The sequence below is a fragment of the Nocardia sp. NRRL WC-3656 genome (genome assembly GCF_000720265.1).
GTDB classification, from domain to species: Bacteria; Actinomycetota; Actinomycetes; order Mycobacteriales; family Mycobacteriaceae; genus Nocardia; species Nocardia nova.
On record NZ_JOJF01000009.1, the window covers coordinates 115,344 to 204,731 of the forward strand.

Annotated in this window: 90 protein-coding genes, 1 other RNA gene and 2 pseudogenes (1 of these 93 cut by a window edge); 49 read left to right on the forward strand and 44 right to left on the reverse strand. The window is 67.9% G+C overall.

The genetic code is table 11. The features are described from left to right. The 4 genes in view from pip to IG65_RS0114065 are tightly spaced (at most 44 nt apart) and all read left to right on the forward strand, a layout consistent with a single transcriptional unit that may run on beyond the window. On the forward strand, positions 1–582 hold the 3' portion of the coding sequence (gene pip, locus IG65_RS0114050; protein WP_030515353.1) for a prolyl aminopeptidase. 381 nt of this gene lie to the left of the window's left edge; 582 of the gene's 963 nt are visible here — the last part of the coding sequence; its start codon lies off the left edge, out of view; the stop codon is at positions 580–582. After that, positions 579–1,448: a CHAD domain-containing protein gene (locus IG65_RS0114055; RefSeq protein ID WP_036524429.1), complete on the forward strand. Its 870-nt coding sequence runs from the start codon at positions 579–581 to the stop codon at positions 1,446–1,448. Before pip ends, IG65_RS0114055 begins: the two co-directional genes overlap by 4 nt. 44 nt (positions 1,449–1,492) lie before the next feature. Then, a complete protein-coding gene (locus tag IG65_RS0114060; protein WP_030515355.1) occupies positions 1,493–2,509 on the forward strand; it encodes an NADP-dependent oxidoreductase in 1,017 nt (338 codons plus the stop codon). Between the two features lie 34 nt (positions 2,510–2,543). Beyond that, positions 2,544–2,951 (forward strand): MerR family transcriptional regulator, encoded by a 408-nt coding sequence (locus IG65_RS0114065; protein WP_051755964.1) that lies wholly within the window; start codon positions 2,544–2,546, stop codon positions 2,949–2,951. Here IG65_RS0114065 and IG65_RS0114070 read toward each other — a convergent pair. Then, positions 2,932–4,374, reverse strand: coding sequence for an RNB domain-containing ribonuclease (locus tag IG65_RS0114070; protein WP_030515357.1), 1,443 nt, complete (start codon positions 4,372–4,374; stop codon positions 2,932–2,934). The two genes, IG65_RS0114065 and IG65_RS0114070, sit on opposite strands and share 20 nt — an antisense overlap. Positions 4,375–4,389: 15 nt before the next feature. Then, complete coding sequence (locus IG65_RS0114075; RefSeq protein WP_030515358.1) at positions 4,390–4,722, reverse strand: hypothetical protein; 333 nt, start codon at positions 4,720–4,722, stop codon at positions 4,390–4,392. Between the two features lie 809 nt (positions 4,723–5,531). Between IG65_RS0114075 and IG65_RS0114090 the strand changes: the two genes are divergently transcribed. The 3 genes from IG65_RS0114090 (at position 5,532) to IG65_RS0114100 (ending at position 7,146) form a co-directional block, all read left to right on the forward strand. Further along, positions 5,532–6,365 carry an oxidoreductase gene (locus tag IG65_RS0114090; RefSeq protein ID WP_030515359.1) on the forward strand — a complete coding sequence of 278 codons (834 nt, stop codon included), beginning with the start codon at positions 5,532–5,534 and terminating at the stop codon, positions 6,363–6,365. 35 nt (positions 6,366–6,400) lie between these two features. After that, positions 6,401–6,799 (forward strand): nuclear transport factor 2 family protein, encoded by a 399-nt coding sequence (locus IG65_RS0114095; protein WP_030515360.1) that lies wholly within the window; start codon positions 6,401–6,403, stop codon positions 6,797–6,799. Between the two features lie 74 nt (positions 6,800–6,873). Further along, entirely contained in the window at positions 6,874–7,146 is a 273-nt protein-coding gene (locus tag IG65_RS0114100) for a Clp protease N-terminal domain-containing protein (RefSeq protein ID WP_030515361.1), read from the forward strand. A gap of 14 nt (positions 7,147–7,160) precedes the next feature. Here the strand turns inward: IG65_RS0114100 and IG65_RS0114105 are convergent, their stop codons facing one another. Together IG65_RS0114105 and rnpB are read right to left on the reverse strand one after the other, a co-directional pair. Beyond that, positions 7,161–7,466: a putative quinol monooxygenase gene (locus IG65_RS0114105; RefSeq protein WP_030515362.1), complete on the reverse strand. Its 306-nt coding sequence runs from the start codon at positions 7,464–7,466 to the stop codon at positions 7,161–7,163. A gap of 32 nt (positions 7,467–7,498) precedes the next feature. Beyond that, positions 7,499–7,916: RNase P RNA component class A (rnpB, locus tag IG65_RS35890), an RNA gene on the reverse strand. 209 nt (positions 7,917–8,125) lie between these two features. Here rnpB and IG65_RS0114110 point away from each other — a divergent pair. Continuing rightward, positions 8,126–9,289, forward strand: a complete 1,164-nt coding sequence (locus IG65_RS0114110; protein WP_030515363.1) for a lactate 2-monooxygenase — start codon at positions 8,126–8,128, stop codon at positions 9,287–9,289. 62 nt (positions 9,290–9,351) lie between these two features. Further along, positions 9,352–10,239, forward strand: a complete 888-nt coding sequence (locus tag IG65_RS0114115) for an alpha/beta hydrolase (protein WP_030515364.1) — start codon at positions 9,352–9,354, stop codon at positions 10,237–10,239. Between the two features lie 17 nt (positions 10,240–10,256). Here IG65_RS0114115 and IG65_RS0114120 read toward each other — a convergent pair whose 3' ends face one another. Both IG65_RS0114120 and IG65_RS0114125 read right to left on the reverse strand, forming a co-directional pair. Continuing rightward, positions 10,257–11,498 carry a bifunctional RNase H/acid phosphatase gene (locus tag IG65_RS0114120; protein WP_030515365.1) on the reverse strand — a complete coding sequence of 414 codons (1,242 nt, stop codon included), beginning with the start codon at positions 11,496–11,498 and terminating at the stop codon, positions 10,257–10,259. Positions 11,499–11,508: 10 nt separating this feature from the next. Further along, positions 11,509–12,246 (reverse strand): zinc ribbon domain-containing protein, encoded by a 738-nt coding sequence (locus IG65_RS0114125; protein ID WP_030515366.1) that lies wholly within the window; start codon positions 12,244–12,246, stop codon positions 11,509–11,511. Positions 12,247–12,478: 232 nt separating this feature from the next. Here IG65_RS0114125 and IG65_RS0114130 point away from each other — a divergent pair, with 232 nt between their 5' ends. Next, complete coding sequence (locus tag IG65_RS0114130) at positions 12,479–12,922, forward strand: OsmC family protein (protein ID WP_030515367.1); 444 nt, start codon at positions 12,479–12,481, stop codon at positions 12,920–12,922. Between the two features lie 128 nt (positions 12,923–13,050). On the opposite strand, the gene IG65_RS0114135 is transcribed toward IG65_RS0114130, so the two are convergent. Further along, positions 13,051–14,193: a Nif3-like dinuclear metal center hexameric protein gene (locus IG65_RS0114135; RefSeq protein ID WP_030515368.1), complete on the reverse strand. Its 1,143-nt coding sequence runs from the start codon at positions 14,191–14,193 to the stop codon at positions 13,051–13,053. Positions 14,194–14,286: 93 nt separating this feature from the next. After that, positions 14,287–15,315 (reverse strand): Rv2231c family pyridoxal phosphate-dependent protein CobC, encoded by a 1,029-nt coding sequence (gene cobC / locus IG65_RS0114140; RefSeq protein WP_030515369.1) that lies wholly within the window; start codon positions 15,313–15,315, stop codon positions 14,287–14,289. Between the two features lie 289 nt (positions 15,316–15,604). On the opposite strand from cobC, the gene IG65_RS39090 reads away from it, so the two are divergent. From IG65_RS39090 to IG65_RS0114155, 3 genes are all read left to right on the forward strand, one after another. Continuing rightward, entirely contained in the window at positions 15,605–16,099 is a 495-nt protein-coding gene (locus IG65_RS39090; RefSeq protein ID WP_030515370.1) for a low molecular weight protein-tyrosine-phosphatase, read from the forward strand. After that, on the forward strand, positions 16,096–17,124 hold the full coding sequence (locus tag IG65_RS0114150; RefSeq protein ID WP_081879477.1) for an SURF1 family cytochrome oxidase biogenesis protein: 1,029 nt from the start codon (positions 16,096–16,098) through the stop codon (positions 17,122–17,124). Before IG65_RS39090 ends, IG65_RS0114150 begins: the two co-directional genes overlap by 4 nt. Positions 17,125–17,221: 97 nt before the next feature. Beyond that, complete coding sequence (locus IG65_RS0114155; RefSeq protein ID WP_030515372.1) at positions 17,222–17,638, forward strand: ester cyclase; 417 nt, start codon at positions 17,222–17,224, stop codon at positions 17,636–17,638. Here the strand turns inward: IG65_RS0114155 and IG65_RS0114160 are convergent. After that, complete coding sequence (locus tag IG65_RS0114160) at positions 17,612–18,709, reverse strand: cobalamin biosynthesis protein (protein WP_030515373.1); 1,098 nt, start codon at positions 18,707–18,709, stop codon at positions 17,612–17,614. The two genes, IG65_RS0114155 and IG65_RS0114160, sit on opposite strands and share 27 nt — an antisense overlap. 107 nt (positions 18,710–18,816) lie before the next feature. Between IG65_RS0114160 and sigJ the strand changes: the two are divergent. Next, positions 18,817–19,745, forward strand: a pseudogene (sigJ, locus tag IG65_RS34690) (RNA polymerase sigma factor SigJ). Between the two features lie 21 nt (positions 19,746–19,766). On the opposite strand, the gene ald reads toward sigJ, so the two are convergent. Both ald and IG65_RS0114175 read right to left on the reverse strand, forming a co-directional pair. Further along, positions 19,767–20,891 carry an alanine dehydrogenase gene (ald, locus tag IG65_RS0114170; protein WP_051756001.1) on the reverse strand — a complete coding sequence of 375 codons (1,125 nt, stop codon included), beginning with the start codon at positions 20,889–20,891 and terminating at the stop codon, positions 19,767–19,769. A gap of 109 nt (positions 20,892–21,000) precedes the next feature. Continuing rightward, positions 21,001–21,768 (reverse strand): MBL fold metallo-hydrolase, encoded by a 768-nt coding sequence (locus tag IG65_RS0114175; protein ID WP_030515375.1) that lies wholly within the window; start codon positions 21,766–21,768, stop codon positions 21,001–21,003. A 71-nt stretch (positions 21,769–21,839) separates the two neighbouring features. On the opposite strand from IG65_RS0114175, the gene IG65_RS0114180 reads away from it, so the two are divergent. The 4 genes from IG65_RS0114180 (at position 21,840) to IG65_RS0114195 (ending at position 24,361) form a co-directional block, all read left to right on the forward strand. Next, a complete protein-coding gene (locus IG65_RS0114180; protein WP_030515376.1) occupies positions 21,840–22,820 on the forward strand; it encodes a GlxA family transcriptional regulator in 981 nt (326 codons plus the stop codon). Continuing rightward, positions 22,801–23,319 (forward strand): gamma carbonic anhydrase family protein, encoded by a 519-nt coding sequence (locus IG65_RS0114185; RefSeq protein WP_030515377.1) that lies wholly within the window; start codon positions 22,801–22,803, stop codon positions 23,317–23,319. The genes IG65_RS0114180 and IG65_RS0114185 overlap by 20 nt, the downstream gene beginning before the upstream one ends. A 128-nt stretch (positions 23,320–23,447) precedes the next feature. Then, entirely contained in the window at positions 23,448–23,627 is a 180-nt protein-coding gene (locus IG65_RS0114190) for a hypothetical protein (protein WP_030515378.1), read from the forward strand. Between the two features lie 113 nt (positions 23,628–23,740). After that, complete coding sequence (locus IG65_RS0114195; protein WP_030515379.1) at positions 23,741–24,361, forward strand: TetR/AcrR family transcriptional regulator; 621 nt, start codon at positions 23,741–23,743, stop codon at positions 24,359–24,361. A 36-nt stretch (positions 24,362–24,397) separates the two neighbouring features. Here IG65_RS0114195 and IG65_RS36865 read toward each other — a convergent pair whose 3' ends face one another. From IG65_RS36865 to IG65_RS0114210, 3 genes are all read right to left on the reverse strand, one after another. Further along, entirely contained in the window at positions 24,398–26,383 is a 1,986-nt protein-coding gene (locus IG65_RS36865) for an N-6 DNA methylase (protein WP_051756003.1), read from the reverse strand. Positions 26,384–26,447: 64 nt separating this feature from the next. Next, positions 26,448–28,127: a bifunctional UDP-sugar hydrolase/5'-nucleotidase gene (locus IG65_RS0114205; protein WP_231509197.1), complete on the reverse strand. Its 1,680-nt coding sequence runs from the start codon at positions 28,125–28,127 to the stop codon at positions 26,448–26,450. Positions 28,128–28,228: 101 nt separating this feature from the next. Next, a complete protein-coding gene (locus tag IG65_RS0114210; protein WP_081879481.1) occupies positions 28,229–29,467 on the reverse strand; it encodes a cytochrome P450 in 1,239 nt (412 codons plus the stop codon). Between the two features lie 540 nt (positions 29,468–30,007). Here IG65_RS0114210 and IG65_RS37740 point away from each other — a divergent pair. The 6 genes from IG65_RS37740 (at position 30,008) to IG65_RS0114235 (ending at position 38,684) form a co-directional block, all read left to right on the forward strand. Further along, a complete protein-coding gene (locus IG65_RS37740) occupies positions 30,008–31,462 on the forward strand; it encodes a nuclease-related domain-containing protein (protein ID WP_156055593.1) in 1,455 nt (484 codons plus the stop codon). A gap of 431 nt (positions 31,463–31,893) precedes the next feature. Further along, positions 31,894–33,099, forward strand: a complete 1,206-nt coding sequence (locus IG65_RS0114215; protein ID WP_156055595.1) for a hypothetical protein — start codon at positions 31,894–31,896, stop codon at positions 33,097–33,099. Further along, on the forward strand, positions 33,096–34,334 hold the full coding sequence (locus IG65_RS0114220; protein ID WP_030515384.1) for a hypothetical protein: 1,239 nt from the start codon (positions 33,096–33,098) through the stop codon (positions 34,332–34,334). Before IG65_RS0114215 ends, IG65_RS0114220 begins: the two co-directional genes overlap by 4 nt. 287 nt (positions 34,335–34,621) lie before the next feature. Beyond that, a complete protein-coding gene (locus IG65_RS35870) occupies positions 34,622–36,124 on the forward strand; it encodes a VWA domain-containing protein (RefSeq protein ID WP_197039837.1) in 1,503 nt (500 codons plus the stop codon). 10 nt (positions 36,125–36,134) lie between these two features. Beyond that, the gene (locus tag IG65_RS0114230; protein WP_030515386.1) at positions 36,135–37,949 is read left to right on the forward strand and encodes a protein kinase; all 1,815 of its coding nucleotides are present in this window, start codon (positions 36,135–36,137) and stop codon (positions 37,947–37,949) included. Between the two features lie 12 nt (positions 37,950–37,961). Next, complete coding sequence (locus IG65_RS0114235; RefSeq protein WP_030515387.1) at positions 37,962–38,684, forward strand: SAVMC3_10250 family protein; 723 nt, start codon at positions 37,962–37,964, stop codon at positions 38,682–38,684. 135 nt (positions 38,685–38,819) lie between these two features. On the opposite strand, the gene IG65_RS0114240 is transcribed toward IG65_RS0114235, so the two are convergent. The 10 genes from IG65_RS0114240 to IG65_RS35875 all read right to left on the reverse strand — a co-directional run bounded on the left by IG65_RS0114240 (position 38,820) and on the right by IG65_RS35875 (position 46,363). Next, complete coding sequence (locus IG65_RS0114240; protein ID WP_030515388.1) at positions 38,820–40,277, reverse strand: amidase; 1,458 nt, start codon at positions 40,275–40,277, stop codon at positions 38,820–38,822. 232 nt (positions 40,278–40,509) lie between these two features. Beyond that, a complete protein-coding gene (locus IG65_RS0114245) occupies positions 40,510–40,947 on the reverse strand; it encodes a hypothetical protein (protein ID WP_156055597.1) in 438 nt (145 codons plus the stop codon). After that, positions 40,925–41,335, reverse strand: a complete 411-nt coding sequence (locus IG65_RS0114250; protein ID WP_030515390.1) for a hypothetical protein — start codon at positions 41,333–41,335, stop codon at positions 40,925–40,927. The genes IG65_RS0114245 and IG65_RS0114250 overlap by 23 nt, the downstream gene beginning before the upstream one ends. Next, positions 41,335–42,618: a hypothetical protein gene (locus IG65_RS0114255; protein ID WP_051755969.1), complete on the reverse strand. Its 1,284-nt coding sequence runs from the start codon at positions 42,616–42,618 to the stop codon at positions 41,335–41,337. Before IG65_RS0114255 ends, IG65_RS0114250 begins: the two co-directional genes overlap by 1 nt. Next, positions 42,615–42,917, reverse strand: a complete 303-nt coding sequence (locus tag IG65_RS0114260; RefSeq protein ID WP_030515392.1) for a WXG100 family type VII secretion target — start codon at positions 42,915–42,917, stop codon at positions 42,615–42,617. The genes IG65_RS0114255 and IG65_RS0114260 overlap by 4 nt, the downstream gene beginning before the upstream one ends. 10 nt (positions 42,918–42,927) lie before the next feature. Further along, positions 42,928–43,239, reverse strand: coding sequence for a WXG100 family type VII secretion target (locus IG65_RS34700; RefSeq protein ID WP_036524433.1), 312 nt, complete (start codon positions 43,237–43,239; stop codon positions 42,928–42,930). A gap of 72 nt (positions 43,240–43,311) precedes the next feature. After that, positions 43,312–44,118: an ESX secretion-associated protein EspG gene (locus IG65_RS0114270; protein WP_030515393.1), complete on the reverse strand. Its 807-nt coding sequence runs from the start codon at positions 44,116–44,118 to the stop codon at positions 43,312–43,314. Positions 44,119–44,121: 3 nt separating this feature from the next. Then, positions 44,122–45,309 carry a hypothetical protein gene (locus IG65_RS0114275; protein WP_156055598.1) on the reverse strand — a complete coding sequence of 396 codons (1,188 nt, stop codon included), beginning with the start codon at positions 45,307–45,309 and terminating at the stop codon, positions 44,122–44,124. Positions 45,310–45,456: 147 nt separating this feature from the next. After that, positions 45,457–45,834 carry a hypothetical protein gene (locus tag IG65_RS0114280; protein ID WP_030515395.1) on the reverse strand — a complete coding sequence of 126 codons (378 nt, stop codon included), beginning with the start codon at positions 45,832–45,834 and terminating at the stop codon, positions 45,457–45,459. Between the two features lie 10 nt (positions 45,835–45,844). Further along, positions 45,845–46,363, reverse strand: a complete 519-nt coding sequence (locus IG65_RS35875) for a DUF3558 domain-containing protein (RefSeq protein ID WP_030515396.1) — start codon at positions 46,361–46,363, stop codon at positions 45,845–45,847. A 201-nt stretch (positions 46,364–46,564) separates the two neighbouring features. Between IG65_RS35875 and IG65_RS0114290 the strand changes: the two genes are divergently transcribed. The 4 genes from IG65_RS0114290 to IG65_RS0114305 are packed head-to-tail and all read left to right on the forward strand — an operon-like array spanning position 46,565 to position 50,404. Next, positions 46,565–47,803 carry a flavin-dependent oxidoreductase gene (locus IG65_RS0114290; RefSeq protein ID WP_030515397.1) on the forward strand — a complete coding sequence of 413 codons (1,239 nt, stop codon included), beginning with the start codon at positions 46,565–46,567 and terminating at the stop codon, positions 47,801–47,803. Next, the gene (locus IG65_RS0114295) at positions 47,800–48,261 is read left to right on the forward strand and encodes a MarR family winged helix-turn-helix transcriptional regulator (protein ID WP_030515398.1); all 462 of its coding nucleotides are present in this window, start codon (positions 47,800–47,802) and stop codon (positions 48,259–48,261) included. The genes IG65_RS0114290 and IG65_RS0114295 overlap by 4 nt, the downstream gene beginning before the upstream one ends. Further along, positions 48,258–49,943, forward strand: coding sequence for a CocE/NonD family hydrolase (locus IG65_RS0114300; RefSeq protein WP_030515399.1), 1,686 nt, complete (start codon positions 48,258–48,260; stop codon positions 49,941–49,943). The genes IG65_RS0114295 and IG65_RS0114300 overlap by 4 nt, the downstream gene beginning before the upstream one ends. Beyond that, complete coding sequence (locus tag IG65_RS0114305; RefSeq protein ID WP_030515400.1) at positions 49,940–50,404, forward strand: DUF3237 domain-containing protein; 465 nt, start codon at positions 49,940–49,942, stop codon at positions 50,402–50,404. Before IG65_RS0114300 ends, IG65_RS0114305 begins: the two co-directional genes overlap by 4 nt. Here IG65_RS0114305 and IG65_RS0114310 read toward each other — a convergent pair. The 3 genes from IG65_RS0114310 to IG65_RS37745 form a co-directional block, all read right to left on the reverse strand. After that, the gene (locus tag IG65_RS0114310; protein WP_369801541.1) at positions 50,401–51,573 is read right to left on the reverse strand and encodes a cytochrome P450; all 1,173 of its coding nucleotides are present in this window, start codon (positions 51,571–51,573) and stop codon (positions 50,401–50,403) included. The two genes, IG65_RS0114305 and IG65_RS0114310, sit on opposite strands and share 4 nt — an antisense overlap. Positions 51,574–52,048: 475 nt before the next feature. Then, on the reverse strand, positions 52,049–52,606 hold the full coding sequence (locus tag IG65_RS0114315; protein WP_030515402.1) for a hypothetical protein: 558 nt from the start codon (positions 52,604–52,606) through the stop codon (positions 52,049–52,051). 155 nt (positions 52,607–52,761) lie between these two features. After that, a complete protein-coding gene (locus IG65_RS37745) occupies positions 52,762–53,112 on the reverse strand; it encodes a hypothetical protein (RefSeq protein ID WP_156055601.1) in 351 nt (116 codons plus the stop codon). Between the two features lie 207 nt (positions 53,113–53,319). On the opposite strand from IG65_RS37745, the gene IG65_RS0114320 reads away from it, so the two are divergent. From IG65_RS0114320 to IG65_RS38485, 3 genes are all read left to right on the forward strand, one after another. After that, positions 53,320–54,198 (forward strand): helix-turn-helix transcriptional regulator, encoded by an 879-nt coding sequence (locus IG65_RS0114320; protein WP_030515403.1) that lies wholly within the window; start codon positions 53,320–53,322, stop codon positions 54,196–54,198. Continuing rightward, positions 54,195–54,407, forward strand: coding sequence for a DUF397 domain-containing protein (locus IG65_RS0114325; RefSeq protein ID WP_030515404.1), 213 nt, complete (start codon positions 54,195–54,197; stop codon positions 54,405–54,407). Before IG65_RS0114320 ends, IG65_RS0114325 begins: the two co-directional genes overlap by 4 nt. A gap of 205 nt (positions 54,408–54,612) precedes the next feature. Next, positions 54,613–54,750 carry a hypothetical protein gene (locus tag IG65_RS38485; protein ID WP_197039838.1) on the forward strand — a complete coding sequence of 46 codons (138 nt, stop codon included), beginning with the start codon at positions 54,613–54,615 and terminating at the stop codon, positions 54,748–54,750. Between the two features lie 77 nt (positions 54,751–54,827). On the opposite strand, the gene IG65_RS0114335 is transcribed toward IG65_RS38485, so the two are convergent. Next, positions 54,828–55,163 (reverse strand): cupin domain-containing protein, encoded by a 336-nt coding sequence (locus tag IG65_RS0114335; RefSeq protein ID WP_030515405.1) that lies wholly within the window; start codon positions 55,161–55,163, stop codon positions 54,828–54,830. Between the two features lie 72 nt (positions 55,164–55,235). On the opposite strand from IG65_RS0114335, the gene IG65_RS0114340 reads away from it, so the two are divergent. Then, positions 55,236–56,186, forward strand: a complete 951-nt coding sequence (locus IG65_RS0114340) for a GlxA family transcriptional regulator (protein ID WP_030515406.1) — start codon at positions 55,236–55,238, stop codon at positions 56,184–56,186. Between the two features lie 133 nt (positions 56,187–56,319). Here IG65_RS0114340 and IG65_RS0114345 read toward each other — a convergent pair whose 3' ends face one another. The 5 genes from IG65_RS0114345 to IG65_RS0114365 form a co-directional block, all read right to left on the reverse strand. Continuing rightward, complete coding sequence (locus IG65_RS0114345) at positions 56,320–57,567, reverse strand: cytochrome P450 (RefSeq protein ID WP_030515407.1); 1,248 nt, start codon at positions 57,565–57,567, stop codon at positions 56,320–56,322. An 11-nt stretch (positions 57,568–57,578) separates the two neighbouring features. Continuing rightward, positions 57,579–58,832, reverse strand: coding sequence for a cytochrome P450 (locus tag IG65_RS0114350; protein ID WP_030515408.1), 1,254 nt, complete (start codon positions 58,830–58,832; stop codon positions 57,579–57,581). Positions 58,833–59,003: 171 nt separating this feature from the next. Further along, positions 59,004–59,738, reverse strand: coding sequence for a MerR family transcriptional regulator (locus tag IG65_RS0114355; RefSeq protein WP_036524436.1), 735 nt, complete (start codon positions 59,736–59,738; stop codon positions 59,004–59,006). Between the two features lie 29 nt (positions 59,739–59,767). Then, on the reverse strand, positions 59,768–61,189 hold the full coding sequence (locus IG65_RS0114360) for a serine hydrolase (RefSeq protein WP_197039839.1): 1,422 nt from the start codon (positions 61,187–61,189) through the stop codon (positions 59,768–59,770). 61 nt (positions 61,190–61,250) lie between these two features. Beyond that, complete coding sequence (locus IG65_RS0114365; protein ID WP_030515411.1) at positions 61,251–61,445, reverse strand: hypothetical protein; 195 nt, start codon at positions 61,443–61,445, stop codon at positions 61,251–61,253. Positions 61,446–61,621: 176 nt separating this feature from the next. On the opposite strand from IG65_RS0114365, the gene IG65_RS0114370 reads away from it, so the two are divergent. Beyond that, a complete protein-coding gene (locus tag IG65_RS0114370; protein ID WP_030515412.1) occupies positions 61,622–62,482 on the forward strand; it encodes a haloalkane dehalogenase in 861 nt (286 codons plus the stop codon). 220 nt (positions 62,483–62,702) lie between these two features. Next, complete coding sequence (locus tag IG65_RS34710; protein ID WP_156055603.1) at positions 62,703–63,329, forward strand: hypothetical protein; 627 nt, start codon at positions 62,703–62,705, stop codon at positions 63,327–63,329. A gap of 11 nt (positions 63,330–63,340) precedes the next feature. Here the strand turns inward: IG65_RS34710 and IG65_RS0114380 are convergent, their stop codons facing one another. Continuing rightward, positions 63,341–64,141: a nuclear transport factor 2 family protein gene (locus IG65_RS0114380; protein ID WP_030515414.1), complete on the reverse strand. Its 801-nt coding sequence runs from the start codon at positions 64,139–64,141 to the stop codon at positions 63,341–63,343. A 100-nt stretch (positions 64,142–64,241) separates the two neighbouring features. Between IG65_RS0114380 and IG65_RS0114385 the strand changes: the two genes are divergently transcribed. Together IG65_RS0114385 and IG65_RS0114390 are read left to right on the forward strand one after the other, a co-directional pair. Beyond that, positions 64,242–65,096, forward strand: coding sequence for a class I SAM-dependent methyltransferase (locus IG65_RS0114385; RefSeq protein WP_156055605.1), 855 nt, complete (start codon positions 64,242–64,244; stop codon positions 65,094–65,096). Positions 65,097–65,186: 90 nt separating this feature from the next. Continuing rightward, entirely contained in the window at positions 65,187–66,134 is a 948-nt protein-coding gene (locus IG65_RS0114390; protein ID WP_030515416.1) for an NADP-dependent oxidoreductase, read from the forward strand. An 8-nt stretch (positions 66,135–66,142) separates the two neighbouring features. Here IG65_RS0114390 and IG65_RS38490 read toward each other — a convergent pair whose 3' ends face one another. After that, positions 66,143–66,403, reverse strand: coding sequence for a hypothetical protein (locus IG65_RS38490; RefSeq protein ID WP_030515417.1), 261 nt, complete (start codon positions 66,401–66,403; stop codon positions 66,143–66,145). Positions 66,404–66,452: 49 nt separating this feature from the next. Here IG65_RS38490 and IG65_RS39580 point away from each other — a divergent pair, with 49 nt between their 5' ends. After that, positions 66,453–66,575, forward strand: coding sequence for a hypothetical protein (locus IG65_RS39580; RefSeq protein ID WP_255359456.1), 123 nt, complete (start codon positions 66,453–66,455; stop codon positions 66,573–66,575). Positions 66,576–66,603: 28 nt separating this feature from the next. On the opposite strand, the gene IG65_RS0114405 is transcribed toward IG65_RS39580, so the two are convergent. After that, positions 66,604–67,980, reverse strand: a complete 1,377-nt coding sequence (locus tag IG65_RS0114405; RefSeq protein WP_231509199.1) for a lipase family protein — start codon at positions 67,978–67,980, stop codon at positions 66,604–66,606. Then, positions 67,977–68,192, reverse strand: a complete 216-nt coding sequence (locus IG65_RS0114410) for a hypothetical protein (RefSeq protein WP_156055606.1) — start codon at positions 68,190–68,192, stop codon at positions 67,977–67,979. The genes IG65_RS0114405 and IG65_RS0114410 overlap by 4 nt, the downstream gene beginning before the upstream one ends. A gap of 240 nt (positions 68,193–68,432) precedes the next feature. Between IG65_RS0114410 and IG65_RS39095 the strand changes: the two are divergent. After that, positions 68,433–69,839 (forward strand): annotated as a pseudogene (locus tag IG65_RS39095) (MFS transporter); the annotation flags it as partial. A gap of 18 nt (positions 69,840–69,857) precedes the next feature. Continuing rightward, positions 69,858–70,784, forward strand: coding sequence for a collagen binding domain-containing protein (locus tag IG65_RS39100; protein WP_255359455.1), 927 nt, complete (start codon positions 69,858–69,860; stop codon positions 70,782–70,784). Positions 70,785–70,823: 39 nt separating this feature from the next. Here IG65_RS39100 and IG65_RS0114420 read toward each other — a convergent pair whose 3' ends face one another. Further along, the gene (locus IG65_RS0114420; RefSeq protein ID WP_030515421.1) at positions 70,824–71,684 is read right to left on the reverse strand and encodes a helix-turn-helix transcriptional regulator; all 861 of its coding nucleotides are present in this window, start codon (positions 71,682–71,684) and stop codon (positions 70,824–70,826) included. Between the two features lie 170 nt (positions 71,685–71,854). On the opposite strand from IG65_RS0114420, the gene IG65_RS0114425 reads away from it, so the two are divergent. After that, the gene (locus IG65_RS0114425; protein WP_030515422.1) at positions 71,855–72,694 is read left to right on the forward strand and encodes an SDR family NAD(P)-dependent oxidoreductase; all 840 of its coding nucleotides are present in this window, start codon (positions 71,855–71,857) and stop codon (positions 72,692–72,694) included. A gap of 8 nt (positions 72,695–72,702) precedes the next feature. Here the strand turns inward: IG65_RS0114425 and IG65_RS0114430 are convergent, their stop codons facing one another. Beyond that, a complete protein-coding gene (locus tag IG65_RS0114430; protein ID WP_030515423.1) occupies positions 72,703–73,929 on the reverse strand; it encodes a helix-turn-helix domain-containing protein in 1,227 nt (408 codons plus the stop codon). An 80-nt stretch (positions 73,930–74,009) separates the two neighbouring features. On the opposite strand from IG65_RS0114430, the gene acs reads away from it, so the two are divergent. Next, the gene (acs, locus tag IG65_RS0114435) at positions 74,010–75,941 is read left to right on the forward strand and encodes an acetate--CoA ligase (protein WP_030515424.1); all 1,932 of its coding nucleotides are present in this window, start codon (positions 74,010–74,012) and stop codon (positions 75,939–75,941) included. A 160-nt stretch (positions 75,942–76,101) separates the two neighbouring features. Here the strand turns inward: acs and IG65_RS0114440 are convergent, their stop codons facing one another. Continuing rightward, positions 76,102–77,928, reverse strand: coding sequence for an NAD(P)/FAD-dependent oxidoreductase (locus IG65_RS0114440; protein WP_030515425.1), 1,827 nt, complete (start codon positions 77,926–77,928; stop codon positions 76,102–76,104). A gap of 97 nt (positions 77,929–78,025) precedes the next feature. Here IG65_RS0114440 and IG65_RS0114445 point away from each other — a divergent pair, with 97 nt between their 5' ends. The 6 genes from IG65_RS0114445 (at position 78,026) to IG65_RS0114470 (ending at position 83,724) form a co-directional block, all read left to right on the forward strand. Beyond that, positions 78,026–79,300: a GAF domain-containing protein gene (locus IG65_RS0114445; RefSeq protein WP_051756011.1), complete on the forward strand. Its 1,275-nt coding sequence runs from the start codon at positions 78,026–78,028 to the stop codon at positions 79,298–79,300. Between the two features lie 92 nt (positions 79,301–79,392). Then, positions 79,393–80,169 carry an ATP-binding protein gene (locus tag IG65_RS0114450; RefSeq protein ID WP_030515427.1) on the forward strand — a complete coding sequence of 259 codons (777 nt, stop codon included), beginning with the start codon at positions 79,393–79,395 and terminating at the stop codon, positions 80,167–80,169. A gap of 357 nt (positions 80,170–80,526) precedes the next feature. Next, complete coding sequence (locus tag IG65_RS0114455; RefSeq protein WP_156055608.1) at positions 80,527–81,027, forward strand: hypothetical protein; 501 nt, start codon at positions 80,527–80,529, stop codon at positions 81,025–81,027. A gap of 138 nt (positions 81,028–81,165) precedes the next feature. Further along, complete coding sequence (locus tag IG65_RS35880; protein WP_030515429.1) at positions 81,166–81,669, forward strand: hypothetical protein; 504 nt, start codon at positions 81,166–81,168, stop codon at positions 81,667–81,669. A gap of 34 nt (positions 81,670–81,703) precedes the next feature. Next, the gene (locus tag IG65_RS35885) at positions 81,704–82,426 is read left to right on the forward strand and encodes a hypothetical protein (protein ID WP_030515430.1); all 723 of its coding nucleotides are present in this window, start codon (positions 81,704–81,706) and stop codon (positions 82,424–82,426) included. A gap of 149 nt (positions 82,427–82,575) precedes the next feature. Then, positions 82,576–83,724, forward strand: coding sequence for a cation:proton antiporter (locus tag IG65_RS0114470; protein WP_030515431.1), 1,149 nt, complete (start codon positions 82,576–82,578; stop codon positions 83,722–83,724). Between the two features lie 7 nt (positions 83,725–83,731). Here the strand turns inward: IG65_RS0114470 and IG65_RS0114475 are convergent, their stop codons facing one another. Beyond that, positions 83,732–84,538 carry a methyltransferase domain-containing protein gene (locus IG65_RS0114475; protein WP_036524442.1) on the reverse strand — a complete coding sequence of 269 codons (807 nt, stop codon included), beginning with the start codon at positions 84,536–84,538 and terminating at the stop codon, positions 83,732–83,734. Between the two features lie 21 nt (positions 84,539–84,559). Next, positions 84,560–85,108 (reverse strand): TetR/AcrR family transcriptional regulator, encoded by a 549-nt coding sequence (locus IG65_RS0114480; RefSeq protein WP_030515433.1) that lies wholly within the window; start codon positions 85,106–85,108, stop codon positions 84,560–84,562. 110 nt (positions 85,109–85,218) lie between these two features. Here IG65_RS0114480 and IG65_RS0114485 point away from each other — a divergent pair, with 110 nt between their 5' ends. After that, entirely contained in the window at positions 85,219–85,707 is a 489-nt protein-coding gene (locus IG65_RS0114485) for a hypothetical protein (RefSeq protein WP_030515434.1), read from the forward strand. Positions 85,708–85,735: 28 nt separating this feature from the next. On the opposite strand, the gene IG65_RS0114490 is transcribed toward IG65_RS0114485, so the two are convergent. After that, positions 85,736–87,130: a glutamine synthetase family protein gene (locus IG65_RS0114490; protein WP_231509201.1), complete on the reverse strand. Its 1,395-nt coding sequence runs from the start codon at positions 87,128–87,130 to the stop codon at positions 85,736–85,738. Positions 87,131–87,311: 181 nt separating this feature from the next. Then, positions 87,312–87,809 carry a DUF6764 family protein gene (locus IG65_RS0114495; protein ID WP_030515436.1) on the reverse strand — a complete coding sequence of 166 codons (498 nt, stop codon included), beginning with the start codon at positions 87,807–87,809 and terminating at the stop codon, positions 87,312–87,314. 343 nt (positions 87,810–88,152) lie between these two features. Between IG65_RS0114495 and IG65_RS0114500 the strand changes: the two genes are divergently transcribed. After that, positions 88,153–89,280, forward strand: a complete 1,128-nt coding sequence (locus IG65_RS0114500) for a polyprenyl synthetase family protein (protein ID WP_369801542.1) — start codon at positions 88,153–88,155, stop codon at positions 89,278–89,280. Positions 89,281–89,388: the final 108 nt, after the last annotated feature.

Here is an 89,388-nt window from a genome sequence, read left to right on the forward strand (position 1 = left end):
CCCGAGCGCGTGACGGAGATGGTGCTGCGGGGCGTTTTCCTGTTGCGGCGCAAGGAAATCGACTGGTACTACAACGGCGCCGCCGGATTCGTCTATCCCGACGAATGGGAGAAGTACCTGGCGCCGATCCCGGACGGCGAGCGCGACGGGGATCTGGTGGCGGCCTATCACCGGCTGCTGCACTCCCCTGATCAGGACGTCGCGACCGCCGCCGCCGTGGCGTGGTCCAGCTGGGAAGGCGCGACGAGTTCGCTGCTGCCACAACCGGAACGGGTCGCCGAATCCGCCGAACCCCGCTTCGCCCTGGCCTTCGCCCGCATCGAGAACCACTACTTCGTGCACGGCGGATTCCTGGAAGAGAACCAGCTGCTGCGCGATATCGGCCGGATCGCGCATATTCCCGCGGTGATCGTGCAGGGCCGCCACGATATCGTCTGCCCGGCGCTCAGCGCCTGGGATCTGCATCGGGCCTGGCCCGGTTCGCGGCTGCATCTGGTGGCCGATGCCGGGCATGCCGCGGCCGAGCCGGGGACCACCCATCATCTGATCGAGGCCACCGACGAATTCCGGGATCGGCGATGAGCGGCGCAGCCGGTCCCGCCGTCGTCGCCGCGCTCGGTGAGGACGTGGACCGGCTGCTGTCGGCGGAACCGAAGGTCCGTGCCGACGAACCGGATTCGGTGCACCAGATGCGGGTCGCCACCCGCCGGCTGCGGTCGGTGCTGCGGTCGTATCGGAAGGTGTTCCACCGCGGCGAGATCGATGCCATCCGCGACGAATTGCGGTGGCTGGCAGGGCTGCTCGGCATCGCCCGCGACGCCGAGGTGCGCGCCGACCGCTTCGCCGCGCTGCTGGACGAATATCCCGACGTGCAGCGGCATCTCGGGCGGCGGCTGGTGAGCGCGGAGCGCGCGGCCTACACCGACGCCCACCGAACCGTGCTGCGGGAACTCGACGGTGAGCGCTACGACCTGCTGCGCGCGCGAGTGGTCGGCCTGCGCACCCATCCGCCGCTGCGCCGCAAACGCGCCCGTCGCGATGCCGACCGCGTGTTCACGGCCGCGGTGCGCGCGGACCTGCGCCGGCTGAAAGACCGGGTCGACGCGGAACGAGCCGTCGAGGACACCGATCGGGTCGAAGCGCTGCACGATATCCGCAAGGCCGCCAAGCGTTTACGCTACAGCGCCGAAGCCGCCACCGATATCCTCAACGGCCCCGCCGAGGACCTGGCCCGGCGCGCGAAGAAGGTCCAGGGCGTCCTGGGCGACCACCGCGACGCCATCGAGGCGCTTGCCACCATCACCGCCCGCGCCGAAATCGTGCGCGGCCGCGGCGACGATACGACCCCCTACGAGTTGCTGTGCGCCGCCGAGGTCGAAGCCGCGCGCACCGCCCTCGACCAGTACCCGTCCCTCGTCGAATTCCTGAACTACGACTACCTGTCCTGATCGGGCTTGACCTTCACGTATACGTCAACCCCTACGGTCGCCCCATGACCTCCACAACCGCGACCACCCGCTCGATCCACCTGGCCGCTCGCCCGGCCGGGTTCCCCGAACTCACCGATTTCCGCGTGGTCGAGCATCCGATGCCGTCCGCTGAGGCCGGCCGGCTGCTGATCCGAAATCTCTTCATGTCGATAGACCCCGGCAGCCTCATGCGAATCGGCGCCTATCCCGGAATCCCGATGCCGCCGTTCGCGATCGGTGAGGTGCTGTCCGGCGACGCGATCGGCGAGGTGATCGAATCCGGCGATCCGACCGTTCCGGAGGGCGCGCTGGTCCTGCACCGGCTCGGCTGGCGCGAACACGCCCTCGCCGACGCGCGGACAGTACGCATGGTGGATCCGGATGCCTACCCCTCGCCGTCCGGATATCTGGGTTTCGGTCTGGTCGCCTACGTCGGTCTGACCGTGGTCGCCGGCCTGAGCGCCGGCGATACCGTCTTCGTCTCCAGCGCCGCCGGTGCGACCGGGAGCCTGGCCGGGCAGATCGCGCGACTGCTCGGCGCCGGTCGCGTCGTCGGCAGCGTCGGCTCAGCGCGCAAGGCCGCCTACATCGTCGACGAACTCGGCTACGACGCCGCCGTCGACTACCACGACGAACCCTTCGTCGATCGGCTTCGAGCCGCGGCGCCCGGGGGCGTGGACGTGTATTTCGACAATGTCGGCGGAACCCAATTGCGTGCGGCGATCGAGGTGATGAATGTCGGCGGACGCATCGCGCTCTGCGGAGCTCTGGCCAGGCAGCGCGCGGGCGGCGAGCCGGATGCGGGACCGGGTGATCTGCTGGCGGTGATCGGCAAGCGATTGACGTTGCGCGGATTCACCACGCTCGATCACCTGGATCTGGCCCCGGAATTCGGCCGGAAGCTGCGGGAATGGACGGCGGCGGGAGATATCGTACGCGTCGAAACCGTCGTCGAAGGCCTCGAGAACGCGCCGCGCGCTCTACTGGATGCGGTGCGGGGGCGCTACACCGGGAAGGTTGTGGTGCGGCTGGCGCGTTGAGCACGAGGGTGAGACGGCGGAGAGGATACGCGGCATGTTGATCGGCGAACTGGCGGCCCGCACCGGAGTCACTACTCGGGCGCTGCGCTTCTACGAGGAACAGGGACTACTCACCTCCGGGCGCACCGCCGCGGGATACCGGGAATACGAGGAGGAGGCGGTGGCCCGGGTACGGAACATACGGGAATTGCTTCAACTCGGATTCACCGTCGAGGACGTGCGCGCCTTCGCTCCCTATCTGGACCGGGAGCTTCCCGACGTCTTTCCCTACGAGCCACGCTGCGCCTCGGGATATGCAGTGGTCGGACCGCCACGGGTGGCGGAGCTGAACGAGCGCATCGCCCGGCTGACACGCCTTCGGGATCAGTTGGTGAGCCGGATGCCGTGGCTCGATCCGGAGCACGTTTCCGGCCACCAACGGGTCAGTCCGCCGGGAAGCTGAAACCGACCACGCGTTTATCCGGGTTCGCGATGTCCAGGCGCACTCGCACCCGCCGGCCTTCGGGCGGTGCCCCGGCGCATTTGCCGAGTACCGGCGGATCGGCGACGAAGATCTCGGCGGATCGGTTGCCGTTGCCCTCGCGGATGACCACCGCCTCGAACACGTCGCCCAGACGTGATGCGAGCACGGTGGATTCGGTGAGGTCGATGCACGCGCGTTCGAGTTTGCCGCCCACCGCGTCACTGCGCCGCATCGCGTCGGCGGCGGCGCCGAGCCCGTCGCGAACCCACTGCGGCACCGGGGTGCCCGCGCAGCGAGCCAGGCAGATTTCGGTGGCGTAGCGGTCGGCGAGGCGGCGCAGCGGCGCCGTCACGTGTGCGTAGGCGGCGCCGATGCCACTGTGCTGCAACACATCCGGCGCTTGACCGTCGAGCACGGTGTAGGACGCGCCGCGCAGGAGGCTGGTCGCCTCCGAGTTCAGCACCAGCGCGGCGGGGGTGTTGGGATCGAGGCCGGCCAGCATCCGCCCCACCGGCATACCCGCCGGCCAGCGCACCCCGAGCGCGGCGGCGGTGCGGCGCATCGACGCGATCGCCGAGGCCGGTGGCGCAGGCATCGTGCGCAGCAATCCGATACGGGCGTCGGAATCGTTGTCGGCCAACATGATTCGGGCCGCGCAGATGCCGGTGAGCAGCGAGACCTGTTCGTTCCAGTCGTCGGCGGCGGTGCGCGGCTCGACCGCCAGCTGCCAGTGTTCGGTGTCGTGGTCGCGTCCGTCGGGAATCACCGATTGCGCGGGCAGCCGCAGTTCGATCGCGCCGCGCGCCAGCCCGGCCTCGATCCGCAGGCGGCCGAATTCCGGCAGTGCGGCGATCGAGGGATGCAAGCGACCGGCGTCGGCGTCGGCCTGGACGCCGGGATAGTCGAGGCGGGCGCGGGAGCGAACCAGGGCGCGCCGCACCGAGAAGCGTCGCGGCTCGGCCTTGTCGTCGCAGTCGATGGTCCAGAGCGCGGCGGGACGAACGGCGCCGGGCAGCAGACTCGCCGACCCTTCCGAGAGCACCGGCGGATGCAGCGGCACGGTGCCGTCGGGCAGATAGAAGCTTTGGCCCCGGGCGAGGGATTCCCGCGCGAGCGCCCCGTCGGGCGCGACCACCGCGCCCACATCGGCGATGGCGTAGTGCAGCAGGAATCCGGTCGGGGTGCGTTCGAGATGCAGCGCCTGGTCGAGATCCATGGCGCCGGGTGGGTCGATCGTCACGAACGGGATGTCGGTGCGATCGGCCCGGACGCCCGCGAACGCATCGGCTGCGTCGCGGGCCTCCGAGACCGCCTCGGACGGATATTCCGAGGCGAGTCCGAATTCGGATCGCACGACACCGAAATTCACCGGTGCCGAGACGATCCTGGGATGCAGTTCCACGCGGGGCGCTGAACCTTACTTGAGCGCCAGCATGGTGCCGTTCAGCTGATCGAACGGGCCGTACACGGTGAAGACGACGCGGCCGTCGGGGTACTGCGACGACAGGGTCGCCGCGGCATCGAGAGCCTGGCCGAACGAGGCGGCCGACGGGTGCGGCAGCACCGCGATCGACTGGCCGAAATGGGTCTGGTGGACCCACTGGGTGTCACCGGGGCTGAGGTCCACCTGGACGCCACCCGGCAGCGGAGTGACCGCGACCGCGGACGCCGATCCCGCGCCCAACACCGCCACACCCGACGCAGCTGCGGCGATCAATGCACCGGCCGCCAACTTGCGAACTACTCGCATATATACAGAACCTGCTTTCCGACACTCGTAGCACCCATAGCCGCTACCACCCCCGGCAACGACACTTCCAACGGCCAACACTGTATGACGTCGGTCACGGTTCCGGCCACTCCGGGGCGGTTCGTCGCGCGGGACACGCCGGGACCAGCCGATTCGCCCGCATTTGCCGAGAATGCGCCCGCCGTCCGGACCGGGCGGCGACCGGGGCGCGGACCGCGCGAAGCTCCGGTGCCTGCGATTTCGCGATCGGCCACCACGACGGCGGCCACACGGTTGCGGTGCGTGCAACGGGGGTCGACGGATCGTTGCGAGCGCGAACACCGACAGCCCGCGAACCGGATCATTCCGGAAAGAAATATCAAATCATTCAGAGCGAACGGATATCACTCCGAGGAGTCGGACCTACGTCCAGATGACGCTACCGTACGCCGAATCCCCCCGTCGAGTCCGTTTTCCGCTGGGCCTGCGACCGTCCGAGCGCGCTGTTACTGTTGCCGATGGTGACAGGCCACGGCGTACCCACGGATTCGGGGGTCCGTGCAGTAACGAGAGTGCGCCGCGCGGCGAGAGTCGTCGAGTAATAGTTCCTCGAGTACAAGGAGTTCCACACCGCATGTCGTCCATCGTCTTCGACTACCTGCTGCCTCTCGTCGGTCCGGAGCAGGCGGCCTACTGGGCCCAGATTCTGGTGATCAACCCCGCCGGCTGATCACCGCGCGACCGCACCCGGTGCCGGCGGTTCGCCGCGGGCACCGCATGCGGTCGCAAGGCCCGGCTTCGACGACGATCCGACACAGGAGGCCTCCACCATGACCACCGATCACGTCTGGTTCATCACCGGCACCAGCAGCGGCTTCGGCCGCGCGATCGCGGAGGCGGTGCTGGCCGACGGCGGCAGCGTGGTCGCCACCGCGCGCAAAACCGAATCCCTTGCCGAACTTCGAGATCGTGCTCCGGAGCGGGTGCTCGTCGCGCAGCTGGACGTCACCGACCCGGCGTCGATCACCGCGGCGGTCGAGGAGGCGCGAGTTCGGTTCGGCCGCATCGACGTTCTGGTCAACAACGCCGGTTACGGACTGCGCGGCGCGCTCGAGGAATGCGACGACGAGCAACTGCGCGCACTGATGGAAACCAATGTCTGGGGCCTGATCTCGGTCACGAAGGCGGTACTGCCGCTCATGCGGGCCCAGCGCAGCGGGCATATCGTGCAGCTGTCCTCGGTCGGCGGCGTGCGCGCCCGTCTCGGTGGAACCCCTTACGCACTCAGCAAATTCGCGGTCGAGGGACTCTCGGAGGGATTGTCGTACGAGGTCGCGCCGTTCGGCATCAAGGTCACCATCGTGGAGCCGGGACCGTTCCGCACCGACTTCGCCGGGCGATCCATCCAGTGGGCCGAATCGATGCCCGAATACGCACCGGTCTTCGCCGAGGAACGCGAACGCTTTCACGCCCAGGACGGCGCCCAGCCCGGCGATCCGGCCCGCGCCGCCGCGGCCGTGCTGCGCGCGGTCGCCATGGACGAGCCGCCCTTGCGGCTGCCGCTCGGCCCCGAGGCATTCGCCGGCATCCGCGCCACCCTGACTCAGCGCCTCGCTGATCTGGACGAACTCGAACCCTGGGCCGCCGACACCGGCTTCCGCTGACCACTCCCCTCGCCTCGACCGCCGGAGGACCCGACATGCTGTCCGCGGAAGACCACTTCGCGATCACCGATCTGATCAATCTGCACGGCCACCTGACCGACAACGGCGATTTCGACGGCTGGCCCGCCCTGTTCGCCGAGGACGTCGTCTACGACGTCAGCGCCATGGGCGGCGGCGTCCTGGTCGGAATCCCCGCCTGCCGCGACGCCGCGCTGGCGATGGGCGACAACAACCCCGTCGCCCACCACGTCACGAACATCGTCATCAACGAGGTCGCCGACGGCACCGTCCGCGCCCTGTCCAAGGGTTTCGGCGTCATGACCGACGGTACGGTCGGCAGCGCCACCTACGAGGACACCATCCAGCGCATCGGCGCCGGCTGGAAGATCACCCACCGCATCGTGCGCCCGCGGCGGAAACCGCTGCACCCCTGATCCGGCGCCCTTCCGCTGATCACGGAACATGCCAATATTGCTCCGAAGTTGCCGGCGAGGGCGATCATGGAGGCATGAACGCGGAACCACTACCGCACACCCCCGCCCTGCGACGAATGCTGGACGATGCCTCGGCGATCGCGCGCCGGGCGGGCCATACCGCCCTCGGCACCGAACACCTCGTCCTGGCCGGCCTGCAGGACCCGAATTCCACTGTCGCCCAAGCCTTTCACCGTGCGGGCGCCAATCTGGCGGCGATCTCGGACGCCTTGCACGAAACCCTGCGCAACGGGCCGTACCCGAACCCGACCGACCATCCGGACAACGGCGAGGGCTGCGCGCGCTAGCCGGGCGCGGTCGGTCAGCGCAGTGAGGTTTCGTCGCCGGCCGTGAACTCGGTGACCCGCGCTTCCCGGATCATCGCACCCTGCTCGTCGGACACGCCCGCGCCGCGGAAAGCATCCAGCGCCGCGCGGTCGCTCCACCGTTCCAGAATGTTGATGCGGCCGGTATCGATCAGGTCGGCCAACAACGCGAAATCGAGGCATCCGGGAGTCTTCCGAGCCGCGCTCACCACCTCGACGCAGGTCGCCAGACAACGATCCCGATCGGCCGGGTCCACCCGCAGGTAGCCGGTGACGATGATCTGCCGAGGCGTGGCATCCATGCGGCCAGGGTCTCATGCCGCGAACCCCGAAGGGGACGAGTCGGTCTGTAAGCCGGATCCTGTTCCCGATTCGCACCGGGAGGCGACCATCCATCTGGGTGCACCGTCACCGGGCACCTCGAGCAGTCAACCCGCAGGCTCGGGCGAGCAGCCCTCGGGCACCTGCGCAGCCGCACTCGCGAGAATGCGGCCTTCGACCTTGCTCCGGGCGGGGTTTACCGAGCCGCCCCGGTCACCCGGGGCGCTGGTGCGCTCTTACCGCACCGTTTCACCCTTACCGGCGTACCTCCGGAGAGACCGCCGGCGGTCTGTTTTCTGTGGCACTGTCCCGCGGGTCACCCCGGGTTGCCGTTAACAACCGCCCTGCTCTGTGGAGTCCGGACTTTCCTCGGCGACGGGCGGCGGCACAACCGTGCCCGTTCCCGTCGACGCGGTCGCCCGACCGACTCGTCGCGCACCATTGTGCCGTGCGAGCGGCGCCGAGCGCACATCGGGCCGCCACCGGCATCCGGGCTCGGCCGGGAATCGGGGCCGCGGCGGTCGCGCGGCGCGCCCTGGGACGGGCGTGGCGCGGTACCGGAGGTTACGCATACAGTGAAGCCGCATTCGCCGTGGAACGCGTCCCCACAGCGAACCGACGGCACAGAAGGGCAGCGCACATGGGGTTCGGCGACTTCCAGAACGAGATCTACTTCCAGGGGCTGCGCGGTGTCGTACCGGAGTACCCGGTCGCGTTCGCCGAACTCGAACAGCGCGCGCAGGCCGCCATGCCGCCCTCGATCTGGTCGTATGTGGCCGGCGGCGCGGGCGACGAGCGCACCCAGCGCGCCAACGTCACCGCCTTCGACCGCTGGGGGCTCATCCCCCGCATGTTCGTCGGCGCGAAGGAGCGCGACCTGTCGGTCGATCTGTTCGGAATGACGCTTCCCACACCGCTTTTCATGGCTCCTGTCGGCGTGATCGGCCTCTGCGCCCAGGACGGCCACGGCGATCTGGCGACCGCCCGCGCCGCCGCCCGCACCGGCGTGCCGATGGTCGCCTCGACCCTCACCGTCGATCCGCTCGAGGATGTCGCCGCCGAATTCGGTGACACCCCGGGCTTTTTCCAGCTCTACACCCCCACCGACCGCGATCTCGCGGCCAGCCTGGTGCACCGCGCGGAGCAGGCCGGGTACAAGGGCATCGTCGTCACCCTCGACACCTGGATCACCGGCTGGCGGCCGCGCGACCTGTCCACCGGAAACTTCCCGCAGCTGCGCGGACACTGCCTCGCCAACTACTTCACCGATCCGGTCTTCCGCTCCGGTCTGCAGCGCTCACCGGAGGAGGATCCGATGAGTGCGGTGCTGCGGTGGGTGCAACTGTTCGGCAACCCGCTGCGCTGGGAGGATCTGGCCTGGCTGCGCTCCCTCACGGAGCTGCCTTTGATCGTCAAGGGAATCTGCCATCCCGACGATGTGCGCCGGGCCCGCGACGGTGGCGTGGACGGCATCTACTGCTCGAATCACGGTGGGCGCCAGGCCAATGGCGGACTGCCCGCGCTCGACATGTTGCCCGAGGTCGTCGCCGCGGCCGAGGGTCTGCCGGTGCTGTTCGACTCCGGAATTCGCAGCGGCGCAGACGTCGTCAAGGCGCTCGCGCTCGGCGCCACGGCGGTCGGAGTGGGCCGGCCCTACGCCTACGGCCTGGCGCTCGGCGGGGTGGACGGAATCGTGCACGTCCTGCGCAGTCTGCTGGCGGAAGCGGACCTGATCATGGCGGTCGACGGCTATCCGGCACTGAAGGATCTGACTCGCGAATGTTTGCGTTCCGTGCACCCGTAATCGTGCCCTGAGCGGGGATCCACGTCTGCGGCCGGGCACGCGACCCAGTACGGTATTCGCCCATGGAGCGTGTCGAGGTGGGGTTCGGTTCGGGAAGCGAACAGTGTGCAGCGTGGCTCTATCTTCCGGACGGCCCGCCCAAACCGCGTCCGCTGGTCATCATGGGGCACGGGCTGGGCGCGAACCGGGAAATGGGTCTGGATCGCTACGCACGCCGGTTCGCCGCGGCCGGAATGGGCGTGCTGGTCTTCGACTACCGGCATTTCGGGGCCAGCGGTGGTGAACCGCGCCAGCTGATCAACATCGCCCGCCAGCGCGACGACTGGCGCGCCGCGATCGCCTTCGCGCGCACCCTCAAGGGCTTCGACGCGACCCGAATCGCGTTGTGGGGCAGCTCCTTCGGCGGCGGGCACGTGCTGTCCATCGCCCACGAGGACGACTATCTGGCCGCAGTCGTGGCACAGTGCCCGTTCACCAGCGGCTGGTCCTCGGCGATGACGAAGGGGCCGATCAGCCTCACCAAGACCGGCACCCTCGCGCTCATCGACATCCTGGTGGGCCCGATCCGCCGCAAGCCGGTGGGGGTGCGACTGGCCGGGCGCAAGCGTTCGGCGGCGTTGATGAGCGCCTCCGACGTGCCCGAGGGTTTCGGCCGCCTCGCTGAGGAGAGCGCGCAGTACCAGCCGAAAGTCGCTGCCCGCGTGGGTATGTCGGTGCTGTTCGATTCACCGTGGCGGCGTACCAAGGGCATCAAGGTACCGGTGCTGTACGCGGTGTGCGACAACGATTCGGTGGCGCCGGTGGGTCCGACGCTCAAGGCCGCCGAACGCACCAAACACGGCATCGTGAAGCGATATCCGATCGGGCACTTCGACATCTACTTCGACGACTGGTTCGAGAAGGCCGTCTACGACCAGACCGAGTTCCTGGTGTCGGTCCTGCGTCCCTGACCGCCGCCGACCGGCGTTCAGAGATACGAGGTGTCGTTGATCAACCGCACCGACGATCCGCCGTCGGGATAGAACTCGGCGATCGACAGCGACGCCAGATCCAGATGCAGCCGATACAACAGCGACGGGCCGACTTCCAGGGCCAATTGCAGCAGCGTCTTGATCGGCGTCACGTGGCTGACCACGGCGACGTTCTGTCCCGGATACAGCGCGAGCAGATCGCGACGCACCGCCTCGACGCGTTCGCGCACCTGGGCGAAGCTCTCGCCGCCCGGGGCGGGCAGCGACGGATCACCGAGCCAGCGCTGATGCAGGTCCGGATCCCGTTGTGCCGCTTCGGTGAACGTGAGGCCTTCCCATTCGCCGAAATCGGTTTCGGTCAGCGCGTCCAGAACCCGCACCGGGACGTCGAGGGCCTGGGCCGCGGCCTGCGCGGTTTCGCGGGCCCGGCCCAGCGGCGAGGTGACGACCGCGGCGATGTCCCCCTTCGCGGCGAGATATTTCGCGGCGCGGGCGGCCTGTTCCCGGCCGAGTGCGGTGAGGTCCGGATTACCGCGGCCGGAATACCGTCGCTCCACGGACAATTCGGTTTGGCCGTGACGCAGCAGCAACAGCCGGGTCGGCCGCCCGCGGGCGCCGGTCCAGCCCGGACCGGTTGTCGCCGGGGCCGTCTCCTGCACGACCGGGTCCTCGTGCGCGGCACGGGCGTCGGCCGCGTCGTCGATCCAGCTCGGCAGCTCCGCCTCGACGCCGCGCGCCGACACCGATTCCTGCGCAGCCGATTCCGGTTCGGCCACGCTGTCGATCACCGGGCGCTCGGTATCGGCTTCGCGCACCTCCGCGACCACCACCGCATCGTCCATGGCCTCGTTGGCGAGCCGATCGGCATGCGAATTCTGCTCGCGCGGAATCCATTGGAAGCCCACTCGATCGAAGCCCGCGACCAGCTGCCGGGCTCGTTCGGCGAGCGGAATCATGGCCGCGTGCTTGACCTTCCAGCGTCCCGACATCTGCTCGACGACGAGTTTGGAATCCATCCGCACCTCGGCGGTGCGCGCGCCCAGTTCCGCCGCGGCCGCCAAGCCCGCGATGAGACCGCGGTATTCGGCGACGTTGTTCGTGGTGACGCCGAGGTATTCGCGACGTTCGGCGAGGATCGTGGCGTGGTCGGAATCCCAGATCACCGCGCCGTAACCGGCCGGGCCCGGATTGCCTCGCGAACCGCCGTCGGCCTCCACGATCACGCTGCGTACCGTCATCGCGCGCCCGTCACAATCCGGATTGCTTGGTGCGCACCAGGATCGCACCACATTCGGGGCAGCGGACCACGACCTGCGGATCGGTCTTGGCGATCCGGGCGATCTCACCTCGGTCGAGTTCGATGCGGCAGGCGCCGCACCGGCGAGCCTGCAACAGCGCCGCGCCGACACCGTGCTGGGCGCGCTGCTTGTCGTAGATCGCGAGCAATTCGTCCGGGAATCCGGCGAGCAGCTGTTCACGGTCGGCGTCGCAACGCTGCGCGGCCACATCCAGGTCGGCGACCGCGTCGTCGCGCCGGCTCTGCGCGAGGGTCAGATCCTCCTCGGCGCGCGACAGGTTGGCGCCCGCGTGCTGGTGATCGGCCTCGGCCGCCTCGCGCCGCTCCATCACCTCGAGCAGTTCGTCCTCCAGCACCCCGCGCCGGCGTTCCAGGCTGCCCAGTTCGTGCTGCAACTCCGAGAGCTGCTTGGCGCCGACGTTGCCACCCTCGAGCATGCCGCGGTCGCGCGCCTCGCGTTTGCGCACGGCGTCGATCTCGCCCTCGAGTTTGCGAATGTCGCGGTCGAGATCGTCGAGCTGGATCTCGACCTTGACCGCCGCATCCTTGCGATCGGTGCGTTCGGCTTCCAGCCGCTGCACTTCCTGCTGTTCGGGCAGCACCTTGCGGCGATGCGCGATCCGCGTCAACTCGGCGTCGACGGCCGCGAGGTCGAGCAGTTTGGCCTGGATCGGTGGTTCGACATTCAACGCGGGACGTACTCCTCGACACTATGGACGGTTGCGGGGCGACGGGCAGCGGGTGCGCGACGCCGGTGCTCAACCGTACTCTGCCCGCGGCCGGTTTCGCCCCAACCCCGCACGGCCCGCCCGCGACCACCGGATACGCGGTCGAGACCTGCTGCCTGTGCCCCGGGCGCCGGTCCGCCGGCACACGAACAACTCGAGTGCGGCGCCGCCGCGACTGTGACACTCTGACCGGATGGCCGAACATCGCTATCGCGTGGATGTGGTGTGGACCGGCGCCACCACCGACTATCGCTCGTATTCGCGCAATCACGAGGTGCTCGCCGAAGGGCGGCCGCCCCTGCCGGGCTCGGCGGACCCGGTCGTCGGACGGGGCGACGCGACGCGCTGGAATCCCGAGCAGCTCCTGGTCGCCTCGCTCTCGGAATGCCACCTGCTCTGGTACCTGCATCTGTGCGTCGAGGCCGGAATCGTCGTGATCGACTATCTCGACGAGGCCGAAGGCGTGATGAACGACCAGCGCTTCGAACATGTCACCCTGCGACCCCGCGTCACCATCACCGATGCCGCTCGGGTCGAGCAGGCGCGCGCACTCCACACGGAGGCGCACAAGCGCTGCTTCATCGCCAACTCGGTCAATTTCCCCGTCGACCACGAGCCGGACATCCGGACGGAGTGAATTCGCGCCCGTCCACGGTCGCGGGAGAACGCCCGGGCCGACCTCGCGCCGCTCGTCCCTGTGCCGCCCGAAAGTGACACAGCCGGCCGGCTCGCCACCGAACCGACCCTGTGCGACCGTTGCTTACGTCAGTCGTCGGCGGCGCCGAGCGTCCACGGGTCGGTGCGGAGGGTACTGACCCGGGTTTGCACGCCCGGAAGCGCTTCCCGCACAACATTTTCCGCTTGGGCGCACCAGGGGAATTCGCTGGCCCAATGGGCGACGTCGACGAGTGCCGGACCGCCCGCGCGCAGATGTTCATCGGCGGGATGGTGGCGCAGGTCGGCGGTGACGTAGGCGTCGACGCCGAGCTTCGCGACCGTGCCGAGAAAGGAATCGCCCGCGCCACCACAGACCGCGACGGTGCGGATTTCCCGGTCGGGATCGCCGGCGGCCCGAACACCCCAGGCGGTACCGGGCAGGGCGGCGCGCACGCGAGCGGTGAAGGCGCGCAACGTTTCCGGTTCCGGCAGGGTGCCGATGCGTCCCAGACCTCGTCCCGACGGCAGGGCCGCGCGTTCGGTGACGTCGAAGGCCGGTTCCTCGTAGGGGTGGGCGGCACGCAGCGCGGCCAGCACCGCGGGGCGGGCCGACGGCGGCGCCACCACCTCGACGCGGTCCTCCTCGACGAACTCCAGGTCGCCGACCTGACCGATCGCCGGATTCGCCCCCGCCATCGGCCGGAACTGCCCGGTTCCCGGTACCCGCCAGCCGCATTCGCGATAGAACCCGGCGCCCCCCGCGCCTGCCTCGAACATCGCCGCCAGCACCGCATCGGTGTGGGCGCGCGGGATGAACACCACCCAGGTGTCCACCGGCGCCGCCGATTTCTGCTCCAGCGGCCCGGTCACCGTCAACCCGAGCATGTGGGCGAGGGCATCGGACACTCCGGGATCGGCCGAATCGGCATTGGTGTGCGCGGTGAACAGCGCACAGTCGTTGCGGATCAGCCGATGCAGCAGCGCGCCCTTCGGCGTACTCGCGGCCACGGTGTCGACGCCGCGCAGCAGCAGCGGATGGTGCACGACCAAAGCCTGTGCGCCCCAATCGATCGCCTCGTCGACGACGGCGGCGGTGGCGTCCACCGCGAACAGCACCCGAGATACCGAGGCAGCGGGATCACCGCACACCAGCCCCACCGAGTCCCAGGACTCCGCCAGCCGGGGCGGATACGCGTCGTCGAGGACTCGGATCAAGTCCTTCAGCGTCACAACAGAATTCGTCGCTGTCACCACCGCACCTCCACCGTTTCGCCGTTCCGGACATTATCCACTCCGATGCCGCCTACCGGGCCGGACCGCGCCGCGTGCCCCGAGCGCGAATCCTCACAGGCCGACGGCCTCGATCGCGGCGACCAAACGATCGACAGCGTCGCTGTCGCGGACCGCCAGGCGTAAGAATTCACCGTCGAGCCCCGGAAAGGTGTCACCCCGCCGGACACCGATATCTCTGTCCGCCAGATGTTTCCGCAGCAGCTCACCGTCGGGCACGCGGATCAGCAGGAAAGGACCCGCGGCCGGTTCGCGCACCTCGATGCCGAGGGCGCGCAGGCGGGGAATCATCGCCTCTCGCTCGGCCACGATCCGGATCGCGCTCGCCTCGGCTTCGGCGATCGCGTGCGCTTCGCAGGTCGCCGCGATCGCCTCGAGCTGCAACGTGCCGAGCGGCCAATGCGGGCGACCGTGGTTCAACCGGGTCAGCAATTCGGGCGGACCCAGCAGATATCCGCAGCGCAATCCGGCCAGCGCCCACGTCTTGGTGAGGCTGCGCAATACCAGAACGTCCGGATAAGACTGTCCCGCAAGTGTTTCCGGCTCACCGGGCACCGCATCGGCGAAGGCCTCGTCGACCACCACGAGGCGACCCGGCCGGCGCAGCGATTCGATCACCGCGCGAGGATGCAGCACCGAGGTCGGGTTGGTCGGATTGCCGAGGACCACCAGATCGGCATCCTCGGGGACCCGCGCCCCGGCCAGCTCGTAGGGCGGTGCCAGCACCACCCGGGTGACCGGAACATCGGCCTCGCGCAGAGCGAGTTCCGGTTCGGTGAACGACGGATGGATGACGGCCGCCAGCCGCGATGCCAGCCGCGGCACCAGCGCGAACCCCTCCGCGGCTCCGGCGAGCAGCAACACCTCCTCGGGCGCGCGGCCGTGCCGTGCCGCCACGATCGCGCGCACCGCTTCGGCCTCGGCCTCGGACGGGTACCGCCCCAGCTCGGGCAGTCGCGCGGCCAGCCGCCGCAGCAGCCACTCCGGTGGCGCCTCGCCCCGCACATTCACCGCGAAGTCGAGCATCCCCGGCAGCACATCGCGGTCCCCGTGATGCCGCAACGCCGAACGGTCGACCTGCACACCACCGAACCCAGCAGCGCCGAACCCAGCACCGCCGGACTCCGCATCGGTCGATCGGGCACCGCCGACTTCGGGACCTCCGGGCGCCCGCACGCCGCCGATGCCCCCGGCGGCGCCTACGGCGAAACCCGCACGCGTCGCATCCGCCTCGGCTGCTCCGCCCGGACGCGTATCGCTCGGGCGGCTCGGGCCTGCGTGCGACCGCGTGCCGGCGGTCGTGGGGGTGTCCTCGGGCACAGCCACCTACCCTACGTGGCCGCCGCCCGCACCGACCGGCCACAATGGGTGCGTGGGCGAGCTGCACGTGACCTTCATCTGCACCGGCAATATCTGCCGGTCGCCGATGGCCGAGAAGATCTTCGCCGCGCATCTGGAACGCGCCGGACTGGCCGATCGGGTGCGCGTGAGCAGCGCCGGCACCACCGCCTGGCACGTCGGCTCGGACGCCGACCCGCGAACCACCGCTCTGCTCACCCGCCACGGATATCCGATCGGGCACGTCGCGGCCATGATCGGCCCCGATCATCTCGACGCCGATCTGCTGGTCGCCCTGGATTCCAACCACGATCGCGAACTGACCCGGTTGCGGATCCCGGAAGCGCGCCGGCGACTGCTGCGCAGCTTCGATCCGGACGCCGACGATCACGACGTCCCCGACCCCTACTACGGCGACGACACCGATTTCGAACTCGTGCGCGAGCAGATCGAGGCAGCCGTTCCCGCGCTGCTGGCCTGGGTGCGCGAACAACTCGGCGAACCCGCGACGACCGGACCGCGGCAATGAACATCCTGCGCCGGCTCACCTTCCTCCTGCGGCCCAGCTGGGCGATTCTGGCGGTCGTCGTGGTCGCGTTCGCCTACCTGTGTTTCACCGTGCTCGCGCCCTGGCAGCTGGGCAAGAACACCTCGACGTCCCATCGCAACAACCTGATCGCGGCCTCGGTCAACGCCGACCCGGTCCCGGCGAAGAACCTGCTGAACACGGGCGAGGGCACGCCACCGGCCGGGACGAATCCGGCCGACACCGAATGGCGGCGGGTGGTCGCGACCGGTAGCTATGTGCCGAATTCGATGGTGGTCGAGCGATTGCAGCGGCTCAACGATCAGCCCGCCTACGGAGTGCTGGCGGCCTTCCGGCTCGACGACGGCCGGGTCGTGCTCGTCGATCGCGGCCTGATCGCGGCGGTGAACGGTTCGGATCTGCCGGTGATCGCGGAGCCGCCCTCGGGTACCCAGCACATCGAGGGACGGGTCCGGAAATCCGAGGGCGCCGTCCCCGGCAAGGATCCGATGGTCCGTGACGGCCTCCGCCAGGTGTACTCGGTCGACACCGCTCAGCTCTCCACGGTTCTGCGCACGCCGCTGACCGGCTTCGCCACCGGTGAGCACGGCGGCTATCTGCAATTGGACGCCGGCCAGCCCGGCGCCTTCACCCCCGAGTCACTCCCCCAGCTCGACGCGGGCCCGTATCTCTCGTACGGGCTGCAGTGGATCGCGTTCGGTGTGATGGCCCCGCTCGGTCTCGGCTACTTCGTCTATGCCGAAATCCGCGAACGCCGCCGCGACCGTGCCGCTGCCGAGGCGGCGACGGCCACCCCGAGTGAGCAGGTCCCGGCCATGAGCACCGCCGGATCACCCGCTGCCGAATCAGCCGAAGGCACGAGCACCGCTGCGGCCTCCGCCCTATCGGACCCGGCTCCGAAGGCCCAGCCCGAGACCACCTCCACACCGGACGAGCCACCGGCCCCCGCGAAACCACGCACCACCGCGGACCGCCTCGCCGACCGCTACGGCAACGCCCGCAGCTGACCGGATCCCGCAGAATCGGCCCGCTTCACAACTGGCTCGATCGACCTATTTGGCTATAGATTAATATAGCTAGATTTCGATACGAGCGGAGAACGGGATGAACGCCATCCGGCAGGCCTACGACACCGTGCAGCGATCGTGGACTCGGCAGCAGTGGGATGCCTGGGCGGCGACCTGCGCCCCCGATTACGCATTCGACACCGGTACCGGCCTGCGACTGGATCTCGCGGGGACCTTGGATTGGAGCCGCGCCTGGTTCAGGGCCTTCCCGGATTACGCCGAGGACATTCGCGCGGTGCATCCGGCACCGAACTCGGCGGTCGCCGAATTGGTCGGCCGCGCAACCTCGGTGGACGACTTCGTCGTCGCCGGTGCGACATTGCTGCCGGCGGCCGGCCGGCGGTTCGAGATCGCCTACGCCAAGGTTCTGGTCTTCGACACCGACTTCAGGGTGGTCGAGGACCGGCAATACCTGGACACCGCCGCTCTACTCCGGCAACTCGGCGCGAGCTGATCGGCGGCGCCCGAGCGCGTACGCGGTCACGGCCGCCACCACCGCGGCCGCCGGCTGCACTCCGTTCGACAACCGCACCGCCCGGCGCAGATCGGGTACCCGCGGCGTCCGCCCGTCGCCCAGCACCGGCCGCATCTCGGTCCCGTGGCGATACTCGGTCCGACCGCCCAGCGCGACGCCCAGCGCTCCGGCCATCGTGGCCTCGGCGACGCCCGCATTGGGGCTCGGATGCGCCCCGGCGTCGCGGCGCCACGCGCGCCACGCATCGCCGGGCCGACCGCCCACCAGCGGCGCGAGCATCACGGTGAGGACCCCGCTCACCCGCGCGGGCAGCAGATTCGCGAGATCGTCGACGCGCGCGGCGGCCCAGCCGAAGTTGGTGTAGCGCTCGTTGCGATAGCCGATCATCGCGTCGAGCGTGTTGATCGCGCGGTAGCCGAGCAGCCCCGGTACCCCCGCGACCGCACCCCACACCAGCGGCGCGACGGTGGCGTCGGAGGTGTTCTCGGCAATGGATTCGACTGCGGCACGGGCCAATCCGTCGGCGTCGAGCGCTTCGGGATCGCGTCCGCACAGCGAGGGCAGCACCTCCCGCGCACCGGTCAACTCCCCCGCCTCCAGCCGATCCGCCATCTCGCGTCCGGTCCGGGCGAGCGTGGTGCCGCCGAGCGCGATCCACGTGCCGACCGCGGTGATCACGATGGTGCCGAGCCCCGCGTGACGACCGGGGCGCCCCTGCACCACCGCCGTGGGGGCACCGGCGCACCCGCCTCGCCTGCCCCCGGCCACGCCGCCGCGCCGATTCCGCCGTGCCGACACCGCCACGCCGCGCCCATCTCCCGACGGCCGGGCAGCGATCTCCGCGCCCGCACTCAGGGCGACGACCCCACCCACCAACACAATCTCGTGCACGACCCCGGCGGCACGCGCATCGCGATATCCGGCCGATTCCACCGCGGCGGCCGCCGTCCCGAACAGCGCCACCGGATGTCCTCGCCGCGGATCACCGAAAATCCGATCCACCGCGAATCCGATCAGCAGTCCCGCGGCCCGCGCCGTTCCATATCGCACCGGGCGAGACTATCGGCCCCCTCCGGCACCCCGATGTCACACTCGGCCCGGCGGCATCGTCACCATGAGGAGGCACCCGCGCGGCGGGCGCGCGCGGCGAGACGAGGATGGCAGCTGTGACGACCGGACACGACGATATCGACCAGACCGAACTGGCACGCCGGTTCGAGGAGCATCGCCAGTATCTGCGCCGCGTGGCCTACAGCACGCTGGGCAGCCTCAGCGATGCCGACGACGTCGTGCAGGAGGCGTGGCTGCGGCTGCAACGCTGGTACGAAACCCGTTCTCCCGGTGAGCGAATCGACAATCTGCGCGCCTGGCTGACCACCGTCACCGGCCGCCTCGCGCTGGATCAGCTGGGTTCGGCCGGGCGCGCCGCGAGCAATACGTCGGCGAGTGGCTGCCGGAGCCGGAGGTCACCAGCTGGGACGACCCGGCCGACCGCATCTCGCAGGACGAGCGCGTCACCACCGCCCTGCTGGTGGTCCTCGAATCGCTCTCGCCCGCCGAACGCACCGCCTTCGTGCTGCAGGACATCTTCGGCATGACCGGTCCCGAGGTCGCCGACGTGGTGGGCCGCACCCCCGCCGCCGTCCGCCAGCTCGCCTCCCGCGCCCGCAAGCACGTCGAGGACGGCACCCCGCGCTTCCCGGCCTCCCGCGACGAACACGAGAAGGTGGTTTCGGCCTTCTCCGCGGCCTGGCGGTCGGGCGATCTGAGCGGCCTGCTCGGTGTGCTCGACGAGAACGTCACCCTGACCGCCGACGGTGGCGGCCGTGTGCCCGCGATCCGGCAGCCGGTGCAGGGCGCCGAGCTGGTGGCCAAGCTGTACTTCGGCTGGTACCGCGCCGGAACCGGGGCTTGGGCGCGCATGGTTCAGGTCAACGGTCTGCCGGGCCTCATGGTCTTCGACGGCAACCATCTGGGGATCATGGCCTTCACCGTCGAACAGGACCGCATCACCTCGATCGCGATCGTCCGCAATCCGGAGAAGCTGCACGATCTGCCCGAGGGCGAACCGGATTGGACGATGTGAGAGTTCGCGCGGCGCGGCCCGTCACCGGCACGCCTGCCACCCCGCCCCGTGGCCGACCCCGAGCAAGCCGTGCGCCCGGGCCACCTCCGGTGAGTAGAGCTGTCCCGCATCGGCATTGAGCCCGGCCTCGAGGCCCGGGTCGGCACGGCAGGCGGCCCGCCAGCCGAGATCGGCGATGGTTCGCACATACGGCAGGGTGGCGTTGGTCAACGCGACGGTGGCGGTGTGCGGGACCGCGCCGGGCATATTCGCGACACAGTAGAACAGCGAATTCGCCACGGGGAAGGTCGGTTCGGCGTGCGTGGTGGGATGGGAGCTCTGGAAACAACCGCCCTGATCGATGGCGATATCGACCAGCACCGTCCCCGGCCGCATCCGCTCCACCAGGGTATCCGGGACCAGTTGCGGCGCTCGCGCTCCCGGCACCAGCACCGAACCGATCACCAGATCCGCGGCGACGACCGCCCGGTCGATGTCGGCCGCGTTCGAGGCGAGAGGAGTGACCCGCCCGGCGAATCGGATGTCGAGTTCACGCAATCGCACCGGATTGGTGTCGAGCACGATCACCCGCGCACCCATCCCGACCGCGACCGTCGCCGCACTCGTTCCGGCCACCCCGCCGCCGATCACCACCACTTCCGCCGGCCGCACCCCCGGCACGCCGCCCAGCAACACTCCGGCGCCACCTTCGGGCGCCATCAGGTGGTAGGCGCCGACCTGGGGTGCAAGTTTGCCGGCGATCTCGCTCATCGGCGTCAGCAGCGGCAATGATCCGTCGGGTCCACGCACGGTTTCGTAGGCGATCGCGGTGATGCCGGAGGCCAGCACGGCGTCGGTGCACTCCCGGGAGGCCGCCAGGTGCAGAAAGGTGAACAGCACCTGCCCGGCGTGCATGCACGAATATTCGGGTGCGATCGGCTCTTTCACCTTCAACACCAGTTCCGCCTCGTCCCACACCGCGTCGGCGCTCGCGGCGATGTGCGCGCCGGCGGCCACGTAATCGGCGTCGGTGAATCCGGACCCGAGTCCGGCGCCGGATTCGATCAGCACCCGATGACCGTGCCGGGTGAGTTCGACGGCGCCGGCCGGGGCGAGGGCGACCCGGCTCTCCTGCGGTTTGATCTCGCGCGGAACCCCGATTCTCATACCGCCATCGTGGCCCTGATCCGGGCGCGGTGCCATGATCAAGTCGCGGCGATTCACCGAACCGCAACCAATCGGCAATCGATCCGCGTTCGGCAGCCCGGCATCGGCGTCACACGGTGATCGACTCGCCCAGCGGCGGGATCCGCAGCTGCTTCTCGCGCCCGCCGTAGCCGAAGGTGCGCCGAAGGTGATCGAGTGTCTCGGTGAAGTGCGCCCAGCCCTCGGCGTGTACCGGCACCACGACCGCCTCGCCGAGCACCTGCGCCGCGGCCAGTGCCGTGCGCGCATTGAGCGTGACGTCGCTGTCCTCGAACCGGCCCACGTTCGCGGCGCCGACGTTGAGCAGGGCGATGTCGATGCGGCCGAATTTCGCCACGATGCGCTCGACGTAGTCGACGGAGGCGTTGTCACCGGAGATGTAGACCGTCGGCAGGTCCTCGGCCTGCAGGACGAAGCCGGTGACCGTGCCGCTCAGCGCCTCGGCGCCCTCCGGCCCGTGCAGCGCCGGTACCGCGGTGACGGTGACGGCGCCGATGCGCACCGACTCCCACACCGTCAGTCCCCGAACGCCTTCCAGGCGCCCGGCCGCTTCCGGCGTGGACAACACCGTCTCGACGCCGGCCATGACGTCGCGGCCCGCCGGATCGAGGTTGTCGGGATGCTGATCGTGCGACAGCAGCACCACGTCCACCGGGCCCACGCGATCCGCGGCGACCGCCGGTCCGGTCAATTTGTGCAGGGTGAGCGCGCCGGCGGAGTAGTCGCCGGGTTCGTCGAAGGTCGGATCGGTCAGCCAGATCAGCCCGCCGTAGTTCAGCCGGACGGTGGGGCCGCCGATGTGCAGGAGTTCGACCGTGGTGGAGAGCGTGTTCGTCATGAGCAACAGCTTGTCCCGATCCGGCACGCTCGAACAGTGGCCCGCAGGCCACGCTTCGATAAGATCGGGCCATGCATGTGGTCGCGGTGGTCGCCTTCGACGGAATCAGCCCGTTTCACCTGTCCGTCCCAGGGACGGTGTTCGGCCGCATCGGCACCAGCGTGCAGGACAGCGCGCCCTACCGGGTACTCACCTGCGCGGAAGTTCCCGGAATCCTTGGCACGCCCGGCGATTTCGACCTCGTCGTACGCCACGGCCCCGAGGCGATCGACCGCGCGGAGACCGTGGTGATTCCCAGCTGGAACCCGGAACTTCCCGTGCCCGAGGTCATTTCGTCGGCCCTGTGGCGCGCGCACGAACGCGGCGCCCGCATCGTCGGACTGTGCCGGGGCTCCTGGGTGGTCGCCGCCACCGGCTTGGCGGACGGGCGCGAAGTCACCACGCACTGGGGTCTGGCCCCGGCTCTGGCCCGCGCGTTTCCCGCGGTGACCGTGCGCGCGGATCGGCTGTGGACCGACCTCGGCGATGTGGTGACCTCCGCGGGAGTGGCTGCGGCACTGGACTGTTGCCTGCACCTGGTGCGCGCCGATCACGGCGCCCGCGCCGCGACGGAACTCGCGCGCACGCTGGTGCTGGCCCCCTACCGCGCCGGGTCGCAGGCGCAGTACATACCGCTCGCGATACCCGACGCCACCGACGACGACCCCATCGAACACGCGATGGTCTGGGCGCGAACACATGTGGACCAGCCCATCGATCTGGACGGCTGGGCCCGCACGGCGCTGATGTCGCGGCGCACCTTCACCCGCCGCTTCCGCGAACGCACCGGATGCAGCCCGCAGCGCTGGCTGCTCGACCAGCGCATCGACCGCGCCCGGCTACTGCTGGAATCCACCGACGACACGATGGACCGCATCGCCGCCGAGACCGGCCTGGGCACGGCGATGAATCTGCGCCACCATTTCCATCGCACGCTCGGGCTGCCACCGGCCGCACATCGCGCCCAGTTCCGGGCCAGCTATGTTGACCTGCATGATGATCAAGCTGGGTGAGCACGAGCCGCAGATCGACGACACCGCGTGGGTGGCGCCGACGGCCACGGTGATCGGCCGGGTGCGGCTGGGTGAACAGGTCAGCATCTGGTACGGCGCGGTGATCCGCGGCGATCTGGAGGACATCAGCATCGGCGCCGGCACCAACATCCAGGACGGCTGCGTACTACACGCCGATCCGGGATACGAACTGCAGGTCGGCAGCGGAGTGTCGGTGGGCCACAACGCGATTCTGCACGGTTGCACGGTCGGCGACGACGTGCTGGTCGGCATGGGCGCGACCGTGCTCAACGGCGCGGTGATCGGCGAGGGCAGCCTCATCGCCGCCAACGCCCTGATTCCCGAGGGCATGAAAATTCCGCCCGGCTCCCTGGTCGCGGGCGTACCGGGCAAGGTGCGGCGCGAACTCGGCGATGCCGAACGCGATCACATCAAGCTCAACGCCGCAGTCTATGTGCACAATATGAGCACTCACCGCGACGCCGGCACCCAGCTGTGAGACGGGCCACACTGGTCAAGCGTCCAGGTTGATCTCTTGGTAGCATCATCGCAGCATGTTCGCGGTCCGCGGCAGTGAATATCGCCCCGGGCGGCGTACTGCGACGTGGGTATGCAGGAGGTTAGACGGTGTCGTACGAGCAGTCCGGTATGCACCGACCCAAGGGGCGGATCAGTGTGGCCGATATCGCGGCCCAGCCCGGTGGCATCGAGGCGCTACAGCGCCGAGTCCACGAATTACGTTGCAACGGAAGCGATTTCGCCGCGAACGCGATCGAGCAGGAAATGGCCGCATTCAATCTGCGCTGAGCGCGGGCGGCGTGAGCCAGGTCGGGGACGTCGGTGACGGTCCGGCGCGATGAGATAATGATCGTCAGCCTTCCGCATCGACGCGGTCATTCGCCGACTCGACTGGAGACCCCATGCCCCCTGTTCCGTCCATCCTGGCCCGCATCCTCGAGAAGCCCCGCTCCGACGGTGAGCAGCTGCTCGAGAGTGCCCTGTCGGCCTTCCTGGACTTCGGGATCAAGCGGACCAGCATGGGTGAGATCGCGCGCCGCGCCGGCATCAGCCCCGCGACGCTGTATCGCCGCTTCGAGTCGAAGAATGATCTCGTCGAGGCGGTGAGCGTGCGCGAGGCGCAACGCTTCGTCGCCGATATCGAACAGCGGGTCGGCAGCATCACCGACAACGAGGATCAGCTGGTGGAGATCTTCGTCGTCTTCATCACCGCGCTGGCGCACAACGAGCTCCTGCAACGACTGCTGCGCACCGAACCGGAGCTGATCCTGCCGCGCCTGACCACCGATGCCGGCCCGATCCTCGCGGTCGGCCGCGCCTACCTGGGCGACAAGCTGCGCGGTTTGCAGAAGGCCAACGCCGAACTGGATTTCGATGCCGACCTCGTCGCCGAGATCATGGCCCGGCTGGCGCAGTCCCTGGCGTTGACTCCTGACGGGCTGATTCCGCTCTCGGACGCGGAGGCCGCGCGCGCCTTCGCCCGGCGGACGTTGCTGCCGATGGTCGGGGGCCACACCGCCTGACGGCCGGGCCTGCGACGCACAGTGCGCTGTCGCCGGCTACCAGGAAGGCTCCGACGCGACGCTGCCGGGCGGCCCGACACCGGTGTCGCCCAGCCCGAACGCCGCGGCCACGCGCCGATCGAGCAGCGCGACATCGGGTTCGGCTCCGCCGTTGGCCAATTCGCGAGCCAGGTCGGTGAGCCGCTGTCCCGCACCGGTATTCGGATCGGGCAGCGGAAGCCGGGTGACGTACTGCGTGATCCACCGGCGCCGCCCGGCATAGAGCCGATTCCCGCACACGGCATCGTAGAATTGCAGTCCGAGCGTCGAATTGGCCACGCCCATCAGCAGATACGCGATCCGCTCGTCGCCGATATCGGCCAGCGACATCCAGTAGCAGTCGCCGTTCACCACCGCACCGCTGCGATCGAGCGCGAACCGCGGCGCCACACTGATGTCCGGGAACACCACCTTCGGACGGCACCACAGATGCGGCCGCTGCGGCACCCAGATCTCGAACCACTCCCGCCCGGTACCGGTGAGGTAGTCCCGGGCAGCCAGCGTGTCCTTGTGCTGAGCGAGATAGGCCGCGGCGTCCGGATATTCGCTCAGATCGACCGGTGTGCGGCACGAGCAGGAAGTCTCGTAGGGGTACAGCACCCGGGTGTCGCGGGCGCGTGCGATCCGCCACGGAGCGAGGTCGTGATGAGTCAGCAGCTGCCGGAGCAGTTCGGGCTCCGGACAGCAGGGCCGATCCTCCCACCGGTCCGAGATGAAGACTCGATCCGCATTCGTCTTGATACCCACCCTGATTCGCGCCACCTCGCCGAAAGTGCGCCACGTGCCGGCGTGGATTCGCGCCAACCAGGCGTCGGTATCGGGTCGCGACATGCGCCACGGAGTTGCGGGATCGAAAGTGCTGGTGAGTGATTTGTCTTCGCACTCCACATCGGCCCATGCGTCGCCACCATCGGCGAGAATTCGCGCGGGCCCGCCGGCCGAACCGCGCCCCGGGTTCCCCGATCCGCCCGGTTCGCCGTGCGCACCGGTCCACAGCGTTCCGGTCTCCACCGCGATGCGGCGACCGCCGTGGTCGACGACGGAGTCGGCCGGGGCGACCACAGCGTCGAACAGGTCGGCAGCGGCCGTCGGCTCCCGCTCGGACTCGTAGGCCGTGACGAACCTGCAGGTCCGCTGCTCGTGCCCGCGCACGGCGATTGTCACCGCGGGCAGGACCGCCGCCTCGAACAGCCGAGTGTCCCCGAGGTCGTAGAGCTCCACCGGCGTCAGTTCCGCATACAGCAGCGCCCGCAGATTCGCCCCCGCCTTGGTGCTGAGGAATCGGTTGGCGCACAGCAGGCCCAGCACCCCACCGGGGCGTAACAACCGCGGAATCGTCGCGACGAACGGATGGGTCAAATCGATACGTCCCGACAGCCCGAACTGCTTGCTCAGCATCTGCGCGGTCGCGCCACCCAGCTGCTGAGTCCGCACATACGGCGGGTTCGTGATCACGGCGTCGAAGTGCGAGTCGGTCAATTCGGTTGCCGCGCAGAGGAAATCCCCCACCCGCCAATCGATGACGACACGATTCGACGGCGGCGCGGTATCCACCCCAGGCGCCGCGCCGAGGTATGCGCCGACCGCGTCCACCACCCGCGATCCCGCACACGACTCGGCGGTGCCCTCCTCAGGCCAGACCTGGGACCTGCCCCCGAATCGGCTGTTCCACGACATCCCCCTGGTCTGAGCTTCCCGGACCGCCGCGGCATTCAGGTCGTACCCCACCAGATGCAAGGAGGTATCCGGAAAGCGTTGTGCCGCAACACGTGCCACCGCCGACAGCAACTCCCCGTCGCCGCAGGCGGGGTCCAGCACCGACAACTCGCGTTCCGGTCGCACATGCGCGAGCATCCGCTCCGCGAGAAACTCCGCCAACCGCGGCGGCGTGTAATGCCGACCGTGCCGTTTCCGCGCCCCACCCCCGCCCGGCTCCGGCCCCGCCCGGCGGTCTGCTGCTGGCTGCTCCCGCCCGCCGCGCATCTCCGCATTGTGCCTGCTGCGAGCACAAATGTGGGCGAACTCGACGTATCGCGCCGCGGGTCGCTCACCGGCGTTGGACACGCTCCTCGGGCGGACCGACCGCTCCCCGGTCACGCAGGTAGGTCTCCAGGGCGTCCAGATCGGTCGGGCCGACCGCCGTATCCGTGCCCCGCGTGAACACCGCGAATCCGTCGCCGCCGGAGGCGAGGAAGTTGTTGGTGGTCACCCGGTAGGTCGCGACCGGATTCACAGGCCGGTCTCCGATGCGGACGGAATCGGCGATCACCTTGTGTCCCGGGGCGGCCTTGTCGTCATAGGAGTAGGAGATGCCCGCGACCGAGAGCACGGCGGGTTTGCTCTTGTTGTCCCACTGCTGTTCCAGCAGGTCCAGTATCTGGCGGCCGGTCAGGGTGACGGTGACGACCTGATTGCCGAACGGCTGCGTCTCGTAGATGCTGCCGTAGGTGATCGGCCCGGGGCCGATGTCGGCGCGCACGCCGCCCGGATTCATGAACGCCGCCACGGCCTGCGCCGAATCGTGGGTGACATCGAGCATCGCATCGGCGATCACCGCACCGAGCGGGGATTCGCCGCCACCGCGATCGCTGCGCGTCAGCGGGGCCGTCGCAGTGCCCACGACCCGTTGCGCGCGCGGCGCCGCCTGGCCGGAGAAGAATGCGATCGACTTGTCCACCGCCGGATCGGGAGCGACATCGCGGGTCACCACCCGGTTCACCGCGTGCGCGGACACCTTCCCGTGGTCGAACCGCAGCGTGACATCGGTGATCAGGCGCCCGTAGGACGCCGCCTGCGTGACCACCTTGCCGTCGAATTCGCAGTTGTAGGCCTGATGGCTGTGCCCGGTGAGCAACACTCGAACGGCGGGATCCGTATGCGCCGCGAGCGCCGGCACATCCGGACTGATGTCGGCGCAATCGTTGTAATCGGTGGTCTTCGCCGGTGTCCCCTGGGCGCCGCCGTCGTGCACCAGGGCGACAACGGTTTCGGCACCGGCCTGTTTCATGGCGGGCACGTACTTGTTGATCGCCTCGGCTTCCTCGCCGAAGGTGTAGCCGCGAATTCCTTCCGGGAAAACGAGATTCACCGTATCGGGCGTCACCACCCCGACCACACCGATCTTGTGCCCGCCGATCGTCAGCATCGTCCACGGCCGCACTCCGGCCGGAGGCTCACCGCGGGAGTCGGTGAGATTGGCGGCGAGGAAATCGAAGTGTGTTCCCGTGAACGGCTCCCCCGGCGAGCACCCGTCCAGCGCACAGCCGCCCCCGCGCAACCGTCCCAGCTCCACGACGCCGTGGTCCAGCTCGTGATTGCCCACCGCCGACGCCGCCACCCCGATCTGGTTGAGATAGCCGATCGTCGGCTCGTCGTGGAACAGCGACGACACCAGCGGACTCGCCCCGATATTGTCCCCCGCCGACACCACCGCGCTGTCCGGATACGCCGCCAGCAACCGCTGCAGATGCGTGGCCAGATACGCCGCCCCGCCCGCGGTGTACTCCCCCACCTGCCCGTTGCTCGCCTCCGGCGGTTCCAGATTGCCGTGCAGATCGTTGATCCCGAACAGGTGCACCTCGCCGGGTTGCGCCGCCGGAAGGTCGCTGGTGGAGACCAGCGGTATCGCGCCCTGATGTGTGGTTTCGCTGCTTCCGCCGCATCCGGACAGCGCGACCAGACTCATCGCGACGGCACCACCGGCCGCCATGCGCCGCAGAACACCCATACCGTCAGACTCTGACATACGGGAACGTCCCCGAAACGACGGTTCGGTGAACTCTGCTGTCGCCCTGCGCTATCGCCGACCCGAGACGGCTGCTCGGTGCGTCAGCCCACGGTGATCGGCAATGTCTCCCAGCCGCGCACGGTCGAGGTCGACGACAAGGTGATGTTGTCCCAGTCGACATCCCACGTCGGGAATCGGCGCAGCAACTCCTCCAGCGCCACCCTGCCCTCGAGCCGGGCCAGCGCCGCGCCCAGGCAGAAGTGGGTGCCGAGTCCGAAAGTGCGCAGATTGCTGATCTTGCGGTGGATATCGAACCGCTCCGGGTCGTCCCAGCGCTCCTCGTCGCGGTTCGCCGACGCGATGAGCAGCATCATCGCGCTGCCGGCGGGCACGGTGGTCCCGTAGAGCTGCACATCTTTGGTGACGTAGCGGGCGATGGCGTGGCCGGTCGGCTCGAATCGCAGCGTCTCCTCGATCGCGTTCGGGATCAGGCTCGGATCGGCGACGAGTTCGGCGCGCTGTTCGGGGTGGCGGGCGAGCAGCGCACCCAGCCAGCCGATCAGCCTGGCGGTGGTCTCGTTACCGGCCCCCGCGACGACGGAGACATAGGTCAGGATCTCGTCGCGCGTCAGCGTCCGCGTCACGCCCTCGGTGTCGACGAATTCGGCGCGCATCAACTCGGTCATCAGATCGTCGGAGGGATTGTCGGCGCGCCAGTCGATGTATTGGGCGAACTGTTCGGCATCCGGAATCGCCTTGTCGGAGATCTGCATTCCCTGCCCGGGCTCGGTGCGCAGCGCGCTGTCGGCCTTGTCGCGCACGGTCTGCTGATCGGCCTCCGGGATGCCGAGCAACATGCCGATCACACGCATCGGCACCTCGTTCGCGAACGCGGTCATCAGATCGAACTGATCTTTCCCAGCGAGCCGGTCCAGCGACCGCCGGCACAGGTCGCGGATCTGCGGCTCCAGCGACATCACCCGCCGGGGTGTGAACACCCGCTTGAGCAGCGCGCGGTGAATGTCGTGCGCCGGCGGATCCTCCATCAGCAATGTGCCCGGCGGAATCTCGATCCCCGCCTTGATGATCTCCAGAATCGGCCCCCGCGACGACGAGTACGTCTCCCAGTCCAGCAGCGCGGGATCGATATCCGACGCGCGGGTGAGGGCGTAGAAGTCGTGCTTGTCGTTGTAGTAGAGCGGCGCTTCCGCCCGCATCCGCCGATAGATCGGGTAGGGGTCCTTCGCGATCTCGCGGTCGAACGGGTCCCAGTAGACCGCGTCGGCGCCATCGGGCGCGGGGGCGTCGTCGAGTGCTGTGGCAGGGCGAGGCGTGTCCATACGGATCATTCTCTCTCAATGAGAATGAGAATTCCATAGTCGAGAATATCGATACCCTTCGTGGTTGCCGCTGGGTCGCCGCAGGGCCCCCCGCGCGCGCCCGACGGGCAGCGCCCGCCCGCACCGGACCCCGGTCGACGCCTTCCGAACGGCACCGCCGTTCCGGCGAAAAGTTCCCGGTAGCCCCGAGCTGTTGTTGTTGCCGATTCGGCGGCATCACGACGAAGCCCGGAACGCAACCCCGCTACCGGGGGTGTCCAGCCGGGAAGGTCCGCACGGCCCGCGCCCCGACAGGCAATGCCGACGACGCGGAACGCCGAGCCGACCGCTCCGCGTACACCCTCAGCGACTCCGCGTCGACATTCCGTCCGGTCGGAATTTGTTGTCTTATCTCACTTTTCGGCCGTCCATCGGCCGACGAGCAGCCCACCAGCCATTACCGCCCGAAAGCCGTTGTAGCGCAGTGTTATCACGCGACTTTCGGTGGAAGCACTCGGTTAACGTTGATGTGTTACAACGCTTCTGGAGGTCGAACCGGCCATGCTGATAATCAACGGCGACATCACCAAACCGAAGACCCAACAGCAGGTCGTCGAATGGCTCGCGAACTACGTCACCCAACCAGGAATCGCCGTCTCCGGCGTCTACATCCCCAGGCTGGACGGCGGGAGCACCGAAGCCCATCTTCTGGTTTTCACTCCGCACGCGGCAGCCGTCATCGAGGTCGACGCTCTGCGCAAGAAGACCCGCGGACCGCTGTCGTATTCGATGAACGAGCGGTGGTCCGCACCCGGCATCCACGGCGACCCGGTCCAACTCCGCGGCGACGACCTCAACCCGCTGCACCAAGTGCGCAGGCCCGTCTCCGCCCTGAGAACCTTCGTCGCCGAACTGACACGCGGCCCGGAACCGTTCGTGGACGGCCTGATCCTGCTCATACCCAAGTCGGGCAACACGGTCACCCTCGACAGGGGCCCGATGCCCGCCGGGTTCACCGTCCTGCTCGGCGACAGCGCCTCCCAGCTCTACTCGTGGTTCGGCCGAACCGCCCAGCACCGCGACCGAACACCGTGGACCGCGGAGCTGGTCGTCACCGTGCTGACAGCCCTGCGAGTCGACCGCACCCGCGACGCCGAAAGCCGCCGCCGGCTCTATGCGGAGCTGGTGGCGGAGGGATTCCCGACCGAGGTGTCGGCAGTCCCGAGAGAAGGAGACGGAAGCTCAACTACCTCGACGCCCGCCTCCGCACCCCCTGACGCCCCGGCCGCCCGGCCGGAGCAAGAAGACTGGAACGAACCGAATTCACAAGGGCTCCCCGCTGGTTCACACAACCCGTCTTCGCAGATCGATTCGATACCCGCAACCCCGCCGACCCTCGCCACCTCGTCGGACGCACCGGCCCAGCCGGGACAGGCAGACCAAGCCCGCCCGAATTCGCAAGCGGTCCCCACAGATTCACACCTCCCGCCTTCGCAGAACGCCCAAGACAACGCGGCCCCACCCACCTCGTCGCCCGACCCAGCCCCGTCAACATCACCGGCTTCCTACGCCCGGGCCCACCCCGAGACGCCACCGGCTTCGCACGCCGAACCGTCATTCTCAGCTGTACAGGCTTCGCGAGCGGTCCCGAAGCCTGCGTCCACACAGGCTCTGCAGACCGACGCCAGTCCCGCACCTGCACCTGCACCTGCACCTGCACCCGGGGAGCCAGGCACAGACTCCAACTTCCGAACCCAACCCCCAGCACGCCACCGCCTCCGCACCGCACTCCTCGGCATCGCCGCCGCCCTCATCCTCATCTGCGGCATCGGCTACATGGCCGGCAAAGACCATCCCCGCGCACAATCCGACTCCCAACCGGCACCATCCCAGATCCGCCCGCCCGAGAGGACAACGACGCCCGCCTCGCCGCCCACCGACCCCCCAGGCACACAGCAACATTCGACAACGCCGACGGAGGGGGCAACCTGCTATCCGTTCCAAGCAGGCTGCTGATGTAGAACCACGTCACCACCGAATACGCCACGGCCTCAAACGCTTGTCCCCCAGGCCGACTCGTCCCAGACCTCAATACGGAACGGTCGGTTACTGACCTATGTCTTGAAATGCGGGCCGCTGCGAAAAGTACTGTGGTGGCGCAGCTTTGCGCGACGCTGCGCACGATTACCGAATCGGTAACGTCCACGTCCGAGCTGAGCGAACATAGTGGTGTGATGGTGAGCTTGACGCGAATCGGGGCCACCCGCCAGCGATTCGAGAAGGCTTTCGCGGTGCAGGGGGTCGAGCCGGAACAGATGGCTCGAGCCTTCACAACCGTGCGGAATGCGCGCGTTGTTCCCGTTACCGGGCAGCACGGGCTCTTCGCCGTAGCTGAACCGATGGGGTGGCTCGGGACGCGCACGGCCCGCAACGAGCACTATGCGGGGATGTCGGCCACGTTCCGGCGTTTGGCCGAGCTCGTCCATTCGCACGGCGGCGTGCTGGTGCCGCCGGCGCTGGGAACCACAAGGCACGCAGCGGTTCTGGGTGGTGACATCCACACTCTGGAGGTGCTCTCCTCGGTGGAGCAGGAGGTGCTGTGCAACCTGCTGCGCACCCACGTGCCCGCGCTGATCGCCCTGTTCGGCCGCGGGATCACCCGGGCGGGTGCGCCACGTGATCGGATCGGCTCACGTTGGCTGGCCGGGTCACGCTCGCATCTGGCGACGAGATTTCTCGCCTCGACCGCGCCCGAACACCTCGACCGAGTGAAGGCGGAATTGCGCCGCCGGGACGGCGTGGCGCTGCTCGAACGCATGGACGTCTATCCGTCCGCCGAGCCGGATGGCACACTGACCGTCGCCGTGCGCTGTCTCGACGGCGCGCCCACTCTCGCCGGGATCCGCACGCAGGCATTGTTATTGGCTGCGGTCGGGATGCAGGCCAGGCGCATGGTTCGCGACGGCCGTCGGGTCGGCAATGTGCCACAGCGCATGCTGGAGGACAACCGGGCCCGCGCGGTGGCCGAGGGTCTGCGCGCGCAGATGGCGGCCGACGAGCCGCGGCAGCGTCCGGGCGCCGCGCCGAAAGACCAAAAGACCGCCAGCCGACGACATAATTCCGAGCCCGCGCCGCGCCCGGCGCGTGCGGTCGGGCGCTCACTCTTTCACTCGATCGCCGTGGAGCTGCGCAATCTCGATGCCGACGCCGCCGAGCTTGCCCCCGCGCTGCTACCGCTCGAGCTGCCGGCCCTGGGCGTGACACACGGAACGACGGAGACCGACCTGATGACGCGGTGGGCCGGCGCCGGCGAGAGCGAATTGCTGAGCCGATGCCTGCTCGCGCTGACCGATGCCGCCCCCGGAGGTCCGCTGCTGCAGTGGCTGAGCGCGGATGTGCCCGGCCGGACCTCGATCGTGCTGGGCTCCTGGCGCACGCGGATCGCCGAGGCACAACCGCCGGCTGCCGGCCGGCCAGGTCAGCAGAGCCGAACAGCCCTCGCGGGCAAGCGATCTCAGCCGGACCGTCGCAACCGGCATGGCGGGAACCGCAGCGCCGGGCAGCGCGGCGGCAATCAGGCCCGCGGCACCGACGGCAGCGCACGAGGCCGCGGGGCACAGCGGCGCCGGGACGACAGGGGATCGGGCGGATGAACCAAGCCATCGAACTGGTGCTGGATCTGCGTCAGTTGCGCGATGCGCCCAGCACCCCCGAGGAATTTCAGGCGCTGTGGGCGGAGTTGGAGCCGGCGCTGCACGGCCGCGATCTGCGGCAAGGTCCCACTCACCAACTCGACAGCCCCGATGGCGAAATCCGGCTGGAAGTGGTGTGGATCCCCGCCGATGTCGAGCGTGTCGACGAAAGCACCCCCATCTCTGTCGTCGCGGTCCGCGAACGACCCCGCGTGCAGTACCGATGCAAGCACTGCGGGGCATATGCGCCGTTCACCTGTTCAACCTGTCCCGCCGAGGCGAAGAACAACCGGGTCTGTGATCGGCACGTCGTCATCCTCGACGGCGCGCTGACCCCGGTCTGCCGCGAGCACCGTCCGGCCTGCGAGCAGTGCGACGACCCGGCAGAATTCCGCTGTGCCGGTCGAGCCTGCCGGCGTGAGAAGGGATGGTGCGCGCGGCATCGGCGGCCACACCCGCGCGATCCCGACATCGATTACTGCCCGTCCTGTTACGACGCGGCGTTCCCCCACTGCGAGACGCCGGGCTGCCAGGACATCGGCACCGTCCGTTGTGAGCATGTGTCGCAGTCCTTTCAGCACTGTCCCCAGCGGATATGCACCCGGCACGCGACCCGGTGGCAGGTATTCGGCAGCGAGCGAGTGGGTTTGGGGCTGTGCGCGAACCATTCCCGGGTGCGTGGAGGGGCCCCGGCAGATCTCGTATTCGAGATCATCACAGGCGCTGCCGGCAGGCGTCGGCCTGAGCGGCTACCCAGCCTGCAAGGTTTCGTCCACACATTGCGCAACTGCGGGCACCGGGACCTGGCGATCGACTATGCCGGGATTCACCGGTTGCTGCAGGCGACGGAACCAGTGGTACGCGGAAACCGAGCAGCAGCACAGGCTTTCGACCGAAGCAAGGCGGGCTGGGCTGCAGCCGCTGCCGCCGTGGCGACTGCGGCGCACGAGGGTGAGCGACTCATGGAGAAGCTGCGGGAGCTGGTGATAGCGGCCAATCCTCGATCCGGCACCGAGGTCGCCGCGGCAATCGAGCTGGCCGAATACAAACCGAGCCGGAACACCAGGCCCGCGATGCTCTTCGTCAAGGTTCCGGAGCATCTCCGCGGGCGGTTCATCGGATCCGGCGGCCAGGGAATCCGCTTCTACACAGCACAACTCGGTATGAAGGTTCAGATCGAAGGGGGGCGCCGATGACCGCCACGGTCGACTCCTCCTCGCATCGGATGGTCGTGGTTCCGGCCGGCGGCCCGATCACAGGGCACCACATCGGTATTCCGCCGGGTGTGCGGGGTGGGGCGGGATTGCTCCAGGTCGGTGCCCAGCCAGACCTGATACAGGTCGCGGTGTCAGCCACCGAGGTTCCGGAACTGCCGGCCGGACATGTGGCGCTCGCCGACGAACTCGCCGCGCACTGGGATATCGAGCCGTCCGGGCAGACCTGGCGCTTCGATCCGCTCGAGCCGCAGCCGGTGCGCCGAATCGTGCTCGAACTGCCCACGGAGTTGGATCCCGCGGACGCCGCCCGCCAGATCGTGCGCGCCGGGCTGGCAGGGGCCCTGCTATGGCTACCCGATACCGGTGATGACGTCTTCCTGCCGGTCGACGGGGTGCCGCACAAGGTCCGTGAGATCGACCTCGGTGGCCGCCACAGCGGATTGGCCTGTCTTACCCGGGATTCGGCTGTCGAGCTGTATGCCTCCTCGGTGCGCGCGGGTGTCGATATCGTCGTCCTCGCCGACATCAGCGGTTCGATGAGCTTGGATGATATTCCGGCAGGCCTCGAGCGCTCGGCTTTTCGCGCCCACGGCGGACAGTGGATCACCCGGATCGAAGCACTCAAACGCGCGCTACTGGACATGCTCGACATCCGCCTGCAGATCTCCGGCCGGGTGTCTCGTTTCGCCCTTCTCGAATTCAATCATCAGGCGCGGCACAAGTTTCCGCGCGGCGGTGGGATGACACAGCTGGACGGCAGCTCACCGGAGTCTCTGGTCACAGAGTTTCGGCACGCCATCGCGCTGCTGCGCCCGGACGGCGGGACCGATATCGGCAACGCGCTGCACGAGGCCGCCAACCTGCTCTACCGCGAGGGCCATCCGAGCAACGAAAAGCTCATCGTCTTGGTGAGCGATGGGGCGAATTGGGCGCCGGCCGGCGAGGGCGGCACCGGAGAAGTGGTGCGTACGGTGCAGGAACCGGTGAGCCTGGTCGCGCATCTGCACAACGAAGCCAAGATACGCTTGCATGCCATCGGAATCAGCACCGCGGAGCTGTTCCAGCGACGTGGTCTGCCGCCGGACGAAAGAATCATTCCCAATCACGCGCTGCTGGAGGAACTGGTCAAGGTAGGCGGCGGCGACCCGGCCCAGGTGGGCGGCATGGAGGTGCTGGCCGACTATTTCACCGGACTGGGCGGCGGCATCAGTCACCGGGTGGGCGAGCGGCTCACCGAGGCGAGCCGCCCCGGCCCGCTCTCCGGCCGCACCAAGGCGGCACTCGACCGGCTGCGCTCGGCCGGCACCAGCCAGTGGGATCAGCGCCGCGAGAATCTGCGAGACCAACTCTCCGAGCTGCTCGTACGCTGCAATGACGAAGCGGCCCGTGTCTACGGCCGACAGATCTGGAATTACAAGTGGCTACAACAGTTGCTCAGCCGCGAACTCGGCTCGCCTGCCGCCGACATTGCAAGCTTCGTCTCCAGTGTGTCGCGTGTCTTGACGGTGACACAGACCGAGGCCCCGTTCACACCGTTGCGCGCACTGCTCGACCAGTTGAACGGCGCCGACGTCGGCTGCGAAACCCTCGGCGCGGTCATCGGAACGGAGGTCGACTCACCGACCAGCGCCCAGGTACTGCTCATGCAGCGGGTGCACGATACGACAAGCGAGCTGCTCGATCGTCTGATCATCATGCAGCCGGAGGCCGAGTCGGCGCCGAAGCCTGAGTCCTCCGGTCCGACAGGCAGATTCACCTACCGTGATTGATCGAGTGAGCATGCCCGAGATCCGATCGGGCTACCGGGTGGGCCCCGCAGAGGATCCGGATCAGTACCTCTTGGAAGAGGAGATCGACGCCGGCGGCGAAGGGCAGGTGTGGCTGGCCAGCACGCCTCGGCGCAATGGCGGCAAGCACCGCTGGGCCGTGAAAATACTACACGCGGGGAACTTGGATGTCGGGCACAACGAGTCCCCGGCCGATGCCCTCGAACGGTCGTACCTGCGCGCCCAGAACGCGCGGCAGGAAACGCAGCAACTACAACGGGAAGTCACCGGCGTGGTCGGCGCCACCGACGTCTTCCCGGGTCCGCCACCGCATCCGCCCGGCGAATCCGGGGATGTGCGCACGCTGTACGTGATCTCGACGTGGGTCGAGGGCCAGGATCTGACCAAATGGCTCAAACACAACCCGCCCTTCGAGCAGGTGTGCGCGGTAGCCGCCGAGCTCGCCGCGATCGTCGACGGAATCGCTTCCAGCAGTGTGGCCTTGGTGCACCGCGACATCGCCCCGGGCAACGTGATACTCGCCCCGCACACCGACGCGGTCTCACTGATCGACTTCAGCTTCGCCGTGCCGACCCACAGCGGGCCGGTCACAGTCGTCAGAAAGGACGGCTACACCGCTCCGGAGGCGTCGAGAACCGGCAACGGCAGCCCGGAGGCCGATCGCTATTCCTTCGGCGCGGTGATCTACTACCTGCTTACGGGTAGCAATCCTCCGCCGGACAGTGCGCAGCAGGACTGCTTCGACTACCTGGTCCGCCGCAGTTTTCCCGTCGAGGTCGCCGCCCATGTGACGGCACTGCTTGCGCCCGACCCGGACCAGCGGCCCACATCCTTGGTGCGCTGGGCGCGTGAGCTGTCCGAGCTGGGCGCTCCGACGTCCACGGGGTTGCGCTATACCGACCTCGATGTCACCGTCGACGGTTTCCGGACCACTACGGTGACGGCATCGGCAAACGCGGTGGTGGCACGGGCCCGGTTGGGCCCCGGGGCGCTGTGGGCGCTGGTGGCCGATGAGCAGGCCCCGGCCGCGCCGGTCGTGGTCCGTTCGGTCGCAGACGGCACCGGCAACCCTGTCGATTTCGTGATCGACAAGGCGGAACGGCTCATGGTGGGCCGCGCCGGTATCTGGCAGGACGGCGGGCGCGCCGCGGTGGGCGGCGGCCTCGCGGTCGTCCGCACGGCTACCGGGTCCGCCACGGCGTACCTGGTCGACGCGGTCAGCGAACGGCTGACGACGGTGGAATTGACTCTCGACGGAATGATCCGCCGGGACAGCGGCGGCCCGTATGTACGGCGTGTTCTGGCCGCCGCGACCGATCACGAGGGGGCCGCCGTCGTCACCGCGAACGCCGCGAACGGCGATTTCGTCATCATCGCCGGAGGATCCGCGAAGCGCCTCGGCCTCACCGATATTCGATCGTCCGCGGTCGGCCTGAATCTTCTGGGCGAACCGGTCTGCTTCGTCGCGGCCCCGGCCCGCGAACTCCTGTCATTCGAGCAACGTTACGGAGAGTGGGTGCCGACCGGCCCGATCGAGGTTCCCGGTGATGTGATCGACGTGGCATGCGTCGGTCAGCGCGACGGCGTCACGATCGCCGCCGCGGGCGCGGACGGGCTGTGGGTCACCCCCCGGCTCGACGGCGCCCGGCCCGATTGGCAACGCCTCACCGAATCCCCCTGCCACCGAGCGGCATTGGTCGTCGGCGCTGCGTGGCGCCTCCAACTGGCCGCGCTCACCGATGGACAGGTGCTGGTGGCTACCGAGGATTTCTCCGGTCGATGGTCGACCAGGGCGCTGACCCGTTGAAAGGAAGCCGACATGTATCACGAGTTTCTCTACATCTCGGGTTCGAAAATCGACAACTTCGTACCCGCGGCGGCATCGTGGTGGCGAAACCTTCGACTGCGGAAGATATCGGCGAAGGCGAAGGTCACGCCGGTGGAGGCCGGGGCCGATTTCGAACTGGCGGATATCGTCGGCAACGAGCAGCGGCTTCGGAACCTGATCGCGGATTTCGAACACGGGTGCGTGGACTACACCGATCCGGATATCGAGAACGGCGAATGGGTCATGTTCGAGGGCCGCATCGGCATAGCGCACCTCGACGACGACCCCGCGGGCGCGGTGCTCTTCTGCCAGGCCGAACCACTCTCCGTCACCACTCCCCGCATCGTGCTCCACGGCTCGGCCCGCAACGTCGCCACGAACCCGGCGGCATCGTCCCAGTCGCACGGTCGGCCCGGCAAGTATTCCGTGTCCGTCGGCGCCACCGAGCAGGTGGTGAAAGCACTGGTCGACGCCAATGGTTCGAACAAGACGCACGGCCTCCGGAACCTGTTCAAACCTTCCACCAAGGAGCCGACCGACCTGGAACACAACCTGGGTACTTATTTCCGCGAAGTCGCCTGCAGCCCGAAATTCCGCGAATTCGCACCCTATTTGGGCGGGCATGCTCGTGTATCCGGAGTAGTCCACCCACCCCAGGTGCCTTTCCCGATCGTGCTCGCGTCGCCACTGTACGTGCGCTACGAACGGCCCTGATCGCATTCCGCCGGACCGGCTGGCCGTAAGACCTGTGCCGGTGCTGCCGGCGCGGCGCGAAGCTGTCCGACCAACCGACTACGGGATGCGAAAAGAACAGTCGGGCCCAATAGTCGTGGCGAGCGAGCGAGCGCCCTATTCGAAACCGGGCGGCGGGGTGAATCCGCCGAACTCCTGCTCGAGCAATTCGGCGAACCGCAAGGTCGTCGGGTCTTCGAGGTAGGGGCCGATGATCTGCATGCCGAAGGGCAGCCCTTCCGGCGAGCGTCCGATCGGTGCCGCGGTCGCGGGCAGCCCGAGCAGGGTGGCGATACTCGCCCACACCAGGTTGTAGTTGTACGGGTGGGCGGTGCCGTCGATATCGATCGTGCGGGTGTCCATCCCCGAATGGTCGTGCGGGAAGGCGGGTGTCGGCGTGATCGGGCACAGCACCACGTCGAATTCCTTGAACAGGTGCCGCCACCTGTCGGCCAGGCCGATGCGGACGCGGTCGGCCTTCACCCAATCGCCGTGGCTGGCGACGAAGGCTCGTTGGATGACCGCCTCGACGGTGTCGGTCTCCGGCGGAATTTCGGCGACGACGGCTTGGATCGCCCGGATGGCGTCGGCCGGGGCATCGGCGCCGAATTGCGACATCAGCAGGGTGAAATAGGTTTTCGCTGTCAGCGTCAGGTCGGGCAGGAGAGAGCTCTGCCGCGCGACCGTGGCACCTGCTTTCTCGAGCCCCCGCGCGATCCGGTCGAAACCGTCGCGAATCACGGTGGATGTCGGCAGCAACGGATGACTGTCGATGATCAGCACGCGGAACTGCGCCAACTCCTCGCCGCGCGGCGGTGGCAACTCCAGCTTGTAGGCGACCGCCTCCACCTCGTCGGGCCCGGCAAGCAGCCGCGTCGCCAGGCTCAGGTCGGCGGCGCTGCGGGTCATCGGACCGACGACGGGGAGGTCCATGGGAGCCTCCAGTGCGGGCGTGCGCGGCGGTATGTGCCCGCGCCCCGGCAGCAGCGTGCGGGACGGTTTGTGCGAGTAGACGCCGCAGAAATGCGCCGGCACCCGCAGAGAACCGCCGATATCGGAGCCGAGCGCGAGCGAGACGTACCCCGCCGCGAGCGCGGCAGCCGACCCTCCGGACGAACCACCGGGCGAACGGGTCAGATCCCACGGATTGTTGGTCGTGCCATAGATGTCGTTGTAGGACTGCCAATCACGCAGAAAGAACGGCACATTCGTCTTGCCGACGACAACCCCGCCCGCTGCCTTCACGCGCGACACCAGCACCGCGTCCTCGGCCGGCACCCACCCCTTCGCGTCGGGCAGACCCCACGTGGTCGGCAAACCGGCGATATTGAACGATTCCTTCACCGCGACCGGAACGCCGAGAAGCGGCCCATCCTCACCCCGAGCCAGCGCCGCATCGGCCTGTTTCGCCGCAACGCGAGCGCGCTCGAAATCCCGCACCACAACGGCATTGACCTTCTCGTCGAACTTCTCGATCCGCGCAATGCTCAGTTCGAGCAGTTCGGTCGCCGAGATAGTCTTGGCCTGCAACGCGGCTACCTGCTCGCGCAGCGTCGCAAACTCCGGTCCGGGCATCAGTTCTCCTCGCATCTCCGGGTGCGTGCACACCTGGTGGTCATGGCCGAAGCGTCGGTCGAGATTCGCCGCGACAGACGCTCTCCACACAACCTCGTTGGAACGAAATTTACTCCCACAGAACACGTTTCGCGCTGCTTGCGAGGCGCTGCCGATCATGCCCTCTGCGATCCCGCGCCCCATTCGGATCGCCCCGCACCAACCAACACGGCCCGAGCACGTCGAATCAATCTCATCCGAGCAACCGTTCGATTCTCGCCAACCCGATTCGTGCGTTGTCCGTCATCGCCTCGGAGGGGATCTTCGAAGCAGTCTCGAGGACGGGATACTCCCCCATACCCTCCATGCCATAGAGCAGGTACGCGATGTAGTCGACGTCGGCATCATCGGATCGCCTCCCGATCTCGCCGAGGACGGCCAACAGTCCGGCCACGCCTCCCTGTCTAGTCAGGGCGTTCGCAGCAGCCGTCTGAACCGCGATATCTCCGGGATCATGCAGCAATTCGGTCAAGCGTTCCCCCGCCGCCGGCTCATCTACCAACGCACCAAGCTTCTCTGCCACGTCGACGCGCTTCTGCCAGTCTGCGCTGTACGACAAGTCGAGCAGTGCCCGCAACGTGACTTGGGACGGATACTGACTGGTCAATTTATGAATGAAGGTAGGGATCATCTTCCCAAGGGTCCCCATATTTTTCGTAGGGATCCCCCAGCGCGCGCAACCGCTCCCTGCCGGTCTCGGTGATCGCGGCGCGAAAGATTTCGCACGACCCTATCTCGTCCTCGGCAATGTCCAGATATCCCGGCGTGCCGTTGTAGCCGTGAGAGATTCGATGGATGGCCTCGTCGACCGAGACATCCCACGGCTCCCAGCTCCGGCCACCACCAGGAAAGGCCCCGAGCCGGATGAACCCGTTATCGGTCAACTCTTTGATAATGGCGAGTACATTAGAACGCGAATACTCACCCGGCGCCACCGCTTCGACTGTTCCGTCGAATTCGCCGATGGGCGCCCAATCATCCGACACGTGATACAGAAGGAAGCTTTCCAACTTTTCCATCACGGCAAATGCACCTTCACTATCCTCTTGCGATCGGGATATTTGATCTCGATCGTAACCCCACCAGATTCACTCTTGTCACGGATCTTTATTTCAGTTCCATCCGGCAACCTGGACCCGCGCCCCGGAAAGCGTCCGACATCGATCTCCTCACCATCACGGGTCAAATCCTCGTACAGTTGGCGGATCTGCGCATCGGTGTCCATCTCTCGGTTCGGCTTGTTCTTTCCCGGCCTTGTCCGAGAATCGAGGCTACTCCTCACCTCATCGGCACTCCGAGGCCCTGGTTTCGGCGCAGCCTTGCCCTTACCTTCCCTGACGCGGCTTTTCAACCGCTCATACAGGTCTCGCACAGCCTTACGCGCCTTGACCAGAGCGTCTTTCGACTCCTGCTTGAGCCCCGCGATCTGCAGGGCCTTGCGCCCTCGCCATGCGGTGATGCCCTCCTTGATCTTCGTCGCCCAGTGTTTGACCGTCTCCGCACCCTTGACTGCCGTCACCGCGCCCGCACCGAAGCTGATGAGGGACAGGCCGATTGTGATGGCGGCATCGATCGCGAGTTCTTGGACCAGGCTTTCGAGGAAGCCTTTGATTTCGTCCCGGAGTTCCTTCAGGGCGTCCTGGTAGGCGCGGCAGGAATCGCGGATCTGGGTGCAGGAGGTCAGGAGGGCATCGATGTTGTCGGACAGGGCTTTCAGGTCGTCTTTGATGTGGACCGCGTCGGGTGAGGTGACGTCGTCGAACAACGTGGATGCGATGGTCACCTTGTCGCGCGCGTTGGTGTTCTGATAGATCGTTCCGAGCCGGTCCCAGGCGTCTGCGGCCTTCTCGAGCTTTCCGGTATCGCCGTCGGGCACCGGGATGCCGATGTGGCTGGCCATATCTATTCCGGCGTCGACGATGCCGTGGCCGGGGCCGCCCGCCGAGGCGGGAACAGAGAAGGGACCGAACACCGGGACGGGCGGGTCGGTGGGGCGGTCCGGCTGCGGTGTGCCTTTCAAGGTCGCGTCGGACTGGGCGTGGTTGAAGCCGATGTCGTTGAGCGCGGTCCCGTAGGCGTTGAGCGTGCTGTGGACGTCCTCGAAGAAGCCGACCGCCTCCCATGCCGCCGAGTTATACGACTGGGCCCATTTCTGTCCGTCCTGGTCCACGCCGGCCATGGAGCCGCAAGTGGATAGTTCGTTGAAATTGAACAGAAAGCTGTCGCGAAGCGCGGCCGCCGCATCGAAACAATTGGTCGCGGCCTGATAGTAGGTTTTCGGGTCGACGTCGAGCTTCGTCATACGCCGAGGATCTTCAAGTTGTCGGAGACGGCAGTGGTATGCGCTTCGTGGACGTGTTTGACGGCGTCCTCGAGAGTCTTCAGGCCGTGGGCGAGTTCGGCCGCACCGGTCAGCCACTCACGGTGCGCCTCGCTGTAGGCGGTCGCCGCGGCACCGGTCCAACGCCCTTCGGCTTCTTTGGCTTTCGCGTCGATCGCCTTCAACTGGTCGTCGATGAACCCGGCGAATCCGCGAATCCGCGCGGCCAGAGAGTCGAGCTTGTCGAGGTCCACCGAGAATCGGCGTGCGTCCGGTGTCATGTGATCCCCCTCAGGACATGTTCAAGCTGATTCCGGTGGCCGATGATTGATCCGTCGTACGGAGAGTGTCGGCGGTTACCCCGAGCTTGGATGCCAACTCGGCCAGCGCATCCCATACCTCGACCGCACCCTGATGGAACTCGTCCCACCCAGCGGAGAAGGCGTCCGAGTTGTTACCGGTCCAGCCTTCCAGTACCTCGCGGACGTCGGCTTCCAGGGCGGTCAACCCGTCGCGGCACTGATTCGCGATCCCGAGCGCCGCGACACCCAACGACTTCACCTGCTCCAGGTCGGCCGAGACACCCGGTTCAGGATTGCTCATCGTTCCCCCCTCTTCGTAAGCCTCCGGCACAACCTACAGAAGTGCAGGCTAGGCGGCCCAGGGGCCAGGCTCTCACGCGTAACTCGGATCGTTGTCCTCACGGAATCCTTGAACGGTCGCGTCGATGAGGCGTTGCAGGTGGTTCTGGATGATGGATGTGTCTGCGGGGTCGGCGCGGAGGTCGTGTTTGGTGTGGCGGACGAGGTAGCGACCGTCCGAGTAGTCCATGATGTGGAAGTCGCGGGCGGGGGTGGGGCGGCGGTCCCAGGCGGGGCCGGGGCAGACGGCCACGTGGAGGACGGTGCTGCGGGGGCGTTCGAAGAAGCGGGCGGCTTCGTCGCGTGGTGAGCGGGGGGCATCGTCGTGGAATGCGGTGTAGGGGCGGTCGTCGTCGGTGAGGTCGGCGCGGTTGACCTGGAGGGCGGGGCGGGTGCCTCGGGGATGGCCGGGGATGGCGGCGAGCAGGTGGCGGGTGAGGTTTTCGGCGCGCAGGAGCGACATCCGCACGGTCCCACCGGATTCCGGGTCGGACGAGGGTTGCTGGGTGACCAGGACCGCCTGCCGGTAGTGCACGGCCGCGTGGATGCGGACGCGATGACGCGGATCGCCCATCTGCTCGAGGTCGCCGGAACCTGTTGCCGCGGCGGCGAATCCGGCGATCTCGATCCGTGATTCCGGGCCGTGGAGAATGCGCACCGCGGCTTCGGCGTTGTCGTCGATGCGGCCGGCGAGGTCGGCGGCTTCGGATTTCCACTGGGCTTCCAGCTCGTCCGAGGTCTCGGCGGTGGAGCGAAACTGCAAGGGATACGGCAGGACGTCGTGTCCGGCGGCACGCCACAGGACGGTGAAGCCGAGCGCGCTGAAAGTCCAACCTGCCATGGGCTATTCACCCAAGACCGGCGGGACGGTCTTCTGCCGCTGCTCCTCGGAGAGGCCGGTCAGTTCGTCACCGTTGTCCCGTGACACCAGCTCCTCGCTGATCTTGGACTTGTGGGTCTTCTCGTCCTCTTTCTTCGACTTGGCGCCGGGCGGCATCATGCCGGGCATACCGTTCATACCGGCGGCGCCCTTGCCCCCTCCGGCAGACAAGCCGCGAGCTGTCCCCTGCCCCTGGGCACCCGAACCGGGCACCGACGTCCCGCGACCGGCCGAATTCCCTGACCCGCCAAAGGTTCCCGTGACGCCGGGTCCACCCGATCCGTACGGGAGCCCGGTGCGCGGATCGATTCCGCCAGGTGTCACCGAAGAAGGGGTGGTCTGCGCACCCGCCGCCGACGGATCCCATCCAGCCGGGGTAGCGCTCGCCGAGGTGGTATTCGCGGGATTCTGCATCGAGTTACTCAGTGTCGACGAGTCGACAGGGCTCGGCGTGGTGCCATCGCCGGGACCTTGATCAGGACTCGGCGGTTTGGGCTGATTGGTATCGCCGGGTCCGTGGCCATCGTCGGGGCCTTTCGAGGGTGGGCCCACCGACGGAACTCCCGGCGGCTTCCATTCCGTGTTGTCGTCCGGCGTATTCACGGGATTGTACGGTCGAGGCGCCAGAGGCACCTGCGTGTCACTTTCGCGGACGGCCGGGTAGAACACATTGTTGATCAAGTGTTCGTTCGCCGCGTTGGCCTGAGTTTTGCGGTGGTCGTTGAGCTTCCACGTCGGCCCCGGCACCCAGCCGGCAAGATCGCTGGTCCAACTCGTGTGCGGGGTCGGCTGCGCGGCAGGTTTGGTGATCTCCACCGCCGAGCGCACCAACTTCACCTTCTCACTGACCAACTGGGCGGAGCTCACCAGATCCTTCTCCTTGTCGGTGAAACTCTTGATGCCCTCGGCGGTCTTCTGCGCCGCGGCCCCTTGCCACTTCTCCTGAATGGCCTTCTGGATCTGCGGCCCGAAAGTGTTGTGCCCGTTCTCGATTTTGTTCCGCAGCCCCTCCCAGAAGTTGTGCAACGTCACGACGGTGCTCGGCTGCATCTTCTGAATGCGGTCGTACAGATTGTCGATATTCTGCGGATTCTTGTACGCGTCCTGCGCGACCTGCGGGTTCTGGTATTGCCCTCCGAATCCGCCGTTCACGATCTGATTGATCCGGTTGCGCGCGGCGGTCGCGTCGGGACTCTGATCGCCCTGCGCATTCGAGAAAGAGTCGGGCGGACCGCCCTTGTGCTGCTCCCAGAGGGCAGCAACCAGCGGGACGAGTGGAAGTACCATGTGCTCCCCCGGTCAGTGGTTCTCGGAGCCGGCGATGGTGCCGGCGTTCTGCTGATCGTGGTCGACGAGGCGGTCGACGGAGTGCTTGATGGTGTCGCGGATGAGCTCGAGCACCTGAATATGCTCGGTGAAAGCAGTGTTGAAGTCTCCTTCTCCACCTTTCGCCTTCGCGCCCAACATCTTTGCGAGTTGATCTGCCGCTGGAAAGTCGCCGAGCCCGGTGACGTGCGTCATGTTGCCGAGCATCGTCTGACATTCCTTGTAAACCTGAATCTGGTCCTCGCAGGCTTTCAAACAGTCGCGGGACACAGACGGATCGAGATCGAGTCGCCCAGCCTTCGACTCTTCGGCCAGGTGCTTCCACAAAGAGACGTCGTCATTCGAGCTCATAGGAAACCCTTCAGCGCGGCAGAATCGGAACGATCACGGCAGCTGCGGACGAAACACGGTCACACGCGGATACCGACGTACGAGTCGTTACGTTCAACACCGAAACTTCTACGATGCCCTGTTTCGCCGGGAACGAGACGAAGCACTGTTCACCATTCGCCCCGGAGTTGCCCTTGTACTGAACGCCTGACCGCCCAGCAACAGTTGTGTCGACGAAGCCGGTGTTGCCATCCTTCTGCTTGAGGTCGTCGATGGAGTTGACCGATGACCAAGCCGTCAGCGAATACTCCCAGTTGGGGGTGTCATGCCAGGTGCACGACTTCCACCCGTCGACGGCCACTCCCCCGATACCGGATTCCCGCGTGTTCGGATCAACGCCGACCTGCCGCAACACGTCATCCGTGACCTGCGTGCACGGGTCCCACAACGCCGCAGTCGCCCCCTTCGGATCACCCGTCTCCGGTGACGCCGTCCCCGAAGTCGACGAGGAACACCCGGTCCCCACCAACACCACCGCAGCCGCCAGCACAGCCGTAGCCGCCTTACGTATCACCGATGCCTCCCGTTGGTCCCCGCGCACACATCCTCCTGGAGTCTAGGACGCACGCGACGGCGACTCGGTTCCCCTTATTGATCATCACAAGAGTCAGGGAGGTCCGGTGCACGCCCAGCGGACGGCAGAAGACCGCCCCCATTGACCCCGATTAGTTTTGTTGCAAAACTGCTCACTATGAGGATCGTGATCGTCGGCGCCGGTATCGGCGGCCTCGCCGCGGCCCTGAGCCTGCATGCGGCCGGGTTCCGGGATATCGCCGTGTACGAGCGCGCCGAGGCGTTGCGGCCGCTCGGCGTCGGGATCAATCTGCTTCCGCATGCCGTGCGTGAGCTGACCGAACTCGGACTCGGTGAGCGGGCGGCCGCGTTGGGCGCGGCGCCACGAAATCTGGCCTACTACAACCGGTTCGGCCAGGAGATCTGGTGCGAGCCTCGCGGCCTCGATGCCGGTTACCACTGGCCGCAACTGTCGGTGCACCGCGGCAGGTTGCAGATGGAGTTGCTCGACGCCGTGCGCGAAAGGCTGGGCGCGCAGACCGTTCGCACCGGACATCGCCTCGTTGCTGCCGATGCCGAAGGTCGAGTCCACTTCGCTACGGCGACAGGAGAATTGAGCATAGACGCCGATCTGATCATCGGCGCCGACGGTATCCATTCGGCCCTGCGCCACCAGCACCGGCCGGACGAGGGCCCGCCGGTATGGAACGGGCTGACGCTATGGCGCGGGACGGCCAAGCTGCCCGGCTTCCTCGACGGCCGCACGATGATCATGGCCGGTGACGCCGAGCAGAAGTTCGTCGCATATCCGATCCGCGACGCCATCAATTTCATCGCCGAGCGCCGGACCGTCGGATTCGGTGGGCAAAACGCCGACTGGAACCGCACGGTCGCACCGGCGCAGATCGTGGAGCTGTTCCGCGAGTGGCGGTTCCCGTGGCTCGATGTTCCCGAATTACTCTGTGCCGCAGAAGAAATTCTCGAATATCCGATGGTCGACCGTGATCCGCTCGACCGGTGGACCTACGGACGAACCACCCTGCTCGGCGATGCGGCGCATCCGATGTATCCGAACGGTTCGAATGGAGCATCGCAAGCCATCCTCGACGCTCGCACCCTCGCGTTCCACCTCGCCACCGCCCGCACCCCGGACGAGGCTCTCGCGGCCTACGAGCAGGATCGGCGCCCCGCCACGACAGCCCTGGTGCACAGCAATCGCAAGCAGGGCCCCGAGCAGGTCATGGTTCTGGCCCACGAACGGGCGCCGAACGGATTCACACACATCCACGACGTGATCTCTCCAGAGGAGCTCGCCGCCATCGCGACTGGGTACAAGAAGGCCGCCGGATTCCACCCCGACACCCTCAACGCCCGGCCGTCACTGACTCCGCCGTCCAGCGAGGGGAACATCCAGTGACCGATCTCGATCCCGCACGCCTGGCATCGGTCATCTCACCGCTGCGCCGAAGCCTGCTCTCCGCAGCCCGTGCCGCCGAACGTCTTCCGGAGATTCCGGACGCGCAGATCGAAATCGTCCGCGCCCTGCCACCGGGCACCGTCAGCACCTCGAGCGAAGTGGCCGAACGACTCGGGCTGAGCCGCCCTACTGTCAGCAACCTGCTTACCGCGATGGAGGCGAACGGCTTGATCGAACGCCGCCCCCGGCCCGGCGACCGCCGCCACGTCGAGATCGCGACCACCGCCCGGGCTCACGATCTGTTCGCCCGCTTCGACCAGGCCAGCGGCGCCCTCATCACCGCCGCGGCGGCGACTCTCGCTCCCGAGGACCGCGCCGCGCTGGCCGCCGCCCTCCCCGCGCTCGAACGCCTGCGCGAGGCTCTCCACCGACTCCAGACCTCGGAGGAAACCGAATGAGCACGCCCCGCCAGCGCCTTTCGCGGTGGATACAAGCGCGAATCATCAAGGGACTCGTCCCCGGCCCGTACGACATCGCCATCCGAAAGAACCTGCGCGTCCCGATGGACGACGGTGTCGAGTTGCTCGCCGACCTGATCACACCGATCGGCGACACGGATCCGCGGCTGCCCACGATCGTGATCCGCGGCCCGTACGGACGCAGCGGCCCCGTCGCGGGCCATGCTCGTGCCCTGGCCCGCGAGGGGTTTCCGGTGCTGTTCCAGAGCTGCCGCGGAACCTGGGGATCCGGCGGTGTGTTCACCCCGCAGATCGATGAGCAGCGCGACGGTATCGCCACCCACCGCTGGGTTCGCGAACAAGACTGGTGCACAGGGCAGGTGGTCACTTTCGGCCCCAGCTATATGGGCTTCACGCAGTGGGCGGTGGCCGGCAAGCTGCAGAAGGAAGACCCGGATATCGCGCCCGATGCGTTGTGCCTGATCGTGACGATGCCCGATTTCGGCGCCATCACCTGGGACAACGCCGCGTTCGCGCTGCGCAACGCACTCGGCTGGACGCAGATGATGGACCGGATGATCCACCGGCAGCTGCTCGCCCTGGTGCTGGGCCAGCTGCGTCCGGATCGCAAGCTGCGCAAGGCATTCGACGTGCTCCCCCTGTCGGGCGGCGATGTGGCCGCGAACGGTCGCCGGGTGCACTGGTACCAGGACTGGGTCGCTCACGAACGGCTCACCGACGAGTATTGGACCCAGCAGTCACATACCGCCTCGGTTCCCGATGTCACCGCGCCGGTGTACATGATCACCGGCTGGTACGACATCTTCCTGCCCTGGCAGCTGCGCAACTACGCGCAGCTCGCCGAAGCCGGACGGCCCCCGCGCCTCACCGTCGGCCCCTGGGGACATCTCACCCGAGATATGGGCGCGCCGACGATTCGCGAGACCGTCGAGTTCCTGAAGGAGCATTTCGCCGATGCTCCGAGCAAGCGGGTCGCACCCGTGCGCGCGTATCTCACCGGCGCCGAACAATGGCACGACCTGCACAGCTGGCCACCGCCCGGCACGACGAGCGAGACGCTGCATCTGCACGCGCCGCGCAAACTCGGCCCGGCTCTCCCGGAGGGCGGCATCACCAGCTACGTCTACGACCCCGCCGATCCCACGCCCGCTGTCGGCGGCCCCAGCCTGGGCCCCACCTCGGCCCCGGTCGACAACGCCGCACACGAGCGCCGCCCCGACGTCACCGTATTCCGTGGTGAGCCGCTCACCAGCCCGGTCACGGTCGCCGGAGAACCGGTGGCGCGCATCAGCTTTCGCTCGTCACAAGCCAGCGCCGACATCTTCGTCCGGATCTGCGATCTCCACCCCGACGGACGGTCGATGACGGTCTGTGACGGTATTCGCCGCATCGGCAGTATCGCCACGGCCGACACGGACCCGGCCCCGGACGCCGACGGTTTCCGGGATATCGAGGTGCGGCTGTGGCCCACCTTCCATCGGTTCGAGGCCGGCCACCGCATCAGCGTGCAGATCAGCTCCGGCGCCCACCCGCGATACGCCCGCAATCCCGGATCCGGCGAGCCGGCCGCCACCGCAGCCACCATTCACTCTGCGACGCAGGAGATTTCACACGCCCCGGCGTCTGCGTCGCGGATCGAACTGCCGGTGTGGTCGTCGTGAGCGCCCCGGCAGTCCCCGGCTTGGAGGTGGCGTTCCAGGTGGAGGCACGCCTCGGCCCACCGGAGGACCATGGTGTGACCCGCGCCGGCCACCGCCGCGTGGTACCGATCGTCGGCGGCCGGGTCAGCGGCCTGTTCGACGCCCACATCCTTCCCGGCGGCGCGGACTGGCAAGTGATCCGCCCCGACGGCGCCATCGAAATCGACACCCGTTACTCGGCGCGCACCGCGGACGGCGGCCACATCTACCTCCGGACCTCCGGCATCCGCAGCGGAGCGCCGGAGGTGCTGAATGCTCTGTTGCGGGGAGATCCGGTCGACCCGTCAGACTACTATTTCCGTCTGGTCGTACGGTTGGAGACGTCCGATTCGCGCCTCGCGGAACTGGAACATTCGCTCTTCGTCGCATCGGCGATTCGGGAAGCGAACACGGTCCGCTACATCGCCTACCGCCTCACCTAAGCCAGCTGCAGACGAGGTGACGGCGGGAACGTGACCGGCAATGCCGTCATCGAGCGATGGAACGGCCCAGGCCGCCAACTGATCTCACTCGGATCGACGGCGAGGCGGATTTCCGGCAGCGCGTCGAGCAGCTGATCGATCGCATCCTGCACCACCAGATACGCCACCGAACGGGCCGGACACGCATGCGGGCCCGCACCCCAGGCCAGATGCGAGCGATTACCGGTGCGATCGCCACCCGCGATCTCGGGATCGTTATTGCAGGCAGCCAGACTGATAATTACCGGTTGGTTGGCGGGTAGCCAGGTGTTTTCGATCAGAATCGGCTGGCGAGGATAGGTCATGCAGAAGTTGGCCAGCGGCGGATCGGTGAACAGCACCTCGTCGAGCGCATCGCGAGTCGACAGGCTGCCCGCGAGGATGTCGCCGCCGAAACGCTCGTCGGTGATCATCAGCAACAGGGTGTTGGAGATCAGATTCTGCTGCGGTTCGATGCCCCCGCCGTAGAAGACGATCAGGTTGCGAACCATCTCCTCGTCGTTGAGCTTGGCCGGATGGTGGGCCAGATGCGAGGTGACATCGTCGGCGGGCGCGGCGCGGCGCAGCTGCACCTGCTCCATCAGCGCCTGACTCATATGTTCCATACCCCATGCGGCGTTCACCGTGTCGAAGATCGCCGCCATCCCGGTGGCCACGCGCCGGCCCAGATCCGCCGAACAGCCGACCATACGGTTCAGTACCTCAAAAGCCAGCGGAAACGCGTATTGCGACACCAGATCCGCCGAACCCGACTCACAGAACTCGTTGATCAGCGGGATGGCGATCTTCTCGACGGTGGTGTGCAATTCGTGCAGATCGACCCTGTCGAAGGCCGCCGTGAATGCCTGCCGATACCGCGCATGCGCACTGCCCGCGCTGCGGATGACGTTCGGGTACCACTCCATGATCGGCCGGACCGGGCAATCCGCGGGAACGGTTCGCTCCCACGCCCGCGGGTCGGCCGGGAAATGGTCGGGATCGTTGAGGATCTGCAACGCGGTGTGATAGCCGATGACCAGGGTCGCCGGTACGCCGGGCGCCAGCTCGATCGGCACCATCGAGCCGAAACGGCGGCGCATCGCTTCGTACGCGCGATGGGGGTCGGCGACGAATGCCGGTGTGTCCAGCACGATTCGGGGGCCGTCTGTATCGAAGGGTGTGCCGGCCTGATGAACCGGGCAGCCGGGGGCCGCAGACAGGTCGGAAGGTGGGGTTGACAAAGGGGGTGACTCCAGAGAATGAACCAACAAGCGCGGCAGGGGATTCGCCGTCAGCCGACAGCGTCACCTCGTGCTTGGTGAGAATAGGGGCTGTGGCAGCCCTCCAGCTAGCGTTTTCGTAAAAGGGACAGGCGTCTTGTGAGCAGAAGGCCCGCACCCTGCGGCAGCGCTATTCCATTGGTCTATTGACCACTTCGCGCGTGGCGGCAGCCGCCTGGCTACACCCAGCTGGTCGGCCCCGCCGTGCATTTTGTAGAGGCATCCCGGCGCAGCGACGGGTGCACCTACAGGCGAACACTGTGGTCCGAATTTTTCGTGCAAACTCGGCCCGATGTGCGAGTTTTCCGCATAAGCGACGGAGGTTTGCACGAATAGTTCGGCCACATCAGTCCACCTCGTCCAGTGCCGACAGCGCCGCGCTCGCGGCCAGTCCGGCCAGGCAGCCGGGGAAACAGTCAACGTGGATCTCCCACAAGCGGCGCGCACAGTCTCGTTCGAGGTGGGTGGGCTCCCAGGTGCAGTCGTTCACCGGTGGCGGCTCTACGACATACGGTTGCGTCATTCCACGCAGCCACAACCGGGGTGGTGCGACGGTGGCCAAATCGAAGTCGGCGGTCACGCGTTCGGGCAGATCGTCGACATGGGCCAGGTCGAACACGAGGATGGCCGCCGCGCCCATCCCCGCCGCGATCGCGAGGATGTCGCCGATCGGATCGCGCATCCCCTCGGGTGGGCGCAATGTGCACAGCCAGCGAAATCCGAGTTGATGAGCGAAACATTGGATTTCGAGGTCGTGCCCCGCTGCGTCGGGACCCGAGATCTCCGTACGTACCAGCCCGACAGCTTTGCTGCGCGCGACCGACATCACTGCCAGCGCACCGGCGACCTTCCGCAGCGACGCCACCGATTCCGCCTCTTCGCCGGTTGCGCTCCAGCCCTTCATTTCCTGGTTCTTCGCGATCGACGTTCGAACAGCAGCCCATTTGACACGGCCGGGAAGGCGCTGGCGAAAACCCTCGTCCGGTGCGGATCTCGCGCCGCGATCAGGCAAGCATGCGGCGACTTCGGATGAAGCGCCTCGCATCGGGTTCGCATCTTTCACCGAAGGTTCTCCCCTCCTGTCACCGGTGCGCAGCCGGCCGAAGCGGCTATGTCTGCCCAGTAATCACGCTTGACGTTGTCCCACAATCGATTCCACTTCGGATACCGTTCACGCGCCTGAGCGAGGTCCGTACCGGGCGCGAACGTCGCAACCTGTTGCGATCGCGCGTCCGCATCGATCACGGCCGTTATCTCGATGCGGCCGAGAGGATTTCGCGTCGATCGCCATACCGCACGCAATCCGTCGGCCTCGGTGATACGCTCGCCAACTGCCGCGTGATCTCGTCCGTGTGTGCGTGCCAACGAATCCTCCAACTCGGGCCGTTCCACTCGATCTGCTGTCATCACTGCGATGCCTCGGTTCGATGGGAGGGGCCGACGCTGTGCAGCAGGCTCGGCCCCAAATGCGTTCCCAGCACAGTGAATTGACGGCGAGCTCACAAGCCACGATGGATAATCCGTTCCGATTCATCAGAAGCCCAAGCTCGTCGTCCCAGAACCGCGCGGTGCCCATCCACAACCCCGGATCGCCGCATCCAAAGGAGGCAGCTCGTCATGGTGGATATCAGTTCGACGCTCCCCCGCCGTCAGCTCGGACGGTATCTGCGGGAGCTACGTCAGGGATCCGGACTGACGATCGCGGAACTCGCGCGCCGCATCGAACGCGGCGCCACGACGGTCCAGCGCCTCGAGACCGGCACCGCCGACCGGATCCGGTTGTGGGACGTCGACGCGATCTGCCAAGTCTGCGGCGCCGACGAGACGACAACCGAGGCGCTCAAAGGGCTTGCCCAGCAGGGGAACAGCAAGAGCTGGTGGCATCAGTACGGGGATTTGATACCGGTCAGCTTCGATGTCTACATGGGCCTGGAAGCAGCTGCCGCGAAGCTGATTTCATTCCAAGAACTCATACCTGGGCTGCTTCAGACACCCGACTACGCGCGAACCGTCACCCGGCAGGCGCATCCGTCGGAATCGGACGGCGAGATCGCCCGTAGGGTCGAGATGCGGGTGCGTCGCCAAGTTTTGCTGACCAAGAAGTCGGATCCCGTACCGGCCGACATCATCCTCGACGAGTCGGCGCTGCACAGGGTCATCGGGAACCGGCGAATCATGGATGCACAACTGCGCTACCTCGCCGATGCCGGAACTCGACCCAATATCCGAATCCGAGTTCTGCCGTTCGCCGCCGGCCTCCCGCTGGGTGACTTGACCGGTCCTTTCACGATCCTGAGCTTCGGAGAGTCCGGTGACGGCCGCCAGGCCGAACCTCCCGTCGTATATGCCGAGGGTTATACGGGAGCGATGTACTTCGACGATGCAGATCTCGTGCAGCGGTATCGCACTGCGCACGCGGCCCTTGGACAGGTAGCGTTGAACGAGCAGGACAGCAGAAAAATGCTGCGGGACAAGGCAAGGGAGTTCGCGAAGTGAGCGCTGATCTATCCACGGCTCGCTGGTTCAAGAGCAGCCACAGCGGCGGCAGCCAGGACTGCGTCGAGGTCGCCTTCCTCGCCGACGGCATGGTCGGTGTGCGCGATTCGAAGAATCCGGCAGGACCCGCACTCGCCTTCACTCCAGCGGACTGGGACGCCTTCACCGCCGCCGTAGAACACGGCAGGCTCACCGATCCGACTGCCTAGCGGCCCCGCCGCGCATATTCGCAATCACGTCACCGGCCACCGATTGTCACGCGTCTCGTAGGTCACGACCCCATGAGACGCGTGCCGATCGACACCGGAGATGCGAAACGCTCCCGAATCCGCGCTGCGCGCAAAACGACACCGGGACACCGACAGTTCTCACGCGACTTCTTCGTGAAGCTGTAGCCGGAACAGCACTTGCGAAATGCTTTCTACGCCCGGGTTCCAACTCGCTTACACGCTCATCCCCGAAGTGAAGCCTCCGGACTCCGGCATCACCGTGCTGCACCGCGCCAACTACGTCCTGGCCGGCGCCTGGTCCCCCACGACGCCGGCGCGGTGACCATCAATCATCCGTTCCCGATCAGTATTCCCTGGTCCGACCTGGAGTTCTGAGCCGATTGCGGCCGCCGGGCCTGACTACCCCTCGGGATAGAAGAGGAACAGGGTGCACCCCGTCTCGCTCGCCGGAACATGCCAGCTTCCCGCCGGGGCATGGATGAAGGTGCCTGCCGGGTAGTCGCGCGCGCCGTCGTTGAAGGTGCCGGTCAGGACGTAGACTTCCTCCGGCCCGGGTTCGTGCACGTCGTGGCGGGGCCAGGAGGTGCCGGGGTCCATTTCCAGGACGTGGGCGTGGGCGCCGTTGTCGCCTTTCCACAGTTGGCGTTGCCGGATGCCCGGGAAAAGTTCGCGGCTGGGGGCGTCTGCGAGGTTTGTCCAGGTGTAGCCGGGCTGGGCGAGGATCTCGGGGTTCATAGTTGCCACGGTGCCGGATGCCGATGTGTCATCGACAGTGTCTGAGATGACGTCGAGGGGTACATTCTTGCCATGCATCGTGTGGTGGCGTTGGTGCGGCCGGTGCAGTCGACGTTCGAACTCGGTTGTGCCGTGGAGGTTTTCGGTACCCCCAGAGAAGGGGTGCCGCAGCACTACGAGTTCGAGGTGTGCACGGAGGCGCCGGGTGCGGTGCCCACGACTGCGGGCTATGCGATATCGGTGACTCGAGGGCTGGCGGCGCTGGACTCGGCGGATACCGTGATCATTCCGGGGTGGCTGCCGGTGGAGACACCCCTGTCGGGTGCGGTGCGGCGGGCGCTGGTTCGCGCGCATGGCCGTGGGGCACGGCTGGTGACGATCTGTTCCGGGGTGTTCGCGTTGGCGCGGACCGGACTGTTGGACGGGCGTTCGGCGACGACGCACTGGGCGCGGGCCGGGCAATTGGCGCGGGAGTTTCCGCGGGTTCGGGTGGAGCCGGATCGGCTGTATGTGGACCATGGCGATGTGGCCACGAGTGCGGGGGCGGGTGCGGGAATCGACCTGTGCCTGCACCTGGTTCGCACCGATCATGGGGCCGCGCATGCCGCACTGATCGCGCGGCACATGGTGATGCCGCCGCATCGCGATGGCGGTCAGGTTCAGTACGCGCCGCCGTCGCCGGTCGAGGACGGATTCGACGGTCTGTTGCAATGGGCGGAAGCGCGGCTCGAGACATCGCTGTCGGTCGCCGATATGGCCGCGCATATCAACGTCTCCCCGCGTACGCTGGCGCGCCGGTTCGCCGATCTGCTCGGTACCAGTCCGGGTGGGTGGTTGCTGGAGCGTCGGGTGGCGCGGTCGCGAGTTCTGTTGGAGGACACGGACTTACCGGTCGACGCCATCGCCGTCCGGGTAGGGCTGGGCTCGGCGGTCAATCTGCGCCGCCGCTTCCGCGACCAGGTCGGCACCACGCCGGGCGCGTATCGGCGCGCGTTCCGCACACCGACCGCCGGCACCGCGTAGATATCGCCTCTCACACAGGCAGTCGCCGGCGGTACGTCAGCGCCCGGCAGGCTTACGCCAGCTCGCACAGCCTTCTGCAGGACTCCGGCCGGCCGGTTTCTTCTGCCCGCGGCCATCTTTCGATCGGCGGCGATCAGGATTGGTGCGCCGCCCGGTGAACCGGAACCTCCCGATGCCCATTGGTGACAATGCTCGGAATCGGCCGCAGCTCAGCAGGATCCACCGCGAGTTCCATATCGGGGAACCGCGCGAACAGAGCAGGGAGCGCTATCGTCGCCTCGAGCCGCGCCAGCGGCGCCCCCAGGCAATGATGCACCCCGTACCCGAATGCGAGGTGTTCTTTCGACCGCCGCCCGGCATCGAACGCATCGGCGTTGTCGCCGTGCAGTTTCCGATCACGCCCCGCACCGGCCAGGGACGCGATGATCACATCTCCCCGGTTGATCCGCACACCGCCGGGATCACCGGCGATGTCGATGTCTTCCACGGCGAATCGCATCGGCATATGCGCCAGCGGCGCATTCCAACGAAGTCCTTCTTCGACCACCTCCGCCCACGGAATCTGTTCTGCGAGAGCTGCCTTCCGCTGTTCCGGATGGGTGAGCAGGCCGATAATGCTGTGGTCCAGTAGGTTCGCGGTGGTTTCGTGGCCGGCGGTGATGATCAGCAGCAGCGTGTCACGCAACTCCTGTTCGTCTAGCCGCGATCCGTCCGCGTCGTCGTGGGCGTTCATCAGAACCGTCGTGAGGTCGTCGCCCGGGTTCTCACGCTTGTGCCGCAACAGTTCTTCCATGAGGACGAACAGTGCCCCGAAATGCGCACCGACTTCGGCGGGGTCGAGGCTGGTATCGAGAATTCCGTCCGCGTGGATGCGCAGTTGATCATCCATCCCGGCCGGAACGCCCATCAGTTCGCCGATGACGCGAATCGGCAGCGCGGTGGCGAAACCCGCACGCAGATCGACGATTTCGCCGCCGGTGACAGCGGCCAACTCGTCGAGCAGTTCGGTGACGAACGCTTCGATCCGCGGCCGAAGTGCCTGGGTGCGTTTGTTCGTGAACGCCGGTGCCACGAGTTTGCGCAGCCGCTGATGCTGCTCGCCGTAGGTGGTGAGCATATTTCTCGCCGCCACCCACGGAAACATCACCCAGTCCGGGCCGATCTCACCGTCGATGAACCGCGGCCAGTGCTGATGCGCGTCCTTGGAGACACGCGGATCGGTGAGCAGTTGCCTGAGCACGGTGGCGTCGGTGACCGACCAGGCCGGCACGCCGCCGGGCAGCACCACCTGGGCGACCGGGCCGCGAGCGCGAATACGGGCCAGCTCGCCCTGGATGTCGGCGGCACTGGGATCCAGCACCAGCGGCTGCGTATCTGTCATCGGACCCTCCATCAGGTGAGACGCATCGGTGGGCATGCGGGAAACACCACCGGCAGGGCTGCCAAGGCGCGGTGAAACTGCCCGGTCCTCCAACTTAGTTGCTGCGCAGGAACTTCCGGGCGAATATCCGGAAGCGCATCGAGCAGCAGATCGATGGCCTGCCGCGCGATCGTCTGCGCGAGCGGCTGCGCCGGGCACGAGTGCGGGCCGACTCCCCACGCCAGGTGAGACCGGTTTCCGCGCCGGTCACCGCCGACGATATGCGGATCGGTGTTGCATGCCGCCAAGCTGACGACCACCGGCTGATCGGCCGGCAACCACACGTCGCCGATGAGTTGCGGCTGTCTGGGATACGTCATGCAGAAATTGGCCAGCGGCGGGTCCGCGAACAGCACCTCGTCGATGGCGTCGCGGGTGTCCATGGCGCCGCTGAGCACGTTGCCGCCGTACTCTTCGTCGGCCATCAACAGCAGCAGCGTGTTCAGGATCAGATTGCAGGTCGGTTCCGTGCCCGCCGAGAACAACAACGCGGCCTGGTTCACCATCTCCATGGGGTCGAGGCCCTCGGGGTGGGTCAGCAGTCGCGAGGTCAGGTCGTCGCCGGGGCGCTCGCGCTTCTGCTCGACCACCGCGAGCAGCGCCTCGATGAACCGCTGCTGACCTTCTTCGGCGCCGACCCCGTCCAGCATCGCGGCCATCCCCTGGTAGGCCGCGGATGCGGCGTCTTCGGGGAAGCCCATCAGCTCACTGAGAACCCGGAAGGTCAGCGGGAAGGCGTAATCCATCCGCAGATCGGCGGTGCCGCGCTCACAGAAGGAGTTGACGAGAGCGTCGGCCGCGCGTGCGACCGCGCCGTGCACCTTGTGCAAATTGACGGTGTCCAGCGCGTCGGTGATCGTGCGCCGGTAACGGGCATGTTCCGCGCCCGCGGTGCGCAGCGCGTTCTGCCGATAGCCGAGCATCGGGGTCACCGGGCAGTCCGGCGGAGCGTTCTTCTCCCACCGGCGCGGATCGGCGGGAAAGCGAGCCTCGTCGTTCAAAATCTGCAGCGCCGCTTGATATTCGATCACCAGTGTGGCCGGCACGCCGGGCGCCAGCTCGATCGGCACCAGTGGCCCACGGCTGCGCATGGATTCGTAGGCGCGGTGCGGGTCGGCCGCGAAGTCGGTAGTGTCCAACCGGATCTGCGGTTCCGCGGAATGCGCCGGAGAACCGTGATCGGCCGGCCGGGCGCTGCTACGTACCGCGTCTGCGTCGTTCAGCATGCGTCCCCCGCGCGAGATGTTGCGTGTCCTGTCGGATGTCCTGCGAGATTGCCTGCCATTCGTTGTATGGGCACGGCCGACACCCTAGCGGAAACCGTTGTAATTCAATGTTTTTGACAAAACAGACAACACGGTAGTTTGTTGCGTGCAGGTTGCTGCGGCGAGCTCCTGTCACTTCCCCTCGTCCGGCTCCCGCATCAGCTCGGCGAGCCGATCCCACGCCGGGGACGTCGCGCCTGGCTGCGACTGGACCGCCAGCTGGGCAATGGTCGCATCGTGGTCCGGGACGACGGTCGTCGCATTGTCCCGGCGCGCGAACCACTCTCGCGTCCGCGCCGCCAGCTCGGGCAGGCGCGGGTCCTCCGGGCAACAATCGTAGACCGCGTCGTAGTCGAGATAGATGGCGCGGAATTCGGCATCGTCGAGCAGTGTGCGCTTTTCGGCGATCCATGCGGCGGCCGCCGTGGGTGAGGCGGTCTGCATGAGGATCCAACCATCGCGTTCGAGTTGGATCTGGCGTTCGCTGACGCCGAGTTCGCGCAGTTCATCGAGGTGGTCGGCGACGTCCGCGGACACATAGAGGCGGTCTCCGCCGCGCAGCTGGGTGAGTTGCTCCCGGGTTCGTCGCAGCTGCTCGATGCGCTGTTCGAGGTCGTGGTCGATCTCGGTGAGGGCCGCCGCGAGGGCGCCGGGGTCGGCGTCGAGCAGATCCTTGACGCGGGCCAGCGGCACCCCGGCGTGGGCCAGTGTTCTGATCTTGACCAGGTCGATAGCGTGCTGCGCGGTGTAGCGGCGGTAGCCGGAGGCGTCGCGGTCGGGTTCGGCGAGCAGGCCGCGCTGGTGATAGTGGCGCACGGCCTTGACGGTCACCCCCGCATAGTCCGCGAGCTGTCCGATCGTGAGCATAGGAGACATCCTTCCGCGCGCCGGGACGATCAGGAACGCCGGGTCAGGCGGCCGCCGGCATTGCGGAAGCGGGCGCGACCGTCGCGAATGTCGTGGTAGGAGACGAGCAGCAACCGCAGGTAACCGTCGAAGATCTCCGGCGGATAGCCCGCGGGGGCGAACAGGCCGGGCCGGACCGGGACGTAGCGTTGCGGCGGCGCCGAGGTCGCGCCACCGGCGAACGCGGTGAAGATGCGTTCCTGCGTCGCGTCGTCGGGTTCGTAGGTCACGCGCTCCTCGAGCTGCCCGTCGACGATGTCGACGTCGACGCGGAGCTGCCCGGACCGGTAGGTGCCCGCATACGGGGTGAGGTCGACCTCGGTGTCGAATGCATCGACGAGTGTGGGGATTTCGATGCCGAGATGCTCGGTCAGCAGCCACCGCAGCAGCCGGTCGTGCAGCAGGATCGCTCCCGAGGTGTTGCCGAAGGCGGTGAAGACCAGGTCGTGTTCGGGGACGACGCACAGGATGGACACCCCGCCCGGCGAGGCGCCCGACATCGCCAGCACCGTGGTGGCGCCGAACGGGTATCGCACCCACCCCAGACCCATCGGCGGGACGTTCGGGGTGTTCATATCGTGGGCCACTCGTTGCATCGTCGCGGTCGACTCCGCGGACAGGATCCGGGCGCCGGTCGGCGCGATGCCACCGGTGAGGTGCGTGCGCCCGAACGCCAGCAGGTCGGCGACCGTGCCTATCGGGGTGCCGCCGGCCGGTCCCCAGGTGTCGGGAAGCATGAACATGCCGGTCGGCTCGACGCCCCCCGTTTCCGGATCGATGAAGTGTCCGACCGCCGTGCTGCGCAGAATCGCTTGTCGCGCAGAAGTACTCGACGTCGTCATGCCGACCGGTCCGAACAACTCCCGCTGGAGCAGGTCCGGGTAGGGCATGCCGGTCACCACCTCGAGCAGTCGGCCGGCGACGATCATGCCGCCGTTGGAGTAGCTGAGCTGTTCACCGGGTTCGAACAGGGTGCCGCACCTCGCGAGGCCCTCGACGTAGTGTTTCAGGGCATCGCGGCCCTCCACATCGGGGAAGAACAAGTCCGCATCGATGCCGTTGGTGTGTGAGATCAGATGCCGGACAAGGATTTTGCCGGCGGCGCAAGGATCACCGAGCGCGAAGTCCGGCAGATAGTCCACCACCGGCGCATCGAGTTTCAGCAGCCCGCGTTCGACCTGCTGCAGCATGAGCGTGGTGGTGAGCACCTTGGTGACGGAACCGAAGAGAAAGCCGGTGTCGTCACGCATCGGAGCGCCGGTGGCGAGGTTCGCGGTCCCGTGCGAGACGACGACCTGCTCGCCCGCGTGACAGACCCCGGCGACGTAGCCGGGAACCTGGTCCGACTCACAGAAGGCGGCCACCTGCGGGCGGATTCGGTCGGCGACGGTGTGCAGTGCGTTGTTGTTCATGCGGACCATCGTCGAACCCTGCCCCAGGGGCAAGGTCAAGCCGAAGACGGAACTTCTTGTTTCAGGGGATGTGGTAGACGCATCCGCCCATGCCGAGGTAGTCGCGGAACTGGCAGATCAGGTTGCTCAGCGCATCGGCCGAACCGGAGGACGAACCCGTGCCGGGCGTAGCGGCGGACGCGGACGGTGCGGTGGCTGCGAGCGGCAGTGCCAGCGCGGCAGCGGTCAGGACGGTGACGGCGAATCGCTTGCTCATGGGACTTCTCCAATTCAATAGGTGCTAGAGCCGACTCCGGCCCTGGTAACACCTCGAAGCGTAGGAAGCTCTCGAACACCGAAACAGCCCCGAGTTTCCAGGTCTCGCGATCAGGGTGATTCGGGTCGCAGCGCGCGCCGGGCGGCCGGGATAGCCTGGCCCGAAGGGAGGGCAGCATGATGATCGAATTCGTTCCGGACAAGAGTCTGTACCCGTTCGAATCGCGCTGGTTCGACTCGTCGGCCGGGCGCGTGCACTACATCGACGAAGGTTCCGGGCCGGCGATCCTGTTCTGCCACGGGTCTCCGACGTGGAGTTTCCTCTACCGCCACATCGTGACGGGGCTGCGGGATCGGTATCGGTGTGTCGCGGTGGACTATCCGGGGTTCGGATTGTCCGAGCGGCCTTCCGGTTTCGGTTATACGGTCGCGGAGCACACCGCCGTGCTCGGCGAGTTGATCGATCGTCTGCGGCTCGACGATTTCATCGTCATGGGACAGGATTGGGGCGGGCCCATCGGCTTGGGCGCGGCGGTGACGCGTGCCGATCGGGTGCGGGGAATCGTGTTGGGTAACACGGTCTTCTGGCCGATCGAAGCAATGGCGAACAAGGCGTTCAGCGCGATTATGAGCAGCCGTCCGATGCAGCGCCGGATACTCGAGCAGAATTTTCTCATCGAGCGCGTGCTGCTCTCGGAATTGGGCCGCACGCTCAGCGCGGCCGAAGCCGAGCACTATCGCGCGGTGCAGCCCTCCGCGGAGGCGCGGTGTGGGCTCGCGGTGATGCCCGGAGAAATTCGTGCCGCGGCCCCGCTGCTGGCGCAGCTTTCCCGAGATGTTCCCGCGCTCCTCGGAGACAAGCCGGCGCTGGCGGTGTGGGGGATGCGCGACATGGTGTTCCGGCCGAAAGCATGTCTGCCTCGCATCCGAGCCGCTTTCGAAGATCTCGAGATAGTCGAATTGCCACGTGCTCGGCACTTCATCCAGGAGCAGGCGCCGGAAGCGATCGCGACGGCCATCGCGAATCGATTCCCGTGAGGGGGCGCGTCACAGGAGAAGACGCTGTTCACCATCGGATTGCCGACGCGCCGTCCGACACACCGCGCGGCGAACCGAACCGCACAAAGACCTGCGCGGCTGTCGGTCGAACGGCTTATTGTGGGCGCCGACCAGCCCGGCGATAATCGGTAGCCGTTCTGCGGCAAGTCGGCCGACCACTCGAACCTGATGAGACCGTGAAGGTTTCGGAAAGCGTGCGATGAACAGGCGTGCACTTCTTTCACCGTTCGTCACGATGTCGATCTGCTTGCTGACGATGGGCGTTGTCGGGTGCGGTGGATCGGCCGGCGAGACGGTCGGCGACGGCCAGGCAGTATCCGATGGTCGGAGCGTCGAGACGGTTTCGCCCGCAAGCACTTCGGTTGCGTTGTCCAATATGGCCGTGCCCGGCACAGCGGTGGCCGATGCCCGCACGTACTTCGCCAACTCCGGCGGGATCGACGGCTATTACTTCACCACTCCGACCGGCCGGTGGCATTGCGCGATCATCGTCGGCGGTGAACCGCACATGGCCGGGTGTCAGCCCTCGACGAACACCGGAGCGGGGATCGGGGTGAAAGGTGCTCCGACGGTCGAGAGCAACTACTCCCACAAGCAGGTTCCGCCCGACACGATTCTGATCGAGCGGGGCGGCGAACCACGTTTCGCCGTGCTGAGGCAAGCGGTGTTCCGGCTGGCGTCCGAGGAGGCAAAAATCTTGCCCTACAACACATCCCTGTCGGCCGACGGCTTCACCTGTACGGCCCGAGATTCCGGTGTGTCGTGCGCAGACGATGCCTCACGAAAAGGCTTCACCTTCTCCACCGAAGGTTTTTCGATGAACTGACGCGAACCGGTTCAGTCCTCGGCGACGACGCCGCGCAACGCGACCACCTGCCGGCCGTCGACCTCCAGCTCCGCGATACCCCGTTCGGCCGGGATGCGCACACTGACGGTCACGAACCGGCCCGCCGCGATCGTCTTGCCGACCTCGAGCCCGCGTACCCGCTTGACGAATTCGGCGTGCCCCACATCGGAACCGGCCGGCCATTCCACCACCGCGCGCGGGCTGAGTACCGCGCGCACACCGGCGACATCGCCGCGACCGGCTGCTTCCAGCAACCCGGTGGCGGCCCGCCTACCCGCCGCGCCGACGCGGACGAAACCGCGGGTGAAGCCCAATGCACCACCGACACCTTGGTTTCCGAGCAGCTGCGGGGCGAGTTTCGCGGCCGCGCCGAGCCCGCGACCCCCTGCGGCCAGGAGTTGGCCGACCATGACCGGTAGCTCCCAGTGGGCGTAGAGGCGGGCGATCTTCCATTCGCCGCCGACCTCGGTCAGGTCGTAGCGCAGGTGCATCGGCACGTGCAGGGTCACACCGGTGGACATGGTGGTCGCGAGGGCGAGGTCGCGAAAGACCGTGGTACCGCGCACGACGTCGTGGTCGACGTGGAAGACGATGTCGTTGGGACCGATGAAGGTGTCGTAGAACCGTTCGATCGCCGCGCGGCCGATGTGCGGACGTGAGCCGACCGGATCCTCGACCCGGCCGTCGGGTGCGAACAGATCCACCCAGGCCGCGCGATCGTGCACCGCGACCGCCTGCGGGGACCGTTCCACCGTGGCGAGCAGCTCCGCCACCGACGCATTCGCGGACATCGTTCCTCCAGACTCTCGACTCCCTCCAATCTATAACCTGTTCCAGTTTTGTACGGAGTAACCAGCGAACCACCGGCAAGTGCGCGTGACGGATCTCGCGATGATCACGTCCCGGCCCGGGCGTACGGTGACCGGTATGCAGGTCGGGCAACCCAGCACAACCGCGATGGCCACCGCGCAGGCACGGGCCTATCACCAACTCGCCGACGAACCACGGATCTTCACCGATCCACTGGCGGTGCGGCTCGTGGGCGAGGACGCGGCCCGCAACAATCCGTTCGACAAGGGCGTGGATCCCGAACTGGCCCGGCGGCGCCGGCTGTTCCTGGCCACGCGCAGTCGCTTCGCCGACGACACCGTCGCGGAGGCCGTCGCCGACGGGACCCGCCAGGTGGTCGTGCTCGGTGCCGGGATGGATACCGCCGCCTACCGCAATCCCCATCCGGATGTGCGATTCTTCGAAGTCGACCATCCCGACACCCAGGCGTGGAAGCGAAATCGCCTGGCGGAAGCGGGAATCGAGGTGCCGGACTCGATGACGTTCGCCCCGGTGGACTTCCACCGCGACAACCTCGCCGACGCGCTGGCACAGGCCGGACTGGATCGCGCCCGCAGCGCGGTGTACGTCTGGCTCGGCGTGGTGGTCTACCTCGAACACGCGGCCATCGCCGAGACGTTGCGCTATATCGCCGGCCAGGGCGGCGGTGCGGTCGTGGTGTTCGACTACTCCTACCCGCCCGACGAGGGGCAGCACGCACGCGGGAAACGCGTTGCGGCCGTGGGCGAACCGTGGATCAGCTTCTTCACCGAGGAGCAGATGCGGAGCGAACTGGAGTCGGCCGGATTCACCGACATCGAGGATCACCCGGGGATCGCATTGGTTCGGTCCTACGCCGATCTCCCCGGCACCGGACCGGCACTGCCGGGCCCGCATCTCATTCGCGCGCGGGCCTGACCCCGAGTTCACGCACCGCCGTCCCCGGAACAATCACCGGCAGACGACGGTTGCCCCGAGAGAAACACGACTGCGAACTCGGGAGGTGCGATGCTGGCGATCGGATTCGAGGAGCCGGGTGGTCCGGAGGTACTGCGACCGGTCGAGGTGCCCGAACCGCATGTCGGCGCGGGTGAGGTGCGGATCCGGGTGGCCGCGGCGGCCGTGAACCCCTCCGACACCGTGACCCGGTCCGGCATGGCCCACGATCGCTACCGCGAGGTGACGCCGCCGTACGTTCCGGGATGGGACGCCGCGGGAATCGTCGACGAGGCCGACCCCGAGACCGGCTGGCACAGTGGCGACCGGGTCGTCGCGATCACATTGCCGGTGCTCGCCGGTGGCGGCGCCTATGCCGAAAAGATCGTGGTACCCGCGACGCAGGTGGCGCGCCTGCCCGAGGGAAGCGACTTCGTCTCCGCCGCAACGCTTCCGATGAACGGTCTCACCGCCTGGTTCGCCTTGGACGCGCTCGACCCACGAGCGGGTCGCACGATCGCGGTGACCGGGGCCGCGGGCGCGGTCGGCGGATATGTGATCCAGCTGGCGAAAACGCGCGGCTACACCGTGATCGCCGATGCGAAACCGGCCGATGAGCAGGTGGTCCGCGACTTCGGCGCCGACGTTGTCCTGCCGCGCGGCGACGACCTCGCCTCGCGCATCCGGGCGCACGCTCCCAACGGCGTCGACGCGCTGATCGACACCGCGCTGCAAGGCGATGCGGTACTCCCGGCGGTGCGCGACGGCGGCGCGTTCGTCATCCTGCGGCCCGCGGCTTTGGGCGGCGGGGCCACACCGGAGCGCGGTATCTCGGTCCACCTCGTGATGGTCGGCGATCACCTGGACGAACCCCATGCGCTCAGCGAATTGAGCCGCCTCGCCTCCGAGGGCGCGCTGACCCTGCGGGTGGCCCGAACCTTCCCCGCCGAACAAGCCGAGCACGCTCACGAACTCCTGGAAGCGGGCGGCGTCCGGGGTCGCATCGTCCTCGAATTCTGAAGGGCGCGTTATTCCTTCCGCGGCGGCAGGGGCGGCAGCTCGAGGTTGTCGCGGAAGGCCTCACCCACGTGGTCCGAGCCGACGATGCCGCGGCGGCGAAGTTCGAACAGTCCGCGCAGTGTGGGCCGATCGCGGGTCACGATGCCCGCGATCACCTGCCGGCGGCTGGCCGCGTTGTCGGTGACATCGCCCGCGCCGGCGAACATTTCGGCGGGCACCCGTTCGTCGAGAGCCAGATTCCGCAGCGATTGCCCGGCCAGGCTTTTCAACTCGCATCTACGACGTGACCTACTACCAGGGGATCGGCCCGGGCTCGAGGTGTTCACCGGCACGGTGGTGCCGATTCTGCGCAGCCGCGGGCTGTTTCGCACCGAATACACCGGCACCACGCTGCGCGACCACTTCGGGCTGCCGCGGCCCGGATCGGCCGCGGCGAACTGACGCAGGAATCGTTGCGCTGCATAGTTTTTTAACGTGCCGGGCATTCGTTCGGCGCGGGCAGGCCGCGCAGTCGCTGGTCGAGCCAGTCGATCGCACCCGGGAATCCGGCCATCAGGGTGATGGAATGCTCGCCCAGCACGTTGCGGAACACGGCGGGCACGCCACGAGCGCACTGCGCGCGGAACAGATCGGTCGACTCGACCTCGGGAATCCAGATGTCGAGTATGCCGTGGTAGATGTACAGCGGCGCAGCGGATTTCCGGTCGCGCAGGTCGGTGGCGGCGAACAGGGCGCGGGCCGCGTCGGTGTCGAGCGGATGGGCGGTGTCGGTCGCCAGCTCGATCGGCACACCGGTCACGCCGAGCGGTCCGTTGCTGTCGCCGCAGGTGTCCTTCACCGGGGAGGTGGCCAGCCACTCCCCCAGATGGTTCAGCTGATCCAGCAGTTCCGGATGCTCACGAGCGAAGGCCAGCGCGACGACCATCAGAATGCCCGACGCGATATTGCCGTTGAAGTGACGGGCCACCTCGCTGTAGTCGGTCGCCAGGCCGCCGACCGACACTCCGACGATCGACCCCGCCAACTCGGGCGCGTACTCGCCGAGCAGCATATCCGCCGCATAGGCCGCGATCGCGCCGCCGGAGTAACCGCCGATCGCGAACTTGCTGTCCCCCAGCGTCTTCGGTTCGACCGTCCGCACCGCGCGCATCGCGTCGAGGATCACGTGCCCCGCGACATGCGGTTCGGCATAGGCCATCCACGGACCCTCGTGGTCGGGAACGAGCACTCCGTAGCCGTGCGAGAGGGCCCACCACGTGGTCGGCGGGAAGAGATCACCCGCACTGAATTTGGGATGCAATCCGTGCGCCAGGGCATACCCGGGGGTGCAGCGCAGGCCGAGCGAATTGATCGGGATGGCGTTCACCAGCAGCGGTCGCTGTCCGGGGCCGGTCCAGTTCGCGGCGGGAATCAGCAGGGTCGCCGTGCCGAACGAGGGCGCACCGGTTGCGCCGGTGGAGCGGAATTTCAGCTGCAGTGCGCGGGCGATCGGCACCACGGCCAGCGGCGCGGCCGTGGCCGTCACATCGCGCACCTCGATCGGATCGCCGGGACGCATGGCGTCGAGTCCGGCCGGCCACTGATCGAACAGCGGATCGCCGGCCGGCGGCGACAACACCGCCCGCCACAGCGCGGCGAGTTCGGGCCGCAGTTGGGCATTGGGCGGCGACGGCGCCGGTGGCAGATTCGGCGCCGGAATCGAACGATCGATCCACTGCTGCCATTCGGTCGAGTCCGTGGGAGCCGGGCCGTCGTCCGCGCGACTCGCCGGCAGGCGAACCGTCATCGACACTAGCAGGGCACATGCCGCGAGCACGACGAGCAGCAGCGTCCGAGCTCGTTTCACAGCAACCTCCACAACAGATCGACCAGCCCCGTTCCGGGGCGGTAGTGACTGGAGCCGAGATCGGGTTCGAGATACCCGCCGGGCACCACGATATCCCCGGCTGACGGCACCTGCGCGCAACTCACCGACGTGCCGCCGACCGCCTCGGCCACGACGACGCCGACGTCGAGTACGACCGCCTGGACAATCCGCCGGAAAGGTCTCCGTCTCACGCCGAAAATCACTGTGCCCCTTTGTGAACGACCGCCCCGACGCACGCACACCATACGGTCGGCCGCGACGGCGCAGCGCGCCTCCGGACGCGGTCGTGGAGAACTCACGAAACCGGGCCGTCGATACCGGTGCCCGGCACAACGATTCGACGAGCGAAAAGGTCGCGTTTCATCAAATGTGCATGATGCACCTCATATGTATGATGCAAACGTCGGCTCGTGACATTCGAGGAGTAGGGCGTGGAGAAAGCACAAACCGCCGGGCGTTCCGGCGCGATACTGGCGGTGCTGGCATTCGCCGGCATCGTCGTCTCGCTGACGCAGACGGTGGTCGTGCCGTTACTCGGCCAGCTGCCGCAGATCCTGCACACCAGCCCGGCCAATGCGACCTGGGTGGTCACCGTGAGCCTGCTGGCCTCCGCGGTCACCACACCGGTGTCGGGACGGCTGGGCGACCTCTACGGCAAACGCCTGGTGCTGCTCGGCTCGACCGTGCCGCTGCTGATCGGGTCGGTGATCTGCGCGGTGTCCTCCTCGCTGTGGCCGATGATCGTCGGGCGCGGCCTGCAGGGTATGAGCGCCGGCATCGTGCCCGTCGGCATCGCCGCGCTGCGCGATCTGCTGCCGCGCGAGCGCCTCGGATCGGGTATCGCGCTCATCAGCTCCTCCCTCGGCATCGGCGGCGCGCTGGGTCTGCCGATGGCGGCCGCGGTCATCCAGTACTCCGACTGGCGAGTGCTGTTCTGGACGATGGCCGCGCTCGCGGCGGTGATCGGCGTCCTGATCTTCACCCTGATCCCCGCCACCCCACCGAGTTCCGCCGCGACCGGACGGTTCGACGTGCTCGGCGCCCTCGGCCTCGGCGTGGGCCTGGTGTGTTTGCTGCTCGCGGTGTCCAAGGGGTCGAGCTGGGGCTGGGGCAGCGGCCTGACCATCGGCTTGTTCGTCGCCGCCGTCGTCGTCCTGCTGCTGTGGGGCTGGTGGGAGCTGGCCGCGCGCAACCCGCTCGTCGACCTCCGGGTCACCGCGCGACCGCAGGTGCTGCTGACCAATGCCTCCTCGATGGTCGTCGGCATGGCGATGTACGCCCAGTCGCTGGTGGTGCCGCAGCTGCTGCAGCTGCCGAAGGCCACCGGTTACGGCCTCGGGCAATCGATGATGGCCATGGGCCTGTGGATGGCGCCGGCCGGACTCATGATGATGCTGGTCTCCCCCATCGGGGCCAAACTTTCCGCTCGCAGCGGGCCCAAGATCACCCTGATCGTCGGCTGCGTCATCATCGCCGCCGGATACGGATCGTCGATGGCGCTGATGGGCAGCACCTGGGGCCTGCTGATCGTGACGCTGATCATCAACACCGGCGTGGGATTCGCCTATGGCGCCATGCCGGCCCTGGTGATGGCCGCGGTACCGCAGTCGGAAACGGCCGCCGCCAACAGCTTCAACACGCTGGTGCGTGCGATCGGTACCTCGGTCGCTGCGGCCGTGGTCGGCGCGGTCCTGGCGCAGATGACGATCTCGCTCGGCGGGCATGCCGTGGCCAGCGAAAACGGATTCCGGGTCTCACTGCTGATCGGATGCGGTGTGGCCGTGGCCGGCGCACTGGTGGCGACGTTCATTCCGGGGCACCGGACGGCCGCGATCGCCGCCACCGCCGCTGTGGATATGGATGCCGAGCACAGCTCGCACCCGGCCGCGCACGTCGACGAGACCGCGTCCGCGATCGGCGCGAACGCGGTGCAGCGCAACGGCATCGGGCAGACCCTGCGCGAACCCGCGGTGTCCGGACCGGTCGCCTACGGTCGCGTCCACGACTCCCGCGGTGTGGCGCTGCCGAATGCGGTCCTGACCCTGATCTCGATGTCCGGCCGCCAGATCGGCCGGTCGCTGACGGATGCCGCGGGCTACTTCGAACTCACCGCCCCCGAACCCGGCTCCTATGTATTGATCGCCTCGATCGACGGCCGCCGCCCGGACGCCTCCACCGTGCAGCTCGCGCACCATCCGGTGCCGTGCGATGTGGTGCTCACCGCGATGGCCGGACTGACCGGCACCGTCTCGCGCGATGACGACGGCACCGCCATTCCGGGCGCCCGGGTGTCGGCCCTCGACGCGCGCGGTGAGGTACTCGCCTCCGCGGCCACCGCCGACGACGGCGCGTTCGGCCTCGCGGAACTGCCCGAAGGCGATTTCACGATCGCGGTGAGCGCCAACGGCTTTCACCCGGCCGCCCTCCCGGTGCGAGCCGGTGGCAGCGAGGCGCCGCGCCTCGACGTGTCGCTGCGCCCCTGCGCCCGCCTGCACGGCGTGGTGCGCGGACGCGACGGCCGCCCCCTGCCCGATGCCCTGGTCACCCTCACCGACTGGGACGGCACCGTGGTCGACACCATGGTCACCGGCCCCGACGGCGCCTACACCTTCGCCGACCTGCACGACGGCACCTACACGGTGGTGGCGAGCGGTTACGCACCCGTGCACACTCCGGTGGTGGTCGGCGCCGACGCCGAGGAGCTGAACGTCGAACTGGGGCACGGCAATTCGAGCGCCCACGGATCCGCCGACCAGCTGGCAAGCCCGTATTCGGGCAATTAGTTCCCGTCTCCCGTTCTGTCGAACAGCCTCGGGCGCGCGTCAGGGAAGAGTCGCGGTTCCACCGGGCACCGACCAGCTGGCCAGCATGCGCAGCGCCTGCTGCGACGGGCTGCCCGGCTCGGTCGTGTACAGGTACAGCGTCTGGTCGGAATCGCCAGGGAGAGTGAGGGTTTCGTACTCCACCGTGAGCTCGCCCGCCACCGGGTGACGCAGCCGCTTGGAGCCGTGCGTCCGCTGCAGCACCCGGTGCTCGGCCCACCACTGCCGAAATTCACCGGAGGCGGCGCTCAGCTCCTCGACCAGGGCGAGCCCGGCGCGATCTTCGGGGTTGTTGCCGACATCGAGGCGCAGGCTCTCGACCGCCGCACGGGCCTGCGTTTCCCAGTCGAGGAACAGCTCGCGCGGCTCGCTGCCCAGAAACATCCAGCGCACGTAGTTGCGCTCCCTTGCGGGCAGGGCGGCGAAGTCGGTGAACAGGGCGTGCGCCATCCAGTTGCTCGCCAGCACGTCGGCGCGGCGGCCGAGGACGAGAGCGGGCACCGCGCCGAGGGAGTCGAGCAGCTGGTACAGGCCGGGGCGAACGCGCTGCACCGGCACGCTGCGCCGGGCGATACCGCTCGGACGGCCGATCAGCTGCCCGAGGTATTCGCGCCCCGCGGCGTCGAGGTCGAGCGCGCGGGCGACGGCGTCCACCACGCCGACCGACGGTGTGATCCGCCGGCCCTGTTCGAGCCGGGTGTAGTAGTCGGCGGACACGCCCGCGAGCCGCGCGACCTCCTCGCGGCGCAGGCCGGGAACCCGGCGCACGCGGTTGTCGGCGGGGAGCCCGGCGCGGGCGGGATCGATCTGGGCGCGGGCGCGGCGCAGGAAGTCGGCCAGCTCCCGATTGGGCTCGCTCATACGTCCAGTGTCGCCGGAACCCGCCCGCGCTGCCTGGGTCGCCGCGTCCTACGTTCCGCCGTCCCAGGCCGAAGCGGGCCGGTTATACCGCCTCGACCAGCGGATACGGCGGCCAGACTGGGATCACCGGACCTCGGAGGGAGGTCCGCGAAACCCGAAGGAACGCAACGATGACCGCACCCGCAACCTGGTTCGTGACCGGCGCCTCCCGCGGCCTGGGCCTGGAACTGGTGAAGCAGTTGCTCGCCCGCGGCGAGAACGTCGCCGCCACCACCCGCTCGGCCGAGCGGCTGCTCGCCGCACTCGACGGCATCGACACCGCCCGACTGCTCCCGCTCACCGTCGACCTCGCCGACGAGAGCCAGGTGAGCGCCGCCGTGCGGCACACGCTGGACCGCTTCGGCAGTGTCGAGGTCGTGGTGAACAATGCCGGCTACGGCTACCTCTCCGCGGTCGAGGAGGTGTCCGACGCCGACGCCCGCCGCATGTTCGACATCCAGGTCTTCGGCGTCTGGAACGTGCTGCGGGCACTGCTGCCGCACCTGCGCACCCGCGGTCGTGGACACGTCGTGAACATCTCCTCGGTGCTGGGCATCACCACGGTGCCGGGCTGGGGCCTCTACTCGGCCGGCAAGTTCGCGCTGGAGGGGCTGACCGAAGCCCTGGCGGGCGAGGTCGCCGAGCACGGCATCCGGGTCACTCTGGTGGAGCCGGGCTACTTCCGTACCGATTTCCTCACCACCGACTCGCTCGCTCTGCCCGCTGCCACCACCGACGGCTATGAGTCCATCCGGCGGATGACGAGCGATCACCTCGCGATGCAGGGCACCCAGCTCGGTGATCCGGTGCGCGGCGCAGCCGCGATCCTCGCGCTCGTCGACCGCGGCGACGGACCGCTGCGGCAATTGCTCGGCTCCGATGCCCGCGCCTACGCGACAGCGAAGGTGGAGGCGCTGCGCGCGGACATCGAAGCAGGCGCGGAGCTGGCGCTCAGCACCGATACCCGATAGTCGGACCCCTAGCTGCGCAGTGCGGTGTGCAGCCGGGCCGCGGCAACGGCTCGGCGGCCGTCGCCGATCGGTAGCAATTCCAGTGCGCGCTCGTGGATTTCGATATCGGCCGGCATGCGTTCGCCCAACGCCAGCGCATGGCCGGCATCGCCACCGGCCAGGACCGCCGTGCGGACGGCCACGTCGAGATGTTCCCGCCATTCCACGATGCCGGGTGTCTCCGAATCCGGAAGCAGCGGACCGCGATACAGCCGCAGCGCCGCATCGGTATCTCCGGCGTCCAGCGCGGTGAGCAGATCGGCCGCGTCGCAGCGAATCGGCGCGGTCAGCCGGTAGACGCGGTTGGCGATGGCCGCGTCGGTGGCGCGGCGCAGATGTGAGACGTCGGCCTTGAGGGTGCTCGACACCACCGGGCGGTCGCCGTAGATCGCGTAGTGCAGACGTTCCGGGGTGAAGCCGCCGGGTTCGAGGGCCAGCAGGGTGAGGATTTCGATCTGCCTGGGGCGCAGGCGAATCGGAGTGCCGCACCGGGTGGCGCGTGCGGCGCCGAGACAGCTCAGCCGCAGGCCGGTCGCGGGTGGGGCGAGGGTGCGCAGACGATTCTCGATCGCGGTCACCAGCGATTGCACGGTCGCCATCGCCAGCGGATGGGTGCGATCCCAGGTCGAGGACAGATCCAGGGAACCGAGCCGGCGGCCGTCGGCGCCGTGAACCGGTGCGCAGTAGCAGACCCAGCCGTGCAGCGCGGCCACCAGATGTTCGGCGGAGAACACGCGGTGGGGCCGCCCGGTGCGCAGGGCCAGCGACAGCGCGTTGGTGCCCATATGCGTCTCGTCCCAGCGACCGCCGGGTGCGAAGTTCACGCGCTCGGCGCGCCGGCGCATCACCGGCCCGCCGCACGACCACAGAATCGTTCCGGCGTCGTCGGTGACGGCGGCGACGAAGCCCGCGTCCTCGGCGATGTCGCGCAGTTGCTCGGCCACTTCGGTGACCGGCCGATACAGCGGCGAGTCGAGCCAGCGCGCAGCGATATCGGTGTCACTGCCGGGTGCGCTGTCGCGACCCGGGTCGACCGATCCCAGCGAGCGCCGCCACGATCGACTCACCTCGGCACGTACGGTGCTGTCACACATCGTCTTCGACGCCGACGCCGCGTCCGCTCCGCCGCGAACCCAGCGCGCCCACTCGGATTCGAGCGCGGCTCGCCGCCGCACCAGGGTGCTGCTGTCGTTCATCGTCTTCTTCTCCGCCTTTCCGCCACCGCCCGTGCGGTCGCGTCAACCAGTTGCCAACCCCGTCGCACCACACTGCCGCCATGGACGACTCGACCACCGGGAATCCGGATCTCTCGCCGCACCGGAACGAGTATTCCGGCGCGGAACTGTATGGACTGGCCGTCGCCGATCGCGACGGTTTCTGGGCGCGGCAGGCCGAGCGCCTGCACTGGGACACCCCGTGGCACACCGTGCTGGAACGCCCCGCACCCCATCTCGCCCGCTGGTTCGCCGGCGGCCGGCTCAACGTCGCCTACAACTGCGTGGACCGCCACGTCGACGCCGGTTACGGCGATCAGGTCGCCATCCACTGGGTCGGTGAACCCGGCGACACCCGCGACCTCACCTACGCCGACCTGCAACGCGCCGTCCACCGCGCGGCGAATGGCCTGGCGCGCTCGGGTTTGCGGGCCGGCGACCGCGTCGCGATCCAGCTGCCGATGATTCCGGAGGCCATCGTGACGATGCTGGCCTGCGCCCGGCTGGGCCTGGTGCACAGCGTCGTCTTCGCCGGATTCTCCCCCGCCGCCCTGCGCGCCCGGGTCGACGACGCCGGAGCGCGCGTGGTCGTCACCGCCGACGGTCAGTACCGGCGCGGCGCGGCCGTGCCCATGAAGGAACGGGTCGACGAGGCATTGGCCGGCGCGGCCACGGTGGAGAAGGTGGTCGTCGTCCGCCGCGTCGGCGGCGACCTCGCCGGTGAGCTGCCCTGGACCGAGGGCCGCGACATCTGGTGGGACGAGTTGCTGGCCGGAGTCCCGGATCGGCACGAGTACACCGCGTTCGACGCCGAACATCCGCTGTTCATCCTCTACACCTCGGGCACCACCGGGAAACCGAAGGGCATCCTGCACACCTCGGGCGGCTACCTGACCCAGGCCGCGTACACCCATCGCCTCGTCTTCGACCACGATCCGGGCCGCGACGTGTACTGGTGCACCGCCGATATCGGCTGGATCACCGGGCACACCTATCTGGTGTACGGGCCGCTGGCCAACCGGGCCACCCAGGTGGTCTACGAGGGCACGCCGAACACCCCGCACGAGGGACGGCACTGGGAGATCGTGCAGCGCTACCGGGTGACCATCTACTACACCGCGCCGACGCTGATCCGCACATTCATGAAGTGGGGCAACGACATTCCCGCCCGCTACAACCTGTCGAGCCTGCGGGTGCTGGGCAGCGTGGGCGAACCGATCAATCCCGAGGCGTGGGCCTGGTACCGCGAACACATCGGCGCGGGACGGGCACCGATCGTCGACACCTGGTGGCAGACCGAGACCGGCGCGGCGATGATCGCGCCGCTGCCCGGTACCCGCCGGCCCAAACCCGGTGCGGCACAACAACCCTTGCCGGGCATCTCGGCGAAGGTGGTCGACGACGCGGGCACCGAGGTCGCGCCGGGCGAATCGGGGTATCTGGTGCTCGATCAGCCGTGGCCCGGCATGGTGCGCGGCGTGTGGGGTGACGAGGAACGCTTCCGCGCCACCTACTGGGAACGCTTCGCCGGCCACGGCTACTACTTCGCCGGCGACGGCGCCCGCTACGACACCGACGGCGACATCTGGATCCTCGGCCGCACCGACGACGTCATGAACGTCTCCGGCCATCGGCTCTCGACCGCCGAAATCGAATCGGCGCTGGTATCGCATCCCGCGGTGGCCGAGGCGGCCGTCGTCGGGGCCGCCGACGCGGTGACCGGGCAGCGCATCGTCGCTTTCGTCGTCACTCGCGACGGCAGCGGCGATACCGCCACCGAGGAACTGCGCGCCCACGTCGCCACCGAGATCGGCCCGATCGCCGCGCCCCGCCACATACTGCTCGTGCCCGAACTTCCGAAGACCCGCTCGGGCAAGATCATGCGCCGCATCCTGCGCGACATCGCCGACGGACGCGATATCGGTGAGACCACCACCCTGGCCGATCCCACTGTGGTGGAGCAGATTTCGCGGCAGTTCAGCCCGGCGAACTGACGCGCGCACCGACGCGACCCCGCCGCACAGATCCGGTGCGGCGGAGTCGCTCGTCGCGGGGACATCGGACATCATCGGCCGTCACCTCACGAAAATTCCGTACTTCATCGACGTCGGCGGGCAGGGTCGTCCGTGTCGAACGACCCTGCCCGCCATGCACTCAGCTCAGGTGGTGCACTTCCTGCAGCCCGTACATGGGTGTGGGAATGTGTTCGTACCGCGCCTTCAGCTGCAGTGCGAGATACAGCGAATAGTGGCGCGACTGATGCAGATTGCCGCCGTGGAACCAGAGGCCTTCCTGCTGGGTGGGCTTCCACATATTGCGCAGCTCCCCCTCGAACGGCCCCGGATCCTTGGTGGTACCCGAGCCGTAACCCCAGCATTTGCCGACCTTGTCGGCCACCTCCTGGCCGATCAGATCCGCCGCCCAGCCGTTCATCGAGCCGTACCCGGTGGCGTAGACCACCAGATCCGCCGGCAGTTCGGTACCGTCGTCGAGCACCACCGCATCCTCGGTCAGCTCGCGAATCTGCCCGTGCGCCAAGGCGACATCACCGTTCGCGATCAGCTCGCTCGCGCCGACGTCGATGTAGTAGCCGGAGCCGCGGCGCAGATACTTCAGGAACAGTCCGGAACCGTCGTCACCCCAGTCGAGTTCGAATCCGGCCGCGGTCAGCCGGTCGTAGAAGTCGGCGTCGCGTTCCCGGATGGCGTCGTAGATCGGAATCTGGAACTGGTGCATGATCCGGTAGGGCAGCGAGGCGAAGATCAGATCGGCCTTGTCGGTGGTGATGCCGTTCGCCAGTGCCCGCTCCGAATACAGATCGCCGAGTCCGAGTTCCATCAGCGAATCCGAGCGCACGATATGGGTCGAGGAGCGCTGCACCATCGTCACCTGCGCACCGACCTCCCACAGTGCCGCGCAGATGTCGTGCGCGGAGTTGTTGGAGCCGATCACCACGACCCGCTTCCCCGCGTAGGCGTCCGGCCCCGGATGCCGGCTCGAATGCTGCTGTTCGCCCTTGAACCGCTGCATACCAGGGAAATTCGGAATGTTCGGCTTACCCGACATCCCGGTGGCGAGGACCAGATGCCGCGGGCGCAGCACGACCTGCTCCCCGTCGCGTTCGACCCGAACCGTCCATTCGCCGGTGGTTTCGTCGTAGGCGGCCGAGGTGCAGGTGGTCTTCGACCAGTACGGCACCTCCATCACCCGCGTGTACATCTCCAGCCAGTCGCCGATCTTGTCCTTCGGCGTGAACACCGGCCAGTTTTCCGGAAACGGCAGATACGGCAGGTGGTCGTACCAGACCGGGTCGTGCAGGCACAGCGACTTGTAGCGCTTGCGCCACTGATCGCCGGGCCGATCGTGCTTGTCGACCACCAGCGCCGGCACGCCGAGCTGCCGCAACCGGGCGCCGAGGGCGATACCGCCCTGTCCGCCGCCGATCACCAGCACGTAGGGCTGGGTGCTGTAGCCTAGTTCGCGTTCCTGTCGCTCCCGCTGCTCGGACCAGGTGACGCGCTCGCGGGTGGCCCCGTGCTCAGCCCCCTTGGGCCGGCGCGGCCCCTTGTTCTCCTCCAGCCCCTGCAGTTCGCGCAGGCTGGTGAGCAGCGTCCACGCGCCCTCGTCGGTGAGGCGCAGATGGCCGACCGCACGCCCGACCGCGGTCTCGAATCCGATCCACGCGGTGATCACGCCGTCGTCCTCGGTCGCCGGTTCGGTGGTGTGGAACCCGCGCGGATCGGTGTCGCCGAGCCGCGCGCGCAACATGTCGGCGACCCCCTCGCGGCCCTCGACGGTCTTGATATTCCAGGTGAACGCGACCAGGTCCCGCCAGAAGCTGTCGAGTGCGAACATGCCGGCCGCCGCCTCGATGTCGCGCGCCGCCAGCGCGGATTCGAAGTCGCGCAGCCAGGTTTCGACCCGCTGCTGCGGACCCGCACCGTCGGAACGCTCCGCCACCGGTTCCAATGTCGAGGTCATCGGATACTCCTTCCCAAGATCTGTGACCTACAGCACACGCGAGTCGAACCGGTGTCACAATCGTTGCAAGGCGTTGCACTCTTCAGGAATGGACCACGTGGGCAGCTTCGAGGCGATCACCCCCGGAACGGATCTGCCGCGCTACGCCCGCGACCTCGTGCGCATGCACGACGCGGTCATCGGCGGCGGACGACCGCCGCTGCGCCCGCGCACGGTAGTCGCGCGATCCTGGTCGCGTGTGCTCGCGGCCGGGTTGGCGCCCGATCGGACCAATACCCGCGCGATCCTGCCGCTCGACGAGATCGAACAACGCCGCCGCACCTCACCGTTGCAGGAGGTGATCGGCGATCTGTCGCGCATCCTCACCGGGGTCGCCGACTCCTCGCAGATGATGATGGTCGTCGCCGACGCCGACGGCATCGTGCTGTGGCGCTCGGGCGCCGCGCGGGTACGCGGCCGCGCCGACGAACTCGGCTTCCGCGAAGGGGCCACCTGGACCGAAACCACGGTCGGCACCAACGCCATCGGCACGGCACTCGCCGAAGCCGTTCCGGTGCAACTGTTCTCGGGTGAGCACTTCGAACAGTCGCAGCATCCGTGGTACTGCACCGCGGCGCCGCTGCATGATCCGCGCACCGGCGATCTGCTCGGCGTCGTCGATGTGAGTGGCCCGGCGCTGACGCTGCACCCCACCGTGACCGCGCTGGTCAGCGCCGCGGTGGAGATCGCGCAGGGGCAACTGCTGCACCGCCAGTACGAACGATTGCAGCGGCTGCGCGATACCGCCATGCCCACCCTCTCGGCGCTGCCGGGCCCGGCCCTGGTCATCGACCGGCACGGCTGGGTCGCCCACGCCACCGGGGTGGCACCGGCGCGACGCATCGCGATACCGAATACCGAACGCGCCGTGCAGGTTCCGGGGCTGGGCCTGTGCATCGCCGAACCGCTGGCCGAGGGCTGGCTGCTGCGCCCCACGACCGGCGACACCCGCATCCGCATGACCCTCGACCTGTCCGGCGCACCGGTGGTCCGCAGCACCGGCGGCGAATCCGATTGGCACACACCCCTTTCCCAGCGGCACGCGGAGATCCTGCTGCTCCTGCACCGGCACGGCCGCCGCGGCATGTCGGTCACCGAACTCAGCACGGCGGTCCACGGCGACCCCGACCACGCGGTGGCGATCCGCGCGGAACTGTCGCGGCTGCGCCGCATTCTCGGTTCGGTGATCGACAGCCGGCCCTATCGGATCTCGGCGGCGGTGGAATTCACTCTCGAACTGGGCGATTGCGACACGCTCGCCGACTACGCGGTCCTCCGCGAGCCGAGTGCGCCGCCCGAAAATGACGAGTTTCGGAGGCGCCCCCACGGGTAAGGTCCGAGTATGCGCAGGACGCACTCGTCCGCGGCTGCCGATCACCGCGCGGGCCCGGCTGCCGGGGTGACAGCACTCGAATGCGATTCGCCATGAATACCGTTCCGCCCATCTGCTGGGAGCCGACGGAAATCGATCGCTGTGTGGTGCTCGACCCCGATATCACGCTCGACGCGGTGACGTACCGCCGATTCACCGACGACCTCGTGAAGTTCGTCGTCGAACAGCCCCGCGCGGTCATCGTCCGCGTCGACCGCATGACCATCGCCACCGAAACCGCCCTCACCGCGTTCACCAGCGCCCGGCTGCGCACCGCGAACTGGCCGGGCGTGCCGATTCTCCTCGTCGCCGAGGACACCGAACTACGCCGCCGGCTCGGACACAGCGCGATCCGCCGGTTCCTCGCCGTGCAGCCGAGCGTCGCCGCCGCTGTCGCCGCGTCGGGCGAACCGCCGATCCGCCGCCGGGCCGCCATGACCATGACGCTCTCCCCGGTCACCGGGCATCGAGCGCGCCGGCTCATCGACGACATCTGCGCCGAATGGGACATCGCCGAGATCAGCGAGGCCGCGCAGATCATCGCCACCGAATTCGTCGACAACGCCGATCTGCACGGCCACTTCACCGGCGTGCCCGATATCGACGTGCGGCTGGAATATCGCGAAGATCTGTTCACCGTCGCGGTCGCCGACCCCGACCCCCGCGAAGCGGTGCTGCGCGAACCGGGACCAGGTTCCGTCGGGCGCCGACTGCACGGCCTGCACATCGTGGCGGAGCTGGCCTCGGCATGGGGATGCGCGCCGCGGTGGCCGACCGGCAAGGTGGTGTGGGCGACGCTGGCGACCGCGCGGAACCGGCAGGTCAGCTGACTGCGGCCCCGAGCCCGGTTGCGGCTCCCTTGGCTCGGAAACGTCTCTCCTCCAAGCGGATTCGATACGTCCCATTCGCCACGCTATCCCTGCACCTGAAGCGGACCGACCTTCCTTTTCAACAGAGAACCGGTCCCGGGTGGTCGCCCGAGCAGCTGAGTGAGGGCCTCGACGACGCCTGTTCACCGCATACCCCGCGGGTGCGAATCGAACCTTTTCCCACCGGCCCCGCCGGAATACCTCGCCGCCCGCGGGGTAGGGCGTCCAGTGACCGGCCCAGCGCCCGCCACGACCACCACATCCGACCCCGCTATCGAGGAGTGAACGTGAAAGCAGTTGCGGGAGGATCCGGTCGAGGTGACGCGCGAGCTGACCGGCGGGATCGGCGCCGATCGCGTCATCGACGCGGTCGGAGTCGACGCCCAACGGCCCGAGCAGGGGCCGGCGGCGGACCACCTGCCGGTCGAGACCGACGTCTTCGAGGAAGAACGCCGCCTCGCCGCACCCGAGGGCAATATCGATTCCGGTCAGTGGCTGGTCGGCGACGCACCGAGCCTCGCCGGGCGCTGGGCGGTGCAGGCGGTCGCGAAGGCCGGGTCGGTCGGTGTGATCGGCGTGTATCCGCCCACCTTCGACCGGTTCCCGCTCGGGGTCGTCGTGAACCGCAATCTGACCGTGCAGGGCGGAAACTGCAACCACCATCGTTACGTGCCCGGTCTGCTCGACAAGGTGGGGCGTGGCGATCTCGATCCCACCCGGTTCATCACCCAGCACGCCGAACCGCAGTCGATGATCGATGCCTACGAGGCCTTCGATCTCCGGCGGACCGGCTGGCTGAAAACCGTGGTGCCGATGTAGGTCTGTCCGCCTGATCATCTCCGGCTGCCCCCGCGCCGGCGCGAAGCGCGGGTGGCTAATGTACGGACAGCTCGTGAGAACCCCCGGTTCACCAACCGAGAAGGCACGGGCGATATCAGGCATCGAGAAAGAAGAATCATGCGTCACGTCATTCGCGCAGCCGCGATCGCGGTTCTCGCCACATCCGCCACGGTCGGCGTCGCCGCTCCGGCCTTCGCCGAGTCTGGGTCGCCCGCGACCGCCACGGTCGCGGGCGACCAGGGCACACCGGCCGATCCTGCCGGTACACCGGTCGATCCGACCACGGAATATCTGAATGCGTTCGACACCATCGCCGGTGCGTGGGCCAACGACTCCACGGTCGGCCAGGTCGTGGGCACGGCGGCGGGCCTGGCGGTCGGCTGCCCGCTCGGCGCGATCACCGGCGGCACACTGACCATTCCGGTGCCGGTACTGACTCCGATCGGCATCGTGGGCGGATGCATTCTCGGCGCGGGCACGCTCGGATTCCTCGGTGGCATGGCCGGCGGCATCGCCACCGGCGGCCCGAGCTTGGCGAACGCGGTGGGTGACCAGTACAACTCGCTCCATTCCAAAGGCCTGATCGCACAGTCGATGCCGGCCGAGAGCAACGCGCGGTAATCGACACTCCCCACCGATCAGAGCGGAAGAATTCATGAAGACCACCACCCGGACCATCGCCGTGTCCACCTTGCTCGCCACCGCCGTCGTCGCGGCGGCCGGGGCCGCCCAGGCCGATGTCGTCGCTCCGGCACCCTCCACCCCCGCACCCGTTGCCCCGCAATCGGAGTGGACCAGCACCGACCTGGGCCCCGGCATCCGCTACCAGGACGACACGACCACCGGAACCGCGGCCCTGCAGACTCCGCTCGGCGCGGTGGCGGTGCGCCCCGGACAGTTCGACATTCGCGACGGTGCGGGCAGGACACTGCTCGGAACTCCGATCGAGGTTCCCGCGGCCGCCGATCCCGCCCACCCGACGGCGCCGTCCCAGCCCGTCGCCGGCGCCGTGGAATCGACTGCGGCACAGCCCGGCTCGGTCGCCGATACCCAAATGTCGGATCTCAACCAGGCCGTCGCCGCGGCGGCACCGCACATGGGTCTGGCGATGGCGGTCGGCGCGATGGCCGGTTCGGTGATCGGCGCGGCCGTCGGCTGCCCCCTGGGTATCGCCACCGGCGGCACCCTCGTCTCCGTCGCCACCGCCGGCACCATGACCGTGCCCGCGATGGCCGCGGCCTGCCTGGTCGGCGTGGTCGCGGTGGGCGGCCTCGGCGCGAGCGTCGGCGGTGTCGCGGTCGCCCTTCCGGTCGGAATCGCCGCGGGCACACAGAAGTACAACCAGCTGCAGGCCGAGCACGCGCAGAACGCGCACTGAGCCACCGCCGTGCCCGGCCCTCCGCGCACGCGGCCGGGCACGGCGCCGGACGGCAGGCGACGGCGTGTCGGCGTGACCTGGAGTGGTGCGCGGCGGACAGTGTGCACGATGTCGAGCGGCAGCAGATCGAGCGGAAGAAGTAAGCACCGATGAGTTTGTCCACCCTGGCCCTGGTGCTGGCGCTCGGGCTGGCGGGACCGCTGCTGGCGTGGCGCGAAGCCTGGCACATACCGGTGATCGTCGGCGAGCTGCTGGCCGGAATCGTCTGCGGCGTCACCGGATTCGGGGTGCTCGATGCCTCGGATCCGGTGTTCGCCTTCCTGGCCGATATGGGTTTCGCGCTGGTGATGTTCGTCGCCGGCACCCATGTCCCGATTCGCGATCCGCGGATCCGCTCGGCGCTGGGCATCGGTGGCCTCCGAGCCGTGCTGGTCGGGTCGGCCGCGGCCGTGATCGGCTATCTGCTCGCCGGCTTCTTCGATACCGGGCACGGCGCGATCTATGCGGTGCTGCTCGCCTCCTCCTCGGCCGCGCTGGTGCTGCCGATCATCGATTCCCAAGGGCTGCAGGGCCGATCGGTGCTCGAACTGACGGCGCAGGTGGCCATCGCCGACACCGCGTCGATCGTCGCGCTACCGCTGGTGATCGACGCGGGTAACGCCGGACGCGCCGCGCTGGGTGCGCTGGCGGTGATCGGCACCGCGGTGCTGCTGTTCTTACTGCTGCGGTGGCTGGAACGCTCCGGGCTGCGCCGGCGTGCGCACCGAGTCTCCGAACGCCGCAAATTCGCCCTCGAACTGCGGGTCAGTTTGGCCCTCGTCTTCGGGGTGGCCGCCATCGCCACCCGCACGCACGTGTCGATCATGCTGGCCGGCTTCACGGCCGGACTGGCCGTCGCGGCAGTCGGCGAACCGCGCCGGGTGGCACGGCAATTGTTCGCCGCGACCGACGGATTCCTCGCTCCCCTGTTCTTCGTCTGGCTGGGCGCTCGGTTGAATCTGCGGGAATTCGCCGATCGCCCGCGGTTGATTCTGCTGGGGCTCGCGCTCGGAGCCGGCGCACTGCTGGTGCATCTGCTCATGCGTCTGCTGGGGCAGCCGGTCACATTCGGCGCGCTGGCCGCCGCTCAGATCGGTGTACCGGTGGCCGCCGTCACCGTCGGCACCCAGCTGCATGTGCTGCACCCGGCCGAGGCGGCGGCGATGATGCTGGGCGCGCTGGTGACGATCGTCGCGGCGGCGGTGGCTGCCGCGCTCGCGGCGCGACGGCCGCCGGTGGCGGATCCCGTCGCGCCGTGAACGAGGGTCAGGGTTTGTGCGCCACCACCGCGAACATGGTCACCGAGAAGTGATAGTCGCCGGTCTCGGCACCGCGCCGGATTTCGGCCAGAACGTAGTCGCGCTGGGCAGCGGTGATCAGCCCGTCGGCCACGCCCCGGTCGGTGGCCGCCGTGAACATCGGGAGGATCGACTCGGGTTCCCAGATCACGGCCTCGGAACCGATATCGTCGATCAGCAGGCCGGCGTCGACCAGCCGTCCCCGTAAATGCCTGCCGGAGTTGCGATTCGGACTGTTGGTTTCCATCCGCTGCTGCAACGCCGCGACGACCTCGGGATCGCCGGGATGGAAGATCGCTGTCGACCAGTCGCTGTCGATCAGCACCACCCGCCCGCCCGGTCGCAGCACCCGCGCGATCTCCGCGGTGGCCTTCGCCGGATCGTCGAGGTGCTGATAGACCCGCTCACAGCGCACCGCGTCGACAGACGCGTCCGGCAGCGGCAGATCGTAGGCCGATCCCTCGATGAATTCGGCCCGTACGTCCGCGGCGCGTTCGCGCGCCACCGCCAGCATCGACGGATTCGGATCGATACCGATGGCCCGCCCGGCCGGACCGACCAGCGCGGCCAGCTCCACTACTTCGGTGCCGGTGCCGGAGCCCACATCGAGGGCGGTTTCGCCGGGTCGCAGCGCCAGCGCGGCGCGCGCCCACTCGCGCATCCGCACCACGCCGGGTAAGGCGGCCTGATTGTCGAGTATCCGGACGATCAGCTCCTGCTCCGGGTGGTCGACCTGGTCGATGTGGAAGGAAGGAACGCCTCGTTGATCGCTCACCCCGCCAGTATGCCCGCGCGATCAGTCGAACAGCAGGTGTGCGGCGTGGGCGAGTACATCCGATCTGCTCTCGCCGGGATGCTCGGCCTTGATCAGGCGATTGGCGATGACCATCGAAAAAGACAGCAGCGCAACGGCTTCCACATCCTCGGGTGCGACGCCGGAGTTCCGCAGCAGCGTGCGCAGATAGTCCATTCTGGCGTTGTCCACTTTCCGCAGCCGTGCCTCCACCGCCGGGTCGCGCCGAGCCCATGCCCGGATGGCCAGATCCAGCGGCGTCAGATCCTCGGCGAAGGTCAGCGTGCCCGCCCGCCGGATCATGCGCTTCGGATCGCCGCCCTCGCGCTCGACCTGTTCGCGCACATCGTCGACGGCGCGCCGCTCCCAGTCGTCGAGCATCGCCTCGAGTAGTTCGTCGCGGGAGCGGAACTGCCGGTAGAAGCCGCCGCGGGTCACGCCGAGCTGCGCCGCCAGCGCCTCCACCCGCACCGCATCGGGGCCGTGGTGCTCCAGCACGGAGAGCCCGGCATCGATCCACGCCTGCCGCGGAGTTCGCACCGGTGGCGCCATCACATCCTCCTTCTCGCCCGGCCCGATATGCCCTTGATTAGATCACCCTTCGATAGATACAGTACTGTTCTGTATCTATCGTGCAGTACCGAAACCAGAAGGTTCTCGTCATGTCCGTCCACACCTCCCCCACCGTCCGTCAATGCGGAATCACCGCCGACCTGCTCGCCCTCACCACCCTGGACGACGTCGTCTACATCGACAGCCACGTGCTGGAAACCCCCGCCGCCACCGCCCGGACCGCCGAGCAGTGGGCCCGCGCGATCATGGAGGACGTTCCCGAGGACGTTCGTACGCGATTGCGGGCGGCGTGGGCCGGTATCGAACTCGGCCTCACCCCCGGCGCGGCGGACACCGTCGCCGGCTGGCGCATCACCTTCTCCGCACCGGAATGCCTTCTACTGCGGGCCGATTCGGGTCTCGGATTCCACGGCGAACTGGCGCTCGAGATCCGTGCGGGCGTCGTCGCGCTGGCCACCTTCGTGGCCATGCGCGCGACACGCGCGCCGGATGTGTGGTTCGGCGTGGTCCCCGGCCATCTGGCGTTCGTGCGCTCACTTCTCGAACGAGCCGGCAGTGCGGAGCCGGCGGCGAGGTGACCGAGCGGTCAGTACCTCGCGACGCGGCTCAGTACCTCCACCTGCAGGCGTCGGCGATCTGCTCGGGCGTGGCATCGGAGAACAGCGCGATCTCACCGCGCCGCACGCTGCCGATGGTGTCGGCGAGGTCGTCGCCGAATGCCGCGCACAGCGCCTCGTCGGCTTCGAAAGCCGCCACCGCGTCCGCGAGTGTGGTGGGCAACGGGGTGATCCCGCGCGCGGACCGGGTGGCGGAGTCGAGTCGGGCCGGATCGCCGGCGACCGGCTCGGGCAGGGTCGCGCCCGCCTGCAAGCCCGCCCGGCCCGCCGCCAGCAGGCCCGCCAACGCCAGGTACGGGTTGGCGGCAGCGTCGAACGTCTTGATCTCGATATTGGCCGCGCGGTCGCGCTCACCTTCGCTTCCGGTGATGTAGCGCAGGGCGGCCTCCCGGTTCTCCAATCCCCAGCATCGGAAGACACCCGCCCAGTGACTGGGCTGCAAGCGCAGGTAGCTTGCCACGGCCGGGCAGCCGACGGTCAGTAGCGCGGGCAGACGGTCCAGGATCCCCGCGGCGAAGTGCTCTCCCTCCGCACCGATTCCGAAAGGACCGGGACCGCCGTACATCCGGTTCACCCCTTCCCGCCACAGGCTCAGATGGACGTGGCCGCCGTTACCGACGACACCGGGCACGACCACCGGGCTGAACGTCGCCCGCAAGCCGTGAGCGCCGCTGACGGCCCGGACGATCTCGCGCACCAGCACCGCGTTGTCGGCGGTGCGGACGGGATCACCGGAGGCGATGGAGAGTTCGAACTGCCCCACCTCGTATTCGGGATGTATCTGCTCGACGCCGATACCGCTGTCGCGCACCTTCGACACCACATCGCGCAGATACGAGGCCAGTTCGCTCAGCCTGGCCATCCCGTAAGCGGGCGCCGAGGTGGCGGGGCTGAACGTGTCCGGGTCGGCCGGGTCGGGGCGCGACAACGTCCATTCCAATTCGATCGCGGTGCGCAACTCGTAGCCGTCGTCGGCCAGCTCGGCGACGAGCCGGCGCAGCAGCAACCGGGAATCGCGCGGATGCGGCGTACCGCTTTGCGTATAGCGATCCGCGGGCGCCCATGCCCATCCCGGAAGCGCGGCCACGGCGGTGACCCGATCGAGGTCCGGGTACAGCCGTAGGTCACCGGTCGGGCCACCGGCGACATGCTCGGTCAGGATGGAATCGTCGACCAGGAATGCGTCGAAGACCGGCGAGGCGCCGATCCCCCAGGCCGCAGCGTGGGAGAACCGTTCCACCGGAACGGCTTTCATCCGGACGATGCCGCTGGTGTCGACCCAGGTGACCGCCACGGCGTCGATGTCGCGGGCACTCAGTGTGGCGGCGACGGCGCTCGCCCGATCCGCACGGTCGCGGCGCAACTGCTCGGTCAGTGGTTCCACGTCGACTCCCGGGAGTTCGATGGAAGCCGGCACAACCAGACACAATCGCCGGCGGGTGGCCGCGTTCGAGACTACGCGCCGATGTCTCGATCGCCCGCACTTCCGCCGCTACCACGCCGGATCACTCGACGGCACCCACTCACACGGAACCTACTCGAAAACCATCCGCGACGACGCGAGATCACCGCATGGACAGGCAGCCCTGGAAGGTCTGGAAATCGCCCGCGAAACCGGGGCCGCCGCTGCACACCGGCGTCCCGACGCCGGAGACCGTGACCGTGGCACCCGGCCCGGCGATGCCGATGGCCAGCCCGGGGCGGACCCCGCTCAGGTCGGCCGTCGCGCCGGGTCCGACCGCGATCGCCGCGGGCCCCGACCACGGCCCCGACGTGGACCGGGCGATACCACCGCCCTGCGCGATGGCCAGCGACAAACTCGTCGGCCCGGCATTCGCCGTGGCCGTACCGTTGATGCCGTAGGCGGCCGCCGCGCTCCCACCGGCGCTGGTGGCCGAACACGCGGCATCGGCACCCGTCTGGGCGACCGAGCCGGCGCCCGGCGCCGGACAGCTGGTGGAGTCGGCTTGGGCCGGCGCGGCCAGCAACGCGGCCGAGGTCAAGGCGATACCTCCGCCGGAAACGAGAGCGAACAGCGCGCGTCGAGCGGAAGAACGAGACATGAGGGCCTCCTCTGATTGGTTGGTTCTCGGCCAGGGTACCCCGTAATTCGATGCATAAACGATGCGTCTCATCTTTTGTTGCATCGATTGCAGCATGACGTCGCCCGTCCGGCCCTACCTCGCACGAAGCCGTTCCGAACCGATCATCGAGGTCACCCGGCGCATACCCGGCCGGGACGGACAACTTCCGCTCATGTGCATCATTTATGCATCGTTTGCTGTAGCCTTGGGTTCAGACGTCGAGGGAGGATCCCCGGACGGGCCGGAATACGCGGTCTCGATCCCCGCCTCGGAGAGCCAGCCGGCACCCCATATCGCTGTACCGCCGAACCGAGGAGTGGACGTGAGCGTCACTATCGACAATTCGTACCGATTGTGTTCCCCTGCAACAATTCTGGCCGACCACCCGGTGAATACGGTGGACGGTGTCGCGCGGTGGCGTACCGCGGTGCGGGATCGAGTCCTGACCGAACTGGACGCGTTCCTGCGCGAGAATCGCATAGGCGCCGTGCAGGAAATCGCCGTCGACGACATCGCCCGCCGCTACGTGGCAGGCGGCAAATGCCTGCGATCGACATTCATGTACATCGGCTGGCTGTGCGGCGAGGCACCCGACGCCGCCGCAGTGCGAGCCGCCGCCGCGCTGGAACTGGTCCATGCCTTCGCGATGATCCAGGACGATGTGATGGACGAGTCGGAGCTACGCCGCGGCGCGCCCACCGGGCATATCGCCTTCGCCGACGCACATCGGCACCGGCGAATGCCCGGCGACGCGGGTCGTTTCGGAGAGTCGGCGGCCGTGCTCCTCGGCGATATCTGCCTGGTCTGGGCGGACAAGATGCTGCGCGAGAGCGGGATTCGCCCCGATTGCCTGTACCGCGTGTGGCCGCGCTTCGACGAGATGCGCATCGAGCTGGCGGTGGGACAGTTCGGCGATCTGCTCAACGACGTCCGCACGGAACCGGATTTCGGGCAGGTGTTGGCGCTGGCACGTGCGAAATCCGGCAACTACACCGTGCGCCGGCCACTCGAACTCGGCGCGGCGATGGCCGGATGCGACGAGTCGACCCTGTCGGCGCTGAGCCGGTACGGACGCGCCGTGGGCGAGGCATTCCAGATGCGCGACGACCTGCTGGGAGTATTCGGAACCCCCGATGCCACAGGCAAACCCGGTGACGGAGATCTGACGCAGCACAAGGCGACCACCGTGGTGATCGCCGCCCGCCAGCTCGCCGAACCCGCCGCCCGCCGCGAACTCGACACGCTGCTGTCCGCACCGGTCGTCGACGCCGGCGCCACCGACAGACTGCGCGCCCTGATCACCGATTCCGGAGCACCCGCCCGGATCGAGGCGATGATCAGCGATCGCGTCGGCGAGGCGCGGCGCACCATCGAGAGCACGACCCTGCCCGAACCGATGCGCCGCGTACTCGACGGTATGGGCCTCATCTGCGTCACCCGGCACCCCTGAGGAGGAATCTCTCAATGAGGTTGTCAAGTCCTACTGGTGATTTCCGGGTTTGCTGATGGGGTCAGGTTGCGGGGGCGGGCTGGTAGGTCTTGTGGTCGCGGAGCATGG

What these genes read in the sequence shown, in the direction of transcription:
- IG65_RS0114180 (WP_030515376.1), top strand. Translation starts at nt 21,840, where the DNA reads ATGCATGTGGTCGCGGTGGTCGCCTTCGACGGAATCAGCCCGTTTCAC.
- IG65_RS0114390 (WP_030515416.1), top strand. Translation starts at nt 65,187, where the DNA reads ATGCTGGCGATCGGATTCGAGGAGCCGGGTGGTCCGGAGGTACTGCGA.
- IG65_RS0114215 (WP_156055595.1), top strand. Translation starts at nt 31,894, where the DNA reads ATGTCGGCCACGTTCCGGCGTTTGGCCGAGCTCGTCCATTCGCACGGC.
- IG65_RS0114255 (WP_051755969.1), bottom strand. Translation starts at nt 42,618, where the DNA reads ATGACGAAGCTCGACGTCGACCCGAAAACCTACTATCAGGCCGCGACC.
- IG65_RS0114090 (WP_030515359.1), top strand. Translation starts at nt 5,532, where the DNA reads ATGACCACCGATCACGTCTGGTTCATCACCGGCACCAGCAGCGGCTTC.
- IG65_RS0114370 (WP_030515412.1), top strand. Translation starts at nt 61,622, where the DNA reads ATGATGATCGAATTCGTTCCGGACAAGAGTCTGTACCCGTTCGAATCG.
- IG65_RS0114485 (WP_030515434.1), top strand. Translation starts at nt 85,219, where the DNA reads ATGTCCGTCCACACCTCCCCCACCGTCCGTCAATGCGGAATCACCGCC.
- IG65_RS0114115 (WP_030515364.1), top strand. Translation starts at nt 9,352, where the DNA reads ATGGAGCGTGTCGAGGTGGGGTTCGGTTCGGGAAGCGAACAGTGTGCA.
- IG65_RS0114345 (WP_030515407.1), bottom strand. Translation starts at nt 57,567, where the DNA reads ATGACAGATACGCAGCCGCTGGTGCTGGATCCCAGTGCCGCCGACATC.
- IG65_RS0114220 (WP_030515384.1), top strand. Translation starts at nt 33,096, where the DNA reads ATGAACCAAGCCATCGAACTGGTGCTGGATCTGCGTCAGTTGCGCGAT.
- IG65_RS0114175 (WP_030515375.1), bottom strand. Translation starts at nt 21,768, where the DNA reads ATGACGAACACGCTCTCCACCACGGTCGAACTCCTGCACATCGGCGGC.
- IG65_RS0114075 (WP_030515358.1), bottom strand. Translation starts at nt 4,722, where the DNA reads ATGCGAGTAGTTCGCAAGTTGGCGGCCGGTGCATTGATCGCCGCAGCT.
- IG65_RS0114440 (WP_030515425.1), bottom strand. Translation starts at nt 77,928, where the DNA reads ATGACCTCGACATTGGAACCGGTGGCGGAGCGTTCCGACGGTGCGGGT.
- IG65_RS0114320 (WP_030515403.1), top strand. Translation starts at nt 53,320, where the DNA reads ATGGTGGATATCAGTTCGACGCTCCCCCGCCGTCAGCTCGGACGGTAT.
- IG65_RS0114430 (WP_030515423.1), bottom strand. Translation starts at nt 73,929, where the DNA reads ATGAACGACAGCAGCACCCTGGTGCGGCGGCGAGCCGCGCTCGAATCC.
- IG65_RS34710 (WP_156055603.1), top strand. Translation starts at nt 62,703, where the DNA reads ATGAACAGGCGTGCACTTCTTTCACCGTTCGTCACGATGTCGATCTGC.
- IG65_RS0114380 (WP_030515414.1), bottom strand. Translation starts at nt 64,141, where the DNA reads ATGTCCGCGAATGCGTCGGTGGCGGAGCTGCTCGCCACGGTGGAACGG.
- IG65_RS0114245 (WP_156055597.1), bottom strand. Translation starts at nt 40,947, where the DNA reads ATGATCCCTACCTTCATTCATAAATTGACCAGTCAGTATCCGTCCCAA.
- IG65_RS0114480 (WP_030515433.1), bottom strand. Translation starts at nt 85,108, where the DNA reads ATGGCGCCACCGGTGCGAACTCCGCGGCAGGCGTGGATCGATGCCGGG.
- IG65_RS0114055 (WP_036524429.1), top strand. Translation starts at nt 579, where the DNA reads ATGAGCGGCGCAGCCGGTCCCGCCGTCGTCGCCGCGCTCGGTGAGGAC.
- IG65_RS0114235 (WP_030515387.1), top strand. Translation starts at nt 37,962, where the DNA reads ATGTATCACGAGTTTCTCTACATCTCGGGTTCGAAAATCGACAACTTC.
- IG65_RS0114150 (WP_081879477.1), top strand. Translation starts at nt 16,096, where the DNA reads ATGAACATCCTGCGCCGGCTCACCTTCCTCCTGCGGCCCAGCTGGGCG.
- IG65_RS0114210 (WP_081879481.1), bottom strand. Translation starts at nt 29,467, where the DNA reads ATGGACACGCCTCGCCCTGCCACAGCACTCGACGACGCCCCCGCGCCC.
- IG65_RS0114230 (WP_030515386.1), top strand. Translation starts at nt 36,135, where the DNA reads ATGCCCGAGATCCGATCGGGCTACCGGGTGGGCCCCGCAGAGGATCCG.
- IG65_RS0114155 (WP_030515372.1), top strand. Translation starts at nt 17,222, where the DNA reads ATGAACGCCATCCGGCAGGCCTACGACACCGTGCAGCGATCGTGGACT.
- IG65_RS0114340 (WP_030515406.1), top strand. Translation starts at nt 55,236, where the DNA reads ATGCATCGTGTGGTGGCGTTGGTGCGGCCGGTGCAGTCGACGTTCGAA.
- IG65_RS0114250 (WP_030515390.1), bottom strand. Translation starts at nt 41,335, where the DNA reads ATGGAAAAGTTGGAAAGCTTCCTTCTGTATCACGTGTCGGATGATTGG.
- IG65_RS39100 (WP_255359455.1), top strand. Translation starts at nt 69,858, where the DNA reads ATGGATGCCGAGCACAGCTCGCACCCGGCCGCGCACGTCGACGAGACC.
- acs (WP_030515424.1), top strand. Translation starts at nt 74,010, where the DNA reads ATGGACGACTCGACCACCGGGAATCCGGATCTCTCGCCGCACCGGAAC.
- IG65_RS37740 (WP_156055593.1), top strand. Translation starts at nt 30,008, where the DNA reads ATGCTGATAATCAACGGCGACATCACCAAACCGAAGACCCAACAGCAG.
- IG65_RS0114360 (WP_197039839.1), bottom strand. Translation starts at nt 61,189, where the DNA reads ATGAACAACAACGCACTGCACACCGTCGCCGACCGAATCCGCCCGCAG.
- IG65_RS35885 (WP_030515430.1), top strand. Translation starts at nt 81,704, where the DNA reads ATGAAGACCACCACCCGGACCATCGCCGTGTCCACCTTGCTCGCCACC.
- IG65_RS0114355 (WP_036524436.1), bottom strand. Translation starts at nt 59,738, where the DNA reads ATGCTCACGATCGGACAGCTCGCGGACTATGCGGGGGTGACCGTCAAG.
- IG65_RS0114420 (WP_030515421.1), bottom strand. Translation starts at nt 71,684, where the DNA reads ATGAGCGAGCCCAATCGGGAGCTGGCCGACTTCCTGCGCCGCGCCCGC.
- IG65_RS38485 (WP_197039838.1), top strand. Translation starts at nt 54,613, where the DNA reads ATGCTTTCTACGCCCGGGTTCCAACTCGCTTACACGCTCATCCCCGAA.
- IG65_RS0114385 (WP_156055605.1), top strand. Translation starts at nt 64,242, where the DNA reads ATGATCACGTCCCGGCCCGGGCGTACGGTGACCGGTATGCAGGTCGGG.
- IG65_RS0114280 (WP_030515395.1), bottom strand. Translation starts at nt 45,834, where the DNA reads ATGAGCTCGAATGACGACGTCTCTTTGTGGAAGCACCTGGCCGAAGAG.
- IG65_RS0114335 (WP_030515405.1), bottom strand. Translation starts at nt 55,163, where the DNA reads ATGAACCCCGAGATCCTCGCCCAGCCCGGCTACACCTGGACAAACCTC.
- IG65_RS0114290 (WP_030515397.1), top strand. Translation starts at nt 46,565, where the DNA reads ATGAGGATCGTGATCGTCGGCGCCGGTATCGGCGGCCTCGCCGCGGCC.
- IG65_RS0114425 (WP_030515422.1), top strand. Translation starts at nt 71,855, where the DNA reads ATGACCGCACCCGCAACCTGGTTCGTGACCGGCGCCTCCCGCGGCCTG.
- ald (WP_051756001.1), bottom strand. Translation starts at nt 20,891, where the DNA reads ATGAGAATCGGGGTTCCGCGCGAGATCAAACCGCAGGAGAGCCGGGTC.
- IG65_RS0114240 (WP_030515388.1), bottom strand. Translation starts at nt 40,277, where the DNA reads ATGCCCGGACCGGAGTTTGCGACGCTGCGCGAGCAGGTAGCCGCGTTG.
- IG65_RS0114315 (WP_030515402.1), bottom strand. Translation starts at nt 52,606, where the DNA reads ATGAAGGGCTGGAGCGCAACCGGCGAAGAGGCGGAATCGGTGGCGTCG.
- IG65_RS0114270 (WP_030515393.1), bottom strand. Translation starts at nt 44,118, where the DNA reads ATGGCAGGTTGGACTTTCAGCGCGCTCGGCTTCACCGTCCTGTGGCGT.
- IG65_RS0114105 (WP_030515362.1), bottom strand. Translation starts at nt 7,466, where the DNA reads ATGGATGCCACGCCTCGGCAGATCATCGTCACCGGCTACCTGCGGGTG.
- IG65_RS36865 (WP_051756003.1), bottom strand. Translation starts at nt 26,383, where the DNA reads ATGCGCGGCGGGCGGGAGCAGCCAGCAGCAGACCGCCGGGCGGGGCCG.
- IG65_RS0114350 (WP_030515408.1), bottom strand. Translation starts at nt 58,832, where the DNA reads ATGCTGAACGACGCAGACGCGGTACGTAGCAGCGCCCGGCCGGCCGAT.
- IG65_RS0114260 (WP_030515392.1), bottom strand. Translation starts at nt 42,917, where the DNA reads ATGACACCGGACGCACGCCGATTCTCGGTGGACCTCGACAAGCTCGAC.
- IG65_RS0114130 (WP_030515367.1), top strand. Translation starts at nt 12,479, where the DNA reads ATGGCCGAACATCGCTATCGCGTGGATGTGGTGTGGACCGGCGCCACC.
- IG65_RS0114060 (WP_030515355.1), top strand. Translation starts at nt 1,493, where the DNA reads ATGACCTCCACAACCGCGACCACCCGCTCGATCCACCTGGCCGCTCGC.
- IG65_RS0114185 (WP_030515377.1), top strand. Translation starts at nt 22,801, where the DNA reads ATGATGATCAAGCTGGGTGAGCACGAGCCGCAGATCGACGACACCGCG.
- IG65_RS0114195 (WP_030515379.1), top strand. Translation starts at nt 23,741, where the DNA reads ATGCCCCCTGTTCCGTCCATCCTGGCCCGCATCCTCGAGAAGCCCCGC.
- IG65_RS0114100 (WP_030515361.1), top strand. Translation starts at nt 6,874, where the DNA reads ATGAACGCGGAACCACTACCGCACACCCCCGCCCTGCGACGAATGCTG.
- IG65_RS34700 (WP_036524433.1), bottom strand. Translation starts at nt 43,239, where the DNA reads ATGAGCAATCCTGAACCGGGTGTCTCGGCCGACCTGGAGCAGGTGAAG.
- IG65_RS0114065 (WP_051755964.1), top strand. Translation starts at nt 2,544, where the DNA reads ATGTTGATCGGCGAACTGGCGGCCCGCACCGGAGTCACTACTCGGGCG.
- IG65_RS0114495 (WP_030515436.1), bottom strand. Translation starts at nt 87,809, where the DNA reads ATGTCTCGTTCTTCCGCTCGACGCGCGCTGTTCGCTCTCGTTTCCGGC.
- IG65_RS0114120 (WP_030515365.1), bottom strand. Translation starts at nt 11,498, where the DNA reads ATGACGGTACGCAGCGTGATCGTGGAGGCCGACGGCGGTTCGCGAGGC.
- IG65_RS0114470 (WP_030515431.1), top strand. Translation starts at nt 82,576, where the DNA reads ATGAGTTTGTCCACCCTGGCCCTGGTGCTGGCGCTCGGGCTGGCGGGA.
- IG65_RS0114450 (WP_030515427.1), top strand. Translation starts at nt 79,393, where the DNA reads ATGAATACCGTTCCGCCCATCTGCTGGGAGCCGACGGAAATCGATCGC.
- IG65_RS0114365 (WP_030515411.1), bottom strand. Translation starts at nt 61,445, where the DNA reads ATGAGCAAGCGATTCGCCGTCACCGTCCTGACCGCTGCCGCGCTGGCA.
- IG65_RS0114095 (WP_030515360.1), top strand. Translation starts at nt 6,401, where the DNA reads ATGCTGTCCGCGGAAGACCACTTCGCGATCACCGATCTGATCAATCTG.
- IG65_RS0114300 (WP_030515399.1), top strand. Translation starts at nt 48,258, where the DNA reads ATGAGCACGCCCCGCCAGCGCCTTTCGCGGTGGATACAAGCGCGAATC.
- IG65_RS0114110 (WP_030515363.1), top strand. Translation starts at nt 8,126, where the DNA reads ATGGGGTTCGGCGACTTCCAGAACGAGATCTACTTCCAGGGGCTGCGC.
- IG65_RS35880 (WP_030515429.1), top strand. Translation starts at nt 81,166, where the DNA reads ATGCGTCACGTCATTCGCGCAGCCGCGATCGCGGTTCTCGCCACATCC.
- IG65_RS0114205 (WP_231509197.1), bottom strand. Translation starts at nt 28,127, where the DNA reads ATGGGTGTTCTGCGGCGCATGGCGGCCGGTGGTGCCGTCGCGATGAGT.